Annotated in this window: 93 protein-coding genes and 1 tRNA gene (2 of these 94 cut by a window edge); 48 read left to right on the top strand and 46 right to left on the bottom strand. The window is 50.1% G+C overall.

The annotated features are described in order from the left end of the window. A protein-coding gene (atpH, locus tag GJJ30_RS29965; RefSeq protein ID WP_154178922.1) for an ATP synthase F1 subunit delta crosses the window boundary here: on the top strand, positions 1–463 show its 3' portion. The gene continues 74 nt to the left of window position 1, outside the view; only the last 463 of its 537 coding nucleotides appear in the window; its start codon lies beyond the left edge, outside the window; the stop codon is at positions 461–463. Positions 464–616: 153 nt separating this feature from the next. Next, on the top strand, positions 617–1,675 hold the full coding sequence (locus GJJ30_RS29960) for a CHC2 zinc finger domain-containing protein (RefSeq protein ID WP_154178921.1): 1,059 nt from the start codon (positions 617–619) through the stop codon (positions 1,673–1,675). Between the two features lie 15 nt (positions 1,676–1,690). On the opposite strand, the gene GJJ30_RS32640 is transcribed toward GJJ30_RS29960, so the two are convergent. Continuing rightward, a complete protein-coding gene (locus GJJ30_RS32640; RefSeq protein ID WP_154178920.1) occupies positions 1,691–2,188 on the bottom strand; it encodes a DUF6169 family protein in 498 nt (165 codons plus the stop codon). Positions 2,189–2,432: 244 nt separating this feature from the next. Continuing rightward, the gene (locus GJJ30_RS29950; protein WP_154178919.1) at positions 2,433–2,873 is read right to left on the bottom strand and encodes a GNAT family N-acetyltransferase; all 441 of its coding nucleotides are present in this window, start codon (positions 2,871–2,873) and stop codon (positions 2,433–2,435) included. A gap of 86 nt (positions 2,874–2,959) precedes the next feature. Between GJJ30_RS29950 and GJJ30_RS29945 the strand changes: the two genes are divergently transcribed. After that, on the top strand, positions 2,960–4,198 hold the full coding sequence (locus GJJ30_RS29945; protein WP_205880631.1) for a DUF6786 family protein: 1,239 nt from the start codon (positions 2,960–2,962) through the stop codon (positions 4,196–4,198). Here GJJ30_RS29945 and GJJ30_RS29940 read toward each other — a convergent pair. Together GJJ30_RS29940 and GJJ30_RS29935 are read right to left on the bottom strand one after the other, a co-directional pair. Then, the gene (locus GJJ30_RS29940; RefSeq protein WP_154178918.1) at positions 4,195–6,120 is read right to left on the bottom strand and encodes a D-apionate lactonase family protein; all 1,926 of its coding nucleotides are present in this window, start codon (positions 6,118–6,120) and stop codon (positions 4,195–4,197) included. The two genes, GJJ30_RS29945 and GJJ30_RS29940, sit on opposite strands and share 4 nt — an antisense overlap. Positions 6,121–6,124: 4 nt before the next feature. Then, a complete protein-coding gene (locus GJJ30_RS29935) occupies positions 6,125–6,775 on the bottom strand; it encodes an oxidoreductase (protein ID WP_154178917.1) in 651 nt (216 codons plus the stop codon). A gap of 82 nt (positions 6,776–6,857) precedes the next feature. Between GJJ30_RS29935 and GJJ30_RS29930 the strand changes: the two genes are divergently transcribed. After that, the gene (locus GJJ30_RS29930; protein WP_154178916.1) at positions 6,858–9,326 is read left to right on the top strand and encodes a TonB-dependent receptor plug domain-containing protein; all 2,469 of its coding nucleotides are present in this window, start codon (positions 6,858–6,860) and stop codon (positions 9,324–9,326) included. Positions 9,327–10,862: 1,536 nt separating this feature from the next. Beyond that, positions 10,863–11,021 carry a hypothetical protein gene (locus GJJ30_RS29920; protein WP_154178914.1) on the top strand — a complete coding sequence of 53 codons (159 nt, stop codon included), beginning with the start codon at positions 10,863–10,865 and terminating at the stop codon, positions 11,019–11,021. Between the two features lie 50 nt (positions 11,022–11,071). Here GJJ30_RS29920 and GJJ30_RS29915 read toward each other — a convergent pair whose 3' ends face one another. The 18 genes from GJJ30_RS29915 to GJJ30_RS29830 form a co-directional block, all read right to left on the bottom strand. After that, positions 11,072–11,731, bottom strand: coding sequence for a sugar transferase (locus GJJ30_RS29915; protein ID WP_154178913.1), 660 nt, complete (start codon positions 11,729–11,731; stop codon positions 11,072–11,074). Between the two features lie 59 nt (positions 11,732–11,790). Further along, positions 11,791–13,644, bottom strand: a complete 1,854-nt coding sequence (asnB, locus tag GJJ30_RS29910) for an asparagine synthase (glutamine-hydrolyzing) (protein WP_154178912.1) — start codon at positions 13,642–13,644, stop codon at positions 11,791–11,793. Between the two features lie 5 nt (positions 13,645–13,649). Next, positions 13,650–14,933 carry a glycosyltransferase family 4 protein gene (locus tag GJJ30_RS29905; RefSeq protein ID WP_154178911.1) on the bottom strand — a complete coding sequence of 428 codons (1,284 nt, stop codon included), beginning with the start codon at positions 14,931–14,933 and terminating at the stop codon, positions 13,650–13,652. A 12-nt stretch (positions 14,934–14,945) separates the two neighbouring features. Next, positions 14,946–16,298: a nucleotide sugar dehydrogenase gene (locus GJJ30_RS29900; protein ID WP_154178910.1), complete on the bottom strand. Its 1,353-nt coding sequence runs from the start codon at positions 16,296–16,298 to the stop codon at positions 14,946–14,948. A gap of 13 nt (positions 16,299–16,311) precedes the next feature. Continuing rightward, positions 16,312–18,270, bottom strand: coding sequence for an alginate lyase family protein (locus GJJ30_RS29895; protein WP_154178909.1), 1,959 nt, complete (start codon positions 18,268–18,270; stop codon positions 16,312–16,314). Positions 18,271–18,339: 69 nt separating this feature from the next. Beyond that, positions 18,340–19,680, bottom strand: a complete 1,341-nt coding sequence (locus tag GJJ30_RS29890) for a capsule assembly Wzi family protein (RefSeq protein ID WP_170299305.1) — start codon at positions 19,678–19,680, stop codon at positions 18,340–18,342. Positions 19,681–20,115: 435 nt separating this feature from the next. After that, positions 20,116–21,060, bottom strand: coding sequence for a hypothetical protein (locus tag GJJ30_RS29885; protein ID WP_154178907.1), 945 nt, complete (start codon positions 21,058–21,060; stop codon positions 20,116–20,118). Between the two features lie 6 nt (positions 21,061–21,066). After that, a complete protein-coding gene (locus GJJ30_RS29880) occupies positions 21,067–22,443 on the bottom strand; it encodes an MBOAT family O-acyltransferase (RefSeq protein WP_154178906.1) in 1,377 nt (458 codons plus the stop codon). A 24-nt stretch (positions 22,444–22,467) separates the two neighbouring features. Continuing rightward, positions 22,468–23,616 carry an acyltransferase family protein gene (locus GJJ30_RS29875; protein WP_154178905.1) on the bottom strand — a complete coding sequence of 383 codons (1,149 nt, stop codon included), beginning with the start codon at positions 23,614–23,616 and terminating at the stop codon, positions 22,468–22,470. Between the two features lies 1 nt (position 23,617). Then, positions 23,618–24,742: a glycosyltransferase family 4 protein gene (locus tag GJJ30_RS29870; RefSeq protein ID WP_154178904.1), complete on the bottom strand. Its 1,125-nt coding sequence runs from the start codon at positions 24,740–24,742 to the stop codon at positions 23,618–23,620. Then, on the bottom strand, positions 24,729–25,769 hold the full coding sequence (locus GJJ30_RS29865; protein ID WP_154178903.1) for a glycosyltransferase: 1,041 nt from the start codon (positions 25,767–25,769) through the stop codon (positions 24,729–24,731). Before GJJ30_RS29865 ends, GJJ30_RS29870 begins: the two co-directional genes overlap by 14 nt. 45 nt (positions 25,770–25,814) lie before the next feature. Continuing rightward, positions 25,815–26,360, bottom strand: a complete 546-nt coding sequence (locus tag GJJ30_RS29860; RefSeq protein WP_154178902.1) for a serine O-acetyltransferase — start codon at positions 26,358–26,360, stop codon at positions 25,815–25,817. A 39-nt stretch (positions 26,361–26,399) separates the two neighbouring features. Continuing rightward, the gene (locus GJJ30_RS29855) at positions 26,400–27,176 is read right to left on the bottom strand and encodes a glycosyltransferase family 2 protein (RefSeq protein WP_154178901.1); all 777 of its coding nucleotides are present in this window, start codon (positions 27,174–27,176) and stop codon (positions 26,400–26,402) included. 21 nt (positions 27,177–27,197) lie between these two features. After that, complete coding sequence (locus GJJ30_RS29850) at positions 27,198–28,556, bottom strand: hypothetical protein (protein WP_154178900.1); 1,359 nt, start codon at positions 28,554–28,556, stop codon at positions 27,198–27,200. A gap of 19 nt (positions 28,557–28,575) precedes the next feature. Continuing rightward, complete coding sequence (locus tag GJJ30_RS29845) at positions 28,576–29,187, bottom strand: acyltransferase (protein ID WP_154178899.1); 612 nt, start codon at positions 29,185–29,187, stop codon at positions 28,576–28,578. A gap of 9 nt (positions 29,188–29,196) precedes the next feature. Continuing rightward, positions 29,197–29,739: an acyltransferase gene (locus GJJ30_RS29840; protein ID WP_154178898.1), complete on the bottom strand. Its 543-nt coding sequence runs from the start codon at positions 29,737–29,739 to the stop codon at positions 29,197–29,199. 8 nt (positions 29,740–29,747) lie between these two features. Further along, positions 29,748–31,205, bottom strand: a complete 1,458-nt coding sequence (locus GJJ30_RS29835; RefSeq protein WP_154178897.1) for a lipopolysaccharide biosynthesis protein — start codon at positions 31,203–31,205, stop codon at positions 29,748–29,750. Positions 31,206–31,252: 47 nt separating this feature from the next. After that, positions 31,253–34,084, bottom strand: coding sequence for a GumC family protein (locus GJJ30_RS29830; RefSeq protein ID WP_154178896.1), 2,832 nt, complete (start codon positions 34,082–34,084; stop codon positions 31,253–31,255). Between the two features lie 871 nt (positions 34,085–34,955). On the opposite strand from GJJ30_RS29830, the gene GJJ30_RS29825 reads away from it, so the two are divergent. From GJJ30_RS29825 to GJJ30_RS29810, 4 genes are all read left to right on the top strand, one after another. Beyond that, the gene (locus GJJ30_RS29825; RefSeq protein WP_154178895.1) at positions 34,956–35,993 is read left to right on the top strand and encodes an SMP-30/gluconolactonase/LRE family protein; all 1,038 of its coding nucleotides are present in this window, start codon (positions 34,956–34,958) and stop codon (positions 35,991–35,993) included. 110 nt (positions 35,994–36,103) lie between these two features. Next, a complete protein-coding gene (mrdA, locus tag GJJ30_RS29820) occupies positions 36,104–38,074 on the top strand; it encodes a penicillin-binding protein 2 (protein WP_154178894.1) in 1,971 nt (656 codons plus the stop codon). 84 nt (positions 38,075–38,158) lie between these two features. Then, on the top strand, positions 38,159–39,388 hold the full coding sequence (rodA, locus tag GJJ30_RS29815; RefSeq protein WP_154179067.1) for a rod shape-determining protein RodA: 1,230 nt from the start codon (positions 38,159–38,161) through the stop codon (positions 39,386–39,388). A gap of 42 nt (positions 39,389–39,430) precedes the next feature. Further along, positions 39,431–41,404 carry a KUP/HAK/KT family potassium transporter gene (locus tag GJJ30_RS29810; protein ID WP_154178893.1) on the top strand — a complete coding sequence of 658 codons (1,974 nt, stop codon included), beginning with the start codon at positions 39,431–39,433 and terminating at the stop codon, positions 41,402–41,404. A 3-nt stretch (positions 41,405–41,407) separates the two neighbouring features. Here the strand turns inward: GJJ30_RS29810 and GJJ30_RS29805 are convergent, their stop codons facing one another. From GJJ30_RS29805 to GJJ30_RS29785, 5 genes are all read right to left on the bottom strand, one after another. Further along, the gene (locus tag GJJ30_RS29805) at positions 41,408–42,640 is read right to left on the bottom strand and encodes a sulfite oxidase (protein WP_154178892.1); all 1,233 of its coding nucleotides are present in this window, start codon (positions 42,638–42,640) and stop codon (positions 41,408–41,410) included. A 97-nt stretch (positions 42,641–42,737) separates the two neighbouring features. Next, positions 42,738–44,021, bottom strand: a complete 1,284-nt coding sequence (locus tag GJJ30_RS29800) for an adenylosuccinate synthase (protein WP_154178891.1) — start codon at positions 44,019–44,021, stop codon at positions 42,738–42,740. Positions 44,022–44,143: 122 nt separating this feature from the next. Then, a complete protein-coding gene (locus GJJ30_RS29795) occupies positions 44,144–44,362 on the bottom strand; it encodes a hypothetical protein (protein WP_154178890.1) in 219 nt (72 codons plus the stop codon). A gap of 13 nt (positions 44,363–44,375) precedes the next feature. Further along, positions 44,376–44,894 carry a Fur family transcriptional regulator gene (locus GJJ30_RS29790; RefSeq protein WP_154178889.1) on the bottom strand — a complete coding sequence of 173 codons (519 nt, stop codon included), beginning with the start codon at positions 44,892–44,894 and terminating at the stop codon, positions 44,376–44,378. 118 nt (positions 44,895–45,012) lie between these two features. Further along, on the bottom strand, positions 45,013–47,259 hold the full coding sequence (locus GJJ30_RS29785) for a RelA/SpoT family protein (RefSeq protein ID WP_154179066.1): 2,247 nt from the start codon (positions 47,257–47,259) through the stop codon (positions 45,013–45,015). A 271-nt stretch (positions 47,260–47,530) separates the two neighbouring features. On the opposite strand from GJJ30_RS29785, the gene GJJ30_RS29780 reads away from it, so the two are divergent. Together GJJ30_RS29780 and tig are read left to right on the top strand one after the other, a co-directional pair. Next, a tRNA-Leu gene (locus GJJ30_RS29780) sits at positions 47,531–47,615 on the top strand. 111 nt (positions 47,616–47,726) lie between these two features. Beyond that, the gene (gene tig / locus GJJ30_RS29775; protein WP_310588428.1) at positions 47,727–49,088 is read left to right on the top strand and encodes a trigger factor; all 1,362 of its coding nucleotides are present in this window, start codon (positions 47,727–47,729) and stop codon (positions 49,086–49,088) included. 107 nt (positions 49,089–49,195) lie between these two features. On the opposite strand, the gene GJJ30_RS29770 is transcribed toward tig, so the two are convergent. After that, a complete protein-coding gene (locus GJJ30_RS29770) occupies positions 49,196–49,594 on the bottom strand; it encodes a helix-turn-helix domain-containing protein (protein ID WP_154178888.1) in 399 nt (132 codons plus the stop codon). A gap of 226 nt (positions 49,595–49,820) precedes the next feature. On the opposite strand from GJJ30_RS29770, the gene GJJ30_RS29765 reads away from it, so the two are divergent. From GJJ30_RS29765 to argB, 9 genes are all read left to right on the top strand, one after another. Beyond that, positions 49,821–50,495, top strand: coding sequence for a ClpP family protease (locus GJJ30_RS29765; protein WP_154178887.1), 675 nt, complete (start codon positions 49,821–49,823; stop codon positions 50,493–50,495). 204 nt (positions 50,496–50,699) lie between these two features. Beyond that, a complete protein-coding gene (locus GJJ30_RS29760) occupies positions 50,700–51,164 on the top strand; it encodes a heme-binding domain-containing protein (protein ID WP_154178886.1) in 465 nt (154 codons plus the stop codon). A gap of 275 nt (positions 51,165–51,439) precedes the next feature. Next, positions 51,440–52,675 carry an ATP-dependent Clp protease ATP-binding subunit ClpX gene (gene clpX, locus GJJ30_RS29755; RefSeq protein WP_154178885.1) on the top strand — a complete coding sequence of 412 codons (1,236 nt, stop codon included), beginning with the start codon at positions 51,440–51,442 and terminating at the stop codon, positions 52,673–52,675. A 155-nt stretch (positions 52,676–52,830) separates the two neighbouring features. After that, positions 52,831–53,445 carry an AAA family ATPase gene (locus GJJ30_RS29750; protein ID WP_154178884.1) on the top strand — a complete coding sequence of 205 codons (615 nt, stop codon included), beginning with the start codon at positions 52,831–52,833 and terminating at the stop codon, positions 53,443–53,445. Between the two features lie 210 nt (positions 53,446–53,655). Beyond that, a complete protein-coding gene (locus GJJ30_RS29745) occupies positions 53,656–54,300 on the top strand; it encodes a hypothetical protein (protein ID WP_154178883.1) in 645 nt (214 codons plus the stop codon). Between the two features lie 142 nt (positions 54,301–54,442). Further along, positions 54,443–55,171, top strand: coding sequence for an alpha/beta fold hydrolase (locus GJJ30_RS29740; protein WP_154178882.1), 729 nt, complete (start codon positions 54,443–54,445; stop codon positions 55,169–55,171). 238 nt (positions 55,172–55,409) lie between these two features. Continuing rightward, positions 55,410–56,537 carry an aspartate aminotransferase family protein gene (locus GJJ30_RS29735; RefSeq protein ID WP_154178881.1) on the top strand — a complete coding sequence of 376 codons (1,128 nt, stop codon included), beginning with the start codon at positions 55,410–55,412 and terminating at the stop codon, positions 56,535–56,537. Positions 56,538–56,565: 28 nt separating this feature from the next. Continuing rightward, a complete protein-coding gene (locus GJJ30_RS29730; RefSeq protein WP_154178880.1) occupies positions 56,566–57,513 on the top strand; it encodes an N-acetylornithine carbamoyltransferase in 948 nt (315 codons plus the stop codon). Then, positions 57,510–58,307 (top strand): acetylglutamate kinase, encoded by a 798-nt coding sequence (gene argB / locus GJJ30_RS29725; protein WP_154178879.1) that lies wholly within the window; start codon positions 57,510–57,512, stop codon positions 58,305–58,307. Before GJJ30_RS29730 ends, argB begins: the two co-directional genes overlap by 4 nt. On the opposite strand, the gene GJJ30_RS29720 is transcribed toward argB, so the two are convergent. Then, positions 58,298–58,846 (bottom strand): C40 family peptidase, encoded by a 549-nt coding sequence (locus GJJ30_RS29720; RefSeq protein ID WP_154178878.1) that lies wholly within the window; start codon positions 58,844–58,846, stop codon positions 58,298–58,300. The genes argB and GJJ30_RS29720 overlap by 10 nt on opposite strands. A 231-nt stretch (positions 58,847–59,077) precedes the next feature. Further along, positions 59,078–60,013: an esterase-like activity of phytase family protein gene (locus tag GJJ30_RS29715; RefSeq protein WP_154178877.1), complete on the bottom strand. Its 936-nt coding sequence runs from the start codon at positions 60,011–60,013 to the stop codon at positions 59,078–59,080. Positions 60,014–60,247: 234 nt separating this feature from the next. On the opposite strand from GJJ30_RS29715, the gene GJJ30_RS29710 reads away from it, so the two are divergent. Continuing rightward, the gene (locus GJJ30_RS29710) at positions 60,248–60,868 is read left to right on the top strand and encodes a response regulator (RefSeq protein WP_154178876.1); all 621 of its coding nucleotides are present in this window, start codon (positions 60,248–60,250) and stop codon (positions 60,866–60,868) included. Here the strand turns inward: GJJ30_RS29710 and GJJ30_RS29705 are convergent. Continuing rightward, positions 60,821–62,248, bottom strand: coding sequence for a sensor histidine kinase (locus tag GJJ30_RS29705; protein WP_154178875.1), 1,428 nt, complete (start codon positions 62,246–62,248; stop codon positions 60,821–60,823). The two genes, GJJ30_RS29710 and GJJ30_RS29705, sit on opposite strands and share 48 nt — an antisense overlap. Before the next feature lie 191 nt (positions 62,249–62,439). On the opposite strand from GJJ30_RS29705, the gene GJJ30_RS29700 reads away from it, so the two are divergent. From GJJ30_RS29700 to GJJ30_RS29685, 4 genes are read left to right on the top strand one after another with little or no spacing between them, the layout of a single operon-like run. Further along, positions 62,440–63,864, top strand: coding sequence for a Kelch repeat-containing protein (locus GJJ30_RS29700; protein ID WP_154178874.1), 1,425 nt, complete (start codon positions 62,440–62,442; stop codon positions 63,862–63,864). Between the two features lie 37 nt (positions 63,865–63,901). Further along, entirely contained in the window at positions 63,902–65,323 is a 1,422-nt protein-coding gene (locus tag GJJ30_RS29695; protein WP_154178873.1) for a hypothetical protein, read from the top strand. A gap of 12 nt (positions 65,324–65,335) precedes the next feature. Then, a complete protein-coding gene (locus GJJ30_RS29690) occupies positions 65,336–65,965 on the top strand; it encodes a hypothetical protein (RefSeq protein WP_154178872.1) in 630 nt (209 codons plus the stop codon). Between the two features lie 21 nt (positions 65,966–65,986). Continuing rightward, the gene (locus GJJ30_RS29685) at positions 65,987–66,733 is read left to right on the top strand and encodes a hypothetical protein (RefSeq protein WP_154178871.1); all 747 of its coding nucleotides are present in this window, start codon (positions 65,987–65,989) and stop codon (positions 66,731–66,733) included. Between the two features lie 44 nt (positions 66,734–66,777). Here GJJ30_RS29685 and GJJ30_RS29680 read toward each other — a convergent pair whose 3' ends face one another. Together GJJ30_RS29680 and GJJ30_RS29675 are read right to left on the bottom strand one after the other, a co-directional pair. Continuing rightward, positions 66,778–67,569: a hypothetical protein gene (locus GJJ30_RS29680; protein ID WP_154178870.1), complete on the bottom strand. Its 792-nt coding sequence runs from the start codon at positions 67,567–67,569 to the stop codon at positions 66,778–66,780. A 150-nt stretch (positions 67,570–67,719) separates the two neighbouring features. Further along, positions 67,720–68,985 (bottom strand): NAD(P)/FAD-dependent oxidoreductase, encoded by a 1,266-nt coding sequence (locus GJJ30_RS29675; RefSeq protein WP_154178869.1) that lies wholly within the window; start codon positions 68,983–68,985, stop codon positions 67,720–67,722. 79 nt (positions 68,986–69,064) lie between these two features. Here GJJ30_RS29675 and GJJ30_RS29670 point away from each other — a divergent pair, with 79 nt between their 5' ends. The 10 genes from GJJ30_RS29670 (at position 69,065) to GJJ30_RS29625 (ending at position 79,889) form a co-directional block, all read left to right on the top strand. Further along, positions 69,065–69,640 carry an anthranilate synthase component II gene (locus tag GJJ30_RS29670; protein WP_154178868.1) on the top strand — a complete coding sequence of 192 codons (576 nt, stop codon included), beginning with the start codon at positions 69,065–69,067 and terminating at the stop codon, positions 69,638–69,640. 52 nt (positions 69,641–69,692) lie between these two features. Then, complete coding sequence (locus tag GJJ30_RS29665; protein ID WP_154178867.1) at positions 69,693–70,490, top strand: alpha/beta fold hydrolase; 798 nt, start codon at positions 69,693–69,695, stop codon at positions 70,488–70,490. Between the two features lie 145 nt (positions 70,491–70,635). Beyond that, complete coding sequence (locus GJJ30_RS29660) at positions 70,636–71,304, top strand: CBS domain-containing protein (protein WP_154178866.1); 669 nt, start codon at positions 70,636–70,638, stop codon at positions 71,302–71,304. Between the two features lie 92 nt (positions 71,305–71,396). After that, positions 71,397–72,281, top strand: a complete 885-nt coding sequence (locus tag GJJ30_RS29655; protein WP_154178865.1) for an NAD kinase — start codon at positions 71,397–71,399, stop codon at positions 72,279–72,281. A 200-nt stretch (positions 72,282–72,481) separates the two neighbouring features. Continuing rightward, a complete protein-coding gene (locus tag GJJ30_RS29650; RefSeq protein ID WP_154178864.1) occupies positions 72,482–73,471 on the top strand; it encodes a DUF6089 family protein in 990 nt (329 codons plus the stop codon). Positions 73,472–73,506: 35 nt separating this feature from the next. Continuing rightward, positions 73,507–74,211 carry a type IX secretion system protein PorG gene (gene porG / locus GJJ30_RS29645; RefSeq protein ID WP_229313559.1) on the top strand — a complete coding sequence of 235 codons (705 nt, stop codon included), beginning with the start codon at positions 73,507–73,509 and terminating at the stop codon, positions 74,209–74,211. An 85-nt stretch (positions 74,212–74,296) separates the two neighbouring features. Continuing rightward, positions 74,297–75,088, top strand: coding sequence for a M23 family metallopeptidase (locus GJJ30_RS29640; protein ID WP_154178862.1), 792 nt, complete (start codon positions 74,297–74,299; stop codon positions 75,086–75,088). A 247-nt stretch (positions 75,089–75,335) separates the two neighbouring features. After that, the gene (locus GJJ30_RS29635; protein ID WP_154178861.1) at positions 75,336–75,716 is read left to right on the top strand and encodes a hypothetical protein; all 381 of its coding nucleotides are present in this window, start codon (positions 75,336–75,338) and stop codon (positions 75,714–75,716) included. Between the two features lie 203 nt (positions 75,717–75,919). Next, complete coding sequence (locus GJJ30_RS29630; protein ID WP_154178860.1) at positions 75,920–79,051, top strand: sensor histidine kinase; 3,132 nt, start codon at positions 75,920–75,922, stop codon at positions 79,049–79,051. A gap of 34 nt (positions 79,052–79,085) precedes the next feature. Next, positions 79,086–79,889 (top strand): LytR/AlgR family response regulator transcription factor, encoded by an 804-nt coding sequence (locus GJJ30_RS29625; RefSeq protein WP_170299304.1) that lies wholly within the window; start codon positions 79,086–79,088, stop codon positions 79,887–79,889. A gap of 103 nt (positions 79,890–79,992) precedes the next feature. Here the strand turns inward: GJJ30_RS29625 and GJJ30_RS29620 are convergent, their stop codons facing one another. Next, complete coding sequence (locus GJJ30_RS29620) at positions 79,993–80,610, bottom strand: hypothetical protein (RefSeq protein ID WP_154178858.1); 618 nt, start codon at positions 80,608–80,610, stop codon at positions 79,993–79,995. A gap of 445 nt (positions 80,611–81,055) precedes the next feature. Between GJJ30_RS29620 and gyrB the strand changes: the two genes are divergently transcribed. Both gyrB and ppk1 read left to right on the top strand, forming a co-directional pair. Then, positions 81,056–83,056, top strand: coding sequence for a DNA topoisomerase (ATP-hydrolyzing) subunit B (gyrB, locus tag GJJ30_RS29615; RefSeq protein ID WP_154178857.1), 2,001 nt, complete (start codon positions 81,056–81,058; stop codon positions 83,054–83,056). A 167-nt stretch (positions 83,057–83,223) separates the two neighbouring features. Continuing rightward, a complete protein-coding gene (gene ppk1 / locus GJJ30_RS29610; RefSeq protein ID WP_154178856.1) occupies positions 83,224–85,542 on the top strand; it encodes a polyphosphate kinase 1 in 2,319 nt (772 codons plus the stop codon). A gap of 220 nt (positions 85,543–85,762) precedes the next feature. Here the strand turns inward: ppk1 and GJJ30_RS29605 are convergent, their stop codons facing one another. Beyond that, on the bottom strand, positions 85,763–87,361 hold the full coding sequence (locus tag GJJ30_RS29605; protein WP_154178855.1) for a hypothetical protein: 1,599 nt from the start codon (positions 87,359–87,361) through the stop codon (positions 85,763–85,765). Between the two features lie 274 nt (positions 87,362–87,635). Between GJJ30_RS29605 and GJJ30_RS29600 the strand changes: the two genes are divergently transcribed. Both GJJ30_RS29600 and GJJ30_RS29595 read left to right on the top strand, forming a co-directional pair. Then, positions 87,636–88,877: a NupC/NupG family nucleoside CNT transporter gene (locus tag GJJ30_RS29600; RefSeq protein ID WP_154178854.1), complete on the top strand. Its 1,242-nt coding sequence runs from the start codon at positions 87,636–87,638 to the stop codon at positions 88,875–88,877. 112 nt (positions 88,878–88,989) lie between these two features. After that, on the top strand, positions 88,990–90,663 hold the full coding sequence (locus GJJ30_RS29595) for a fatty acid--CoA ligase (protein ID WP_154178853.1): 1,674 nt from the start codon (positions 88,990–88,992) through the stop codon (positions 90,661–90,663). Positions 90,664–90,782: 119 nt separating this feature from the next. Here GJJ30_RS29595 and GJJ30_RS29590 read toward each other — a convergent pair whose 3' ends face one another. Continuing rightward, positions 90,783–91,346, bottom strand: a complete 564-nt coding sequence (locus tag GJJ30_RS29590) for a dihydrofolate reductase family protein (RefSeq protein WP_154178852.1) — start codon at positions 91,344–91,346, stop codon at positions 90,783–90,785. A 148-nt stretch (positions 91,347–91,494) separates the two neighbouring features. Beyond that, positions 91,495–92,061 carry a DUF1697 domain-containing protein gene (locus GJJ30_RS29585; protein ID WP_154178851.1) on the bottom strand — a complete coding sequence of 189 codons (567 nt, stop codon included), beginning with the start codon at positions 92,059–92,061 and terminating at the stop codon, positions 91,495–91,497. 390 nt (positions 92,062–92,451) lie between these two features. Between GJJ30_RS29585 and GJJ30_RS29580 the strand changes: the two genes are divergently transcribed. The 6 genes from GJJ30_RS29580 to GJJ30_RS29555 all read left to right on the top strand — a co-directional run bounded on the left by GJJ30_RS29580 (position 92,452) and on the right by GJJ30_RS29555 (position 100,748). Next, positions 92,452–92,796, top strand: coding sequence for a hypothetical protein (locus tag GJJ30_RS29580; protein WP_154178850.1), 345 nt, complete (start codon positions 92,452–92,454; stop codon positions 92,794–92,796). Between the two features lie 143 nt (positions 92,797–92,939). After that, positions 92,940–94,091 (top strand): efflux RND transporter periplasmic adaptor subunit, encoded by a 1,152-nt coding sequence (locus GJJ30_RS29575; protein WP_154178849.1) that lies wholly within the window; start codon positions 92,940–92,942, stop codon positions 94,089–94,091. 108 nt (positions 94,092–94,199) lie between these two features. Further along, positions 94,200–97,388 carry an efflux RND transporter permease subunit gene (locus GJJ30_RS29570; protein ID WP_154178848.1) on the top strand — a complete coding sequence of 1,063 codons (3,189 nt, stop codon included), beginning with the start codon at positions 94,200–94,202 and terminating at the stop codon, positions 97,386–97,388. Next, positions 97,366–98,823, top strand: a complete 1,458-nt coding sequence (locus GJJ30_RS29565) for a TolC family protein (RefSeq protein WP_154179064.1) — start codon at positions 97,366–97,368, stop codon at positions 98,821–98,823. The genes GJJ30_RS29570 and GJJ30_RS29565 overlap by 23 nt, the downstream gene beginning before the upstream one ends. Before the next feature lie 110 nt (positions 98,824–98,933). Beyond that, positions 98,934–99,431, top strand: a complete 498-nt coding sequence (locus tag GJJ30_RS29560; protein WP_154178847.1) for a metallophosphoesterase family protein — start codon at positions 98,934–98,936, stop codon at positions 99,429–99,431. A gap of 60 nt (positions 99,432–99,491) precedes the next feature. Further along, positions 99,492–100,748 (top strand): glycosyltransferase family 4 protein, encoded by a 1,257-nt coding sequence (locus GJJ30_RS29555; protein ID WP_154178846.1) that lies wholly within the window; start codon positions 99,492–99,494, stop codon positions 100,746–100,748. Between the two features lie 39 nt (positions 100,749–100,787). On the opposite strand, the gene GJJ30_RS29550 is transcribed toward GJJ30_RS29555, so the two are convergent. The 4 genes from GJJ30_RS29550 to GJJ30_RS29535 all read right to left on the bottom strand — a co-directional run bounded on the left by GJJ30_RS29550 (position 100,788) and on the right by GJJ30_RS29535 (position 104,048). Then, on the bottom strand, positions 100,788–100,988 hold the full coding sequence (locus tag GJJ30_RS29550) for a hypothetical protein (RefSeq protein ID WP_154178845.1): 201 nt from the start codon (positions 100,986–100,988) through the stop codon (positions 100,788–100,790). A 4-nt stretch (positions 100,989–100,992) separates the two neighbouring features. Further along, positions 100,993–101,517 (bottom strand): hypothetical protein, encoded by a 525-nt coding sequence (locus tag GJJ30_RS29545; RefSeq protein WP_154178844.1) that lies wholly within the window; start codon positions 101,515–101,517, stop codon positions 100,993–100,995. Positions 101,518–101,587: 70 nt separating this feature from the next. After that, complete coding sequence (gene bioB, locus GJJ30_RS29540; protein WP_154178843.1) at positions 101,588–102,589, bottom strand: biotin synthase BioB; 1,002 nt, start codon at positions 102,587–102,589, stop codon at positions 101,588–101,590. A gap of 166 nt (positions 102,590–102,755) precedes the next feature. Further along, a complete protein-coding gene (locus GJJ30_RS29535) occupies positions 102,756–104,048 on the bottom strand; it encodes a hypothetical protein (protein ID WP_154178842.1) in 1,293 nt (430 codons plus the stop codon). Positions 104,049–104,499: 451 nt separating this feature from the next. On the opposite strand from GJJ30_RS29535, the gene GJJ30_RS29530 reads away from it, so the two are divergent. Next, entirely contained in the window at positions 104,500–105,135 is a 636-nt protein-coding gene (locus GJJ30_RS29530) for a hypothetical protein (RefSeq protein ID WP_154178841.1), read from the top strand. A gap of 1 nt (position 105,136) precedes the next feature. On the opposite strand, the gene GJJ30_RS29525 is transcribed toward GJJ30_RS29530, so the two are convergent. Together GJJ30_RS29525 and GJJ30_RS29520 are read right to left on the bottom strand one after the other, a co-directional pair. Beyond that, entirely contained in the window at positions 105,137–105,586 is a 450-nt protein-coding gene (locus GJJ30_RS29525) for a hypothetical protein (RefSeq protein ID WP_154178840.1), read from the bottom strand. Positions 105,587–105,648: 62 nt separating this feature from the next. Next, the gene (locus GJJ30_RS29520) at positions 105,649–106,110 is read right to left on the bottom strand and encodes an Lrp/AsnC family transcriptional regulator (RefSeq protein ID WP_310588426.1); all 462 of its coding nucleotides are present in this window, start codon (positions 106,108–106,110) and stop codon (positions 105,649–105,651) included. 406 nt (positions 106,111–106,516) lie between these two features. On the opposite strand from GJJ30_RS29520, the gene metE reads away from it, so the two are divergent. Next, positions 106,517–108,844, top strand: a complete 2,328-nt coding sequence (gene metE, locus GJJ30_RS29515) for a 5-methyltetrahydropteroyltriglutamate--homocysteine S-methyltransferase (RefSeq protein ID WP_154178839.1) — start codon at positions 106,517–106,519, stop codon at positions 108,842–108,844. Positions 108,845–108,864: 20 nt separating this feature from the next. Then, positions 108,865–109,077, top strand: a complete 213-nt coding sequence (locus tag GJJ30_RS29510) for a cysteine-rich CWC family protein (protein WP_154178838.1) — start codon at positions 108,865–108,867, stop codon at positions 109,075–109,077. A 645-nt stretch (positions 109,078–109,722) separates the two neighbouring features. On the opposite strand, the gene GJJ30_RS29505 is transcribed toward GJJ30_RS29510, so the two are convergent. From GJJ30_RS29505 to GJJ30_RS29495, 3 genes are all read right to left on the bottom strand, one after another. Beyond that, on the bottom strand, positions 109,723–111,399 hold the full coding sequence (locus tag GJJ30_RS29505; protein ID WP_154178837.1) for an amidohydrolase family protein: 1,677 nt from the start codon (positions 111,397–111,399) through the stop codon (positions 109,723–109,725). 7 nt (positions 111,400–111,406) lie between these two features. Further along, entirely contained in the window at positions 111,407–114,181 is a 2,775-nt protein-coding gene (locus tag GJJ30_RS29500; RefSeq protein ID WP_154178836.1) for a S8 family serine peptidase, read from the bottom strand. A 212-nt stretch (positions 114,182–114,393) separates the two neighbouring features. After that, positions 114,394–115,343 carry the end of a pyrroloquinoline quinone-dependent dehydrogenase gene (locus GJJ30_RS29495; RefSeq protein ID WP_154178835.1) on the bottom strand. The gene runs 985 nt beyond the window's last position, so only the last 950 of its 1,935 coding nucleotides appear in the window; its start codon lies off the right edge, out of view; its stop codon occupies positions 114,394–114,396.

Raw genomic sequence — 115,343 nt, 5'->3', positions numbered from 1 at the left:
AGAGGTATACAAAGACATGATGTTTTTCAGGGATGTGGTTCGCAAAAACCGTGACCTGATGCTGGCCCTGAAAAGCCCGATTCTGCGGCATGAAAAGAAACTGAACGTGTTGCGGGCGGTTTTTGAAAACCGCGTTGATCCGTTGTCGTTCTCCATCTTCAATATCATTTCGAAGAAAAACCGGGAAGGTATCATGGACAGCGTGGCCAACGAATACGTTCGGCAGTACAATGACCTGAAAGGCATCCAGAAAGTACAGGTTGTGACGACGCAGCCGCTGACGGAAGAGCTTCGGAAGCAATTTACCCGTGTGGTGGCCGACTCGACAGGCAAGCAGATCGAACTGGAAGAAATCATTGACCCGAAACTGATCGGCGGTTACATCCTTCGCATTGGCGACCGTCAGGTTGATGCTTCCATCCGGAACAAACTCGCCGAACTGCGGTTGAGCTTCCTGAATTGAGTTTTATAAGACAAGAGAAGTTAGACAAGAGACAAAAGACTTCTGTTTGAAAACGGGTCTATCGTCTTTCTTCTAACCAAAAAACCGGACATCTGGGCTATAGCTCAGATGTCCGGTTTTTTTGGTATTATGCGGTACTAAATAACTGGCTCGATGGATTTATTGTCACTGGCCCGTACGATCGACATTGTCCGTGTTGTAACGGATTTGGGGTACGAACTGCACGAAAACCGCAAGATCATCTGTCCGTTCCACGCCGAGAAAACGCCCTCGCTCGTCATTTATCCGCAGAACAATACCTACCACTGCTTCGGATGTGGCAAACACGGCGATGTTATCAGCTTCTACGCGGGCGTTGCCGGGCTGGACTATACGCCCGCCATGCACGAACTGGCTTTTAATTATTTGCCCGAATACCAGCCGGATTTGTACAAGCGCGGGCAACTAAAAAAAATACAGTCGGCGGTTTTGGCCAAACCGGAGAAAATGGCGTTGCCTTCAGATACCAGCGCGTATGTTTACAAACCGTTGTACAGCGATATTTACGAGGAATTTCAGCGGATTTGTGAAGCGCAACCCGCCAGCGAGGTCAAAACGGAAGCCTGGGAATATCTCTTGACGCGTGGATTTACCGAAACGACCTTACGAAAATTTCGCATTTTTACGGTGAACGACTATTCGGACGCCCAGTCGCAATTACGGCGAAAATACAATTTGCTGGATTTGCAGGAATGCGGTTTGTTCAACGAAAAAGGAAACTTGATTTTCTACCGCCATCCGATCATCATTCCATATTACCGGAAAGGCCGCGTCGTTTTTTTGCAGGGGCGCGTGATCCGAAATGCGTCCGAAACCGTATCGCGGTATCAGTTTCTGAGTGGCGTACCCGTGGAGTTATTCAACGCCGATGTGATGGATCTTATCAAAACCGGTCAGACGCTTTATCTGACCGAAGGCGCTTTTGATTGCATGACGCTGATGCAGGAAGGCATGCCCGCCGTGAGTCTGGGCAGCGCAACGATGTTCAAACGGGAGTGGATGAAACAGTTTCGGCGGTTTGAAATCTGCTTTTACTTCGATAACGATGCCGCCGGACAAAAAGCCGCCCGCGAATACGGCGACCTGTTCAGCCAATACCGCATTTCGACCCGTACAAAAACCGTCAAGGAAGGCTATAAAGACGTGAATGATTACTTTTCGAAACGGGAATAAGGGATCGCAGAGTACTTATTTATTATTTATCTCAGTAAAGATTTCAATTATTTCGTCTCGGTATGGATGATTTTCCTGAAAGATGACGGAAGCGTACTGCCTTTTCTCCTGGCGGTTAAAGTCTATTTTAACAAACCCTTTACTATTTTGCCGAAACCACTTCGTAAACAGATATTCCCGAAGTATTTCCTGGTTATTTTCCAGGCTACAAATATAAATGACGATCAGATTGGGCTTGTCGAAAAATGCCGCATTGAACATTTCGACAATAGTCGCCATAATTCTACTGTCTCTTTTGCGACCGACTTTCTGGCCAATCGGGACAATAGAAAATTCGGCTACATCATCTGAGAATGATGCTGCGTCGAAATAGCCGTCCCGAAATTTAAGCTGTAAGTAGTAATTGATACCCTCGTCCGTCGTAAAATAGAAACCGTCTTCAGCTTCTCTTAGCGGATAAGGTTGAGGGTTTGAAGAATTTGCCCCCGACGGGCTTCTTGGATTCGTCTCCACTTTCGAGATAAGCCTTTAACTTTTTCTTGTCCTCGGCCATCTTATCAAAGAGGTCTTTGGCGCTTTTTGTAATAGTTGCCATCTCAGTCAGAATAAAATTTGAATTAGAATCGATTATGAACAGGTCCCAGATTTCCGGCTTTTACTTACCATTCATAAAATTAGATGACCGGCAACTTGCCGGCCAATAAAATCGAAACGTAAACCAACGCTATTAAGTTTAAAGAAAGGAAAATAGCCAAGCCTACTGAACCTCCTTCACAAATTTGAAATGCGACGGGCGGAACGTCAGTTGCTGGTAAAACCGGTGCGTATGCGTCCGTTTCTGATTCGCCGTTACTTCCAGATTCACAAAACCGTGTTCGGAAGCCAATTGCTCGAGAGCTGCCACGAGCTGCCGACCGATCTGCTGGTTGCGGTATTCCGGCATAACGTACAACTCCTGAATTTCACCCACTTTGCCGGTATGATGGAGCAGGTACTGAACGTGACAGCTGATGAAACCCACCACTTCATTGTCCACCTCGGCCACCAGGTAGTGCACCCGCCGATCGGTGAGGTTTCGCTGGAAAATCGCCCGGAAGGCCGACGCATTGAGATCAGCTTCTTCCAGTTCGCAAATAAAACGATAAAGCCTTCCAACATCCTGATAATCAGCCGGACGAATACGAGTAACGAGGTTCATGATTACAGAAAGATTTATTCGGTTTTCGGGAAGTGAAAAAGATGTGGTTAAATTTCGGGAAATTCTGACGAATCCTAAGCCAAATTATGAAAAAAATGAGTTTTTGGGTGATTTTACCCTTTCTGGCGGGTGCGCTGGCCTGCCAATCGACCTCATCTACTGACGATAAAACTTCCCAAACCGACACAACCCAAATGAATCCATTTGCCGCCGACGCAGCTTTTCTTCAAAAATACCACACCGATTTAGTAACATTACAGGACGGCAAAGCGCAGGTTTTGATCTGTCCCGCGTATCAGGGCCGCATTATGACCAGCACGGCCGATGGCCAGACGAGCTACGGCTGGATCAACCGTGGACTGATTGAATCCGGCAAATTAGGCCCGCACATGAACGCGTTTGGCGGGGAAGACCGCTTCTGGCTCGGCCCCGAGGGTGGTCAGTTTGCCATTTATTTCAAACCGGGCGCTGCCTTCAACGGCGATAACTGGCAAACGCCTGCGCCTATCGACTCGGAACCGTTCGCCCTGGCGTCGAAAGATAACCGCTCGGCGCGGTTCACGAAAGACTTTGAACTGGTGAATTACTCCGGAACGAAGTTTAACGTGGGTGTTGAACGGGAAATCCATCTGTTGAGTTCGAAACAGGTCCGCGAGGTGCTGGGAGCAACGGGCGAATCGTTAAGTAACGCCCTGAAAGTAATCGGTGTGGAATCGGTCAATACACTGATTAACAAAGGAAAAGATCCCTGGACGAAGGAAAAAGGCCTGCTGTCGATCTGGATTCTGGGCATGTACAACGCGTCGCCGGAAGCCACCATTGTGGTGCCGTTTCAGCCCGGAAAAGGTCAAGCCATCAACGACAGCTATTTTGGGAAAGTACCGGCGTCGCGGCTGGTGCAGAAAGACAGTGTGGCTTTTTTCAAAGCGGATGCCAACGAACGTGGCAAAATTGGTGTGCCGCCCGCCCGCGCTAAAAACTGGCTCGGCAGCTACGATCCCGGTTCGCAAACACTCACGCTGGTGACGTTTACGTTCGATCCGAAAAACCGGGAGTACGTCAATTCGGCCTGGGAAATCCAGCAGGAACCGTATGCGGGCGACGTGGCCAACTCGTACAACGACGGGCCGATGAAACCGGGTCAGCCGCAAATGGGGCGGTTTTATGAACTGGAAAGTTCTTCACCCGCAGCTGCCTTGCAACCCCGTGGTCGGCTGGTGCACACGCATACAACCCTGCACATTCAGGGCGATGAAACGCACCTGGACGCCATTGCCCGCCAGAAACTGGGCGTTTCGCTGGAGGAAATTGTGAATGCCTTCTAGGCTTCCCACTCCAGAAAAGCGGTTGCATAGGGCGTTAATTCGACCCGAAGATTTTCATTGTCAATCGGCACCCGATTCTGCACGATTTCGTCCCAGAAGGAAGCGGGAGCCGCATTGGCTTTGGGAATTGAGGTTTCGTCCAGCACCCACTGATCAGCTGGCTGGTGAATCGGTACGGAAACCGCCTGAAATTCGTTGGTCTGGTTGGCAAGAATCAGCACCTTACTCTGGTCATTTTGCAGCAACAACGCTTCCACTTTCAACGGCTGGCTGCTGGCGGTTGGAATGACGTGACCGTGCCGAAAACCGTTCAGAATCTGAAATACCCAATAGAGGGGGAAAACCGTACCGGGTTCCGCAACGAACTGGTTGGGATAAGCCGACGGTTTTTCGCCCTGCACAAGGCCCTGTTCACCAGCGGTTTCATAATACGTCAGCGAATGAGCTCTGGCCTGGATCAGGTTTTTCAGGCTGGCGACCGTCCAGGCGGCTCCCATCAGCGACATTTGCCGTGGATCGACGGAGAAAGGCATCTGAACCGTGGCCGGTTTGGGATCGTTACCTTTCGCATCGGGATTGAAACGCGGGCGTAGCGTAACGGGTGAGAGGTGAACCTTCGGCGTCCAATGGCGGGCGTCCCGAACCGTGTCGGCCTGGGCCGCCGTATTCTCCATCAACGTCAGGTGATCAATGGCGTGGGCCTGTGGGCTGATGGCATAACTGATGAAATCGACGGTTTGGAGCGGAGGGGTTTGCCGGTTTACGGCCACGAAAAAGGCGTTGGTTCCGACGCCCACCAGCGCATCCGGAAACGCCTGACGAAGTGGCGACACCACCTGCTCGACGAGGGTCGGCGGAGTCGATTTGGCGAAATTACTGAGAATCGTAACGGAGTAAACCAGCGACGGCTCGACCGGTTCTTTCAGAAACCGGTAGAGTTCGTAATTCGCCAGTTGGTTGAACAGCAGCACTAGTTCCAACTTTACACCCAGCAAAACCGCATCATCAACAGCTTTGTGAACGGTTTCGGCCCAATCCGGTTGCTGGAAATCAACCTCGACGCGGAGGTGGTGAAAACCGGCCTCTTTAAGCAAACCAACCACCGAATCGGTCAGGACTTCCGCATTGCTCCCCAGGCCGATGGCGGGTAATGGCAGGGTTGACGATCCAAACGAAACGAGCGTTTCGTCCGGTTTGGTGTGGAAATCCAGCGGATTGGAAACCGGGCCGATCAGTCGCAGTTCGACCGATTGTTCAATTTTGTCACCGGTTTTTAACGTCACCGGAAACGGTTTTGCCAACGGCGTGCAATACGTTTTATACGAAGCATCCGTCCAGTTGCGCTGGTCTTCACTTTCAAACACATCGCCTACGAACCACAAAACCGCAGCGCCCTCTTTTGAAATGGGCCACTGCATTTCCCGAATGTTCAGAAAAGGCTGGTGCGGGCTGATGGCCGTTGGAAAGGCAGCGACCGACTGGCTGCCGTCGGGGTGGGTGAGGGTGCAGGCCTGGCCGGCGCATTCCGGAATCGGGTGCAGAATGCAAAAACCGGCCCGGTTTCGCTGAAAGTCGGCCAGTGCTTCGCCGTTGATGTTAAACTGAATCGTCCCGTCCGAATCGCCGGTGATTTCGCAGCGCCAGCGCAGGTGGATCGTTGCGTTCCGGCACACGCACTGGTAGCGAATGTGGAACGAATCGTCGCGTTGCTCCACGGTTTCATCCTCGATTTCGCAGGTGGCTGTGGCCCAGTTATGATCGCGAACGGCGTGGTAAATCATGCGCAGTACTTCGTGGTCGCCGAGCCGGATATACCGGAGAAAACCGCGTTCATACAGCATCGTCAGCGGACCGGCGCGGAGAATTCGGGGTTCCGCCAGCGGCTCCTGTTGGCCATAGCGAATCAGAGAAGGTGTGTACATCGGTTTAGAAAGGCTGCAACTGATCCGATTCGAAAATATGCGTTCCCGCCAATCCCCGCTGGGCTTTCTGGAGCATGGCGTTGGCCACACTTGTGCCCTGAACGCCCTTGTATCGGGCCGGAATCAAGGGGTTGAACAGCTTCATCAGTCCTTCGCCGATGCGTTCGCCCAGCCGGTATTCTTTGCGTTCGCCGAGCAGGAGCGAAGGCCGGAAGATCAGGAGGGCCGGATAGTTTAAAGCCGTCAGATCGCGCTCCAGTTCACCCTTGACGCGGTTGTAGAAAAACGAAGAGCTGGGATTGGCGCCCATCGATGAAACCAATAAAAATTGCTTCGCCCGGTTGACCAAAGCCCGTTTTGCAACGTCTAAGGGATATTGATAGTCCACTTTCTGGAAAGCCTCTTTCGAACCGGCTTTTTTCATGGTTGTGCCGAGGCAGCAGAAAACATCGTCGGCCTGCACCAGCAAACCGTTGGGATGATCGAAGTCGTATTGAATTTCCTGTAAATGAGGGTGTTGCCAACCCAGCGAATGACGAACCAGGACTTTCACTTTTTCGTAAGCCGGCGAATCAACAAGGCGATGCGTCAGCAGGTTACCGATTAGTCCGGTTGCTCCAACGACGAGTGCAGTTTTGCGGGTCGGGTTTATCATTTTTTGGGGTACTAGCCATACAGATTGCTAATTTATAGGCGAGTATTTGTTTTTTTACCATATTATTTTGAAAAACTACTAAATGAATCTACTACTTGTTTCGTTTCGGCGTTTGGGCGGAATGGTCGTCGTACCGGTTTTACTGGCGCTCGGTTTTGTCGCCGACGATTTTCCGACCCGGTTATTTGATCGGTTCCGGGCGTATCATACTGCCTATCCGAAAGAAAAAGTATACGTTCAGACCGACAAACCGTATTATACCGTTGGCGAAACGGTCTGGATGAAAGGCTATCTGTTCGATGGTCCCGAACATCTGGCCGATTCGATCAGCAAGGTGCTGTACGTTGATTTGCTGCAACTCGAAAGCCGGAAAGTCGTGGTTCATCGCATCCTGCGAGCGGAAAACGGTTACGCCGTCGGCGATATTGCCCTGGGCGATTCGCTGGCCGCTGGCGGGTACGTCCTGCGGGCGTATACGGGCTGGATGCGTAATTTTGCGGAAGATTATTTCTTCACCAAACCGCTCACGATTTTGCACACGGATTCGGAACCGGCGCAACTGGGCAATGACAAACCGCTGACGGCTCGGCCGGATGTCCAGTTTTTTCCGGAAGGGGGCCAACTGGTGAACGGCATGGAAGGGCGGATAGCGTTCAAAACCGTGAGCCCGGCGGGAAAGGGGCTGACAGCCTCCGGTTTTGTCCTGAGTTCGGCGGGAGACACGGTTACCGGTTTTTCGACCAAACACCTGGGCATGGGTTATTTTTCCATGACGCCGGAAACGGGGCAGCACTACACGGCTTTTGTGAAACTGGACGACGGCAGCACGCACAAGTTTCCGATTCCGGACGCCCGGCCGGAAGGCTACGTGTTGCTGGTCGACAACATTACCAACCGGGATAATGTGCGGGTGTATATTCGGAATAATAAACCCTCCAGCACGCAGGGGCGGTTTACGGTAATTGCGCAGTCGCGCGGAGTAAGCATTCAGATTGCGCAGGGCGATGTGAGCAAAAAATCGGTTGTTCTTCAGATTCCCCGGCAGTTGTTTCCGGAAGGTATCGCGCAGATTACGCTGTTCGACGAAACCAACCAGCCGGTGGGCGAGCGACTGGTTTTTTCCGAACGAAATAACCGCCTGACCGTTCATCTGAAACCGTCGAAAGCGGTCTTTAGTCCGCGCGAAAAAATTCAACTGGACATTACCGTATCGGATGCGTCGGGAAAACCGGTTCGGACCAATCTTTCGCTGGCGGCAACCGACGCTCACCAGGTGCTGGAAAAAGAACCATACGCGGCCAGTCTGGCGTCTTACCTGCTGCTGAGTTCGGATCTCAAAGGGGTTATCGAGCAACCCGGTTATTATTTCGATCCGGCGAACAACGAGCGGCTTTCCGACCTGGATGTACTGATGATGACGCAGGGCTGGCGCCGGTTTGTCTGGAAAGATGTGTTGCAGGATACGTATCCGGCACCGAAACACCTGGTTGAACAGGGGTTGGTTTTGGCAGGGAAAGTCGTGCGGCCCAACCAGAAAGCCCCTGGTACGGTGGCACTGACGTTTATGCTAATGCGCCGGGACAGCACGCAGAACATACTGTCGGGCGAATCGGACGAAAACGGGCAGTTCAGCGTCAACGGTCTGGATTACAGCGATTCAACCCGGGTGATGATTCAGGCGGTGATGGGCAAGAACAACCGAAATCTGGAAATTTCACTTGAAAATCTCGCCAGTCCGACGGTTACCTGGACACAAATACCGTATAAGCCGATTGTTTTTCAGCGCGATGAATTGGCTGATTACCTGAAACGGGCGAAGGAATACCTGGATATCGAACGCCAGATCCGGCGGAACCGGGAGATAATGCTGAAGGAAGTGACGATTCGTAAAAAAAAGGAAGCGCCGACGGATTCCCGGAAAATTTACGGCCAGGCCAGCAATACCCTGAAAGTGGATCAGACCATGACGGGCGGTGCTCAATCGGTGCTGCAGATGCTGCAGGGCCGGATTGCGGGTGTCAATATATCGGGAAGTCCCATGAATCCGACCGTCCAGATTCGCGGTTCGGCCAATTTTGCGGGCGTCGTTGAACCGCTGTTCACGATCGATGGTGTACCGGTTTCCAAAGACGCGGTACTTACTCTTTCGGTGTATGATGTGGACTACATCGATGTTTTAAAAGGTGCTGCGGCCACTATTTTTGGAAGTCGGGCGAGCGGTGGTGTTATTGCCGTGTATACGAAACGCGGATCGCCGGATTACGATTACAGCAAAGACAAGTCCCCTGGCACGTTGGTAGCGACCTTGCCCGGTTTTCGGACTGTCCGCGAGTTTTATGCCCCCCGGTACGACGAGCCCAAACCGGAGCACGTCCGCCCGGATTACCGCCCGACGCTGCACTGGGCCCCGATGATTCAAACCGATGCCGACGGCAAGGCACAGGTCACGTTCTTTGCGAGCGACGCCCGCACCACGATTCACGTCCTTGCCGAGGGCGCAACGACCAATGGCCTGCCGGGTGTGGGGAAGGCGGTTTTGGAAGTGAAATAAAGTTGGCGGTTTTTATGAGTGAAATAGAATAATAAATATGCCGTCTTTCAGTTAGGATTTGCGCCGTTTACCGGCATTATTTTTGAGATACAAATGGAACGAATCAGATTATAAAATTAATCTTTATTTTCCTTGGTATTTAACGAAATGGCTCTATTTTTAAGCTATCTATTTGAATACTGGGAAATATTATCAGGCATTGAGATGTGGTTATCTTATATGTATTCTGATTCAAGCTCATTAAACGATTGAATGTGTACAATCAAATATTGAATAGGCTAATTTTCGCAATGATCATTTGTGGATTGAAATTTCGGGTATTATTTTTGTCTTATAATTACGATTGAATGACGGGCTTACTGTTTTATAAAGTCTTTTATTTCTCTTTGGTACTTGGAGTATATTTTTTCTTTAGACCAGCCTAATTTAACCCTCTGTCGAAAACAATGAAGACCATCGAAATACGGACACTACTGCGCGTCCTGCATTACAAAGGTTAAAAACAAGGTATAGCCTTGCCAAAAGAGCCAACTAATTACTGGCAATCGGTTTACGTATAGACGTTATGGAAATCATAGTTTTGGGGAAATTTATTCAGGAAAACCAAACTGAAGAAGTCCGAAAACTAACGCAATACCTGCTGATAGATTTGATTTTTTATATTATTTATTATTTTAGTGCTAAAAAATCAAACTAAATCGACAGATTTACCATACGCATAGCGTACAGATCGATGGCGGATAGATAGCCAGGATTGTGCGAAACCTTCCGAGCGGTGGATGTCTGGTTGATAAAGTAGTTTATTAAAAACTTCCCGGACATTGTAGTTTATGACGCCGATATACAATCAACAGGCGACTTAATCTCAAGCCAAACTTATTCCCGGAAAGACTTGGGAAGAGGCCAATTTAAATCTGACTTTCTACTTCATTTACATCATAATTTATGGCTTTGTATATTATACTATACGATGTCACGATCAAAGACGTTGCATTAACCACAAATCCAAACGGATGGATTCATTATTTTGAATCCTATGAGGAAGCACTCAAGTTTGCCGTGGAAAACAAACTCAGGGATTATAACATATTTAAAAAGGAAGAACCCAAAAATCCGAAGAAGGAATAAGTGCAGGTATTTCGGAATGATTCTAATTAAAGTTAAATTGCGTTATTAATATTGAAAATGCACATCAAAACCGGATAACCGGTTTTGATGTGCACTGCTTTACAGACCCGTTCATTTTTCTACACCAGCTTATTATAATAACTACCTCGAAAAGCAGGTTATTGGATTTTCATTGGTCTTTACTGACCAATGGAGTTCACATTTCTGTATTTTGAAACGTACCGGCTTCATCAACGTGCGTACCATTTTATAAATTTAATTTGGTAAAATGGTTCTTTTCATTTTATCTAGAGTATAATTTTTCAGTGATTCACTATATTTGGAGGTCCATTTATACTGGTCGATTAGTATTTTATGGTGATATTTCTTCCTTTCCCTACCCCTTAGTTACATTAATATTTTTATAGTATGTACATCATTATTAAAAACCCTTCTACCGATAGTCCCGAGATTGTGCGAGATGTGTCCGGTTTGCTCCACTGGTTTGAAACCGAAGAAAAGGCAGATCAGTATGCGCAGGAACATCATTTGGAAGCCTACGAAATTTTCAAACTGAGTGAAGACTGAGAAGTCAGGCAACTTGGAAAGCTGCCTGACAACTTGCCGTTTTCAGATTGCTACCCTGCATTTTTATCCCCTTTACACATCGCGACAAGCGTCCACCAGAATATCCGAGCGTCGAGGAGAAACGATCTCTTTTTGATATAGAAGAGGTCATAACGCAAACGGTGCTGCATTTTTAAACAACTGTCGGTCAGTCCCCGCGCACCGCGAGCCTGCGCAAGCCCCGTAATTCCCGGAACAATCGAATACCGTTTGTGGTAGTCGGGCAACAGAAGCCAATAGTCAGAGTCGTGCATGATGGCGTGTGGCCGGGGTCCAACAATGCTCATTTCGCCCCGGAGAACGTTGAAAAACTGCGGCAGTTCATCAAAATTTCGCTTCCTCATCCATTTGCCGACGGGCGTTATGCGGGGGTCATTCGGAACCGCCTGCTGGAATTCGTTCGAATCGCTGTCAACCATTGTCCGTAACTTGAAACAAAGGAACGGGCGGTTTTTATGTCCGGTCCGCACCTGCGTGTAAAACATCGGTCCGGGCGAAGATAATTTTATCAGCAAGCCAAAGAGTGGGAGCAACCAGCTAAGAAACAGTATAATAACCAGGCTGGCAACAATCAAATCAAAAACTCTCTTACCAACGGTGTTGGCGGTTTGAACGGGAACATATTCTTCCTGGTATAGTTCGCCGATTTCGCTATCGTGATAGGTCAGCATGGTGGACAAATGGTTGATTCGGAATGATAGAATGGCTTTTGGAATATTCACGGATTGCTTTATACCGTGGTGATGGCTGATGAGTACTGTTTTTCCATCCAACAATAGATTGACAATAGGGTAAAGAGCTGCTTTTCACGGCTGTAGCCACCCTGCTGGTGATACGCGAAAAGCTGATCAACGGCCTTGGTGTTGATGACCTGGCTGAAGGCGGTTTGGGGTTTTACCAGCAATTCGCGAAATGTACTTCCGGATGCGCCTTTGAGCCATTTCTGGGTAGGTGATTCAAAGCCGTTTTTCCGGCGATTGATGATCGTGTCTTTTAAAATCGAGTGGGCAAATGCTTTATGGATGATCTTGGTGCGTCCCAGGCTCAGTTTGTATTCGCGGGGAAGGAGGCTCAGAAAATCGACCAGATCGTTGTCCAGAAACGGAACCCGGGCTTCCAGGCCAAAATTCATGGAAAGCTTGTCGGTATAGTTGAGCAGGTCGTCGGACAGATTCATGATCAGGTCGTTTTGCATCATGGCTTCCACCGGCACATTCGTACTGCCCTGCATCAGATCGTACGAATACCGGATGTAGTCCTGCGACCGGGATTTGGTGATGCCCGTCAGCCGCTCGATTTCCTCGTTGGTGAAAACGGCGTAGGATTCGTCGAACCGTTTAACGATGTCGGGCTCGCGCCAGGCCATCAGCGCCCGGCGGGTTTCTTCCCGTTTTGTCAGCGCGGGTACCTTCGACAGCCATTTCGACAACAGGTTGGGCAGGGGTAATTTCTCGTAAAGCAGCTCGTTCTGGTAGCGGAAATAACCGCCCAGCGGTTCGTCGGCCCCCTGGCCCGTCAGCACCACTTTGACATGGCGGGAGGCCATCCCGCACAGGCGGAACATCGGGAGGATGGACGTCGTAGCAGAAGGTTCTTCAATAATACCGACCGTGCGCGATACATTCCGCTGAAAATCATCTTCGGACAAAAGGGTCGTAAAATGCTCGATGTTGAGTTGCCGGGCCGTATACTGCGACTGCTCAATCTCGTTTTGCGGGGTTTTTCCCGGGTAACCGACCGTGAATGCCTTCAGTTTTCGGGGATAATGTTTAGCCGCAAAATGGGCGACAATCGCCGAATCAATTCCGCCACTCAGCAAAACCCCAACTTCTACATCCGACATCAACTGGTTTTTTATCGCATTTTCCACCAATCGGCCGTATTCCTCAACGGCTTCTTCAAACGAAATCGACAAGGCGGGCCGGGGTTTTCGTTGATTGAAAGGCGAAACCGTGAAGGTGCTTTTGCGAATATCGAACTCGGCAATATGACCCGGCCGCAACTTATTGATTTCATTGTATAAGGTGTCGGGCGAAGGATTGTAGCGCAACCGCAGCAAAACCGCCAGCGCTTCCCGATTCAGTGAAAGCGACACCGAGTCGGCAATGGGCCGAATTTCGGAGGAAAAAATAAGCTGACGACCCCGTTGGTGATAATACAGCGGTTTTACGCCAAACCGGTCGCGGACGAGCCAGATTTTGCCTTCGTAAACATCCAGAAAAGCAATGCTAAAAATGCCGTTAAACGCTTTGACGCCCTCCATGCCAAACCGGATCAGGTAATACAAAACCGTCTCCGTGTCCGAATGTCCCCGAAACTCGACATCGGTTAATTCCTGCCTGAGCGCCTGATGATTGTAGATTTCGCCATTAAACAATAGATGATACCGACCACAGGACGAGCGCATCGGCTGCGCGCCCGCCGGACTCAAATCAACGATAGACAACCGCCGATGGCCTAAGTAAACCGGATTGTTGTGAACCAGCAGTTCTTCCAATCCATACCCATCCGGCCCGCGATGGCTAATCATGTCAAGCTGTTTTTCAGTGATGAAGATGTTGACACCCCCCAGAATACCGCACATAATTCTTACATTTTTGAGACTGCCTTGCCGGCCCTCGAGGGCGGAGAAAACAGTTTGAGTACAGAGACTAGCATAGATTGACGCTGATTGAAAGCCAACACGTTATGGTAAAGAGTCAGTAGTTTTTTACGTTCGTAGGTCCACGAAAGCTGATTGACAACCTGGTGGTAGCCATATTCGCCCATCTGAACCCGCAGGGGTTTGCTGTTGATCAATTCCAGGATTTTCTGCGCGAAATCATCCGGTTTTGTGTGATCGGCATACAGCGAAGCGTCCTGAGCCGAGAAGCGCCCTTCCTTTAAGTCGAATTGTACGATCGGTTTTTTGAGGGCCATGTATTCCATGATCTTGTTCATCGTGGATATGTCATTCATCTCGGTCGGCCGGTCGGGATTGACGCAGACGTCGGCGGTATTCAGGATATCCAGCATCTGATCGTCGGGCAGTCGGCCGTAGAAAGTCACGTAGTTCTGCAAATTCATCTGAACCGACAGCGCCTTCATGGCTTCCAGGCTGGTACCTGCGCCGATGATCGCGAATTGAACATCCTGCCGGACGGCGGTAATCTGTTTGGCGGCATCCAGCAGCAAATCGATCCCTTCCTGTTCTCCGATCGTTCCCAGATAGCCGACGAGATAAGCCCGGCCTTTTTTGTGAACCTTGTTGGCGGGCCGGATTTTCATTCGGTCGAGGTTGGGACCGCTCCGGACGACGGCCACTTTTTCCGGGCGCATGCCGCCCCGTTTGAGGGCAATTTCCCGGTAGGACTGGTTGGTGGCTATGCTGTAATCGGCGACGCTGAACGTGGCCCGTTCGAGCCAGACCATCAGGTGGTAGAAAAAACCTTTGCGGCCGAATTTGGCAATAAACAGCTCCGGATTGGCGTCGTGGTGATCGAAAACGTATTTGACCCCGAACAATTTGAACGGCAGCGCAACGATAAAAATCAGATCCGGCGGGTTGCAGCCGTGAATGACTTGGAACGGTTTTCGGAAATAGATCCGCAGGCTCAGGTAAAACCACCAGAACAATGCCGATCCGTATTCGAAGAGATAGCCCAGCGCGCCGTCGCCTTCCGTGGCCAGCGAATGCCGGTAAATTTCAATTCCTTCCAGGCATTCGTAGCGTTTGGTGTAGCCCTTCATGGTCGGGCAAATGATGCTCACCTCCGCGCCACTCTGCCGCAAGGCCGTGGCTTCCTGCCAAACCCGGCTGTCGAACGGAACGGCGAGGTTTTCAACGATCATCAAAATGTGTTTGCCGACGAAATTTGGTGACTTCGTTTTCATGCGAACGGTTCGTTAGCTGTAGGACAGCACCGGCGCCCGGGACGCTTCCGCGCCTGACGACCAGTTGATTCCGAAATACTGATTGCTGGAATGATTGTCGAAAGGCAGGTTGACCAGGTCGATGACGGTTTTGCCATACGCACTACTCATAAGCGTCGTAAACTCATTTTCCTTAGTACAGATGACCAGCACATCGCTCCAGTCGAGCAATTCGCGCCCTTCCTCGGCCATGCACTGGGCCAGGTGCGGAATCCGCTGGTCGATAAACTCCTTGTTGGCGCCGGTTAATTTGGAAATCTGAATATTCCGGTCGTAGACTTTTACCGCAAATCCGCGGCCCATCAGCGACTCCACCAGCTCGACCGCCGGGCTGTTGCGGAGATCGTCCGTACCGGCTTTAAAACCGATGCCCAGAAAACCGATCTTGCGGTGGCTGTATTTCATCAGCAGGGCAATGGCCCGTTGTTTCTGGATTTCGTTAGTCTGGTTGATGCTGTTGATCAGCGGCACCTGCAGGTACAGGTCGTGCGCGAGCATCTGAAGCCCCTTCAGGTCTTTGGGTAAACACGAACCGCCGTAGGCAAAACCCGGTTTCAGGTAATAATCCGAAATGTTCAGCTGCGTATCCTGGCAGAGAATATTCATAACCTGATGCGAATCAATGCTCAGCGACGAGCAAATATTGCCCACTTCGTTGGCGAACGAGATTTTCATGGCGTGAAACGTGTTGTTCACGAACTTCATGATCTCCGCCGTTTTGGTGGATGTCACCACGATCTGGCCCGGTAATTCTTCGTAAATGCTTCGGAGAATGGCTTCGGCTTTTTCCGACTCGGTGCCGATGATAGTCAATGGCGGATTGTAGTAGTCGTGGACGGCGGTACCTTCCCGCAGAAATTCGGGATTACTGACCACGGCAAAATCGACGTTCCGGACTTTACCGGTTTTAGACTCAATGCGGGCGGCAATCTGTTCGCAGGTGCCCGGCATCACCGTCGAACGGATGGCCAGTACGTGGAACGAATCTTTTTCCTGCAGCACATTGCCGATCCGGTCGGCCAGGCTGAAAAGGTAGCTTAGGTTCAGGTGACCTTTTTCGGTCGACGGCGTTCCGACGGCAATGATGGACAGATCGGTTTCCATCACGGCCATGTAATAACTCGAACTCGCCCGAATGCGTCCCTGCTCAAATTGTTCGGCAATAATGGTGTCAATGTCTTTTTCGACGATGGTCGCCCGGCCGCTGTTAATCTGATTGACCTTGGTCGTATTGATGTCTACACCCACTACCGTGTGCCCATTTTTCGCCAGACAGCCCAAACTGACGCAGCCCACATACCCCAAGCCGAAAATGCTGATATTCATAGTATTGGTAGATTTAAGATTGAATACATAGTTGATGATGCAGGTTAATGGCGGTTTTTCCCGCCAGCGTTAAGCGACCACTAATCGTCGTCGTGGGCTCTTTGTGATAAAACCGGCTGGAATACCAGCCGAGCTTGACCGGCTCTGTTTGCCCGCGCACCTCGCTGACCTGCAGGGCCGGATCGATCGTGAGCAAAACCGAGCGCTTGAGGGCAGGGTGGGTGAGGTGGAACTGGTTTAAACTCACTTTGACAATCTGAATCGCGGGCGACAGATGGAACAGCACTTCGACCAGGCGGTTTTTTCGCTGCCGGTTAGTGAGTTGGTCGGTGATGATGATCTGTTCCTGTTTTTTCAGAAACCGGATGCCTCTTTCGTGTTCGCACCCCAGCCGCTCGTAGCCGGTATGGGTGGCGACAACTTCATCGACATCCTGCGTGTTCTGAGCTTTTTTGACAACCGTCTGGTAATGTTCCAGCCAGAGCAGATCCCCGGCCTGAAACGCCTGATTCTGGCCGTCGATGCAGACGGTATTGTGCGCCCGCGTGCTGACAAAATACCGACGCCAGGCTGAATCGGTGTGGTAGGTATATGTTCCTGAATCGACAAAGAAAGGATGTCCGTCGAGGTGCATGATGAACGATAGCGCGTCGGCGTGACCGTGTGCCGCAATGGACAAATAGCCCAGGGGAGCAGCGTCGAAATGCAGGTAAATCTCGTTGCCGGACGATTCTTTTTTACGCAGGATAAAGTGGCCCTCTTTCGCAAAAAAACGACTTTCCAGATTCACCCGGATCGGGCGGATGGCATCGAATCGTTGTCGGCCTTCGGCGCCGAAAAAAATCTGATTCTTCAAATCATACCCCTGCGAATGCTGCTTGTAAAGCGGCACTTCGAACAGAACGGCCGCCGAGGTGAGCAGCGAGCGGAAATTGTTGAACGGTTTTCGATCTTCCAGAAACAGCACCCGGCCGTTATCGTCATCACCATACTGCGGGATATTTCCGTTCTGGTCCAGCAGATGAGCGATGTACGAGAAAATACTCTGCAACTGGCGGCTGAAAGCGGCCGAAAATGGCTGCTCCGTTTTCAGGGCGGTCACGTAGGCAATCAGGAAAAAATCCGTCACAAACTGAATGTATTCAGATGACTCTTCCCGGTTGACTCCCAGGGCGCTATGTTGCTGCTGAATTTCACATTCGAGTCCGGCTCTGGCGTATTGGTTCCAGCCGGCCGATTCCGGAAATTTCCAGAACGAACTGGCCACGAAAAGCCCCGCATACTCGGCAATCAGGTGATTGTTTGCCGAAGAGTGATACGACGGGTTCGCGTGGCTATAGACGCAATGCTGGTAAACAGTTGGTAACCAGGTCGAAAAGACGAACTGGCGGAAGGCGGAATCGGTTTCGGCCAGCGCCGACGCATCCAGAATGTTCCAGCAGACAAACCAGTTGAGCAACCGAATGTTGACTTCAATATTGCTGTACCAGTTGACACCCTGCAGGTACGGATTTTCAGTTACCCACGACTGAACAATCGCGACAAACCGGTGGAGGTAATCGGGGTTCCGGGTAGCGCGGTACTGCAGGGCCAGCGTGGGCAAAAAAAGCAGGCGGTTTACTTCCCAGACGTATTTGGCGCTGCCAAACTCGCCCGTCCGGATGTCGATGGTTTTGGAGTACGTCAACGGAAACCGCTTCCGGCTTTCCAGATCGAGGTGCCAGTCGATGGGCTGACTGAAGTCGAGCCGGTGTTCAAAAATGTTCTGAATCATACACCAGTTCGGTACGCTGACCGATGCGACCGGAAAAAGGGCTTTCGGTAACGACGCGACACTGGCGGAGGTTTGCCAGCCGGTGCGCTGCTTATCGACCTGTTTCTGCGCATACTGTTGCACCCGAAACAGAACCTCCGGCACCGACATTGTCCGCATTCGGTAATAGAACCAGCTGTAGTGATTATCGATTTTCATAGCGTAGTACTTCACTCCCAATCAAAGCCGGGCCGTTCCAGACGTTCGGTCTGTTTGCTTTTTCGTTGATTACTTAGTTTGTTTTTTGGGCTCCAGAGCCGCTACGGTACGAACCGGGCTTGAGAAGGATTTCCGCAGGCCGACGTATACCCCCGTTGAGTTGGTGAACAGATGCCCCCGGTCAAGAGCCAGCGAGGTGTTCAGGCTCATCGGTCCGATCCCCGGCAGTTTGATCGGGGCCGACACATTCAGGAGGGCCGATAATTGGGTGGTATGATCCGGGAAAGGCGCGTCGTACGTTCCGAAGTTGTCGCTGTACGATACCTTCGTCGTCCACTGCACGTTGGCCAACCGACCCGAAATACCGACGTGCAGCATTGAAACCCGGTTGTTGGCAATGGCGCCGGTTGGCAAACCGGGCCGGACTTCGGTGCCGGGCGTCAGGAAGGGCGTTCCAATGGCGCGGTTTTTATAGATCCAGCCATCGACGTACTGGGAGTTATTGAAATAATTATCCTTTCCGAGTAAACCGGGCACGACGCCCACCACCGCCCCGCCCTGGCTTTTGGTGTACAGGTACTCGACCAGAAATTCCCGAATCGAAAACGTATTCGTCGTCACGCGGTTATTCTGCAAACGAACCCCGTTCAATCCGTCGCGGATGTTGGTCATCCGGAACAGCGAGCCATCGTCGTACAGATTCTGGCGGTATCCGTACAGGTTGAAATCACCCAGATCGATGGTCATTCCCATGTCAATCGAGCCCAGGTGGTTCCCAATCCGGTTGTTTTCGAAACCCGAGAGCGTTGTGTCTTTTTTATTGGGATGCCGGTAACCGGTTACCATAAAGAGGTAACTCTGCCAGCTTTGCGGCAAAACGCCGTTTTTCGTCAAACCATTGTCAACATTGTTGGCAACTCCGCCCCATTGAACCTGGTGGTTAAAACCGCCGTAGAGCTTCACTTTCCAGGACGGTTTGCCGAGCCGAACGTACAGAACCTTCTGATGGAGATAGGAATGGGTGATTTTTTTATCGCTGTTTTCAAACCAGCCGTGGTTGTAAAAGCTCCGGAACGAAATCATGTTTTTAAGAAAACCGAGGGAGACGTAGCCCGGCGTACCGATCTGAACGGTCGGCAGCGGCAGCGCATTTCCCGACCAGCTGTAGGCCCCCGAAGTCAGGTTGGAATCAACCAGGCCGACCAACCCGCGTCGGCGTCCCGCGTATAATTCGATAAAGCTGAAGCGGCCTTTTACGTACGCTTCGGGAAGCAGAAACTGGCTGGTTTTGCCGTTGTTTTCGACCACATCCAGGCCATAGCCCCAGTCAAAAAGTTTCGATCGGGTACGGCCATCTTTGAAAACCGGGCGGGCGTAGTCGGCGGAAATTCCCAGCCGTATCGTACCCATTGGATTCACGTTCGGGACTATGCCATTCTGGTTGGCCCGGAGCCAGAAAGGCGTCTGTTTGCTATCGCTTACCAGGGCACCAAGCTCCGCATAATAGGTGAGTGGTTTACCAACAGTACTGGCGTTTCGTTGAGAAAAACCCGGAGTTATCAGACAAATAAGACATACTGATAGCAATGTAAAGTTTAACTTCATATCGCTTTAATTTACAATGTGTGAATGGTAAGACAGAGGATTAATAAAAGGAATTAAAAACGCTCAAGTCAAAATTACGGTGGTGTATTTGGTTATGCGTAAACAAATATTATACCATACTATGGAACTGTAATTTTTATTGATAAATATTTATTCATAGCTGAAATTGTATTTTTTATTTAAAATAATTAGAATTTTATCACCTGTCTACTTCGTTTTTTTATATAAAATAACTCACGCTTAATTAATGTGATGACTTATTTCGCTTGTAACGATTGCCGCCCCTTTTTTGTAAAGGTGCCCGCCATCAACGTAGAGGTGATCAGAAATAGAGAGGTTTGATAAGTCCAGAAAAGAATTTCTATAGCGGTTTTTCATTCGGGTACTAATCGAATGAATCTGACTGTTTTTTTCGGGTGAGAGCACATCACGTTTCCAGGGACTATGGACCAGCAATAGCCTGATCTGCCGTTTTTTACAAAAGCTGGCAATGGAGTCTATACCGGTCTGGAAAGCCAGGTAACCGGTTGTGTCCCGATATGTTAGTGGTTGAATACCAGGTGAATACTGGAAATTATTTGAATTCAGCAGAATACTGCCGTGGGAGTCGAAACGGAGGGATTGGTAGACATTATCGCGTTTTGCAAAATTCGACCGCATGGCCCAGTCGGACATGAAATCCCGGATGTTGAAATGCGCCATAAAACTCTCGATCCGGGTTAGCAATGAGTTGTTGAACAAATAATTATAGATCGTACTGTATTTTATCTCTTTGTCGTCGCGCCCAAAGTCGGCATTATTGAAGGTTACAATTAAATAACTTGGTGAAATTTTATCTTCCATGCTTTTCAAAAACTGAAATGCCTGATACGGTTTCAACCCCCAGGAAGATAAATTGTAAGTTGACAGGCGGTTTTTTTGACTTAATAATTCTGCATCTACATTGTTCAGTGAAATAGAAGAACCCAGTATAATGCAATTTGTATTTTTTAATTCAGCATTGGATTTAAGATGATCCAGTTTTGAATTAAAACAGACCGAATTCGAGATGAAATTAGTTGGTATTTCACTGAAGTCAGGGACCTTGGTGCCGGTTTCTCTGATGTAGCCACCGTATACTAAAAAAACGGTAATTATCAGACAGATTGCGCCATGGAAAACGAGCTTGCCAATAAATCGTTTCATCGTTTGTTAGAATTGAAAATAGATAAACTGATTGCCGGTTCCGAACCTTCCCAGAAAAATTACCGCCAAAATGAGGGCGTAGTACAGGCCGTACCGAAGCGGTTTGCGAAGTCCGTTCAGGGCCGGTAGATAGTCGCGCTGGCTGAGCCAATATTCACCCGCCAGAAACAGGGCCGTAACCAGCATGATCTTTTTGGAAAGGAGCGGGTTGTGCCAGTCGAAATGGGGGGAAACCATGTTGGCAAACACTTGAAAAGCCATGCTGAGATCCGTTGAGCGGAAAAAGATAAAAGCCAGGCTGATCACGATCGTGGTGCCTAAAAATGGGATGAACCCTTTGTTTTGGCGGAGATTGAGGAGGTCTTCCAGAATCTGGAAACAACCGTGAATGGCTCCCCAGATCACGTATGTCCAGTTGGCACCATGCCACAAACCGGAGGTCAGGAAGACAATCATCACGTTCCGGTACCGGTGTTTTTTATTACCGCCCAGCGAGAAGTAGAGATAATCCCGGAACCAGGTGGAAAGGGAAAGGTGCCAGCGTCGCCAGTACTCGGTGACGGAATGCGAGAAGAGGGGAAAATTGAAATTTTTCATCAATTCAATTCCCATTACCCGGGACGCGCCCAACGCAATATCGGAGTAGCCCGAAAAATCACAATAGATCTGAATCGGGAAAAGCGCAACCGCCACCAGCGAATTAATTTCCAGTCCGGCTCCGGTGTGAATGCCCGCGTAGTACGAATCGACGTAAGCCGCCAGGTTGTCGGCAATCACAATTTTTTTGAAAAAACCGTACGCCATCAATTTTAGCCCGTCGACAACCCGCTGGTAATCAAATTCATGCTTAGTCTTAAATTGATGAATCACGTTCTGCGGACGCTCGATGGGGCCGGCCACCAGTTGCGGATAATACAGAACATAGAGGGCGTAATACCCTAAATGCCGCTCGGCGGGGTAGTTGCCACGGTAAACTTCGATGGTGTAACTCATGGCCTGGAAGGTGTGAAACGACAGGCCAATCGGTAAAATGAGATTCCAGTAAGACAGTTGACTCGCGCCCGTAAGCCCCAGTACGGCATTGATGTCGCCAATAAAAAAATTGTAATATTTAAAGACCGCCAAGACGCCCACGTTGGCCACAATGCTGACGGCCAGCAGTTGCTTCCGGCGTTTTCCGACACTTTGTTCGATCAGAATACCGGCGAAATAATCGATCAGAATGGTAAAAAGCAGGATCAGGATGTAGACCGGAATAAAAGCCATGTAGAAGTAGCAACTGGCCACCAGCAACAATACCCAGCGAAACCGCTGCGGCAACGCAAAATAGAGCGTTGTTACGACGGGGAAAAAGATCAGAAATTGAATCGAATTGAACAGCATAGCGTATTGTTGATGAAGTCGATGTTATCCACTGATCGGCTGTGAGTTTAAAGTTGGTTGCGGAGTAGTGGCGGTATCCGGTTTCAGATTGGCACCGTACTGTTTCCGGAATTTCAGGATGCGTTTTTCAATACCGTAATAGCTTATCAGGCTCAGTGTCAGGCCGGAAGGAATAGCGATCATCAGGTATTGAAACGTAATCTGTTCGGAACCGGTAATGTAGCGCGCAATGCTGATACCGATCCAGTGAAATAAATAAATCGAATAACTCAACTGGGCGACGGTCAGCAACCAGGGCGTGCTGCTCAACTGCCGGAGTCGGTCCAGGTGCGGATTGTAGAGCAGAACCGGGATTAGAATGGAAAAACCAATTCCCTGGAACGAATACCGGAACGTTTCCCGAAAAGCCTGGTCGCGATACACTAAACTGATGATCATGAGCGCAATAGCAATCGTGATGCTCACCGGATGATTCACCTTCCGGATGAACGTAGAGGCTGCCGGTCCGTGGACCAGCAGCCCAACCAGGCAGCCATACATGATGGCATCGGCCCGGGTTTCCGTGAGGTGATAAATGGTGTAGATAGTGAGTTCGGTAGGACCGTAGGTCATCATCAGGTACAGACGCCAGGCCAGTATTCCGACGATTCCCCCGGTCAGGACAATGAGAAAAAGGGTACGAAACCGGAAAAGCAACACAAACAAAAGCGGGAAAACAATGTAAAAATGCTCTTCAATTGCCAGCGACCACTGGATATCGAGCAGGAGCGTACAGTCCAGATTCTGGATGGGCCGCATGTAAATCATGAAATAATTGCGGTAATAGAACAAACTCGACAGGATTTCCTGCGGGTGAATGGTGCAGCCAATGGCCCAGATGAAGACCACCGACACCAGGAGCATGAACAGAAGCGCCGGATAAAGCCGCAAAAACCGCCGGATGTAAAAGTTTTTCAGGTTGATGGTACCCGTTCGGTTATGTTCGGCAATCAAAAGCCGGGTAATCAAAAAACCGCTGATGAAAAAGAAGGAATTAAGCCCAACCCCGCCCGGAATGATGTGGCCCAGGCCAAAATGGCTTGCCACCACCATCAGGAGCGCAACCGTCCGGACTCCATCCAACGGAAGCAGGTAAGAAGATGCGGTTTTGCTTAGGTTGTTTGAAGTCGACATGTCAATTTAGAATAGATTCGTAAATGCGAAGTAGCTGAGGAAGAACGGTTTCGGGCCGGTAGCTTCGGCAAATGCGACCGGATTCGCGCCCCATTCGTTCCAGGAGCGCGGGTTCGTTCAGAAATTTTTTGAGGTAATGAAACAGGGCGGCTTTGTCGCCCGGTTGAACCAGAAAACCGTTTTCGCCTTCCCGAACCACTTCGGCCGTGCCGCCAACCGGAGTCGATAAAATCGGAAGGCCGTAACTCATGGCTTCCAGAATGGCAAATGGCACGCCTTCGCTGTAGGAGGGAAGGACAAAAAGGTGACAATCCGTGAGTAATCGCGCTTTATGCTGACCGACCACCCAGCCTTCGAAAGCCACGATTTGCTCCAGCTGATGCTCCCGTATGTAGTTTTCCAATTGCTCGGTTTCGCCGTTGCCACCGATAATCAGCTGAAGTTGCCCCTGAAAGAGGGAACGGTTTTGGGAAATCACGTCCAGCAGATCAAAAACCCCTTTCCGGGGGCCGATGGCGCCCAGAAAAAGGACCTTCAGGACTTCACCCGGTTTTTTCTGCCAGACTTTCTTCGGAACATGCCGGTGATCGACGATATTATACAGGATTTCAACGCGTTTTGCGTGAAAATTCTGCTTGAAAAACCGTTCCCAGGACTTCGACAGACACAGAACGACATCCACATTCTCTACCATAAACCGGATCAGTTTCCGGCGAACCGGGTTGCTTTCCTGGTAAAAAGTAGCAAACTCCGAACCGTTCATGTGGTAAATTACCTTCTGACCAAACAGGTATTTGCTGGTGAGAAACAGCACCAGTTTCCGGTAAAAACTACCGTAGGAAGAGCCGTGAATATGGACAATCCGGATTTTGGAGTCTTTGCTCAGCTTGCCGACAAACTCGGAATATTGCCGCAGAAAATACAGAATCAGGGCGGTTTTGCTGCGCACTAGCTTGTGGGTTGTGACAAACTTGAATGCCTCAAAATACTGCGAATAGATATGGATCAGGTAGCCAATTCCGCCCTGGTAATTCTGGTGCTGCGGCCCAACGACCAGCACCCGTTCGGCGATCGACCGCGGAATTAAATAGGTTTTCACGCTCATCACTGTATCAGTTAATTTCATAAGCAGTCAAATATTCGTGGGCCGTTCGCCGGACGTCGAAACGTTCCCGAACCCGGCTCCTGGCGTTGGTAATTTTTTCCTGGAAAGCGCTTGTCGCGTAATTTTCGATGATTTCCCGAATCCGTTTCGCGCAATCACTCACATCGCCGACCGAAAAAACGGAGCCGAATTCATCCCGATTGGTTAATTCCAGCGGCCCCTCGATGTCCGAAACCAGCACCGGAACGCCAGCCGCCATAGCTTCGGCGACGGTTAATCCAAAACCCTCGAAGAACGAAGGTTGCACCAGCAGGTGATATTCGCGCAGGTGTTCGTGGACGTAGGAACGGTCGCGCGGACCCAGAAACGCAACGTGCTTTTCCAGTTTCAAGTCGGCTACCAAACCGGTGAGTTCGGCGAGCGACTGACCAGTGCCGATCAAATCAACCTGAATGTTCGGCGCTTCCGGCGAATGAATCAACTGGCTAACGGCCTGTAAGAGAACATGCTGGCCTTTTTTCTCGTGGATCAATCGGCTGATCTGAACGACGCGGAACGGGATTGTTGGATCATTACCCTCTTTGGAACGGATCGAGCGGACGGGTATTCCGTTGTAAACCAGGGCCGAATCCAGCCCCGTTCGTTGTTTGATATCCTGCTGAACGCTTCGTGAAATGGCAAAAAGCTTGGAAAAACCGCCAAAATTGGCCGTCGGCACGCGGGTATCGTGCACGGTCAGGTAATTATTGGGCAAACGGAAAAGCAGACGCCCCAGCAATTCGTTGTGGCAATGAATACAGGACGGTTTTAGTCGCCGAATAACGTAATTCAGCTTGAGCAGGTAATAAGGATTGCGGCTACCAGCCGGACGACCAATTCGGATCAGGTGAACCCGGGAGTCGATTTTTTCGACTAACGATATATTATATACGTCATTCAAAATGATCAGGTAAATCTCCGCATGCTGACATTGTTCGTTGACAATATCAACCAGCATGGTTTCGGTGCCGCCAAATTCCAGACTAAAGTTGAGGTGTACGATTTTCACGGTTGCTATCTTTTTAAAGACGATCGGGTCAAAAATCTTCGGTCGTTATACGGTATTCACGATGTATTCCTGCGTCGCGTTATCGTTCGGAATAATCCGTCCCGGATTGCCCATAACAATGCAGTTGCTGGGAACGTCAAAATTCACGTAGGCGTTGGGGGCAATCAGGACGTTGCTGCCGATGGTGACTCCTCCAACAATGACGGCGCCCGCGCCAACCCAGACTTTATCGCCCAGTGTGGGGTAGCCCTTTAATTTACCCCGATTCGTTTGCCCAATCGTTACATTGTGCGACACATAGCAGTTATCCCCAATTTTTGATTTGCTGTTAATCACAATGCAACCGAAATGGCTGATTTGAAATCCTCGCCCGATGGTGGTTTCACGCGGAATCTGAAAACCGTATTTGTAGGTGTAGCGGTAATAAAACAAACGATAAATAAAACCCGGTATCGTGAATTTGCTGTAAATGGCCACCTTCCGTAAAAAGTAAGTATACCGAAAACCGGGTATCCGCAGACACCGAATAAATGACATCAGATCCGTATTGCCAGCGTAGCGATATAAATCGCTTTTAATTAAGTAATCCATGACATTCTATAAATTGAGAGCCATTTCAAAAAGCCGGAATCAGGCCATTGAAAGCTTTTCTTTCATGAGATGCTTAAAGAGATAATACTGAATTCGCAAGTGGTTTTGGGCAAAGGGGGTAGCACCGTAATGCTGCAAAACCCGGCGAATATCGTGCAGGAACTTACGACCTCCGGTGCTGGTTTTTGTTGCTCCCCAACGGCGGCAACCCGCAATGGATTCCTGGTTAAGTGTATAAATAGGGCCATGCTCCAAAAGACGCAACCATAAATCCAGATCCATGCAGTAATGAATCGTTTCATTAACGAACCCAACCCGACGTATTAACCGGGTCGGATAAAAAGAACCCGGCTGAATAACGTTGTAATTTTTATTGAGTAAGTGTTGTCTGTTCGGAATATTTACGCGGAAAAGGTCGATTTTTTCGCCTTGCTCATTAATAAAATCGAGGACGTTACTGTAGTAAATCGAGCCGTCCTGATGCTGGTTATACAACTCAACAATGCGGGAAATGCAACCCGGATAAAGCACATCATCCGAATTTATCCACCCAACCAGATCGCCGGAAGCGAGCCGGAAACCTTTGTTGATAGCGTCCGATTGGCCGCGATCTTTTTCGCAGATTACCCGATTGATCCGATTCTGGTATATACGAATTACCTCAGCGGTTTGATCCGTAGAACCGCCATCCACAACAATGTATTCGATGTTGGGATATGTCTGATTTAATACCGAACATATCGTAGCTTCGATAAACTGCCCCTGGTTATAAGATGGCGTAACGATGGTGACTTTTGGAAGTAAAGGTGTTCCCATAATATCTGAACTAAAACCCAGTCATTGCAAATTGGAATTACTCAAAGCGAGCTGATTTTCATACGTGTGATTCTCCAGAACCGCAATAGCCAGAAAAAACATGGCGACAACGTAATACCAATGCGAAAACATTTCCGTGTTGGTAAACGAAAGTAAAAACTGCTGGGCGATGAATAAAAACCCGACGAGTGCAAGCGGAAAAAGTCGGCTTTTAAAAAGATAATGGCCAATTCTCCAGAAAGCAAGTGCGTAAAATATCGTACCTAAAATCCCGTGCCTGAGTAATAAAAGTGGCCAGAGATTATCGCCGGTGTCGATCTGCGTTATTTCATCCCATTCATTTTTCAGACCAACCGTAAAATTGAGTTTTTTGGCCTGTGGCGCATCTTCGGTGAGTAAACCTAATCCAAAAAGCCAGCTTTCGGGGGTTCGTACGACATACTCAAAACGTTCGTAAAACAAGGCAATCCGGTAAGCAAATGTGTTTTGTTCCGTTTGTAATTTATCAATTGTCGAAGCCTTCTGAACTTCTTTAAAATCATCTATTGCGCTGGCCATCCGCTCTCCAACCATTGTATTGGAAGCAACGATAATTCCAATAATAAATACCCCGGCTAAGTAGCCAAGGTCTTTCAGTTGAATTTTTCCGAGCAGAATAAAACCGTAAAGAATAACAATTCCGTTGACCAGCATCAAAGAGCGGTGCATGGGGGCAAGAACGGTAAGGGCAATTAAAGAAAGGATCGCAAACTTGTAGGCTAACGTGTCGTAATTCTGAATAAAAATGAAATAAAAAAGAGCAATATTCAATAAGATTGGTGTATTGTAATACCGGACGTACTGATCACCATTCAAGGTAGAAGTGAAGTTTTCCCCTCCTGTTAACCCAATGGTCAGAAAAGATTGGTTTAGCGGTATTTGAATCAAGTAGACGATACATTGCAAAAGCGTGATGATCATCAACGTTTTAAATACCTGACGAAGCGCACTGGCAGGAGCAAACAGGAAAATGAAAAATGAGAAAACAAATAAATAGTTTCTGGCAGAACGGATGATAATGCTGAGGCTATAGTCAAGAACGATGTAACTGTAAAGAGCTTCGGCAAGAAGGAAAAATAAGAAAGTTAATACTGGCCTGTAAATATTTACTTCTTTTGAATACTCGACAATGGTGGTAAAATAACACAGAGAAAGAACGATTACATATAAAAGTGCAAAATCGGATAATTTTATTGCTCCTGGTAAACCAATCAATAAAATGCTGGAAGGTACTATTTGAAAACCGCTGCTGACAAAAAATAGAAATATCATCAGGGAGAAGTAGTACCTTCCCCTGAGATATAAGAAAATGCCAATAATCAATAGTATAAGAGCAATCATAACGTTGAGTAAACAAATGTTAATTCGCCACTTGTCGAATATAGCGTGCCGGATTACCGGCCCAGATTTGGTCAGCCGGTATCGATTTGGTAACGACAGAGGATGTTCCGATAATGGAACGGGATCCAATCGTTACACCCTTTAATAGCGTTGAATTACCGCCAACAAAGACATCATTCTCAATTCGGATGGGCGACTGTCCTGCTCCATCAAGCTGGGTTCTTCTCAGCTTATAATCAAGGGGGTGAAAATCCGTATCCCATACGTTGGAATTCACACCGAGAATGCAATAACTGCCAATACTAATCTCTTTCGAACAATAAATCGAAACGCCCGAAAATCCGGAAAAATCCCCGATAGTAAGCGTTGCATTTTTGCCGACAAAAATGGATGTATATTTACAAATACCGGCGAAATTTGAACGTGTACTGGACCGAAAAATGACATTATTTCCGATCGTAACCTGGGCGGTTTTATCCACTCTGAAAATTATTTTTCCATAGATTGAGACGTTGCTACCGATGTTTACATTAGGATACCGAAACTTAACCCAGGAACACAAAAAACGGCTGTACCACTGAACAAACTGTTTAGTGTAAGCGGTTTTGAGTGTCCTGAGTCTTTCCATCATCTTAATTAATTAAACAGTTACGGGGGTATTATCTTTAATCGGAAACGGCCTGTATTTTACAATTCGAGCTGGTGTTCCGATGGCAACTGCGTAAGCAGGAATATTTTTCGTGACGACTGATCCTGCGCCAATAACGGCTCCTTTTCCAATGGAGACACCGGGCATAATAACGGCATGGCTGCCAATCCAAACGTCGTCCTGAATAAAAATTTTATCGCCAAGGGGAGTCGAAAAACGCATACTAGCGGCCGTATAATCATGGGTTAACGAAGTGATAGCAACGTGTGAGGCAATCATAACGCGATCGCCAATACTAACGCCGTTGTGGCCCCATATGTGGACAAATGAATTAACGCCACAATAGCTGCCAATTTCTACTGCATCGGCTCCCAAAATAGTTACGTATTTATCAATGCTGGTCGCCCAGCCACATTTTTTCAAGTAAGCCTTATATAAAATTCCTCTTAACATCGTTTTGCTGATTGGATGAAACGAGTCAAATATTGCATTAGTGATGCCTATTCCATTCGCCAGATTTCTTATCATTCCCATCGCTTAAATCAGTTAAGTCGTCGATAGACATTCATTAATTGGGGTGCGTAAGCATAACCGACCGTGCTGTAAAAACCGACAATTATCAGAATACCGGACAGAATACGCAGGGCAGGTATATTGATAAAAGATTGGCTCATCAATGCAAATAAACAGCCCAGAACGAAAAGAAGTAAAAACGTTCCGACTTCTTTCCAGTTAATCTGAACGCTGTTCAGGTATTTTATTTGCAGGAATATACTTAAACACAAGGATGAAAGAATGGCTAGTGAATTTCCCAGGATCGCGCTGAATATTCCCATCTTCTGATAACAGATCAGTATGGTAACACAATTAACCAGGACGTTAATACCCTGTAACCAGAGCGTTTTGTCGGCGTGTTGTTTACTCATTAAATAATAGTAAACCGGTATGGCAACAGAACCGATTAAATACGTAACCGATATCCAGAGCGTTGCCGTAATGACAACCGGATTTGTCGATCCGATCCAGATTGCCAGTGTATCTTTCAACAAAAAGACGAATAATGTTATGATTGGGGCCAGACAGGCAGCAATTAAAATCTGAAAATTAATAATGAGTTTTGAAAGCTTGAATATATTGTTTTCTGCCGCAATTTTAGGGTAAAGTGGGTAGGTTGCTTTGGTGATTAAGCTCCAGAATTGAGTTCGTATTTTATACGCGATCTCCAGATAACCAACTTCGGCTACGCCAATCATTCGGGAAACCATAATTTTAGTTAATGGCTCAAATAGTAAGCTAATCAAGCTGGATGAGTAAATTTTACTCGTGTGAGAAAGTTGCTTAAACATCACTCTGCGGAAATTCTTCCGAACACCTTCGAATGCGATTGCACCCCAATTTTTGAACATGGATATCGTAATAAAGAGAAACCAGATAAACGTGGCCCCTAGTGTTACAATTCCAATTCCTGTTAAACCAAAACCGAAAATAATTGCGAGAATACTACCTCCCCAATATAGAAAGCTATAAACGCCCTGGAAGAAATTAGTTAAGTAGATGTATTGTTGAGAATCAAGAACCGCTACAAATAACTGGCCAACTAATATGAAAATGTTAGAAATAATAACGCATATATATAAGATATTTACTTTTTCAAAAAGTACATTAGAAAATCCCATCCCGTTTTTTAATATCAACGGTTCACATGCTATTGCTAGCAGGCTCAGGGGAAGAATCAGTCCCATTATCATCGTAAAAGACACAATAATGTCGTAGCCTGATTCTTTCGATTTTCCCTGCTCCGAAAGGAATTTAATCAGGGTTGCGTTCAGCCCAAGGTTGGCAAACGTATTTAGGTTTCCAATCAAGGTAATCATTGAAAACGCCCCAAAAACTTCGATACCCAGTTTGTTAATAAAAACCGGTATACTTACAAACGTCAGTAACGATGTAAATACAAACTGTAAAATACCACTAAATGAATTTTTATAAAAAGAACTCATTTTTGATTCCAGTTACCGGTTTGATTCAATATTCTGGATTTACTGATCTATTTTCTATTTCGATGAACCAGGGCTCTGGAATTGGATATACTACTGATGTGCTCAATTGATTCGATAATTTCACTGCGATCGTCGGACCCTAGTGCGATTACTTTATAAGCATCATCTTCATTCAGGATAAATGCGTTCTGATATCCTTTCTGAAGCAGAATGCATAACAGATTAAGCGCTTTATTCTCCGAAGTAAAATTTCCTGCAACGGCCAGATAAGCTAATTCTTTATATTTTTTAGCTGGTAATTCATCCGGCTGATTTACCGGAGTGGCATTAGCAATCGGTTGTGGTGGTGCCGGTTTTTTAGAATCTGTTGTGGTTTTATCTACCAATACATGTTCGATATCGACCAGGGATGTAACGGTGGACTTCACTGTATTTTCCGTAAAGCTGGTACTTTTGGTGATGATATCAAGGTCTTGCAGAACAGGTTCTTTCTTCTCTTTCTTTTTAGGGATAGCTGGTTTATTTTTAAATACTTTTTTCAGAAATCCGGAAACTATCTGACCATTTTTATGTGAATCTAAATGGTTATTGTCATCCGATTCGCTGGTGTAGTAGTTGCCGTAGTTATAATTGTAGTAATATGCCTGATCGTCGTCAGTAATAGCATTGATAATCAGATACATCTTGTTGAAACGGTTCTCAGTGTATAGATTTTCTACCACCTTGAAATTGCTTTTTGGCGTAAAGTTATGTCGTACAATAAAAAGGGTAATATCGGCAAATGGCGCAATTAGTTGTGCGTCTGTTACCAGCGTGCAGGGGGGGGAATCGACAAGAATATAATTAAAACGTTTTCTTAATTCCTGAAACAATTGCGCTAACCGTGGACTGCTTAAAATTTCCGCCGGGTTGGGCGGTATTGACCCGCAGGGTAACAGGAAATAATTATTGTAGCCATCAATCGGATGCAGAATGTCATTTATTTCGGCTTCGTTAATGAGGTAATGACTCAATCCCCGTTTCGAATGCTTATTCAATACTTTTTCCAGCTTGGGCTTCCGCATATCAAACTCCAGAATGACAGTTGGGTGCCCGATCAATGAAAGGCTGGCGCCTAGATTAAGCGATAAATAAGATTTTCCTTCCCCGCTGATGCTGGAGGTAAAAAGGATTACCTGGCTGGCGCTGGACTTTGTTCTTAAAAACTGAATATTGGTTCGGAGCGTACGGATTTGTTCACCGATGGTAGAGCGGTTTTGGGAATTAATTATCAAGCCGTCTGTTTCCATACTCTCAACAACTTCTCCAATAATGGGAATATTTGTGAGTGATTCGACGTCCAGACGACGAACGATCCGATTGTTCCGGCTATCGCGAATGGCCAAAAGCGCAACAGGCAAGCAAAGACCAATCAGACCGAACAGAATAAAGATGTTTCGCATCACCGGTTTGATGGGTTCCGAACTTCCCAGAGCCATGTCAATCGTGCGGCTATCTGAAATCGCGGCTGCGTACGAAAGCGCGGTTTCTTCGCGCTTTTTGAGAAGATACGTGTACAACTCGTTTTTAATGGCCTGCTGCCGGGTAATGTTCAGCAGGGCGCGCTCTTTGTGAGGAATGCTACGTACCAGTTTTTCGAGATCGGCATTCGTTTTATGCAGCAACCGCCGATTGGTTGTCAACATGGTTTTGGTGGTGTGGATATTGTCGCTGATATTGTTTTTGGTAATTGCAATTTGATTTTGCAGTGTTTTGGCCAGGGGGTTAGCCGGGCCAACGGTCTGCGACAACTGATCTTTTTCGGACTCAAGTGTGCCGAGTTTATGAATCAGGCCGGTCAAAACCGGGTCGTTTAAGCCAATGATAATCGGAATTTCACCGCGGTTGGACGAAGCATTGTGCACATATTTTTCAAGGCCTTCCAGTGAGGCAATCTGAAGGTTTACCTCACTCAACAACGCGTCATTCTCTTTTACTTTTTCCAGAAAGAACGATCCCTGGCTGCTTAGATCGGTAATACCCTCGTCTGATTTGTATTTTTCAACGTCTTTTTCAACGACGGCAATTTCTTTCGAGATAAGTTTTAAGCGGTTTTCAACAAAGTCGAGTGTATTGGATGCGGCTTTGTTTTTATCGATAATGGCAGATTGATTATACTCCTTAACAAGTTGATTTAGAATGACTTCTCCTTTGGTAACGACGCCATCTTCAATGGCTAGCGTTAATACGGTCGACGCTTTGGTTGTTGGTTCAACAATCAGCTTTTTCTGGTAATCTTTAACCGTTTTTATACGGGGAGAAAATTTAAAAATTAGGGGATCAATGGACGAATTAAGGGAGCGGTTGGCGATCACTCTTAGCTGCCCAAATTCGGTATTGATGTCTTTCCCGATCGGGTATTGCTCGCCATCGATCAGAATGGACTGGTTGTCGATAAACTTGATTTTTATTTTTTCCTTGTACAGCGATGCCAGCGGTTTTCGGGCAATGATCTTTACCGGAATCTTGCCGTAGATTTCCCGATCGCCCCAAATAGTTGACTTATAGTATCTTACATCCAACCCGAGCTGACCGACCACCCGGTTCATGAGTGTAAACGACTTCAGAATTTCGATTTCATTCTCGACTACCTTTTTGGGAGTAAAGATTTCCAACTCCTTCAAAATGCTTTGCTCCGAAATCCCTTTCTTCTCGTCCTTAATCAACAACCGTGCTTCTACGAGGTAAACAGGAGACTGAAAAGAATAATAGAAATAAGCCGAAATCATGGCTATTGAAAGGGAAACTACAAACCAGACCCATGCTTTTGCATAGTACATCATCGTCGCGTGGATGTCCAGTTTCTTTATCTGAATGGATTGTGAAGGTATGGTATTCATAGTCCAGTTTGTCTGTAAAACCTTGGTAATCGGTGTATAAAATAAGAGCCAATTAAAGCTGAATGATTTTAAAAAAACAGATTATGCCCTATTAAACTGTTGCTTAATGACTTGAATTGATCTGATAAGATTTGTGAATTTCAGCTGTTAAATACCGTATAATCACATTTTTAAAATCGTTGTGATTGGTTGCTTAATATTCTGAAACGGTAACATGTGTTGATTAAGCAAATTTGGTGCTAACAAGGGCAAATTTTTCCCTTTTAAATTAAATTGTTTTAAAATTGAAATATTTTAGATAGTTCTGAAAAATTGTAATATAGTAATAGGTAGTTATCTAATTTTTGTGCTGGATACGTAATTTTTCTTAGATAGAATACTTTAAATTTTGCATTTTAGGCTATTTATTTTAAATAAAGCAAATTGAGTCTGTGAATTCTGAAATTGTTTAAAACTAATATCTGATAATTTGGGTGCTATTCTGCATATTGGTAAAGTACAAAAATATTATCCTGGCCTCTTTTCGGTTTGGCATAAGCTGAGGGCTAAAAATCAGGATCAATCCGAATGGCATTGCGGCTGAAGGAATAAAGGTAATTGTCATACGGTGGTCATAGTAAATTGTATTTTTAATAGCAGAATATAGCTTGACTATTCTCTGTTCATAAGCTGAGTAAATGCTATTTAGTTAATTATACTTTTGTAAAGAATTTTGATTTTCTGCGAATTGTAAACAATTGCCACCTTCACTCAAGAGGAAAGGGCCGGTTTGGCGACCGCTTAGCGATGGAAACTCAGGTACTGACGAGCCACTAGATCTTGGTATAATTTTGTATTTTGCCCACCAAACCCTTAAGCCTTACCGAACCCCATGAAAAAAAGTGTTTTGTCGGTCCTGTTGATGGCGGGCAGTTGCCTGGCAATGGCGCAAACGCCGTACCCATCCATCGGTTTTATTGAACGACTGGACCCGAAACTGGACGCACTGCTGTCCAAAGACGCCAAACTGGAAGTGCTCGCATCCGGTTTCGACTGGTCCGAAGGGCCGGTTTGGGTAAAAGGTTCGGGCAACACCGGCAGTTATCTGTTGTTTTCGGATGTTCCCCAGAATACGGTTTTCAAGTGGACGGAAAAGGAGGGAAGCAAGGTATTCATGAAACCGTCAGGCTACACGGGCGTCGCCGATTACGGGGGTGAGCCGGGGAGCAATGGCCTGGCATTGGACGCCAAAGGGCGGTTGATTTCGGCGGAACACGGCGACCGGCGGATTTCGGCGCTGGTGCTGAACGGGGTTTCGGGGGGCAAGAAAACCCTGGCCGATAACTATGGCGGTAAACGTTTCAATAGTCCCAATGACGTGGCTCCGCATTCCAGCGGCAGCGTTTATTTCACCGATCCGCCGTACGGATTGCCGGGCCGGGAAAAAGATACCAAGACCCGCGAGCTCGACATCCACGGCGTTTATCGGGTAGCGCCCGACGGCAAAGTGACGCTGATTATCAGCGACCTGACCCGACCCAACGGCATTGCGTTTTCGCCCGACGAAAAAACACTTTATATCGCTCAGTCTGATCCGGAAAAACCGTACGTCATGGCGTATCCCGTGCAGGCCGACGGAACGGTGGGCAAAGGCCGGATTTTTTACGACGCCACCGAGGGCGTGAAACAAAACTGGCCGGGCCTGCCCGATGGCTTGAAAGTCGATAAAAACGGAACGGTCTGGACGAGCGGACCGGGCGGTATTCTGGTCATTGCGCCCGACCGGGCCGATGGGCCGGGCAAGTTACTGGGGCGTCTCCGTACCGGGGTAGCGACCGCCAACTGCGCGTTCGGCGACGACGGTTCGACGCTCTACATCACGGCCGATATGTACCTGATCCGGGTGAAAACGCTAACCAAAGGGCTTTAACTTCAGTGCATAATTCTTCATTCAGATTTCATAACTCCTAATTCTTATCTCGTTATATTTGTAATTAAGTTGTAAGAAATGTGTAGCGGGGATTTCCGGGTTATGTTTTTATGATTGAGAACAGAAAATACATTGTCATCGGCGTTTTCTGTCTGGTTGGACTGGTCTATCTGGCGCGGTTGTTTTACCTGCAAATCCTGGATGACAGTTATTCCCTGGAATCGTCGAGTAACTCCATTAAAAGAGTCATTGAAATTCCCTATCGCGGTCAGATTTATGACCGGAATGGGAAATTTATTGTCTATAATACACCGGTTTACGATCTGTACGTAACGCCTAAAAAGGTTCAGATTCCGGACACGGCGGCTTTTTGCCGGTTGATGGAACTGGAGCGTTCGGAGTTCGACAGCATCATGAACAATGCGAAGTCGTATTCCTACGTAAAACCGTCGTTATTTCTGCGGCAATTGTCCAAAGAGGATTTTGCCCGGATTCAGGATGCGTTGGTCGATTATCGCGGATTCGAGCACGTGACGAGTTCGATGCGAACCTATCCGGCCCATACCCTGGCAAATGCGCTTGGCTACGTCAGTGAAATCAGCAAGAAGCAGCTGGACGAACAGGAAACGCCCTACTACCGGCAGGGAGATTACATTGGCCGGAGCGGTTTGGAGCAGCAGTATGAAGCGGTGTTGCGCGGTCAACGGGGCGTTAAATTCGTGATGCAGAACGTGCATCAGGTTGTCAAGGGCTCCTGGAAAAATGGCGCTTTTGATTCGCTGGCGGTGGCGGGCAAAAACCTCTATACCGGTATTGACGTTGAAATTCAGCAATATGCCGATACGTTGATGCAGAATAAAGTCGGCAGCGTGGTGGCCATTGAGCCTTCGACGGGCCAGATTCTGGCGATGGTTTCGGCCCCGACCTACGATCCGAATGCGTTATCGAGCCGGTTTTTCTCCAAAAGCTACTCGAAACTGGCCAAAAATCCCTATAAACCGCTGATCAATCGCCCGGTGATGGCGAGTTACCGACCTGGTTCGACCTTCAAACTGATTCAGGCGATGGTGGCCCTGCAGGATGGCGCGGTCGCACCCAGTTCGATTTTCAGCCACGCGGGTTCGCCGATGAAGTGCCACTGCAACCGTTCGGGTCGCTTAAACCTGGCGGGAGCGGTTCAGTATTCCTGCAATCCGTATTTCTACCACGTTTTCCGGCGGTTGCTCTATAACAACAACGAGCGGAATACCTTTAAGGCGTCGGCGATGGGGTTGCACCATTGGCACGACATGGTGTCGAAATTCGGAATTGGCCAGAAACTGGGCGTCGATTTGCCGGGTGAGTTGAAGGGTAGTTTGCCGGATGCGGACTATTACAATCGCATGTACGGCGAAAACCACTGGAAATTTTCGACGGTTTATTCGCTCAGCATTGGCGAAGGTGAATTGCTGATCAATCCCCTGAAAATGGCGAATGTGGCCGCCATCGTTGCCAACCGAGGCTGGTTTTATACCCCGCACCTGGTGAGCGGTATTGGCAAACCGGGCGAAGGAATCGATCCCAAATACCTGGAAAAACACGATGTCGGCATCGATCCGCATCACTTTGAAGTACTCGCCGAGGGCATGCAGGGCGCCGTTGAGCACGGTACAACCACAATGGCCGCCAACATTCCGGGGATTACGATCTGCGGAAAAACCGGTACGTCGCAAAACAAAAAAGGAAAAGACCATTCGATCTTCGTCGCTTTTGCTCCGCGCGAAAACCCAAAAATTGCCATTGCGGTTTTTGTCGAAAACGCGGGCTGGGGCGGTATTGCTGCCGCTTCCGTGGCCTCACTGGTGATCGAAAAATACATTAAAAGGCGGGTCGACAACCATGCGCTCGACAAGAAAGTGAAAGAGTCCAATTACCTGCCCGCCGTTACCTTACCCAAGAAACCCGCTCCTAAAAAGTATGAAATGCCGAAGGATAGTGCGGCAAAACCGCTGATCGTCAAAACGATACCACAGCTGCCAACGCCTGTCCCGGTGGAAACAAAATCGCTGGCATCGCGCCCCGCAACCACCAACGGAAATTAATTCATCGTTCAATATTCATAATTTCTTATTCCATTGGTTTCCCGAGAACCGCAGATTACGCAAAACATTGATTGGGTAACACTCATGCTGTACATCGCCTGTGTGCTGATGGGCTGGCTGAATGTATACGCAGCGGTGTATAGTCCTGAAAGCCAAACGAATCTATTCGATATGTCGACCAACGCTGGTAAACAGTTAATGTGGATCGGCACCACGGTTTTGCTTATTATTGCCATTCTGGTGATCAATTACCGGTTTTGGGACACCTTCGCTTTTGTCATTTATGGGGCCACGATTCTGGCTTTATTGCTGGTATTGGTGGCGGGGTCGAACATCAACGGTTCGCGGTCCTGGTTTAAAATTGGCGCTTTTTCCATTCAGCCCGCCGAGTTTGCCAAGCTGGCGACCGCCCTGGCGCTGGCCCGTTACATCGATTATCCGAACGTCAACCTGACCAAACTGAAAGACCAGCTCTGGTGTGCCGGAATCATTGCACTACCGGCCGTACTCATCATCGCGTCGAACGAAACCGGTTCGATGCTGGTTTTCGCGTCCTTTATTATTATGCTGTATCGCGAAGGCTTGCCGGGCGTTTATCCCCTGATTGCCATCGTGATCGTTACGCTGTTTATCCTGACGCTGATTGTGCCCAAGCTCTTTCTTTTTGCAGGAATTGTCGCATTGGGATTGCTCGTTTTTTTCCTGACTCCGCGCTACCAGCGTTCGTTTCAGAACGTAATGGTAATTGGTATTACGGCGGTTTCGATGATTGCCATTGTGGCAGGTGTCGATTTTTTCGTGAACAGCGTTCTCCAGAAACACCAGCAAAACCGCATCAAAGTCCTGATCAATCCGGCCGCCGATCCGCTGGGCGCGGGCTGGAACGTGACGCAGGCCAAAATTGCCATTGGCTCCGGACGGTTGCAGGGCAAGGGTTTTCTGGAAGGGACGCAGACCAAACTCGATTTCGTGCCCGAGCAAAGCACCGACTTTATTTTCTGTACAATCGGCGAGGAGCACGGTTTTATCGGAAGCCTGATCGTGGTGAGTCTGTTCGTTGTCCTATTGTGCCGTATTGTGCTGCTGGCCGAAAAACAGCGAACGCGGTTTGCCCGGGTCTATGGGTATTCAGTGGCCGGAATCATCTTTTTTCACCTCATGATCAACGTCGGCATGACCATCGGTTTAATGCCCGTGATCGGAATTCCGTTGCCGTTTTTCAGTTACGGCGGTTCGTCGCTGTGGTCGTTTTCCATTTTGCTTTTCATTTTTTTAAAACTGGATTCCCGCCGGGTAGGAATGTTTACCCGGTAGTCCTTTTTTCGGGTTTGAACGAATATGACGCATTTTTAACGCATGAGCAAACATTCAAATCTGGATAAACTGACCGCAGCCGGTTTGCTGGTGGCCGTCGGGATTGTCTTTGGCGACATCGGAACTTCGCCCTTGTACACCTACCGCGCTATTATTGAAGATCGGGTCATCACCGAGGACCTGGCGCTGGGCGGGGCTTCGGCCATTTTCTGGACGCTGACGTTCCAGACCACGCTCAAATACGTACTGATTACGCTACGGGCCGATAACAATGGGGAGGGCGGCATTTTTTCACTCTACACCCTGATTCGCAGGTATGCCAAATGGCTGTTGTTTCCGGCCATTGCTGGCGGTAGTTTCCTGATCGCCGACAGCGTCATTACCCCACCCATTTCCGTTTCGTCAGCCATCGAGGGCCTGCTGCCGTTGTACCCCAAGCTCCCCGTCGTACCAATTGTCCTGGCCATATTGCTTGTGCTGTTTGTGGCTCAGCAGGCGGGTACGAAAGTCCTGGGTGTAGCTTTTGGCCCGGTCATGATGGTTTGGTTCACCATGATTGGCGTGTTGGGCTTTGCCCAGATTATCCAGAACCCCGCTGTTTTTCGGGCCCTGAATCCTTATTATGCGTATGAAATGATTGCCCGGACTCCAGAAGGTTTCTGGCTGCTGGGGGGCGTTTTCCTTTGCTCGACCGGAGCCGAAGCGCTTTATTCTGATATGGGACACGTTGGTCGGAAAAACGTCCAGGTTTCCTGGATTCTGGTCAAAATCTGCCTGATGCTTTGCTATCTGGGGCAGGCTGCGTGGTTGCTGGGTCATGAAGGAGCGCCGTTGGGAAACCGGAGCCCGTTTTTTGGGCTGGTGCCGGACTGGTTTTTGCTGCCGAGCATCGGAATTGCCACGCTGGCAACGATCATCGCCAGTCAGGCACTGATCAGCGGGACGTTTACGCTGGTGTCGGAAGCTTTTCGGTTAACGTTGCTGCCCAAACTGCGGATCGTTTTCCCTTCGGACATTCGTGGGCAGGTATACATTCCGGCCCTGAACTGGATGCTGATGGTCAGCTGTTTTGCGGTGGTTTTGTATTTTAAGGAATCGAAAAACATGGAAGCTGCTTTCGGGCTGTCGGTCAATCTGACCATGCTGATGACGACCTTACTGCTCGGAATGTACCTGTATGTGCGTCACGTCAACCTGTTCATTGTTGGCGTGTTGCTAACCATTTACCTGGCGATCGAAGGCGGTTTTCTAGCGGCCAATCTCCGCAAATTCTCACACGGCGGCTGGGTGTCACTGCTGCTGGGCTCCGTGATCGTCGGCATTATGCTGATCTGGTATTACGGCAGCCGAATCAAACGGCGGCTCACGAGCTACGTGAGTCTGCGCGACCACCTGCCGATTCTGAAGCAGCTGAGTAACGACGAAAGTGTTCCCAAATATGCCACCAACCTGGTTTATCTGACGTCCTCCGCCAACCCGCAACTGGTCGAAGAACACATCATCGATTCCATTCTGGAAGGGCAGCCCAAACGCGCCGAGGTTTTCTGGCTCATCCACGTTGAACTGGTCGACGATCCCTATACGGTTGAATACGTCGTGGACATTCTGGAACCGGAAGACGTCGTGCGGATCACCTTCCGGCTGGGCTTCCGCGTACAGCCGCGAATTAGTCTGCTGTTTCGGAAGGTAGTTGAAGAACTGGTTCGTAATCAGGAAGTTCAGCTAAATCCGAAATACCGCCCGCTGGACACGCATCCGAACTTCATTGGCGACTTCCGGTTTATTATCGTCAACCGGTTTTTGTCTTACGAAAATGAACTGAGTCTTATTGATAAGCTAATCATGAACGGATATTTCGGCCTGAAACGCCTTAGTCTGGCCGACGAAAGGGCCTACGGGATTGATACGCAAAACGTTACAACGGAGCAGGTTCCACTGATCGTGCGCCGGGCCGAAATGGTACGGCTTCGGCGGGTACACCCAAAGGGCAACCACCGAAACCATCCTACTGAATAAAGCTTAAACGACCTTGACCGCAATCCGGTGGCAGGCGTTGTTGCAGTAACCTTCCGGATTCCATTGGGGCATCACCATCGGTTGGGAAACACCGGCATCGTCGACGGCCCGCGCCCAGATTTCGTAATACCCTTTTTGGGGAAGCTTCAGATCAGCTGACCACTGTTGCCAGGCCAGGCGGTTTTTCGGATTTTGTACTTTGCAGGTCTGCCAGGTGCTGCCGAAATCATACGAAACCTGGACGGTTTTTACTGTCCGATCGCCCGCCCAGGCATGTCCCCGCAGCGCGATAGTCTGGCCCAAATCGACCGTTGCACCGGTTTTTGGAAATGTGATGAGCGATTTCACTGGCATGGATTCAATGATCTTGAACTGATCTTCCGGCGGATCGACCCCCGGCTGAACGGGATTGATTGGTACTTTATAACTTTTTCCGGTCATTTTTGCGCCGTCGTGGACCTTGTTGCGCACCGAAATGGTATGCAGCCACTTGCCCGAAACCGACGCGGGCCAGCCACCCACCACCAGCCGCAACGGGTGCCCGTGCGTGAGGGGAATATCCTTGCCGTTCATGGCCCAGGCCACCAGCGTTTCGTCTTCCAGTGCTTTTTTGATGGGAACGCCCCGCGAAATAACCGGTTTGGTCGGGTCCTGGCTGACGTGCAGATCTTTGCCTAAATACCCGATGTAAACCGCATCGTTTTTTAGGCCGACATCGGCCAGAATATCTTTCAGCCGCACGCCCGTCCATTCGGCGCAGCTTACCGCTCCGTCAGTCCATTGATTGCCAGCGGTTTGGGGCGTATAGCCCGCCCGGCCGTTTCCGGCACATTCGAGTACCAACTGATACGTATAGGTCTTGAAACGCTTCTTTAAATCGCTGAGTGTATAGGTTTTGGGCGCTTTCACCGATTCACCGTTGATCGTGAGTTCCCACTTGGCAAGGTCGATGCTGTCGGGAATCAGACCGTTGTTGCGAATGAACATTTTATCAGCGGGTGTAACTGCATCGTCGAGCAGGGAAGCCGGTGCTTCGACGTTCCAGGGTTTGTCATTCAGCACAACCATGTCTTTGTGCTTGATTACCATGGGATTGGGTTCCGCAAAAACCAGCGGAATATAGCCGGTCGGCATCCGGTCAGCAAAAGCAATTCGGGTTCCTACCAGCCCGGCCATCGTGGTCAGCACTCCTTTTTTGAGAAAACCCCGACGATCGAAAAGTGAAGAATGGTCCATTGAAGTTGGGTTTAAGATTCCAAAAGTAACAAAAAAAGACCCGCCAAAGGTTACATCCCGGCAGGTCTATGAAATTTGTATGGTGAACCGGTGCCTGTTAAACGACGGCTTCGCGGTGAATGATCGCTTCCCGATCCGGGCCGGTTGAGATAAAGCTGATGGGCAAACCCAACTCAGCTTCCAGGAAGTCGATGTAAGCCGTCAGCTCGGCCGGAACTTCTTCGTACGTGTGGAAATCCGTCAGGGCGGTTTTCCAGCCTTTGAATTCTTTGTAAACCGGTTTTACCGCCGTATCGCAGAGGTCGTAGGGGAGTTGCTCCGAAACCGTACCGTCCGGCAATTCGTAATGCGTGCAGACGTTGATCGTATCGAAAATATTCAACACATCGACTTTCATCATGATCAGTTGCGTCACGCCGTTGATCATGATGGTGTATTTCAATGCGGGCAGATCGAGCCAGCCACACCGGCGCGGACGACCCGTAGTAGCGCCAAACTCACGTCCTTCGGCGCGCATCCGCTCACCGGTTTCGTCCGATAGTTCGGTTGGGAAGGGACCGCTGCCGACGCGCGTGCAGTAGGCCTTGAAAATGCCGAACACCTCACCAATTTGCCGGGGCGCAATCCCCAGACCGGTGCAGGCGCCCGCCGTCATCGTGTTCGAACTGGTAACGAAAGGATACGAACCAAAATCAATATCAAGCAGTGAACCCTGTGCACCTTCCGCCAGAATTTTGTGACCGGCACTCAGGTCGCGGTTTACTTCGTATTCGCTTTCGACGAGCTGGAATTGCTTCATGAACTCCACGGCTTCGAAAAATTCCACCTCAGCCTGTGGCAAAATCGACTGATAATCAAATTGATGGTGGTCCAGCGTGATCTTGTGCAGATCGACCAGGCGGTTGTATTTAGCGCGGAAGTTCGCCGAAAGCACATCGCCGACGCGCAGACCCTGCCGGGCTACTTTGTCCTGATAAGTCGGGCCGATTCCGCGTAAGGTCGAACCAATTTTTGATTCGCCTTTGGCTTGCTCATAAGCCGCATCCAGCAGCCGGTGAGTCGGCAGAATGATCGACGCTTTTTTGGAGATAAACAGGTTTTTGGTCAGATCGAGGTTGTATTTGGCCAAACCGTCGATTTCTTTCCGGAACACGATCGGGTCGAGGACGACGCCGTTTCCGATAATATTTTTAATGTCAGCCCGGAAGATTCCGGACGGAATCTGGTGTAAAACGTGCTTGAAACCGTCAAATTCCAGTGTATGTCCGGCATTCGGTCCTCCCTGAAACCGGGCAACCACTTCGTACTGCGGGGCCAGTACATCCACAATTTTCCCCTTACCTTCGTCGCCCCATTGCAGGCCGAGTAATACATCTACCATAAAAAAAAATTAAAAAATGACTGCGTTCATCGGGTTGATTTTTAGTCGTTAAAGCGAAGTGTTAGGGCAGTTGATGCCATTTATTAATTCGATAAAGTGCCAAGCCCCAAAATAGAAATGGGTTACACAACTTTTTTAGCTTTCGCCATTCGAACAATGTGCTCCAATTCCATGAAGTGATTCAGCTCCTCCTTGTCCTCTTCTGTAGCGAATCCAGCTTTTTCCTTGGAGAGTAAATCATAAAATCGACTACGCATTTCATCTGACGCTTTGAAAGCCATGGTTTGGTCCGATGACACCGAGGCAGAGATCAGGTCCGCAAACGCTTTGTAGGCATTCATTTTTTCGTTCACATTACGAAACCAGCGGCTGTCCGCCGTGCTCCTGCAAATCTTTTTCTTCCTCGCTTTTCAGGCGGTTTTCGCACGGATCACGCTGACAGCTTCCGTAGAAAATCAGCGAATGGTGCATGACGTTGAACTTCAGCATATCGCCCACCAGCGATTGAATGTTCTGGACCCGGGGGTCGCAGAACTCCATCACATGGTGGCAATCCGTGCAGATAATGTGGTCGTGCTGTTTGTAGCCGTACGATTTTTCGTACTGCGCCAAGTTCTTCCCGAACTGGTGTTTGGTCACCAGATCGCAATCCACGAGCACGTCGAGCGTGTTGTAAACCGTCGCCCGACTCACCTGATACTTTTTATTTTTCATCGAAATGTAGAGTTCGTCTACATCAAAATGATCTTCGCGGTTGTAAATTTCTTCCAGAATGGCAAAGCGTTCCGGCGTCTTCCGAAGCGCTTTACTTTCCAGATAGGCCGTAAAAATTTTCTTTGCGGCATCAAGGTTGGCTTGTTTCGCTAGTGGCATAACTTCACGATGATGGGTTCAAGGCCTGGGGCAGCGGGGATTGAAATGATAAATGAAAGGACATTCCGGTACCCAGTTCACTGCGTGTAAACCCTAAACTTGCTAGTTGAAAACAAAATTAATCAAATCGGGCTACTTTCACGACTCCATCCACTTTTTCGAGTTTTTTCATTAATTCCTCGAGGTGTCGCGTGTTGTGAACGTATAACTTCAGGGTACCTTCAAAAATTCCGTCTTTCGAATCGATTGTAATCGAGCGGATGTTGATGTGCAGTTCGTTGCTGATGATCTTGGTTACATCGTTGACCAGCCCGACGCGGTCGGTACCCGTGATCCGTAAACCGGCCAGAAAAGCCAGATCGCGCTGCGAGGTCCACTTGGCTTTGATGATCCGGTTGCCGTGGTTCGACATCAGCTCGACGGCGTTGGGGCAGGTCGTCCGGTGAATTTTGATTCCCTCGTTCACCGTCACAAACCCGAAAACGTCGTCGCCCGAAATCGGATTGCAACACTTCGCCAGCGTGTAATCGATCCGGTCCATGTCTTCCCCGATGAGCAGCATGTCGGCATCGGCGCGTTCGCCGTGGAGCTTTTTCAGTTCTTTTTCAAACTGTTTGCCGTCCTGCAGCGTGTCGGTATTGAGCTTGTTCTGGCGGTTTTCTTTCGATTCCTTATCCGACTTGAACTTCTTAAGTTCCTGAACATCAATGTGACCCTTGCCAACCCGGTAGAAGAAATCATTGGAAGTCTTGGAGCCGAAATAAGCCCGGAGCTGATTCAGGATTTCGTTCGTCAGCTCCAGCCGCAGCGTTTTCAGTTTCCGGGCAACCATCTCGCGCCCGTCCGAAATGTGCTGTTTATTTTCCTCCTTGATGAGGTCCTTGATTTTGGTTTTGGCTTTCGACGTCACCACAAACCGCAGCCAGTCCTCATTCGGTTTTTGCTTGTTGGAGGTAATAATTTCCACCTGATCGCCATTGTTCAGCACGTGACTGAGCGGCACGAGCGTCGTATTGACCTTGGCCGCCATACAGCGCGCGCCGATCTGGGTGTGAATGTCGAAGGCAAAGTCCAAAGCCGTAGCTCCACGCTGAAGTACCTTCAAATCGCCTTTGGGCGTAAAAACGAATACTTCTTCACTGTAGAGATTGCTACGGAAGTCGTCCAGAAATTCAATGGCACCGGTTTTTTCGTTGTTGGACGATTCGAGCATTTCGCGGACCTGACTGATCCAGGACTCGATGCCGCGCCCGGTCTGGGTGTCGTTGCCTTTGTATTTCCAGTGAGCTGCGTACCCTTTTTCGGCAATTTCATTCATCCGGGCCGTCCGGATCTGGACTTCCACCCACTGTCCGGCTTTGCTCATCACCGTCGTGTGCAGCGATTCGTAACCGTTGGCGCGGGGCGTACTGATCCAGTCTTTCAACCGGTCGGGGTTCGGTTTGTAATGATCGGTCACCACCGAATACGCCTGCCAGCATCCGGCTTTTTCACTCTCGGGCGGCACGTTCAGGATGATTCGGATGGCGAACAGATCGAAGATTTCCTCGAACGGTTTTTTCTGTTTACTCAGTTTATTATAAATGGAGTAAATGGACTTCGGTCGTCCTTTTACCACAAAATCAAAACCCATTTCCTTTAAATCTTCCTCGATGGGTTCGATAAACCGGGCAATGAAGCGATCGCGGGAGGTTTTGGTTTCCCGCAGTTTCCGGGCGATATCTTTATACGCTTCCGGTTCGGCATACTTCAGATACAAATCCTCCAGTTCCGATTTAATGGCGTTCAGGCCCAGACGGTGGGCCAGCGGAGCGTAGATATAAATCGTTTCGGAAGCAATCTTGAGCTGTTTGTCGCGGGGCATCGAGTCGAGCGTCCGCATGTTGTGCAGCCGGTCGGCCAGTTTGATCAGAATAACCCGCACATCGTCCGACAGGGTCAGCAGCATTTTGCGGAAATTCTCGGCCTGCTGCGATGTGCCGTATTCAAATTTGCCCGAAATCTTGGTCAGTCCGTCGATGATCCGCGCTACTTTCGGTCCAAAAAGCCGATCGATATCGGCAATGGTCATGTCGGTATCTTCAACCACGTCGTGCAGCAACGCGGCCACAATCGACGTCGTTCCCAATCCGATTTCTTCAACGGCAATCTGTGCAACGGCCAGCGGGTGATAAATATACGGTTCGCCTGACCGCCTGCGCATGCTCTGGTGGGCCTCCAGCGAAGTATTGAACGCCTTTTTGATCAATTTGGCGTCATTATCCTTCAGCATCGGTTTGGCCTCCCGCAACAACCGGCGGTAGCACTTCAAAATTTCTTTCCGTTCCTGGTCGAGGTCAATGACCGGTTCCGCGGTTACGCTCATAAGGGTGTGTCCTTCTTCTTTCGTTATACTCTGCATCGCTTTCAGGTACAGGATACACAATAATATTAAAAAACTGGCTCAGCAAATCAAAGGAATAGTTAGAAAAAATAATCCTCGTTAAGGAAGTGGTTGTTCAATACAGAAATCATTTGTACTTTTGCAGGCCAAAAAATAGTTTCGGGACGGGACGTTAAGAGGTTTGGGGTTTGAATCCCTACGAGTTTACACTCCCTGACACCATAACGACAGCGTTCTCAAACTAATTTTATTCGCGGGCGTGGCGAAATTGGTAGACGTGCCAGACTTAGGATCTGGTGCCGCAAGGCATGGGGGTTCGAGTCCCTCCGCCCGTACCAGTTTTAATTGTGAATGAGTGAATTAGCGATTGAGCGAATAGATTTTACTTCTATGAACGCTTCCGTTAATTCACTCATTCTTTCATTCACTCAATCACTCAATATTTTCCTGTGGAAATTGCATTAGAGAAATCGACGGAAACCAATGCTTCGCTGAGAATCAAGCTGTCGAAAAGTGACTATCAGCCGGAAGTAGATAAGAAATTGAAAGATTACGGTCGTCGGGCCAGCATTAAAGGCTTTCGTCCGGGCAAAGTACCGTCTTCGTTGATTCAGAAAATGTACGGCAAAAGTGTGCTGGTGGAAGAAATCAACGAGTTGCTGAAAAATACCGTCAATAATTACATCCGCGATAACAAACTTCAGGTAGTTGGCGATCCGCTGCCGGACCGCGAACAAGCCGATGCCATCGATTGGGATAGCCAGAACGAATTTGAATTCAACTACAACCTGGGCCTGGCTTCGGATTTCGAAGTGGATTTCGATGCCATTCCGGCCGTTTCGGCGTATGAGATTGAAGCTGGTGAAACCGAACTGAACTCGACCATCGACGAACTGAAAACCCGGTTTAGCGGTCAGACCAACGTGGACGAGTCGGCAGAAGGCGACATGATTTACGGCGAGCTGAAACAACCGGCGAAGGAAGAAGGGGGCGAACCGTTTTCAACAAAAACCGCCTTCCCGACCAAGCAGATTGCGGCCGAAGAACTGCCGAAATTTGTGGGTCTGAAAAAAGGAGATACCGTCACTTTCGATATTGAGCAAACATTCCCAGACGAAAAATCACGCGGTCTGGCAACGGGTTTGAAAAAGGAAGAAGCTGCCGAATTGGCCGGTGAATTTACGTTTACCGTCGATGATATTACCCGCCCGCAACAGGCCGAAATCGGTCAGGAGTTTTTTGATAAAGTACTGGGCCCCAATGTGGTTGACAACGAAGAGCAGTTTCGCGAAAAAGTGCTGGAAGTAATCAAAGGCAACTACGCTCGGGAATCCGATACGCTGCAACGGCTCGATATCGAACAGGCGTTGCTGGACAACATTTCGATTTCATTGCCGGACGACTTCCTGAAGCAGTGGCTGCTGGCCACCAACGAAGGCAAAGTGTCGGAGCAGGAAGTGGAGGAGCAATACGATGCGTTCGCCCGGTCGGTAAAACTGCAGTTGATCAAAAATAAAATTGCCAGCGAAAACGAAATCAACGTCGCCTACGAGGATGTGTTGAACGCAACGCGGGGTATGGTGCGGGAGCAGTTCGGTTTTTACGGTGACGACGAGCAGATGAGCCAGACCATCGACAAAATTGCCCAGCAATACCTGATGGACGATAAAGGCGAGAATTACATGAAAATGTACAACCGCATGTCCGACGATAAAGTGATCGACGTCATCAAGAGCAAGCTGACCCTGACACCCCGGACGGTAACCGTCGACGAGTTTAAAGAGTTGGTCACTGCCCGGCAGCCGGTATAACCCTGTCAGCGGTCGGAGACCCTGACAGCGGTTTAATAAATTATAATAGATTTCGGGTTTTAATTGCCACCGCCGTCAGGGTCTGAAGACCGCTGACGGGGTGATGATTAAAACCCGATTCGGTTTCGGGTGGTGGGCGGAACGAAATGGCGGGCGACTTCAACCAGCGCCAGGTCTTCGGCTTTCCGTTTCCAGTAGGCAACTTCCATCCGGAGTTTTTCGATTTCGAGGTCCTTCCGTTCCTGCTCGGATTTCAGCGTTTCCACCTGATGCACCACTTCGGCCGGATACAATTCCGGTTGCGGAGGCAGGTCGCCCGAAAGCAGCTGGGGCGCGGTGGTGCCGAGCGCCGTCGCAATTTGCTGCAAACGGGAGATCGTTAAATCAGTTTTTCCCCGCTCGATATCACCGTAAGCGGTGGTAGAAAGGCCCAGCATATCGGCCATATTTTCCTGCGAATACCCTTTCTGCTGGCGCAACAAACGGATTTGGGAACTAATAGTCATACGATCTCAAGAAATTCTGACAATATAATAAGTCAAACCGACTATCAAAACCGGGTTTGATTGCTCATTTTTGTACCGTAACAACGGCGAAGGGGAAGTTGGTTTCAAACGGTTGCCGGTCTTCCGAACTCCTCCGTCCGTAAAAAAAGGCCGCTGCCCGCAACCGGGAACCGGAGAGTAGGTTAAGTTTGTATTTTCGTTGCGCTAAACAGAAAGAATAACCAGTATGAATCAAGGAAATGAATTCCGCAAATTTGCCGTTCACCACATGGGGCTGAACGGTCTGACGGTCGATGGGTATATGAACCACACGGTCGAAAACATGACCCGCTCCGTGATTGAAGAACGTCCGATGAACTTCCGGGAAGTCGACGTATTCTCCCGCCTGATGGCCGATCGGATCATTTTTATGGGCATGGGCGTCGATGACAACATTGCGAATATTATTGTGGCCCAGTTGCTGTTCCTGGAATCGGCCGATCCGAAGAAAGACATCCTGATGTACATCAACAGCCCGGGCGGTTCGGTGTATGCCGGTTTGGGAATTTACGATACGATGCAGTATGTCCGGCCCGATGTAGCGACGGTTTGTACGAGCCTGGCTGCTTCGATGGGGGCGGTTTTATTGTGTGGTGGAGCTGCGGGCAAACGCTCGGCCTTACCCCACGCCCGCGTGATGATTCACCAGCCATCGGGGGGAGCGCAGGGGCAGTCGGTCGATATCGAAATCACCGCCCGCGAAATCGTCAAACTGCGGGATGAGCTGTACGAAATCATCGCCAGCCATTCCGGAAAAACGAAAGAGCAAATCGAGAAGGATTCCGACCGTGACAAGTGGTTCCGGGCCGAAGAAGCCCGCGACTACGGACTTATCGACGAAGTATTGCGCCGGGAGAAATAAGAAACCTCTTATTGATCCGATCAGACGGGAACTGTCCAGGACGGTTCCCGTTTTTTTGTAATCGGAAAGTTTCTATTTTTAAGCGGGCTTAATTAAGAAGACCATTGACGATAGACCATTGACCATTGACAAATTTGCTCTCAATCAACGTTGGTCAATCGTCGATGGTCAATGGACTATCGTCACCGTAAAACCCTTCCTCACATGAAGAAAAAAGTACTCATCGGCATCGCTGTTATCTTCATTGGTATTCAGTTCATTCGCCCCACCAGAAATGAGGGCAGCGCCGAGTCGCCCCAGGATATTACCCACGCCGTTCAGGTGCCGGAACCGGTCATGAAAACCCTGAAGGTGGCCTGCTACGACTGCCACTCCAATCATACCAACTATCCGTGGTATGCCAACATCAGCCCGGTGAGTTTGTGGCTGGGCAACCACGTCGACGAAGGAAAATCCGAGCTTAACTTTTCTGATTTTGCGCAATACGAAAAAAAACGGATGGATCATAAGCTGGAAGAAATCGGGGAGGAGGTGGAAGAAGGACACATGCCGCTGCCAGCCTACACGCTGATTCACCACGACGCCAAACTGGATGAACCGCAGAAACAGCTCATCGTCGAGTGGGCCAAAACCGAACGGGCGCGGTTGGGTTACGTACCCGAAAAATAAAAAGTTGGTGATCTGACGAGCAAATAATTACCGGTTAGTTTGCTCTTTTTGAAGGATATTATCCAAGTAATGTGAATTAGTAAGGTTCAAAATGATCAGATTACTTTAAGCCGCATTCAAAACACGAAAACACACAACCAAAATTTCTAGTATATTTGTTCAGGTTCGCCCCTATCCCTCTGGTCGGTCTTTCTATTTTACCAGTTTAATCGGAAACCGGCTGCTGAAATCCAACGTTAAAGCGAGAAGCTACCTATTAGTTAAGATACATTTTTATGCCACAAGTGAGCTGTTCGTTCTGCGGACGACGGAAAAACGAGGTGACACTCCTGTTATCGGGCATCGATGCCCACATTTGTAATTTTTGCATTGAGCAAGGGCATCAGGTGGTACTGGAAGAGACCAAGCCCAAACGGTCGAACCCCGAAGACCGCCCTACCTTCAACCTCATCAAACCGATGGAGATGAAGAGCTACCTTGATCAGTACATTATCGGACAGGATGAAGCGAAAAAAGTGATGACCGTGGCCGTTTATAATCACTATAAACGATTGATGCAGCCGCCTTCCGACGACGAAATCCAGATTGAGAAATCCAATATTGTCATGGTGGGCGACACGGGAACCGGTAAAACTTACCTGGCCCGGAGTATCGCGAAAATTCTGCAGGTACCCTTTTGCATTGCCGACGCTACGGTTATTACCGAAGCCGGTTACGTGGGCGAAGATGTGGAAACCATCCTGACCCGATTGCTGCAAGCCGCCGACTACAACGTCGAAAACGCCGAACGCGGTATTGTTTACATCGACGAGATCGACAAGATTGCCCGGAAATCCGACAATCCGTCCATCACGCGGGATGTCAGTGGCGAGGGCGTTCAGCAGGCCATGCTGAAACTGCTCGAAGGCTCTATCGTAAACGTTCCACCGCAGGGCGGCCGCAAACACCCCGACCAGCGAATGATTGCGCTCAATACCGAAAACATCCTGTTTATTTGCGGAGGAGCGTTTGATGGCATCGACCGGCACATCGGGAAGCGCGTTAATGCCCGGCCCATCGGTTTTTCGGGCGACCGGCGGCTCAACGATTCCCTGGAGCGGGCAAACCTGATGCGCCATGTTTCGGCGCAAGATTTGAAATCATTCGGTTTGATTCCCGAACTGATTGGCCGACTACCGGTTTTGACGTATCTCGAACCCCTCAGCTCCGAAGCGCTGCGCCGGATTCTGACGGAGCCGAAAAACGCCATCACGAAGCAGTACGCCAAGCTGTTCCAGATGGAAGATATCAAGTTGTACTGGGATGACCTGGCCCTCGATTACGTAGTCGATCAGGCGATGGTCTACAACCTGGGCGCCCGTGGCCTGCGTTCGATCTGCGAATCGATCATTACGGACGCCATGTACGAACTCCCTTCGACGAAAGAAGTAAAAGAATTGACGATCACGGTCGACTACGCCCGGGAGAAATTCGGCAAGTCGTCGCTGCACATATTGCGGACGGCAGCCTGAGCTGACTGCAGTCTGATCTGACGGAATTGACCCCTTTGACGTATAGGGTGGGGTCGGTTCCGTCAGTTTTTTTTGAGAAACAGAACAAATACGGTTTTGGAAAGTTTTGGATACGAAGCAACCTTCATGCTTCATTAAAACCTCAAATAATCCGTATGAAAACATCTTCCCGAAACGTACTGTATGCGTTGATCGCCACGGTTCTCTTCAGTGCCTGTAGCCGCCCTTATGCTACCTATCAGAAAATGCCCGTCGAGCATTTTGCCAGCCAGAAGCCCAAAACCGCCCCGGTTTTGACCACTGAAACGGCGCTCCCGGAAACGGCGCAAACGGTAGCCGTTACTCCTTCCGAATCCCAGCCGGTTGCTGCTCTTTCACCTGCCAGTGAACTGAATCAGGTACAGAAAGCCGTCGACCAGGTAGTTGCCAGCAGCGAGAACAAAGTAGTGAACAACAAGCTGCAAAAACGGATGGCCCGCATTCAATCGATGCTGGGATCACAATCCAGCCAGTCTACGGAGAAAGTGGCTGCCGCCAAAAAGCCAAATCTGGTGGAGAAGCTGATGTTGAAAAACGTCGATAAAAAAATCAAACGGGCTCTGGCACCGAACCATCCCAACGCCCCCAAAGCCGTTAACATCCTTGTAACGATCGGAGCCATCGTTGCGCTGCTCGGCTTGATTTTGTGGCTGGCGACAACGTCTACCGGTATCGGGATAACGTTGCTGATCGCCGGGGTTATCCTGCTCCTGGTCGGCTTGATTGTCTGACGGGCTATTCGATAACGGGCCCGATTTTTCAGATCGGGCCTTTTTGCTTCCAGTGGCGTATAATGACTCTTTTTAGGTGCGCTAAATAAAAAAAGCCTATTGTCTATCGACTTTTTTGCAAAAAAAGAGGTCAAGTTTTGCAGGGATGATAATCATTATGCTTTTTTGCTCCGAATACACATTTTTAATCAAATCTCCTTTTCAAATTTCATGAGAACACTTTCCAAACTGGCAGTGTATTCACTGCTGACTTCAGCTTTACTTAGTGCTTGTAGCCGTCCGTATGCCACCTACCAGAAAATGCCGGTCGAACGTTTTGGCAGCCGTCAGGAAGTTCCGGCGGTTCAGGCCCAACCGACTGCCTCAGACGAAGTGGCGGTTGTATCGGTAGAAGCTCCGGCAGTTTCATCCACCGAGCAGGCAACTCCCATGACTACAGCTGCAGCCCTGAAAAATGTTGAACAGAAATTACAGGAAGCAGTGGCTCGCAATGATAACAAGGTCGCCGGAAGCAAAAAGATCGAAAAGCGGATGGCCCGCGTACAGGCTTTATTGGCCGAAGCCAGCGCCAAAGCCGCTACGACCACCACAACCGATAAAACAACATCAGCATTGACCACAACGCACAAAATGAGCCTGGCGGAGCGGATGATGATGAAGAAAATCGACAAGAAAATCAAAAACTCGCTGGCACCGGATGACGCCAAGGCCATGAGCCGGACGCTGCGCGCCGGGATCATCGTCGGTGTGGTCGGTTTGCTTTTCGCCGTACTGTTCGGTGGCGTATTGGGGCTGCTCGGCGTATTGATGCTGATTGCGGGTCTGGTCCTAATCCTGGTCGATGTGCTCGCTTAACACATTTTAAAAGATTCCCGAAGCCAATTCATTGGTTTGGGTATTGAATAGCTTGGCGTAGTTACCGCTTTCGGGTTGGTAGCTACGCCAAACTGTTTTCGGACTTTCTGGTTACTTAAGAACACCTTCAAACAGCTAACTGATGAGCAATAAACCAGCCATTGTATTGATACACGGACACGGCGTCGATGCCTCCATTTGGGATGCGGTTTACGAGGGTCTGGCTTCGGACCATAGCGTGGTGAAACCCGACCTGTCGGCCCAAACCAGCCACGAAACCATGGAAGCGTACGCCGAGGATCTGTACAGTCTGCTACAAGCTGCTCAGATTCAGTCCTGTGTGCTGATTGGCCATTCGATGGGAGGATACATTGCGTTGGCCCTTGCCGACCAGCATCCCAAACTCGTGAGCGGTTTGGTGTTGCTCAACTCCACGGCTTTTGCAGACGATGAGGCCAAAAAACAGTCGCGGCAAAAAGCGGTCGAGTCCCTGCAGGAGCAGGGTTCCGGGCCGTTTATTGAACAAACCGTACCGAAAATGTTTGGTGAAGATTTTCATCAAAACCATCCCGCAGAAGTAGCGCAGTATGTCGACCGGTTTTCAAACCTGCCCGCCAACGCGCTGAGCGCCGGGATGAAAGCGATGGCTTCACGTCCGGATCGCGTTCAGGTTCTGAAGAATGCTTCTTTTCCGGTTCTGATTATCGCGGGAAAACAGGATCAGCTGGTGCCATATGCCAAAAGTCAGGAACTGATTGCCGCCGTTCCCAACGCTCAAACTGTCGTGCTTGAAAAATCGGGCCATCTGGGTGTGATCGAACAGCCGGACGACGTACGGAAAGCGGTTCAGAATTTCATCTCGAAGCTGTAAAACCGCTGACCGCTTAGTAAATCGTTTCGCCGGTTTTGGGTAATCCGGTTGGATTCCCGGCAACGGACAACCAACTGGCCGTCCGACTTTGAACTTCTACCGTTTTTCCATTGTATAAAAAGCAGGAAGTAAGCCTGCTTTTTACATTTTTAGCAAAGATTTACCACCAGATTGCGTAAAATTGCAGGCCAATAGCCATTCATCTGAAATTCATTAATTCGTTTAATCCCGGTTCAAAATGCTTTTCAACGTCTACCCGCTCTACGACATCGAACCCGTTCGGGCGCAGGGCAGCTACTTATGGGACACCAAGGGTGACCGTTATCTTGATTTGTACGGTGGTCACGCCGTTATTTCGGTTGGTCACACACATCCCAGGTATGTCAGGGCATTGACGGAGCAGTTGAATCGGATATCGTTTTATTCTAATTCCGTACGGATTCGGCAGCAGGAAGAATTGTCGGAAAAACTGGGCGCAATGTCGGGTTATCCGGACTATGCCCTGTTTTTGTGCAATTCCGGCGCCGAAGCCAACGAGAACGCCCTGAAACTGGCTTCGTTTCATACGGGCCGTAAAAAAGTCATTGCGTTTAAAAAGTCGTTTCACGGTCGCACGGCGGGCGCTGTAGCCGCAACGGACAATCCTGCGATTGTCGCTCCGATCAATGCGAATGATCATGTTACTTTTCTGCCTTTCAACGACATAGCCGCAGCTCAGGCTGCGATTACGGACGAAATCTGCGCCGTGATCATCGAAGGTATTCAGGGCGTGGGCGGTATTCAGGTCGCTACCAATGAGTTTTTGCAGGCCCTGCGTCAGAAATGCGACGAGACCGGTGCGATTTTGATTCTCGACGGTGTTCAGTGCGGCTACGGTCGTTCGGGCAAATTCTTTTCGCACCAGTTCAGCGGCATCACGCCCGATCTGATTACGATGGCGAAAGGCATGGGCAACGGTTTTCCGATCGGTGGGGTGCTGATTTCACCCAAATTCAAGGCGACCTACGGTTTGCTCGGCACGACGTTCGGCGGCAATCACCTGGCCTGTACGGCGGGTATTGCGGTTCTGGACATTATGCAGGAGGAAAACCTGATCGAAAATGCGGCTGAAATCGGCGATTACATCATGGACGGCGTTCGCCAGATCGGCGGTTACAAAGACCTGCGGGGCCGGGGTCTGATGATCGGAATTGAGTACGATTTTCCGGTCGAAACCCTGCGCAATACCCTGCTGTTTGAGCATCATATCTTCACGGGCGTGGCGGGGAAAAATACCATTCGGTTGCTGCCCTCACTGGCGCTGGGTCGTGCCGAAGTAGATGTATTTCTGGAGGCTCTGAGCAAAGAAGTGCGCGTAGTTTCTTAACCGCTTTAACCCGACTTTGCTACCCGAAATGACCAATTTTTTAGCGTACGACGACGTAACTGATTTGAATGCCCTCATTCAGGAGGGATTAAATGCCAAACAGAATCCATTTGCCGATCAGTCGCTGGGCCATAACAAAACCATTGGCCTGATTTTCTTCAATTCCAGTTTGCGCACCCGAATGAGCACCCAGAAAGCCGCTCAGAACCTCGGGATGAACGTCATCATGATGAACGTTGGGCAGGATAGCTGGGGGCTGGAGATGGAAGAAGGCACGGTGATGAACGGCGACAAGGCCGAGCACGTCAAGGAAGCGGCCGCCGTGGTCGGAAAATACTGTGATATTGTGGCGGTTCGGGCGTTTGCCGGTTTGCAGGATCGCGAACAGGATTACCGGGAAGTGGTTTTGAATCAGTTCAAAAAGTACGCCGGTGTGCCTATCGTCAACCTGGAATCCGCTACGCGGCATCCGCTGCAATCGCTGGCCGACTGCATCACCATCGAAGAATTCAAGGTCCGGAAACGTCCGAAAATCGTGCTGACCTGGCTGCCACATTTCAAACCGCTGCCGCAGGCCGTTGCCAACTCCTTCAGCGAGTGGATGAATCACCTGGATGCGGAATTTGTAATTGCCAACCCGGAAGGTTACGACCTGGCCCCGGAATTTGTCGGCAGCGCCCGCGTGACGCACAACCAGGACGAAGCGTTTGAAGGCGCCGATTTTATTTACGGTAAAAACTGGTCGTCCTACGAACAATACGGTCAGGTGCTGACCCAGGACCCATCGTGGATGGTGACGATGGATAAAATGCGCCTGACCGACAACGGAAAATTTATGCACTGCCTGCCGGTTCGGCGGAATATGAAAGTGACCGATGAGGTGCTGGACAGCCCGCAGTCGATCGTGATCGAACAGGCGGCCAACCGCGAGTGGTCGGCGCAGGCGGTTTTGAAAGGAGTTTTGCAAGGTTTATGAACAGTCTGATTATCATTAAAATAGGCGGCAACGTCATCGACAATCCCGACGCACTGAAGCAATTTCTGGCTTCCTTTCGCGGGATTGTCGGTCATAAAATTCTCATCCACGGGGGCGGTAAAATTGCCACGCAGGTAGCCGAAAAGTTAGGTATTCAAACCACGATGGTCGAAGGCCGCCGGATCACGGATCAGCCCATGCTCGACGTAGTTACGATGGTGTATGGCGGTTTGGTCAACAAGCAGATTGTGGCTCAATTACAGGCCATTGGCGTCGATGCCATCGGTTTGACGGGCGCAGACGCCAACACCGTTCTGTCGAAAAGGCGAGCCGTTGGCACGATCGACTACGGTTTTGTGGGCGATATCGAAGAAGTCAATTCGGGTCAGATCCAGTATTTTATTCGCCAGAATCTGGTACCGGTTTTTGCACCCCTGACCTACGATCGCACGGGGAGTTTGCTGAATACCAACGCCGATACGATGGCGTCGGCCATTGCGGTCGATACGGCGGTTCGCAACGAGGTGACACTGGTGTACTGCTTTGAGAAGAAAGGGGTGCTGTCGGATCCGGAAAATGACGATAGCGTCATTGCGGAACTCACGCCCAAAAGCTACGCCGATTACAAAAACCGGGGCATCATCAACAAGGGCATGATTCCCAAGCTCGACAACGCGTTCAATGCACTCGAAAAAGGCGTTAAAAAAGTGATCATCTGCCACGCCAATCAGGTGGCCGAAGCGGTGAGCACGAGCGGAGTCGGAACGGTGCTGAGCCTGGGTGTTCAGGAATGAACCACCCGGCGGATGCCGACGTAACGCTGTTGGTAGTAGCTGGCGTGCAGCCAGTCGTAGCGAACCCCGCCGTTCCAGGCCGAATGAATGAACTTGATGCGGTCGCCCACAATTTCGACAATCATGCCGACGTGGCCGATGCTGCTGCTGCGTGAACTATGACCCTTGAAGAAAATCAGGTCGCCGGGTTTAGCTACTTCCTGCTCAATTTCAACCCCCACATTGCTCTGGGCCGCACTCGAATGGGGCAACGTAATTCCGAATTTACTGAAGCAAAACCGGGTAAAACCGGAGCAATCGAAGCCACGGGGTGAAGAGCCGCCGGAGCGATACCGCGAAGAAAGGTATTTTTTAGCGTAGCCAAGAATGTCGTTGACCAACGGAATCCGATCGTAGAAAGCGGTTTCGTTGTGGGTCGTATCGGCCACGGCTGGACGTTTAACCAAGTGGTTTTTAACGATTCTTTTAAAAGGGCGGTGGGCTTGAGCAATGCCAAACGAGACAACGCAGAGCGCCGTCAGGAGCACTTTTCTAATCATAAATTAGTAGGTCAAGTCAAGTTTCGATTTCTAAAAATAGAACCGTTTACTAAAAAATCCAAACAATTTACCGCTTTTGGTATAGTGGTAACAAATAAAAAATGGAAGACTTTTTAGATTGTTCGGATATAAGTGAAGCCGTAATTTATTGAACGTTAGCAAGTTTCGGGACTCGTTAGCTTCTGAAGGCGAAAGAAAAGCTTTATCCGTACTTGTAACCGCTTGATCAATTTAGTTTGACTGTAATTCGAGGAGAATAATCTGCGTCCACTGGTTTTTGCCAGTATTGTCGTCGCTCATCACGACCAGGATTTTTTTGCCGTCGAGGTCTTCTGCCCAGGTCATGGCTTCGACGTTGTCAGGCTGAAAACTGTTGCGGTTGTTAAAATTGAAAGCCGGTTTTTCTTTCTGCTTGACCAGTCGTTTGTTGGTTTCGTCGATCTGGGCTTCGTACAGTTTTGCCGTGACGGTTTTGGTGGCATTCTCGTAGCAGCGTTCCAGAACCAGTAACCGGGTTTCATCGCCGGGAATGGCAATGATTTCTGAAATACCGCCGAGCGCTTCACTCGGGCAAACCTTCCGGTCGATCTCGTAGCTAAACTCCGAGTCGAAAACCACCGAACCGTTGGTTTTTTTGTAGCGGTAGAAATGAATCAGGGAATTATCAACGCGGGCTTCTTCGGTTGATCCGGCTTCGGGAGCGACCCACAGGTAATTGGTCGTTAAAGCCAGAGCCTCAACGCCTTTGTTTTTCTTGACCGGCAGGGAATGGGGCAGCGGAAGTCGCTCAAACGACTCGCCGGTTTGTGGCATGGCGTGTTTCCGATAACCAACAAACGATTCGTTGTTGTTTTCAACGGCAAAAAAGTAAGTGTCCGATGCGGCATCGTAGCGAACCGCTTCGAGGTCGAGACCGGTCTGGAAACTGGAATCCGGCTGGCACGCCCAATCCATCAGTTGATGGATGTTTCGAAACAGGAAATACTGACCGCGATCGCCCGCCAGCTGCCATTCCTGGCGCTGCGGAATATATTCCAGACCGGAAATATTGTGAATGTTGCGGCTGCGGGGAAGCGTCAGGTAATCTTTAAAAGCGAAGGCGACGGTTTGACTTTGGACGGAGCAGAAAAAGAAAAAGCAAAAAAGAATACTCAGCAGGTACTTCATGAATGAACTGATGTTACGGCGGTTGCGAAGAAGGTAAATAAAAAGTCGTTTTTGACCATCGTTTTTCTGTTTCAAGTTACAACTCTTTGGTCTAAAAAGTAGAAATTACTCAATAACGCCTGTTATGAGCTTGCTGAAATGGAGAGAGGAAATCCCGAACTCCCATGATTATGGGATGTTCCGGCATTGAATCGTTGGTTACTTTGCATCCAAATCCTGATACTGCCAATTGCCATGTCGATTCGCGTCCTGATTTACGAAGACAATGTTACGTTACGGGAAGCTCTCTCATTTCTGATCGAAGCTACCCCCAGTTTTGTGTTGGCCGGGGCTTTCGGTGATACGATGCTGGTGGAAAAGCAGGTCGGGGAACTGACACCCGATGTGGTTCTGATGGACATTGAGATGCCGGGTCAGGATGGTATTCAGGCCGTCTTGAAAATTCGTAGGCAGTTCGCGCCGGTGGATGTATTGATGCTCACGGTTTTTGATGATGACGAGCGCGTCTTTCAGGCTTTAAGCGCCGGAGCTACGGGGTATTTGCTCAAGAAAACCGCCCCCGCCCGAATTATGGAAGCCATCAGCGAGGTATACAACGGCGGAGCTCCCATGTCGCCCGCTATCGCCCGAAGAGTATTGCTATCCCTCCGCCAGCCTGCGATTTCCGAAGAAATGGCCCAACTCACCAATCGGGAAACGGAGGTTCTTTCGCTGCTGGCGGGTGGACTGAGTTACAAGCTGGTAGCGGTTGAAGCCGGAATCAGCATTGAAACGGTCCGAACGCACGTGAAGCGGATTTACGAGAAATTACATGTTCACTCCGTCACGGAGGCCATCGCCCGCTACCGGCGCTGAAATTTCGTCCGTAAAAACCTGGCATCGAACGGTTACGGTAGTTCCCCGGCCTGGTTGCGATTGAACACTAATCTGGCCACCCAGTCGCGAAATACGTTGTTGCATGTTGGTCAGACCGTTGCCGGAGCGCCGGAGAAGCGGATCAAAGCCGATTCCATCATCCCGAATAACCAGCCAAAGATCTTCACCCACTATTTGCAGGCTGATCGATACATGACGGGCCTGCGCGTGCCGGATGATGTTGTGCAGAATCTCCTTGTAGGCAAGCAGAAAATCGCGCCGGTGCCGGGTCGGCAGTAAATTGATCGGTAAGTTCTTCTGAAATGACAGCTTCACGTCAACCGGAGTGTATTCAAACATATTGTAGGCGGTTTCTTTCAGGCGCAGATTCAGATGCTCTGTCGAATCCTGCGCCGAATTCAGACTCCAGATGATCTCACGCATGGCCGACATGACGTTCTGAGCGGTTTCGCCAATAGTATTCAGAGCCGTTCGAACCTTATCAGGCTGATCGTCGATTTGCCGGGCGGCTACGCTACTGAGAATGCTGATACCGCTCAGGTCGGAGCCGATTTCGTCGTGCAGGTCGCGGGCAATGTCGTCGCGGATGTGCTGGAGCTGGCGTTGCCTGCGCTCGTTTTCCTGAAGTTGTTCAATTAACTGTTCCTGAAATTGAATTTTATCCCGCTCGGTTTTCCGGTTCAGCAGCGAAATCCCAATCGTAATGCAGATTGTTTCGAGAACCACACCGGTCTGCATCGGGATCATGGGAAAGGTAAACGGCGCATTGGGTTGGCGACTGGCCCAGCCAAATTGGAACATCACCAACCCAAGCAGAGCGCCCGATACGTAAAACAGCGTGCCGGTGATAAAATAAGACACAACCTGCTTCCGCAACCGGAGAATGCGGGGAACGGTTGCCAATGCACAAAAACACACCACATACCGACTCGCCGTGTAGAACGTCTGCTGAAGCGGGCTCGCTGTGTTACCGGTTAGAAAACTGATCGCATCGGTTGCAATCAGGACCAGAGCCAGCGTAGCAATCAGGTTGATCAGCCAAACGCTAACCCGATCGTTCGTCTTCAGATCCATCAACACAATGGCAAACCGCCCGTAGATGATGAATGAAATACACTGGACAACGCTTTCGATCAGCAGCGCCCGGTTGGTCTGCTCCGGCGGAGCATTCGTGTCCAGATAATAATGGCACAGATCATTCAACTGGAAGTAGGCCAGCAGATTGATAATGTAAATGCTGTACCATACATAAAGCGGTTTGCGGTGCCAAACGTACGAAATCAGGATGTACAGCAGCATCATGCAAAGCATACCATCCAGAAAAACGCGCAGGCTTGGGTAGTCGGTCGGCCAATTCATGGGGAAGGGGCTGATGGAAGAACAAGCTACACAAAATTGAGTCCTGAATGTATACCATTTGTTAAAATGCGTAATTCTACGTAGTCAGAATGGGGTTGTTCGGTACCATCATCATGGGATTGATAGGCGCGTCGGCCGCCACTACTTTTGAGGTAGTTCAAACAAACGACCGCTTTTCGGCTATATACACCATGAAACCTTTTCTGCTCTTTGCGCTTGTCGTCGTAGTCATTTCTACCCTGTTTCAGTGTAAAAAAACGTCCGACCCGGTTACGCCCGGCGGTTCGACCAATCCCGGCAGCAATACCGCTGTTTCAGGAACCACTACCGCCCCGTCTGTCACTACCGCAACATCCCCGACCGTATCCGGAGTTGCGGCCACTTCTGCCACCGTATCGGCGGTAATCGACGGGAACGGGGGCGCAGCCATCAGCCAGCATGGTTTTGTCTACAGCAAAACCAGCCAGACGCCCACCACCGCTGACAGCAAAACCGAGCTGGGAAGTGCTGCCGGGCCTTTTCCGCAAACGATTACCGGTAAACTGACCGGTCTGGAAGCCAACACAACGTACTACGTCAGGGCTTATGCGACCAACGACAAAGGAACCGGTTATGGCGCGGTGGCGCAGGTAAAAACCGGTACCGCAGCAGCAACCACCGGAGAATTGAGTGGAACGTGGGTCGAACGGGCCAAATTTCCCGCTGATCCACGCAATGATTTCTGGTTGGTAGCCGTGAACGATAAAGTTTATCTGTTAGGGGGGTACAGTGCTAAACAAAGGTTTTACGACGCCTGGGAATACGACCCGGCGGGCAATCGCTGGACCGAAAAAGCCAAAACCGCTTTTACGCAATCAGCTATTTTCTTTCCGCCCATTCGGCCGCTGGTTGCCAACGGAAAGATCTTTTTCCCGGCGGGGGTTGGTCCGACGCCAAATGATGTAAAAGCCAACGTCCATGAGTTTGACCCCGTAGCGAACAAATGGTCGGTAAAAGGAGCTTTACCTACCGGTTTTGACCCCGGCGGTACGGCGGCTTTCGTGATTGGCGACAAAGCCTATTTTGCCGGACACAGCAGTTCGACCGGTTTTGTAAAGAAAGTGTGGGAATACACGATTTCATCCGACAAATGGACCCAGAAAGGCGATTTTTCCGGCCCCTTATCAGGCGGGGCTATCGGTGCCAGTGTAAACGGTAAAGGATTGGTCATTGGGGCTTCGGAGTCGGGGCAACCGGTTTCTACGCTGTCGTATGACCCCGCGACGGACAAATGGACGTCAGTGTCCACCCGGGATTATCTCAGCGCGGGCAGCAGTTCGAAATCCCTCGGATTTAGCAGTGATAAAATCGTGGAATACAATACCTGGACGGGCCAGAAATACCGGGACGGTATTATGCCGATCGTGTTGACGCTGGACCCGCTCAAGGTGACGCCCCAACTGACCAATCTGTTGCCGTATCCCAAAGCCTGTGACGCCTATCCCGAAAGCGGTTTGAACATGGTCCACGTCGGGGATCGGATTTTCGCGGTGATTAGCAACACCAAAGAGGCTGCCAAACTGACGGCCTGCGACAAAGAGGAAATGGGTAAACTCTACGAGTTTGTGAAGAAGTAAGCGGCTAATTCTAACTATTCAACCTAACTGATTTCCAATGAGAACGCGTCTTGTTTCGCTTGTGATTTTCACAAGCCTGGCGATAGCCATGCTTCATTGCAAAAAATCGGAACCCGATCCGGTTACACCCGGCGGCACAACCCCGCCGGGCAGCAGCACCTCGGTGACGGGCGGGGCCACCATTCCGGTTGTCAAAACCAACCCGGCCATCACCGGCATTGCCAGCACCTCGGCGCAGGTGACGGCCGTTCTGGAAAGTAACGGCGGGGAAGCCATCACGCAGCACGGCTATACGTATGCCGAAACCGGAAAGACGGATTCCAAACAGGTGAGCCTGGGGGCTACGAGCGGCCCGTTTCCGCTGACGGTTACCGCCAAACTGACCAATCTGCTGCCCAATACGGCGTATACGGTTTACTTTTTTGCGGTCAATAAAGTCGGGCAGATCAGTATGAAAGTGGACTTCAAAACCGAAGCCTCCACCTCAACGACGGTGTCCACGGGCACGGTGATAAGCAAGGCTAGTTTTCCGGGGCAAAGCCGGAGAATGTCGCGCGTGTTTACGCTCAACGGGAAGCTGTATGTGCTGGGAGGAACGGATGAAACCAAATCGCCTAAGGTTGAACTCAATGATTTGTGGGAATATGATCCGACGCAGGATAAATGGAGTCAAAAGGCGGCTTTGCCGGTGACGAACGGTTTTCAGGTGGATTACACACTACCCATATTTTCCATTGGAGGGAAAGCGTATACGATGATCACGCTTCTGGCGGGAGCTAAAATCACGACGTCCACGATGTATGTCTACGACCCCGCAGCGGACAAATGGACACCAAAAGGTCAGGTTCCCTTCATCGGCAACTACCGGGCTGCGATGGTGTTGAATGGTAAAGGGTATGTCGTTGGCGGTGGATACAGCATAACCGGGTCTAACACGTCAACGTTCCTAGAACTCAGTAAAGCGGTTTGGGAATATGAACCAACCTCCGACAAGTGGACTAAAAAGAAGGATTTTCCCGGAGAAGCCCGCTACAGGGCGTTTGGTACGGCGTATAATGGCAAAGGGTATCTGATGGGGGGGAATGCCGACAATCGTGGTAACTTATCCGATTTGTGGGAATACGATGCGGCTGCCGATGCCTGGACGCAGAAAGCCTCTGCACCTTCGGAAATACAAGGTGGCAGCTATAGCGGCCAATCCTATCTGGTGAATGGACAACTGACTTTTGTAAACTTGGGATGGAATTACTTCACCTACAATTTTGCTACGCAAGCGTGGACGACGGCTCTAGCTCCTGCTGAGGTTTACCGAGCGCCAGCCACTGGTAAAGGATGCACTCTAAGTGTATTCAATATGGAATCCATTGGTAATACCACTTATATATTTCATGAATACCGGAATACTTCGGGGACTCCCTGCACCAACCTGATGGGCCAATTCTGGCAATATACTCCTTAAACGATACACATGATGAAAAACAGTTTAAATCAATTTCGGCCGGGGTTTCTGGTCATGCTGGGTGTTTTCGCGCTGGCAGGCGGTTGCAAAAAAGACAATGAACCCACCAGCGGTCTTTCGGCCAAAATTCAAACGATCGTTCCGCAGGCCACGCTGGACGACCTAAAAGCCAAAGGGATTAGAATTAACGAAGGGTCGGCGCCACCCAATATCGAAGGCATCTTTGTGGTCAATCCGATGCGCTTGTTAAGCCCCTATAATTCAGACGATACCTATTCAAAAGGACGGGTCATTGATGATCAGACCTATAAATTCTACGAGCAGTCGGGCAGCACGATAAAGATGGAGTTTAAAGAAGGGACTACGAAAAGGCCGGTATCTACGGGCGAATTGTCGGGGAGTGGCAACAAGTTCACCCTGTTTATTAATACCAACCAAACGCTGATGCCGGAGAATATTGACTACAGTACACTGCGGGTTATTTCGGGGGAAATCGGTACGGGAGGCATCATCAATTTCCAGACGGCCACAACGCTCACCAAAAAGAACGGTGATTCGAAAAATCTGATTTTAATTCCGATCAATCAAGCCCGGGTCTGGGAAGACGGCGATCAGTTGGCGAAAAAAGTCAGTACGTATTAATTTTTATCTACACGGTTTTATATGAACACCATGAAATACCATACCAATTTCATCCTGCTTTTTTTGATAGGGATTTTGTTTAGTTCCTGTAGCCGAACTCAGTTGTTGGTATCGACTTTTGAAAATGATATAACCGGGATACAACCTAATACAGAATTACCCGGCGACCCGGTCGGTGATGTAATTCGATACGATAACGTTATTGCTCCCCGGATACGGGTTCAAAATTCGACTATTTCCGGTGAAAAGGCCCTGCATTTTACACAAGTACCCCTTATACCTTATCCCCCCGAGACCAGAGTGTGGCTCAATTTTCGGGGAGCAAGTACCAGTTCCGACAAAAAACTTAGATTTTCCTGGACAGCTCAACATCAGAATGCTGTCGATCCAGACGAGTATGTACTTATTGAACTTTCCGACGGAGCAGCAAAAACAATAGCCAGATTCTATTTTTACGCCGACGGCACAATAAAACGAGTAGAAGATATTGATTCCGATCGGAAAAGGGACTTAGGAAAGGTTGATCCTACCCTGAGGCATGTCGTTTTTGTCGAAGTGGATGTACGGGCCAAAACGTATAAACTGGATGTCATCACGGCAGCAACCAATAGCAACATCAGCCGGGATGCTCTGCCATTTAATTACAGTGATTTTACTGTAAATTCCACCAATCCCATCAATCCTACCCTTTCTTTCCGTCTGGATAATGGCGGAAACGACCGACGGAAGTACATCATTGAAGGCGTAGAAATCTCGCAGGAAAATTAATGGTTGTCGTTCAAGCGCATCGAAACCGTTCGGTGCGCTTTCCTTTATCCACCGGTTTTGGCTTCATTTTCCAATCGCTGATACACGGTTTCAAAATCGTCGCCTTTCTGAACCGCTTCCACCAGCTTCACCAACCCCTGCCGCCCGACCAGCGTCAGCCAGCGCGAAACCTCCCGACCGGCAGTCATGTAAGCCAGCATGACGCGGTTTTCGTCGCCCGAGAAAAAATCAGGCATGGATTTCAGCTCGTCCAGTTTCAGCACGATCTGCTGGCCGTGCGATTGTTCCAGCCAGTGATCGTGAAATTCGTCGTAGCGTCCCAGGCTATCGGTGGCCGACGTAAACCGCTGGTCGATCATCAGCGCCAATCCTTCGTTAAACCACTGTGGAATCTGTCGCTGGGTTTTTAACCAGCCCAGGCGGGTAAACAATTCGTCGTGGCACAACTCGTGCGCCAGCACGTCGGGATTTCGGCCGTACGGATTGATAATCACCCAGGAATCACCCCAGGGAGTGCCCAGGCTGCATCCGGCGCCTTCACCGTCCTCGCAGTAATGTTCGTATTGTTCCGGCGTCTGGCAAAAAATAACCGTCGCCCGGCTTTTTGGCGAACTCTGCCACAGGGTGGCAAGCCGTTCCCGGGCCTGATTGATTTCAAAAACCAGGTAAACGCGCTGGTGCGCCGGGGTCGTTTCGGCTACCCAGATCGATCCGGCAATTTGTTGAAAATCAGAGCTGTATTTGAGTAGTTGACAGTGAACAATCTGCGGAAATGCGGCAAAGTAAGCCAGCGGCAAAATCAGCAGAAAGACCAGAAAACGGACTAACCAACGCATTGAAATTGGGTTTACGGTCTTCGGTTTACGGTTTTCCGCTTAAGCCGGGGGCGGTTTTCGCCCGTACTGTCGCCTTCAATGAATAAAGCGTAAGCGACCGTCAACCGATGACCGTCAACGGAAAACCGTAATCCGAACGCCACAAAATTGTTAAGCAACCGGCGCATTCGCAATAATCTGTTCGGCTACTTTCCGGCCGGTTTGCATGGCGGCATTGAGAGATGGATAAGCCGTCTGGTCACCACATCGATAAAGATTCTCGGCGCGTTTCAGCGGGGCGTGGGGCGTTCCCGGATAATAAGTCGGCAGCGCTTCGGGAATGTGATAGGTTTTCAGCCAGCGCCACTGCTCAACCTCAGCTCCGAACCAGACCGTCAATTCTTTCCGAATCCGTTCGGCCAGCGCTTTTTCGTTGACAATCTCGAGTCCCTGCGTACTGACCGAAATGAGCGACTGACCGTTGGGCGCGTAAGAGGGAGCTACCTCGCTCATGATCGCAACATTATGAACGGCCGATTGCCGGTTGGCATTCAGCAGCAGCAGTTTTTCGGAGCGGTTTTGATTCAGTTTGGGCGATTGGCTGGCGGTAAAATACGTATTGGTGGTTGAGTTGAATAACCGCTTCGGCGTTTCGATCCCCAACAGCCGATCAGCGGCAGCGGCATCAACGGCCAGCACAATGTGATCGGCAGAAATGGTTTCACCGGTTTTGAGATTAAGCGTTGAACCCTGGATGGTTTCCACCGGCGAATTCAGGCGGATTTGGGTCGGCGCGAGTTGTCCGGCCAGCTGTTGAGGTATAGCTTCCATGCCAGCCGCCGGAACCGCAGCATTACCGGCGTAGAAATTCCGGAAACAGAACTGGAAAAAGTTGCTCGAGGTAGCCAGCGCATCTTCCAGAAAAATACCGCCAAAAAAGGGTCGGAAAAACCGGTTGATGATTTGCTCCGAAAACCCAAAGGCTTCGAGAAACGTTTCTGTATCAGTTGCTTCCTGATTAAAAAAGTCGTCGGTTTGCAAACCGGAAACCAGTCGTATCAATTCGATGATCCGCAGTTTATCACTGAATGTTCCCGCATCGGACGCCAGCGTCTGGAACAAACCCGCGGGTTCGCGCAACGGATTGATGAACGGAATCCATTGGCTGGACTGGTGAATCAGGGCACCGGGGCGGAATGGCTGCAGGTTCAGGGCGTCATAATTCAGCAAACGACGAGCTTCGGGATAGGCGGTCAGCAGGATTTGAAAACCCCGGTCGAGTCGAAAACCGTCGACAAGGTCGGTACGGATGCGCCCGCCGACCCCATCGGAAGCTTCCAGAAGGGTGGCTTCAATCCCGGCTTGACGAAGGTAAACGGCGCAGGTCAGGCCGGCCATGCCTGCACCCACAATGACAACGGATGGTTTGGACTGCATCGGAATCTGGGTTCTAATTTTTACAAAAATACAGGTTACCGGATAGGATGATTACTTTTGCGCTTTTAGTTTGTATGCTATGCATTTACTCGTTCTGGACAACATCGATTCGTTCACTTACATGCTCGTCGACTACCTGAAGCAGGCCGGCGCCACGTGTCGGGTGGTACGGAATACGGTTTCGATGGACGAAATTACGGCAGAGTCGTACGACGGCATCGTTCTGTCGCCCGGTCCGGGAACACCCCGACAGGCCGGTTGTCTGTTAAAGGTGATTGATCGGTACCATCAGCAACTGCCGATCCTGGGTGTTTGTTTGGGGCATCAGGCGTTGGGTGAATACTTCGGCGCTCGCCTGATCAATGCGGTCAAACCGATGCACGGCAAACTTTCGGTGATTAGGAAAACCGCCGACAGTGCTTTATTTAGAAACCTTCCAGACGAATTTTCCGTTACACGGTATCATTCGTTGGTGTTGGTCGACCTGCCCGCTGACCTAACTGCTCTGGCGGCTACGGCCGAGGGTGAAAATATGGTCTTTCGGCACCGCCAGTGGCCACTTTGGGGCATTCAGTTTCATCCCGAAGCGGCATTGACCCAATACGGATTAGAAATATTGAGAAATTGGATTACCTTTGTGAAATCTACTAAATAGTGTCCATTTCGTTGTACTTTTCTAATTTTTTTACGACAAAACTAAGACCGCTATGAACTATCGTGTTCGGAAAGAAGGGAACTTCCGCTACATTGATGAAGGACAAGGCGAAGTGCTGCTTTTACTTCATGGATTATTCGGCGCTTTGAGCAACTGGGATGGGGTGATCAACACCTTTGGCGATAAGTACCGGGTCGTCATTCCGGTAATGCCCATTTATGAAATGCCGATCAGGGAAGCCGGATTGGAAGGATTAGTTAAATTTATTGAAGATTTTTTAGCCTTTAAAAACCTGGACAACCTGACGCTGCTGGGCAACTCGCTGGGCGGTCACGTGGGGCTCCTCTATACGCTGAAACATCCCGATATGGTGAAGCGACTGGTGCTGACGGGCAGCTCCGGTTTGTTTGAAAACTCGATGGGCGGTTCATACCCGAAACGCGGTAGCTACGATTACATTGCCGAGCGGGTTGCTTACACTTTCTACGATCCGAAAGTGGCGACGAAAGAGCTCATCGACGAGGTTTTCGACATCACGAACAGCATTCCGAAATGCCTGCGGATTGTCGCCATCGCCAAATCCGCCCAGCGGAACAATGTGGCCAAGGAAATTCAGAACATTACCATCCCGACTTTACTGATCTGGGGTCTCAACGATACGATCACCCCGCCGGAAGTCGCCCATGAATTCAATCGCCTGATCCCAAATTCAGAATTGCATTTTATTGATAAATGTTGTCATGCTCCAATGATGGAACACCCGGATCGATTCAACGCGCTGTTGACCGAGTGGCTGGAGAAACAACCCTTAACGGCCATCAGCAGACAGAGCAACCTGAGCATTGCCTGAAGCGATTAAGAAATTTCCGAAAAGATTTTGAAACTCTAACGGAAATTTCTTAGTTTTCAGCTATACTGTTCTACCCAACCAAGGCTGTACTTCCGCTGATGTGATTGGACAAAAACAGCAAACTGATTGTAAACAACCGACACTCATGCTGGCCGCCGAACTAATAGACCCGATGATACCGGCCCTGAAGCCGACGGATACCGTTGGGCAGGCCCTCGACTGGATGCAGGAACACCGCGTTGGGCAATTGGCGATCGTCGATCAGGGACAGTACAAAGGGCTGGTCAATGAAGATTTGCTGATGGATGTTCCCGACGACACGCACCAGTTGAGTGAAGTCATGCGGCTCTTCGAACACCTGTCGGTTCACGAATCCCAACATCTCTACGAACTTTTGAGCCTGATTACCGAACACCGGCTTCAGGTAATTGCGGTGGTGAATGAGGAGCAGGAGTTTATCGGGACGGTTTCGGCCACCGAACTGCTCAAACAATTTGCGCAATTACTGGGTGTTCAGGAGGCCGGTGCGATTCTGATTCTTTCCATCAACGAACGGGATTACTCGATGGCCGAAATCAGCCGCCTGGTTGAGTCAAATAACGTTCGGATCATCAGCAGTTACTTCGCCGGAGCCGCTTACGGCATGCCCGATAAATCGCGTTTGACGCTCAAACTCAACCGCAAGGAAATCACCTCGGTGGTGGCCACGCTCGAGCGCTTTGGTTACACCATCGAAGCGGCTTTTGCCAATACGCCCATTGAAACCATTGATCAGGGGCGACTCGATATGCTGCTCCGGTACCTGGATTCTTGATTCAGGAGGCAATCCGTCGGCCGTTCATAGCAGAATGTTGGACTTTTCTTTCATCTTTGCAATTCTGATTGACGAACCGACTGACGATTTTTATGAAGATTGCTATTCACGGACGCAATTTTGTTGATCTGGCGACCCCATTCATTCAATCGATGTTCGATGAATTGGCCCGGCGGCAAATCGAGGTGCAACTATCTGAAGTCTACCGTTCGTTTCTGGATTCTGCCGGTATTTCTCACCACGCTACCTCGACGTATACGTCGTACCTTGATATTTTTGACGCCAACTTCGCGTTCAGTATTGGGGGCGACGGAACCCTGCTCGAAGTATTGACCCACGCTGGCCCCCGCGGTATTCCCATCGTCGGAATTAACATCGGTCGGCTGGGCTTTTTGACGACCATTTCGCCCGAAAATCCGGAATCGTTGCCCAGGCTGCTCCAGGCGCTAACAGTCGGCGATTTTCGACTGGATGAACGGACGCTGGTCAATCTCCAATCCGACGAAGACCTGTTCGACGGCGTGCCGTTTGGTTTGAACGACGTAACGATCACCAAAACCGAAACGTCGTCGATGATCACCGTGCATACCTACCTCAATGGCGAATTCCTGAATTCTTACTGGGCCGATGGCTTGATTATTTCAACCGCCACCGGATCAACCGGTTATTCACTGAGTTGCGGAGGGCCGTTGCTGTTGCCGCACGACCGTAATTTCATCGTTACGCCGATCAGCCCGCATAACCTGAACGTCCGGCCGATGGTAGTTCCGGATTCGGCGCAGTTGTCGTTTGAAGTGGAAAGCCGCAGTAACACGTTTCTGGTGTCGGTCGACTCCCGGTTTCGCACCGTCAATATTGGCACCCGGCTGAGCGTCCGAAGGGAAAATTTTGTCGCCAAACTGGTTAAAATGAGCGATGACAGCTTCCTGAATACGCTGCGAAACAAGCTTAGCTGGGGTTGGGATATCCGGAATTAGGAGTCCATTTGGGCACGTCGAAAGTTGTAATCAGCCCGTCAGAAGCGGATTATATTGCAGAATACGCAACAGTTTTATCGAATAGGCCAATAAAATGCCAAATATGGGCGTTTCAGAGGAGGAGATTGATAATACCTTTCAATTCCCAGGTCGTTGAATCAGAGGCTCCGGACTTCCGGCGCGGTAGTAAGCAAAGAAACATGAAGAATAACCTACTGATTACCACTGTGATTGCAGCCGCTTCCCTGGCGCTGCAACCGATTGATGGACAGGCACAGAACCGAAGGAACCCCTTCGTACCCTACTCGGAAGTGGGGCTGGGATTGGGAACTTCCAGTTATTATGGTGAGATCGCCGGTTATCGAAAACCCATTAAGTCAACTTTTTTAATGATGCGCTGGAGCGCGGCTGCCATGTATACCCGGCATTTTACGCCCCGGCTGGCCGCCCGTGCTTCATTTACCTGGGCACGGATTGCGGGCGACGATTATAAATACAACCGCAATGATCTCAATTCGGGCATTGTTCAGTATGCCCGAAACCTGCACTTTCGCAATGACCTGAAAGAATTCGCCCTGTCCGGGATTTATCAGTTTGTTCCGGATGGCCGGAATCCGAATTACCGCGCTAAACTGACGCCGTATGTCTTTATCGGGATTGCCGCCGTGGCCCACAGCCCGGAAGCCCGGACGCCGGTGGGCTTCGGAACCACGCCCGACGATACGGAACAACGCTGGGTGAAACTTCAGCCGCTGGGAACCGAAGGGCAGGGCCAGAACGGTGTAAAACCGTATTCCCTGATGACACTGGCTATTCCGTTTGGGTTTGGCGTTCGCTATCGACTCAATGACCGGTTTGGTTTGGCGGGCGAAATTGGCTACCGGTATACAAATACCGACTACCTGGACGACGTAGGTGGGCCGTATCCTGATCCAACTATTCTGAAAGATGATCTGGCGCGGGCGATGTCCGACCGGCGCCTGGAACCCATTGCCGCCCGGAAAGGAGGGGATCGGGTAGCCGAATTGCAAAAATACCTCAACACGAACGATCCTCTTCAGGTGCTTGTCACAGACCAGAACTACACCGCGCGGGGAGCCAACGGCGTGTTCAATGACGGCTACATGACCATTAATTTTCAGGTACATTACGTTCTGACGCCACGAATTAAATGCCCACCAATTCGATAAATTGCTCAGTGTCAGCTTATCCGTATTCGTATCTTTTGCCGAACACTAAATCGATTCGTCGTTTTTTAACGGGCTGCTGGCTGCTGACGGCTTTGGTTTCTCTGATCAGTTCAGGGGCTCAGGCGCAGTCGACCTGGGAAGTCGGTGGCGGTTTGGGGGGCATGATCTACAAAGGCGATCTGGCCCCCAGCCTCATCCCCGCGAATATACGGCCCGCCGGTAATTTACTGGTTCGCTACAACGTCAGTCAGCCGTTTACGGTACGGATCAATGCCGGTTTTGGTCAGATTACCGGCAAGGACAGCCGGTTCAACGACCCGTTTCAGCAGGCCCGCGATCTGGCGTTCAAGACCAACATCCGGGAGCTTAATGCATTGATGGAGTATAACTTTCTGAATTATTCCAGCCTGCGCAAAGTGAAGAACTGGACGCCCTACGTGTTTGGCGGACTGGGTTTATTTACGTTTAAGACCAATCCCCGGAATCCGGGCTACCAACGGAAATCGCTGTTCAATTTTCCGCTCGGCGTCGGGATCAAATACGAATTTAAACGGCCGTGGAGTTTGGGCGTGGAATACGGAACGCGGTTTTCGAGCAGCGACTACCTGGATAATTTCGGTCCGAACACCTTCGGCGGAACCAACAAACTGCAAAACGGGAACCCCGATTCCAGAGATACGTACACGTACATCGGCGTCATGCTGACTTACCGGTTCTACCGGATTGTGTGCCCTGAGTAACCACTTTTCGGGACTTTTGCTTATTTTCGTCCGTTCTCAGGATTGAATACAACACGTCAACGTGAAATCAGGATTTTGGAAAGTTATGCGGTGGATTGGCATCCTAAGTGCTTTATGGATTGCATTGTCTAATTCGGCTTCATCGCAAACCGCCATCTGGACCGGATCAGGAATTCCCCGCATTGATTCGATGTGTCAGCAGTTCCAGCAACTTTACACCCAGATTCGGGAAGAAAGTATCCTGCCCGATTCGGCCCGGAAGCAGTTCAGCAACATTATGTTTGGGCTGCGGGGCAAATTCAGTACCGTCGAACCATTCCGGCTCGATAGCGTCCGTCGGGACAGTCTGCTGCGCACGGCTTATTTTTCGTTTCCACTCCGGAACTACACCCCCGACGCCATCGGCGGCTCCCACGGCGAAGGCTACCGCGCCAAGGGGTTTGATTTATTCGACTACAACGTTCGGGGCAGTCACCCCGCCCAGGATATTTTTATCACCGACCGGAACCAGGATTGCATCGACGACAACACCGACCGTCCCGCCGATGTGCTGTCGATGACCAGCGGTATTGTGCTGGCCATTGAAACCGCCTGGACGCCGGGGCAGGAATACCGGGGCGGTAACTGGATTTGGGTCTACGATCCCATTCTCGACGGATTGTGGTATTACGCCCACAACAACGCCATTTTGGTTCGTCCGGGCGACTGGGTGCAGTCCGGCCAGAAGATCAGCGAAGTAGGACGAACCGGTTTTAACGCCTATCCCGCCCGTTCACCAACGCATTTGCACATCATGTACCTGCAATTACAACCGGACGGACTGCCGCTGCCCCAGAATCCCTACGAGTGGCTCCTGACCGCCCGAAACTTGAACTAGAGTAATGAGGGATTAATTATGAGTTATGAATGATGGACGATGTATGGGCTAACGCAGTAATTCATCATCCATCATTCATATTTCATCATCCCCACCGGTTCTTACCGTTCAATAATACATCGCTTCTCTCCCCGTTTTCATCGGCTGTAAGGTGTAATTGGTCCGGCCGGAAAGCCGGGATCCGTTGTTGCGCAGTGCTGTGGTTAATTTTGAATCAATAATCACAAACAACAACATACTTACTCCAATGAAAAAGTTAGTTTTAGCCCTCGTGACAGTTCTCGCCGTTGTCAGCTGTAAAGACAACAACGAAGTGAAGCCCGAAGAACTAGGTAATTATTTGATCTACACTAGTTTAACGGCGTCAAAGTTTGATAAGATTGAGGTGAAGTTAGACGGTAAAACCGTCGGATTGCTGGCAAAACCGTTCGTACCTTCAACGATAATCAGTGTTCCGCCCTGTGGTTCGGAAACCGAAGGAATCGTTCTCAATATCAGTCGGCCCATTGGAAGTTATTCGCTCGATGCGGTTGCAACACTGAACGGAAAGCAGGTCACCAAATGGTCCAGTTCGCTCCGGTTTGAAACGGGGAGCTGCAAAAGAACCCGGTTGACATCCGATCTGTAAGCAGAATCACATTGGCGTATTCACACATCATGATCCTCAAAAAGCCGTACCTCACCGTACGGCTTTTTTTTGCCCGTATGAAAAGATAGGAACTGACGGGGATATTAGATCGTCCGAAAAGCCCTTTTCGTCGGGTCCGATTCGTGGCCGTTGTGATACCGCGCCATCCTTCGTACATTGACTGTCATCATTTTTACACCGTAATGGTTAGCCAATTCTTCCCGTCGCGAAACTACTGCCTGACCCGGGTCCTGCTCGGACTGGTCAGTTGCTGCTGGGCAATTGCGGGCCTGGCGCAGCAATTTTCCGACCGGACTTATGGCGTCTACGACGGCTTATCCTACGTCTACGTTTCGGGTTTGTATCAGGATCGAGTCGGCCGAATCTGGATCGGGACGTATTTTGGACTAAATTATTTCAACGGTGTTGCGCCGATTATCAACCAGCGACAACTACCGGCATTGCCGGACGGGGGCGATAACCTGGCCGATTCGCCCGACGGAACGGTTTGGGCCTGCGCGGGCCATCGGTTATTCCGGATGAATAACATCACCGCTACAGGCCTGACTATTAAAGAGTTTGCAGTTGAATACGGACGCCGGGAACCGCAACAACAGGTGGTTTTTATGACCGCCGACCACGAAAACAACCTTTGGTTCGCGGCCCGGGCCGAAGACGAAACCGTAGGCCAACGGCTTTACTGCTGGAAGAAAGACCGAATGCAGGATGTAACCCGGCGGTTTTTCACCAATCCGGAACAGCGGTTCCGTGGCATCCTGACCGACTGGCCGAATCGCCGGATTTTGCTGCTGACCGCCGAAGGTCGGTTGTGGGAGCTGAAGAATCAAAAGCTCACCTTATTGACGGACAAACTCCCGCTGAATCAACTGCTGAAGGATCCGGCGGGGCATTTTTACGCCCGGGCAGGCTCAGCGGTATATCGGATTGAAGGACAAACCGTTAGCAAGTTCTACGATGTGCCGGTACCGTCGTCGCAGCTGACGATTTGCGCCATGGGCTTGAACGGCGAACTGGCTTTTCAGAAAACCGGTGCCGACCTGGACATTTGCTGGTACGATGGAAAAACCGTAACCAATTCAAACATCAGTACCTCGCCGGTAAACCGCCTGTTGTTCGACCGGCGCGGTGACCTCTGGGTTGGGACCTCCCACCACGGCCTGGTGAATATCAAAATGAGCGGCTGGCAGTATTTCAATCAATCGGAAGGCTGGCTCGAGGAAACCAACAGCGTTGTGGAAGATCGGAAGGGCGTCATCTGGTTTGGTTCGTGGGGAAAAGGACTCAGTCGCCTGACCAAAAAAGGGATTGTTCCCGATCTGAACTACCGGAAGGCCATGCCCGCCGTTCATTTTCAGCCCTCGAGCCGGATAGATGCCAACGGGAACCTGATTCTGTTTGCCGAACCGCAGAAAGGGATTTACCGGTACGACGGAACTACTTTTCAGCGTTTTCCCGGCTCCGATACGATCACGCTGGCGCTGGGATTTTACGACGATGTTCGACGAAACCGCTACCTCTTCGTGTCGACCCGGCATTTATTCATTTACAACCGTCGGACGATGGCGCTGCAGGAGGTGGTGCCGATTCCGCCTGATCAGTACGAGTCCATCGAAACCGATAAATTCGGACGATTCTGGATTTGCGGGTTAACAAAGTCGCTGCTGTGGAATGGTTCGGGCCGTTCGTTTCGCCAACTGACCAAAGCCAATAAAGGTTTACCGACCGCCACGATCGCCGAAATCCGGCGGGATAAACGCGGAAATCTGTGGCTGACGACTGGTGAAGGGCTCTGGTTTTACGACTACAGGAAATACCGGCACATTGCCCCCGGTTTTATCCAGCGAACCATCACCTACGCCCGCCCGCTGGGGCGTTACCTGCTGGTCGGTACGCTGGAAGGACTGTTTGTGTTCGATATGGAACGGTTTTACGAAACCGGTGAAGAATGGGTAGCTTATTTTGATCAGGAAAATGGTTTTCGGGGAAGTCAGTGCATTTTCAACGGTATCCTGCTCGACTCGCGCAACCGCTTGTGGGTGGCTACCCGCGACCGCATGATGATGATTTCGGAAAAACGGCTTTTTCAGTTGTTAAAACCGGTTCCGGCCCGAATTCAGGCGTTTCGGGACATGCGCTCCGGCCGGGTCGTGACGCCTTCCAACGATGAACTCTGGTTCAAATCCAGCGAAAATGACCTGGAAGTGCGGTTGCAGGAAAACGGCGTTCGCAACTTGCTGACCAATACGACTTATCAATACCGGCTGGAACGTCTTGACGGGAACCCAACAATGCCCGAGTGGTCGAAACCGATCCGGGAAAATTCGATTATTTTGCAAAACCTGAGCGACGGTACCTACCGCCTGACGGTTCAGGTGTTGCGGGCGGAAGGACTCTGGAACACCCAGCCCGTTGTGCAGGAATTTCGGATTGCTCCGCCCTGGTACGCAACCTGGTGGTTCCGGACGCTGGGCATCATCCTGATGGTGGGTGGGCTGTTTTACGGGCGGCTGCGGCAGGTGCGGTTGTTGGCGCAACGCCGGTTGAAACGGCTTCAGCTTCAGCGCCGGATGGCCCAACTGGAGATTGAAGCCGTCAAACGGGAGAAGCAGGAGGCCGAAATCCGGCGCGAACTGGCCGAAGCCAGCCGAAAACGGGCGTTGCTGGAGGTCAAAGCCATCACCAATCAGATCGATCCGCACTTTGTTGCCAACTTCCTGACGGCCATTCAGTCAATCACCTACGAAGCTGATCCGGATCGGGTGGTGAGTTATCTGGCTAAATTTGGTTCGATTTTTCGCAATCAGCTTATGACCCGCAGCCGGGTTTTCTGGTCGTTGCGTGAAGAACTGGCCTTTGTTCAGAATTACCTGGACCTGGAACGCCTGCGGTTTGGCGACCGGATTACGTTTACGATCACCGTGGAAGAAAACATTCCGATGGACACCAGCCTGCCGAAGATGATCATTCAGGGTTACGTTTCCAATTCGATCAAGCACGGTTTGGAGAATAAACCGGATGGCGGTTTTGTGAATGTATCTGTCTGTGAATCAGCCGGAAGTCTGGTCGTTAAAGTGGAAGATAATGGCGTTGGCCTGGAAAAAGCCAAACTCTACCGACGCCGGAGTACGGGGCGCGGGCTGAACATCATTCAGGCGGTTTTTGACCAGCTTAACCAATACAACGATCTGAAAAGCTCGCAGCACGTAACCGATCTGACCGATCCGGAAATCGGGGTGACGGGCGTGCGACTGGTGGCCATTTTGCCGCTGCACCCGGTTTTACCGCCGGAAGAGAACACGGTCGATTCCGAATAACGGTATGCTGATTTTTCGACAACATTCCATTTCCATGAACCCATTAATTGTACGGTCTGTCATTATTGACGATGAACTTCCGGTTCGTCGAACGCTCCGGAACATGCTTTCCTCGGTCGCCGAAGTAAGCGTGGTGGGCGAAGCCGGTAACGTTACGGAGGGCCTTGATCTGATTGAGGAGCAAAAACCGGATCTGATTTTTCTGGATATAAAAATGCCGATCCGCAGCGGTTTTGAACTGCTGGACGAACTCACGAAGCAGCAGCGTTTCTACGGCGTCATTTTCGTCTCCGGTTATCCCGACGACGCCCTGACGGCGGTCCAGAAGGCGGCCCCGCATCTGCATTCCGATTTCGTGGTCAAACCCATCGATCCGCTCTTGCTGAAGGATAAATTCCGGCTGTTTTACAACAAATGGAAAGCGGACAAAGAACATGAGCTGGAGCTAACGGCGCAGTTGGAAAAGGCGTTCAGTCACAATCCGGAGCTGGGTGTTCCGTCGGGTCCCCGGTTTTTGACGTTTCAGAATTCAGTGGCGCTGCACCGCATCGAGGTGGCCGATATCATGTACTGCGAGTCGGCCAACAAGCAGATCAATGTTTATTGCTCCAGGCAGGAACACCTGAACGTGCCGAATCTGACGCTGGATACGCTCGAAAAACTGCTGCCGCCGGATCATTTCATTCGCATCGGCAAAAGCCACATCCTGAACCGGGAAGCCATCAGCTACCTCGAAAAAGGCGCCCGCCCCAAATGCCGCCTGGTGCTCGGAAACCGCGTCCGCGAACTCCTCATTTACGCCAGTAATGTCTGGAAAGTGGAGGAAAGTTATTCATGATTGACCATTGACGATTGTCTATCGTTTTTACTTTTGACAATAGACCATTGACGATGGACAAAGACGATGGTCGATGGTCAGTCGTCAATGGTCATTTCCCCCTTCACTGTCCCAAAAACATCTTGCTGGTAACCTCCTGATCGATCGTGATATAACCGGGGTAATCGACTTTTTTGTTGCCTAAAGCCAGGGTCGGTTTGATTTTGATCGTCAGCCTCGACGACTTGGAGTTGTTGGAACCGCTCATGTTCCGAACCAGATCCGTGAACGCATCCCGCGTTTTATCGTCGGTCATCAGCTTGTAGGCATTGGCATTCAGCTTAACCGGAACGCGTGAGGCACCGCCCGGTGCCACTTCGATGCGCTGGTTCACGAAACCGTTGAATAGCTCCTGTTCGGCCAGTAAAATCTTATATTCCAACTGGTCGATGGCGGCCGTTTTGTTAGTGGGGTTCGTGATGTCGATGTTGAGCCGGGCGCTGATGGGAATGCTTTTCGTCATGAACCCCGTCGCGAGTTGCGGGTACTTCATGGGGTTCAGATCTTCCAGATTTTTCAGTTTCCGGACATCGATACCGGACAGGTAAACGCTGTCGGCCGACGTGATGTGAAATTTGCAATCGCCGAGGGCCTTTGCCTGCGAAATCTGTCGGTTGACGCTGCATTGGGTGAAGATCAGTGCGAGAGCGGAAATAGCTAGGAAAAACAATAATTTTCTCATGGAATTGGTATTCTTTAAAGATGTTGACTTTAGATAGACGAAAACCGGGTTGGTTTAGTTTAGAAATCGTTTAGTCCGGAAAAAACGAAGATTTAATTCCCCGGTTTTGTCAGACTCCAGACCTTACCGGCATGTACAGGAAGATCCTCTTGATTCTACTAACAAAAAGAGTATGAGTGGGTTATGAATAAGTGAATGGGTTGACTAATTCAAGCACCGTTCCCGGGCTCTGAATGTGCGTAAAAATGCAGATTACCGGCCATTTTCGCTGCTTTTAGTAGCCACAAAATTTTGCTGTCCATTGTTTTGTAGGTATATTTATACGTGAAGCAGAATGGGGTTAGGAAATGACCCGAAAATTTTGTATTTTTACTATCCGTAAACGCCTATTTAACCGCATTTCTTATAACAATTCCGTAAATCGGGATTATACTGATTGCATTCTATGACAAACGAATTGATTGAAGCCGACATCGCACCAGAAGAACGATCGAAAGGTAATTACGATGCAGACAATATCCAGGTACTGGAAGGTCTTGAAGCCGTCCGCAAAAGACCGGCCATGTACATCGGAGATGTTGGTATCAAGGGATTGCACCACCTGATTTGGGAAGTCGTTGACAACTCAATTGACGAAGCGTTGGCCGGTTACTGTGATACGATTCAGGTAATAATAAATGAAGATAATTCCATAACGGTTAAGGATAATGGCCGGGGCATTCCGACCGGGATGCACGCAAAATTAGGGAAGTCGGCCCTCGAAGTGGTCATGACCGTGCTGCACGCCGGTGGTAAATTTGACAAGGATACCTACAAAGTATCCGGCGGTTTGCACGGTGTGGGGGTTTCCTGCGTGAATGCACTCTCGACCACCCTGCACGTTGAAGTACATCGCGAAGGCAAAGTATTCGAACAGGAATACCACATTGGTGCGCCTGTGTACCCCGTTCGCGAAATCGGAACCGCTGAAGATACCGGAACGACGATCCGCTTCAAGCCCGATGAATCCATTTTTACCGAAACCGTATACAAATACGATACCGTAGCCGGTCGTTTACGCGAACTGGCCTTCCTGAACAAGGGAATTCGCATTACCCTGACGGATCTCCGTGACCTGAATGAGCAGGGCGAACCGCTGAAAACCGAATTTTATTCGGAAGGCGGCTTGACCGAGTTCGTCAAATACGTCGACGAAAACCGCCCTTCGCTCGAAGGAATGGATCCCATCTACATGGAGCGGGAAACCGGTTCGACGCCGGTTCAGGTGGCGATGGTGTATAACCTCGAAGCAGGAGAGAATATTTCATCGTACGTCAACAACATCAATACCATCGAAGGCGGAACGCACGTTCAGGGTTTCCGGACGGCACTGACCCGGATTCTGAAAGCGTACGCTGAACGCAATGCGCATCTGCTGGGTAAAAATTCCGGTAAGGTCGCGTTCGACGGCAGTGACTTCCGTAAGGGGCTTACCGCCGTTATTTCGGTGAAAGTGGCTGAACCTCAGTTTGAAGGCCAAACCAAGACGAAACTGGGAAACAGCGACGTGGTGGGAGCGGTAAGTTCGACGGTGGCCGAAATGCTCGAAATGTGGCTGGAAGAACACCCGAAAGAAGCCGCGTCGATTGTACGGAAAGTGTTGATTTCGGCTCAGGCCCGGATTGCCGCCGATCTGGCCTACAAACGCATCATGACCGACCGTAAGGACTTCATGAGCGGCATGGGATTGCCGGGTAAACTGGCTGACTGTTCGGATACGAACCCGGAAAACTGCGAAATCTACCTGGTCGAGGGTGACTCGGCGGGCGGTTCGGCCAAACAGGGCCGGAATCGGGCTTTCCAGGCCATTCTGCCGCTGCGGGGTAAAATCCTGAACGTGGAGAAAGCGCTGGAGCACAAGATTTATGAAAACGAAGAAATCAAGAATATCATCACCGCCCTCGGGATTCGCTACGAACGCGTGAACGGGGAAACCGTGATGAACCTGGAAAAACTGCGCTACCACCGCGTCATCATCATGACTGATGCCGACGTCGACGGCAGCCACATCCGGACGCTGATTCTGACCCTGTTTTTCCGCCACATGCGGTCGCTGATCGAGAACGGTTTTCTGTACATCGCCCAGCCGCCGTTCTACCTCGTGAAGAAGGGAAAAGAAGAACGGTATTGCTGGACGGAACAGCAGCGCGAAGCCGCTGTCCGTGAACTGGCCGGATCGGGTCGGGAGGAAAACGTGAACGTACAACGCTACAAAGGTCTGGGTGAAATGAACCCCGAACAGTTGTGGAGTACGACGATGGACCCCACCAAACGGAGCCTGAAACGGGTCACGATTGAGTCGGCCGCCGAATCGGACCACGTCTTTTCGACCCTCATGGGCGATGAAGTGGCTCCCCGTCGAGAGTTCATCGAACGAAACGCCAAGTACGCAAAAGTTGACGTATAAGAAAAAGCGGGCTGTTCGCCCGCTTTTTTTTTAGCGGGTTTTTGTATATACTACTAATCTGGTACAAAATCTGATTGTATAAACCGGTAGATGGGGCCGATAACTAAAAATCCCGTACGAAGTTATTACTTAGTGCGTTACTTATTAACAAGTAGTCCACCCTAACTATGAACGGCAAAAATTCTTCACAAAATGATAACATTGACCGAAAGAGTTCTTTCGGAAATATTTTCTCGTTTTTCTCGGGTCGAAAAGTAACTTTACCGTCGGAATCGGAAGACGGTAAGGCCATGAAAATTAACGAAAAACTGGCGAACGTAATCGACCAGAGTAATTACATCAGCCGTGACCTGAGCTGGCTGAAATTCAATGCGCGGGTATTGGATCAGGCCCGTAATCCCGAGCGTCATCTCCTCGATCGACTCAAGTTTCTGGCCATTACAGCTTCGAACCTCGACGAGTTTTTCACCATTCGAATCGGCAGCTTATACAATTACCTTGACTACGGCAAGGAGCGTGTCGACTATTCCGGCTTGCGGGAGATCCCGTTCCGGAAAGCCCTGATGACGGCGGCCCAGCAGTTTAGCAAAGATCAGCTGGCGGTTTTTGGTGAGCTGAAAAATTCCTTCAAGGACATTGATTTTCGCTTTATCGGACTTGAAGATCTGAACGAAGAGGAGCGGGCGAAGGCGGTGGACTATTTCGACCGGACCATCTACCCGATGCTGACGCCGATGGTATACGATTATACGCACACTTTTCCGATACTGTTGGCGAAAGTTCTGATTTTCAGCGTTGTTACTCAAGATCCCAATCGTCCGGTCAAAGCCGGTGATGATGATGAAAATCAACGCCTGTCGTTTGTTCAGATTCCGGCCAACCTTCCGCGCTTCATGCCGTTTGAGCGGCACGACGAGACCTGTTTTCTGCCGATTGAGGAAATCATCCGCCAGGAAATCAAGAAGTTATACCGGAATGTGGAAATCGACTCGGTCAATCTGATGCGGATTACGCGAAACGGTGATTTTACGCTGGAAGAAAGCGACGATATCGAAACCGACTTCATCGACGAAATCAAGCAGAAAATCAAAAACCGCCGGTTGGGCCGGGTCGTTCGGGTCGAAATCGAGCCGAATGCGTCGGACTGGATGATCAATCTGCTCAAAAAGCGGTGGGAAATCGACGAATTCAATTTTTTCGAGAACGGCGAGCTGATTGATTACACGAGCCTCTGGCAAGTTATCAGACACCCGGAGTTCCACGACGAGCTGCCCGCACCTCCCGCGCCGGTTCCGGCCCTGGGTATGCGCCGGGAGAAAAATACGGATATTTTCGAGTTGATGAAGGAGCGCGATATTCTGCTGCACCATCCTTACAACAACTTTGAGCCGGTCATTTCATTATTGGAGCAAGCCGCCGAAGATCCGAATGTCCTGGCTATCAAGTTGACAATCTATCGATTAGCCAAACGCTCGCGGGTAACCGAAGCTTTGCTGAAAGCCGCCGAAAACGGGAAACACGTTTCGGTTTTATTTGAAGTAAAGGCCCGGTTTGATGAAGAAAATAACATCCGTGAGGCTCAGCGATTGCAGAAAGCAGGCTGTTTCGTGATTTACGGAATCAGTAGTTATAAGACGCATACAAAGCTATTGCTGATCGTTCGCAATGAAGGTCAGCGGGTGGTTCGTTACGCGCATTTATCGAGTGGAAACTATAACGAAGAAACGTCGAAACTGTATACCGACATTGGCCTGCTGACAACCGATGAGGTCTATACACACGATATTTCGGAGTTCTTCAACGTTATTACCGGACATTCACTGCCCAACGATTACCAGTATTTGATTACGGCTCCGCGCGATATGCGGAAGCAACTCGTCAAGCTGATCCGGGCCGAGTCTGAAAATGCAAAACAGGGTTTGTCGAGCGGTATTTGCATCAAAATCAACTCGCTGGAAGATCAGGAAGTGATCGACGAGCTTTACAAGGCCTCGCAGGCGGGGGTGCCCATCCGGCTGATCGTGCGCGGTATCTGCTGCCTGCGCCCACACCGGCAGGGATTGAGCGAAAACATTACCGTGCGCTCGATTGTCGGTGATTTTCTGGAACATACCCGCTTATTTTATTTCCACAACAACGACGATCCGAAGATTTACGGAGGTAGCGCCGACGTGATGGTTCGCAGTTTCGACCGACGCATTGAGTCCTTATTCCTGCTGGTCGACAAACGGGTAAAACAACAGGCCATTCACTTGCTGGACTACAACCTGCGCGATAACGTTAACGCTTACGAACTTCACGAAGACGGTGAATACGTAAAATGCTGCGTCGAAGACGAGCTCGAACAGCCGTTCAATATTCAGAAAAAATTCTTCGAGGTTACGCAAAAAGAAGTCATGCAGGCCAAGTTATTCGTCAACGAAAAACCGCTCGAACCGGAACCGCCGGTGGAGCAGCCGGAAGCTGCCGAAGAGGTGCATGAGTAACAGTTTTGAGTTTAGAGATTGTCCAAAATAGTAGATCATGTTTTCTATGTTGCCCCCAACCCCCTAAAGGGGGCTTTAATCGGTGTGCTAAAGCCCCCTTTAGGGGGTTGGGGGCAACACGAAAGGTGGGAAATTATAAAGTTTAGACAGTCATTTATAGTTGGCTGACGCCTTCTGATCTTGCGTCAACCAGCTATAAACCTTAAACTTTAAACTATTTTTACTTACAAAACTCCGGTGAGGCAATTTCGAAAGCCAGGCGGTTATTGTCGGGCACAAAATGCGGTTGATTCAGCGGCCAGGTTGTCCCGCCATCGGTACTGACCCGAATATCATACGGTTTTTTTATCTGTAATTTATACGACATCGAACGGGTATTTTTTCGATCCAGCGTTACCAGATCCCGCCAGTCGCGTTGCCCTTCAGGGCTATACTGTAACCGGATTTTAGACGGTAACAGCGATTCGTTGAGCTTGGTAGGAGGTGGACAAGCGAATTCAAAACTTACCGTTATGGCCGGTGGAATCGGTAATTTTTGCAAATCAAGGGTCTCCGGAGTTTGATTACAGGTTGCCAAGGGAACGGTTTCAACCAGCGGCTGGCCCGGGTCGCCGGTGCTGTAGGCATCGTTGTAATTGTAAACCCGAAGCTGCACTTTCCGATTCTGCCGCAAATGGGTCAAGGTGATGCGGTCGCCGTTGTTTAAAAAAGCATAAAAAGAACTCAGTTCCTGCTTTGTATCCGCATCCACAACTTTGCATAAATACCGGATATCGACCTGATTCAGCTTGCTGCTGACTGTAAAAACCGGTCCTTCTTCACAAACCGCCTGCGTCCAGCCCGCCACCCATAGTTCAGGGTGGGAGAGTGTCGTTTTACACTCCAGTTGCCCGGTTGATCCGTTTCGGGATACGAGACCCGGTTTTTCCTGCTGCCAACGCTTCGTAACCCGATTATAGCGGTAAAACGGAATCGCATCACCCGCCTGAATAGCTCGCCCCAGCGCCGGATTTAGCAAGGCCGGATTCAGCGTCATCACGCACGAGACCGGTTTGGAAATCTGCTGAGCCATTCTGAATTGATCGTCATATAACTCCAGCGAGAAAGCGCCCGCAATCTGGCTGAGTTGCTGCGAGCCCAGATTGGTTCCGTCTGATCCCGTCACCGGCGACAGAATCGAACCCGTAGGAAGGTAGTCGGCGGCATTGTTTCCCCGGTTTTCGATGTGTACCAAAGCCGCCGTGAATGGTCCGGCCAATACCGTCCCACCCGCATTCTTCAACTCAGAGCCCGGAGCGATGATCGCCGTCACGTTGTCCTTTTTCTGGTTGATTGCTGGGGTCGTGGCAGTAATTCCGGCAGATGGGTTAACGCCGGTTAGCTGCGTTGCCGATAAGTGGAAGGGCGGATCAGTCAGCTTAATCCAGGCAGGTGATAAAGTGTGGCGACCCGTATCAGCTAATTCAACGGGTTGAATAATGTCCAGATAATCAGTAGCTTGTGCGACTACCAGAAATTTGAGCGGATCGGTGTGCGAATAATCGGATTCGGGAGAAGCCGCCAGAATCAGCACACCATCTTCATTCACTTTAAAATTATCCGTGTTAAGAGTCGTAACGATCTTGTCGGCGTCGGCCCCCGCAATGGTCAAATCGACGGTTTTTGGAATGGCTCCTTTTAAACTCCGGAATCGCATTTCGACAATTCCATTCTCAATCGGATCTTTAAAACCAATCACCACATTTTCCAGGGGATTCTGGCAGGATTGGGTGAGCAAAAGGAAAATCGTTACGAGGAAAGACGTTACAATGATTTTCATATTTGTCTATTAAATAGTATATTATTAATACTTAATAGATTGAATATCAATCTTAATAAAGTAACCGATTCGGAAGATCTTTGTCTATTAATTATTTCAGAAAAGTGAATTTTAACAACTGGATTTAAATAGCACTGGTCGCGTATATAAAAATTGGAAACGAAAGCAATAGGCAATAAAAAACCACAGCGTTTGCATTAGACACCTCTCATTCCTTCTTATCTTCACACGTTTTTTGTAAAATACCGTACACTTACACTAATCAACTTACTGAATGAGCCGTTTTACCGGACTGATCGGCATCGCACTGATATTGGGCATCGCTTATGCCATGTCAAACAACCGCAAAGCAATCAATTACCGAACCGTTGGAGTGGGGCTGTTGCTCCAGTTCGGACTGGCGGTTTTCATCCTGAAAACGGACATTGGGCAAACGATTTTCCAGACGTTGGGCCAGTTCGTTGACCGACTGCTCCAGAAATCCGTTCGCGGAGCGGAATTCGTTTTTTCTCCTCTTGTCAATCGGGAACTGCTCAGTAAAGCATTTGGCCCCGAAAACGGCTTTATTTTCTTCTTTCAGGTTATTCCGACCATCATTTTCGTAGCGGTTCTGGTCAATATTTTCTACCACCTCGGCATCATGCAGCGGGTGGTAGCGGTTCTGGCGCGGGTCATGAAATGGCTGATGGGCGTGAGCGGTGCGGAAGCTCTATCGAACGTATCAAGCACATTTGTCGGACAGGTCGAAGCCCAGATTATGATCAAGCCGTACCTGAAAACCATGACGAAATCGGAGCTGCTGGCGTCCATGACCGGAAGTTTTGCCTGTATTGCGGGCGGGGTTCTGGCGGTTTACATTTCGCTGGGCGTTCCGGCACCTTACCTGCTGGCGGCTAGCCTGATGGCGGCACCGGGGGCGCTGGTCATCAGCAAAATTGTTTTTCCCGAAACCGAAGTTTCGGAAACCGAAGGAACTGTAAAACTGGAAATCAAGAAAACCCACGCCAATCTGCTCGATGCGATTGCCTCCGGTGCAAGCGAAGGCCTGAAAGTAGGTTTCAATGTCATCGCCATGCTGATCGGTTTTATCGCCCTGATGGCGCTGATCGACAGCATTCTGTTCCGGATTGGCTACTACATTTTCGGCTTTTCGAACCTGAGTCTCAATTATTTACTCGGCAACATCTTTTCCATTTTTGCCTGGGCAATGGGCGTTCCTTCGCAGGACGTTCAGGCCGCCGGTTCATTGATGGGGACTAAAATGGTGGTGAATGAGTTCGTGGCCTACCTCGATCTGGTCAAAATAAAAAACACCCTCGATCCTAAAACCATTGCGATCACGAGTTTTGCGCTCTGCGGTTTTGCCAATTTCTCGTCTATTGCTATTCAGGTCGGCGGGATTGGCGAACTGGCTCCCTCGCGCCGGAGCGATCTGGCTAAACTGGGTTTCAAAGCGTTGATTTGCGGAACCCTGGCGTCGTATATGTCAGCTACGTTAGCGGGGCTGCTGCTCTAAAATAAAAACCGGTGAGGAACGCGGAATTGTCTAAAATTCTATAATTTCAGCAAGATAATATTGTCTGATTCGGTTCCGGTTTGCTTTCCGGGCTATTCCTAAAACCTGCTTAATGATTGCTACGAAACTGATTCCGCGGACCGCTTCGGCTCAGGAACAACCGCTGTTGGTAAAAACGCTGCTGGCTCAATCGCTTAAGTATGAGCCACATCGGGAGATTTTATACCGCGATCTGTTCCGCATGAATTACGTAACGTTCAACCAGCGGGTTCGGCAGCTGGCCAATTTGCTGCTGGCGGAGGGCGTTAAACCGGGCGACACGGTAGCGGTTTTTGACTGGGATAGCCACCGGTATCTGGAATGTTTTTTCGCCATTCCGTGCATGGGCGCCATTCTGCACACCATCAACGTGCGGCTGTCTCCGGCGCAGATTCTGTATTGCATGAACCACGCGGAAGACAAAGTGGTCATTATTCACGAGGATTTTCTGCCGTTGCTGGAAGCGGTCAAAAGCCAGTTGACGACCGTCGAGAAGATTATTCTGGTTAGCGATAAAGTCTATCAAAATCAGGAAGTTAACGTGCCAGACGGTTTTGTTGGTGAATACGAAAGTTTGCTGAAAACCGCTTCGGATCAATACAATTTTCCGGATTTTGATGAAAACACCTGGGCGACCACATTCTATACGACCGGCACCACGGGCAACCCAAAAGGCGTGTATTTTTCGCACCGGCAGTTGTTCATGCACACGATGGGCCTGGTGACGTATATCAGTGGTTACGAGGCCGTTCCGTTTCATCCCACCAACGATGTCTACATGCCGATTACGCCCCTGTTTCACGTCCACGCCTGGGGCTTTCCGCTCCTGGCAACAATGCTTTCGGCCAAACAGGTCTACCCGGGGCGCTACGAGCCCGATTTGATATTGAAATTATTAACGGAAGAAAAAGTAACGCTTTCGCATTGTGTGCCGACCATTCTGACGATGGTCATCAACTGTCCTGGGGCAAAACAGGCGGATTTGAGCCCCTGGAAAGTAATCATTGGCGGCTCGGCGCTCACGAAAGGGCTGGCCAAAGCGGCCCTGGAACTGGGCATTCAGGTGTATGCGGGCTACGGTTTGTCCGAAACTGCTCCTGTGCTTTCCCTGACTTATCTGAGTGATAACGAACGGGATTTGTCGATCGATGAGCAGGTTGAGTTTCGCACGCGGGCCGGGCGGATTGCGCCTTTTGTGGATCTTCAGTTGCAGGACGACGACGGTCAGCCGGTTCCGCACGACGGCCATTCGCTGGGCGAGTTAACGGTTCGCGGTTCCTGGATGACGCAGGGTTACTATAAGGAACCGGAGCGAAGTGAAGAACTCTGGCGAAACGGCTGGATGCACACGGGCGACGTAGCCGCCATCACGCCCGACAATTGGATCATCATCGCCGACCGCACCAAGGACGTCATCAAATCCGGGGGCGAGTGGGTTTCGTCGCTGGCCATTGAAAACTGGCTGTCGCAGGTCGAAGGAATTGCGGAGTCGGCGGTGGTGGGTTTTCCGGATGAGAAATGGGGAGAACGGCCGCACGCGCTGGTGGTGCTGAAACCGGATTATGCCGGGAAAGTAACCGCCGAAACCATCAAAACCGCTTTGCAGGTTCACGTGACAACCGGCGAAATCAATAAATGGTACGTACCGGATCGGATTGTTATTGTGACGGAAATCCCCAAAACCAGCGTCGGGAAGCTTGATAAAAAGAAGATTCGTTCCGAAATGAAATCGTTGATTTTATCCTGAATTTTCAGGATAAAATCAACGTAAAAAACAATTTAATCAGACGTTTTTTTAAGGTTAAATTTCTCATAACCGACCGGTTTATTTCTTCTAAAAACCGCATCTTTTCAATTCAAAGATTCTCAGGCTGGCTGATACTGCAGAACAACAATTCCGCAGCTAAAAGGCGAAGCTTTGACCAGTTTCAGATTGAGTTTCTGATCCACTTCTTTAAAAATCGGCATACCGGAACCAATTGCCGTTGGATTTATAAACAGGTGATAGTCGTCGATTAATCCGTGTTTGATCAGGTCGGAAACAAACCGGCCGCCCCCGTAGGCAATCAGGTCCTGGCCCGGCTGGTTTTTCAGCTTGGTCACTTCTTCCACCAGATCGCCGGTTGCCAGCGTTACGTTTTCCCATTGACTGGTTTCCAGTGTTTTCGAAAAAACAACTTTGGGCGTTTCGTTCATTTTCGTCGCACCAGGTTCGGCCGTTTCGGGATTGGAGGCCCGTTCGGCCCAGGCCGGAATAAAGCCTTCCGCCAGCACGCGGCCCAGCAAAATGCAGTCTACCGGTTCTGTCAGCGCTTTTACGTAGTTCATTAGCTCCTCATCCCAGTTCCACACCAGCCAGTCCATTTCGCCGTTGGGCCCGCAGATAAAGCTGTCGAGCGATAATTGTGTTTGCAGTTTTAGCTTTCTCATGGTTTCTGTTTTTATATACTCACGGACTAAACGGGGTTGCCCGCCGGTCCGTGGTACAATGCAAAAGTACGGGTGGAAAATGGATTGGAAGGGGGGTGAAAACGACAATTTTCGGGGGAAATCCGACACGGTTTTTTGCCGGGAAATTTCAGGAATTTGGGCGCTCGTTCGCCGTCGACTCCGCCATTTTGAGAAGCTCATTGACCGATCGCCAGTTGCGCGTAGTAGCGGTTACCTTAAGCTTGTTTTCAAAAAAAGTATTGCTCAGTTTCGTGTTTCCATAACCGCCGGGGCAATACACATAAACGTCTTTTCCGACGATACTAAACCGGTCGGAACCGAACGTTACGTCTTTTATTTTCTCGCGGTTTGATTCGCTGGGAATATCCGCTAAAAAAGTCACGTGAAGTTTGTCAATTTCAATGTCTTTTTCTGTTAAAAACGGATTGTTTTGCGCCACATTCCTTAGTTCGGCCAGCGACCGGATGAGCACCGGCACCTGAAAACCGTAGGTATCAGCGATTTTTTTTTCAATCTGCCGGATTTGCTCCTCCGGGCTGCTCACTTCCTGATTGAACACGACGTTTCCGCTCTGAATGTACGTCCTGACCTGCGTGCAGTTCAATTCTTCAAACAGACTTTTTAAGTCAGTCATTGTTATTTTTTTATGACCACTTACATTAATGCCGCGCAGGATCGCCAAGTACGTTTTCATGGGTTTTTGGATGATTACCAGTTCAAATGATCGGCTAAGATCAGCACTTTTTCTGACTTTGGTCCCGACAGTCCGCGAACTCTTTTGCCTGATCGGTGTTTATTTTTAAACGGCTGGTATTAAATGCGTTACTAAGTCGAAAGGCTGATAATCGGTAAAACCGGTTTCGGAAGTTGCGGGTGTGACCCACGGTTGCCGCGATGGATTCGACATGACTTAAATTGTAATGATCGGAGAAAAAGCAGTAACAATTTGCAATAATTGGCCTTTTTTAGAAGTAATAGTTGCATATTTCCGATATAAGTGTTTAAATTGATACTGTATTTCTGACAATTAGAAATGAGTAAACGGCGAAAAAGCTTCTTACTGCACCGGTTATTCTGTTGGTTAATGGCGCTGCACATCATCAACATCAGTGTTGATGTGCCCGAACATTATTCCCACCGATTGGCTCATGGTGCCCAAAAAGAAGATTTGTCCGTCAATCGAATCGAAAGCATCGGAGAACTGGTTCTGGAAAACTGGCTGGGCATCATTGACGCCGTTCCGGAACAGGACGATGCCAAAGAAGAATCCGACGTCGCCAACATCGAGCATGACTACTTCTTTGCGCCACTTTTTGCATTTGAACTGAAACCGGTCGTCTGGCATCTCACTTCCCGACCTGTTCGACTTCTGTTCATCCGCGTGTTTTCCCACGTTCAGGAGATCACTTCCCCGCCACCTCAGCACTGATTTCAGGCCGTGTTGACGGCCATTCGTGCATTAGCGTACCACAAAATCCAGGTTACTTCCGATTGACAGGCAGGACGGGCATCCCTCGTGGATGAACTACGTCGTGGCTGATCGTTACGCCTAACTTGAAAAATATACCTATTATGAAAGCATACATTCTTGTGAGCTCGCTGCTGGTCAGTGCTTTACTGAGCGGCTGTGGCAACCAGACGGAAGAAAAAGCCGAGGTCGAAAAACCGGCTTTGCCCATATTTGAAATTACCCGGCAATCCACGACCCTGCAGCGGGAGTATGCCGGCAACGTTGAAGCCGTTCGGAACGTTGAGGTTCGCGCCCGGGTCAGCGGTTTTCTGGATAAAATCCTGGTGGACGAAGGTCGGCAGGTGAAAAAAGGCCAATTGCTGTTTCAGATCAATCAGGCGGAATATCAGGCGGAACTGGCCAAGGCCCGCGCCAATCTGAAAAGCGCCACGGCTGAAGCCAAAACCGCCGAAGTCGAGCTGAGCCGGGTTCGGTTGCTGGTCGATAAAAAGGTCATTTCAGCTTCCGAACTCGAACTCTCGAAATCCAAACTGGATGCGGCTAAAGCGGCCATTGAAGAAGCCCAGTCGGCCCAGGACAATGCATCGCTGCGATTGGCGCACGCCAGCATCCGGGCACCGTTCGATGGCGTGATCAATCGGATTCCGTTCAAAATGGGCAGTCTGATCGAAGAGGGTGCCCTGCTGACCACGGTTTCGGACATTCAGGAAGTCTACGCGTACTTCCACGTTTCGGAAAAAGAATACCTGGAATACATCAAAAAAGGCAAAAACAGTCGGAATGGGCAGGAAGTCACCTTGTTGCTGGCCGACGATTCGCCGTATAAACAGCCGGGAAAAATCGAAACGATGGAAAGTGTGTTCGACGACGGTTCCGGCACGATTGCGTTCCGCGCCCGGTTTCCGAACCCCGACAAGGTGCTTAAACACGGCGCGACGGGCAAAATCCGGCTGAAAAACGAAGTCGATAACGCGGTTTTGGTGCCGCAAAAGGCGGTTTTTGAAATTCAGGATAAGAACTACGTCTATGTGGTCGATGCGTCCAACAAAGTGAAAATGCGGAGCTTCGTACCCCAAAGCCGCGTGGCCCAGTTCTACCTCGTGAAGTCCGGCCTGGAACCGGGCGAGAAAGTGGTTTACGAAGGCATTCAGAACATCCGCGACGGCATGCAAATTGTCCCGCAGGCGCTGTCTGCCGAAAGCCTGCTCACCTTGAACCCCGCTAAATCCGAAACGCAGGTGGTTGCCAATTAACCGGCTGAGCTTTCCGATTGCTACATCCATCTCTACACGTTAAAGCAGCCTTGTGTCGCAACTGCGGTCACAGGGCGGCCGTATTGTAGATTTCACTATCGCTTTATCATGTTTAACACCTTCATAAAAAGGCCTTTACTCTCCGCCGTGATCTCGGTTTTGATTACGCTGCTGGGCGTATTGTCGCTGATGAATTTACCCGTTACCCAATTCCCGGACATTGTGCCGCCCTCGGTGGTCGTAACCGCAAATTATACCGGTGCCAATGCCGAAGTGAGTACCAAAGCCGTTGCCATGCCGCTGGAGCGGGCGATCAACGGTGTACCGAACATGACGTATATGACCGCCATTTCGGGAAATGATGGCTCAACCCTGATCCAGGTTTTCTTCAAGGTCGGGACCGATCCGGACCTGGCTGCGGTCAACGTCCAAAACCGGGTGACGACCGTTCTGGATGAACTTCCGGAAGAGGTCATTAAAGCTGGGGTTACGACCGAAAAAGAGGTGAACAGTATGTTGCTGTACCTCAACCTGATTAGCAGTGACTCTACTGCGGACGAAAAATTTATTTACAACTTCGCCGATATCAACATCTTAGCCGAGCTCAAGCGCATCGACGGGGTCGGGTTCGTCGATATTCTGGGTGCGCGGGAATACTCGATGCGGGTTTGGCTCAAACCGGATCGCATGACGGCGTACGAGGTATCGGCCGATGATGTCGTGGCCGCTATTCGCGAACAGAACGTGGAAGCCGCACCGGGAAAAGCCGGCGAAAGTGCCGACCGCGACGCGCAGGTTTTGCAGTACGTTTTGCGCTACACGGGAAAATTTATCGAACCGACGCAATACGAAAATATCGTGATCCGAACCGAGGACGACGGTTCGATTTTGCGGTTGAAAGACGTGGCCGAAGTGGAATTCGGCTCGCTGGATTACGGAATTCTGTCCAAGAACGACGGGCGGCCCTCGGCGGCCATTATGCTCAAACAGCGGCCCGGTTCCAACGCGCAGGAAGTGATTAAGAACGTGAAAAACCGCCTAGCAGAGTTGAAGGAAACGACGTTTCCGCCGGGCATGACCTATAATTTTGCCTACGACGTTTCGCGCTTTCTCGACGCGTCCATCCACGAAGTGGTCCGCACGCTGTTCGAAGCCTTCATTCTGGTGTTCATCGTTGTCTTTCTGTTTCTGCAGGATTGGCGCTCAACACTGATCTGCGCGCTGGCGGTTCCGGTGGCGCTGGTAGGGACGTTTGCGTTTATGGACGTGATCGGTTTTTCGGTTAACCTCCTCACCCTCTTTGCGTTGGTGCTGGCTATCGGGATTGTGGTCGATAATGCGATCGTGGTCGTGGAGGCCGTTCACGCCAAAATGACTGAAGACCACCTGACTCCGCGTGCGGCCACGTTTGCGGCCATGAAGGAAATCAGCGGAGCTATTGTCGCCATTACGCTGGTGATGTCGGCGGTTTTTATTCCGGTCGCTTTTCTGTCGGGACCGGTAGGGATTTTTTACCGGCAATTCTCGCTGACGCTGGCCATTTCGATTGTGATTTCCGGGATCAATGCCGTGACGCTGACCCCGGCTTTGTGCGCCTTGTTACTGCGACCGGTCCACGGCGAACAGAAAGGATTATTGGGGCGGTTTTTTGCCGGATTCAACCGTGGATATGAGTCGCTGGCCGGAAAATACCGGCGCGGTTTGCGTCCGTTTGTCACGCGGGGCGTGGTGACCTGGGGCGTTCTGCTGCTGTTTATTGCGGCCACCTGGGGCATCAATACGATTCTTCCCGCCGGTTTTATTCCTACGGAAGATCAGGGCATGATTTACGTGAACGTGACGACGCCCGTTGGGGCCACCGTCGAGCGGACGGAAGAAGTGATGGATCAGGTTCAGCAGGCGGCTTCCAAACTGGAATCGGTCGAAAACGTTTCCACGCTGGCGGGGCTGAGTCTGATGACCGACGGCGCGGGGGCGTCTTACGGCATGGGCATGATCAACCTCAAAAGCTGGGACGAACGGAAAGAGTCGGTTGACGACGTGATTGCGATTCTGGCCGAAAAAACCAAAACCATCAATGACGCCAGCATCCAGTTTTTCTCTCCGCCCACCGTACCCGGTTTTGGGAATTCGAGCGGTTTTGAAATCCGGCTTCAGGATCGGACCCGGAGCGATAACCTGCAAAAAACGAAACAGGTAACCGATCAGTTTATCGCGGAGCTGGAAAAACGCCCGGAAATCAGCCGGGTTTTCACCAGTTTCGACCCCAGTTTTCCGCAATATGTGCTGCACGTCGATCAGGATAAAGCCGCTCAGAAAGGCGTTTCCATCGACAATGCCATGAGCACGCTTCAGACGCTGATGGGCAGTTTTTACGCGTCTAATTTCATCCGGTTCAATCAGATGTACAAGGTGATGGTGCAGGCCGCGCCCAAATACCGCGCCAAACCGGAGGACGTGCTGAACATGCGGGTGAAAAACAAACAGGGTGAGATGGTGCCGTATTCCAATTTTATTACGATGGAACGCGTCTACGGGCCGGAGCAACTGACCCGCTACAACATGTTTACCTCGGCCATGATCAACGGCGAATCGGCGCCCGGTTACAGCAGTGGAGACGCCATCAAGGCCATTCAGGAAGTGGCGAAGGAAAAACTGCCGCGCGGTTTTACCTTCGACTGGTCGGGCATGACGCGCGAGGAAGTGCTGTCGGGCGATCAGGCGATCTGGATTTTTGTCATCTGTCTGGTGTTCGTGTACCTCCTGCTGGTGGCGCAGTACGAAAGCCTGTTTTTGCCGCTGGCGGTTTTGCTGTCGCTGCCTGCTGGCGTTTTTGGTTCGTTCCTGTGTTTGCAACTGGCCGGTTTGCAAAACAACATTTACGCACAGGTTTCGCTGGTCATGCTGATCGGTTTGCTGGGTAAAAACGCGATCCTGATCGTGGAGTTCGCCCACCAGAAGCAGCAGGAGGGCCTGTCGATTCTGAAGGCTGCGATGGAAGGCGCGCTGTCGCGTTTGCGTCCGATTCTGATGACTTCCTTTGCGTTCATTGCCGGACTGGTGCCGCTCTGTATTGCTTCGGGCGCGGGTGCGCTCGGCAACCGCTCCATCGGTACGGCGGCTGCGGGCGGGATGCTCATCGGTACGGTTTTCGGCCTTTTCCTCATCCCCGGACTGTACGTGGCTTTTGCCAAACTCGCCAAACTACTCCAGTCAAAACCGCCCCATGACGACGACGCTGATCGGGTTCCGGTATTCACTCAACCTCACGAAAATGGCACGACCGTTCATTCATAAATTTAGTATTCAACGACTTATCTTTTTTCTTGCCCCGGTTTTAGTACTGAACAGTTGCCGGGTGGCCGAACCGCTGCGATTACCCAACGCGAGACCATTGCCGACTTCTTTTTCCGGAAATACGGATTCGACAACCATCGGCAGTCTGGACTGGAAAGCGTTCTTTTCGGATGCAGATCTGGAAAGCCTGATCGATACGGCGCTGGCCCGGAATCCGGATTTGCAGATGGCAAGCCAGCGCATTGAAATGGCCCGGGCCAATTTTGAATATACCCGGGGTGCGTTGGTTCCGTCCGTCAATGCCGTTGCGGCCGTTGGGGTCGACCGGTTTGGGCAATATACGCTGAATGGTGTTGGAAATTTCGATACCAATCTGTCGCCCAATATCAAAGGAGATAAGCGGATTCCCACCGTAACGCCCGATTACTTTCTGGGTTTTCGGAGCAATTGGGAGATCGACCTGTGGGGCAAACTGCGAAACCGCAAACGGGCCGCTTACGTCCGGTTCCTGGCGACGGAGAAAGGGCGGCATCTGATCACCACTTCATTGATTGCTGAAGTGGCCCGGTTGTATTACAGTCTTTTGGCACTGGACAGCGAGCTGGAAATTATCCGCGAAAATGAAGCTTTGCAAAGACGGGCTTCCGAATTGGTGGTGGTGCAGAAAGCCGCCGGTCGGGTTACCGAGCTGGCCGTTCAGCAATTCAACGCCCAATTGCTCAACACCCGAAGCCTTGAAGCGCAGGTGCAGCAGCAGATTGTGGAGGCTGAAAACCAGTTGAATCAGTTGCTGGGGCGGTTTCCCCAGCGAATTCCGCGTAGCAAAACCATCAGCAATCAGGAGCTTCCGGCCCGGGTTTCGGCAGGCATTCCGAGCCAGATGCTGCGTCGCCGACCGGATATTCAACAGGCCGAGCTCGCGATGGAGGCCGCAAACATCGATGTGGAGGTGGCCCGCGCCGAATTTCTGCCCTCGGTGAATCTGACGCCGTATGTGGGCCTGAATGCGTTCCGGGCGTCGGTTTTGCTGGACCCCGCTTCGCTGGCCTTCGGACTGGTGGGCGGACTGGCGGCTCCGGTTTTCAATCGGCGTTATCTGAAATCGAATTATGCGTTGACGGTCGCGCAGAGTCGGGAAGCTTTTTATGGCTACCAGAAAACCGTATTGACCGGTTTCAGCGAAGTGATGACCAGTCTGCGGGGCATCGAGAACTTCCGGAAAGTCGCCGATTTGCAGGATCAGGAAGTGAAGGTTCTGGGTCAGGCAGCGACGATTTCCGACGAATTATTTGCCACTGGTTATGCTTCGTATCTGGAAGTGATCACGGCGCAGCGGAGTGTGCTGGCGGCCGAACTGTCGTTGATCAACACGAAACGAGCGCAGTTTTTATCCGTCATTGATTTGTATCGGGCGCTGGGTGGGGGTTGGGAGTGATTTCCAGCTATAGCACAGAGTTTATCAGGGGGAATCAGCGTTTATCGGGGAGTCATTGATTACCTTTGATTTTCCGCATGGGCGGCCCCGCCTGATAAACCCTGTGTAACTTGATCCGCATCGGCCTGCTTTCCGACACCCACGGTTTTTTAGACCCGCAAATCTTTACTCACTTCGCCCAATGTGACGAAATCTGGCACGCGGGCGACGTGGGTTCCGTTAAAATCATCGATGATTTAAAGGCTTTTAAACCGTTTCGGGGCGTTTTCGGAAATATCGACGACAAGGCCGTGGCTTATGAATGCCCCGAAAACCAGCGGTTTGAGTTGGAAGGGTTATCCGTCTGGATGACCCATATTGGCGGCACTCCGCCCCGGTATAATCCTATTGTCCGGCCTGATTTGCTGATGAATCCGCCGGATGTGTTCGTCTGCGGGCATTCGCATATTTTGAAGGTTGTTCGCGATCCGAAAATCAATAACCTGCTGTTTATCAATCCCGGAGCAGCCGGCAAGCACGGTTTTCATTCGGTGCGGACCTGTCTTCGTTTTGGGCTTGATGCGGGCCGGATCACGAACATGGAAGTGATAGAATTGGGGACGCGGTAAAAAAGTTGCCAAAAAAAGATACTATATTGGCAGCTGTTTTACCTGAATTGGCGGTCATTGATGAAAATTGCAGTTTGGCATAACCTGCGGAGTGGGGGAGGAAGTCGGGCTTTACACCAGCACATTAAAGGACTGGCACAGCGCGGGCACACGATTGAAGTCTGGACGTCGTCGGAAGCCGACAGTCAGTTTTTGGATGTGGATCAGTACGTGACCAAGACGCACGTCCTGCCCTTGTCGATGGATATCCGCATTCGTGATCAATACCGGGATAAACTGTGGGCCATGAAATTTGAGCCGGAAACCCGCATTCGGCGGATGCTCGATTTTTGCAGCCGGTGCGCCGATGAAATCAACGCGGGCGGTTTTGACGTCCTCTTCGCCAATGCCTGCATTACCTTTTCAATGCCCTATATCGGCCGGTTTATCAACATTCCCAAGGCATTGTACCTGGGCGAACCTAACCGGTTTTTGTTTGAATCGTCACCATCGCTCATTTGGGAAGGGCTGCCAGCCGCCAACGGCAATTGGACGAAGTCCGATTACCGGGAGAAATATTGGGATGATATTTTTAAAATCCGTCAGGCGCGGGTGCGGGTGCGGGAAGAAATTTATAACTACCGCAGCTACGATAAGGTCCTGGTCAACTCGTATTTTAGTAATGAAAACCTGCTGCGGGCCTACGGCGGAGCGGGTGAAGTCTGTTACCTGGGCATTGACTCCAGCCTGTTTCCCTTCCAAAATTTACCCCGTGAACCGTTTGTGATGGGCCTGGGCGCTTTTTTTCAGCACAAACGCCCGGACCTGGCGATCGAGTCGCTGGCACTGATTCCCGAAAAGACGCGCCCTAAACTGGTTTGGGTAGGCGACATGGGTGATACGGTTTACGTCAATCAATTGCGGGACTTAAGTCAGAAGCGAAATGTACAGTTTGAACCCCGCGAAAAAATTCCTCATGAAGAGCTGATTCAGTTGCTCAATACGGCTTCGTGTTTGCTTTATACCTCCACGCTCGAACCCTTCGGGCTGGCTCCGCTGGAGGCCAATGCCTGCGGTTTGCCGGTAGTTGCCGTAGCCGAAGGCGGGGTTCGGGAGACCATTATCGATAATTACAACGGCTTGTTAGTCAATCGGAAAGCGTCGGAAATGGCCCACGCTGTTGAGCGGGTTTTGACCGACAGCGGGGAGTTTGAGCGCCTTTCGCGCAACGCCCGGCGGTTGGTTCAGGAGCAATGGACGTTCGAACGGGCCATCGACCGCATCGAAGATGCGCTGATCAATACGATCGGGAAGGAACGGGGCGTGGTGGTGAAGTAAGGGTCAAACTAGATTTTTTTCAACAGAATTTAGGGTTGTTTACTTCTTTGCAATAGGCGAAGAAGTGTCAGCTATTACTTTTGCTTTTCTTTTAGATACGCTCACCTTCTGTTGAATTTTAGCCTTTCTTTCCTCTTTGTTCTTCTTGATCAAAGCCCGAAACTCAACTAATTCATCTTCTGTCCAGGGCTTGGATTCAATTACGAAATCTATGCTTTTAGGTTCTCTGATTAATCCCATGATTTCATTTTTTAAAATAACGTGTAACCAGTACCGAAGCGGCTTGTGTTTCAATGTACATTCTTTGACCGCGAAATAAGGTTGCTCCAAGCATTTTTTGATAATGCTCGATCAGAACGGATTTAGAGTCAAATGCAACATATCCGTCGTAACTTTTCTCAAAAGCTAGTTTGCAGGCATAGGCTACAAGATTTCCGGGTACGCCAACATACACTTTTGTTTTCCCCTGATTAAATTTTGCGCTTTCAAGTAAATGCATAAAAATGTGATCACCTTTATCTTCGAGACTCAGTAGACCTTGAATGATCATTCTATTGCCTGCCGTCGTCAGCTTATAAACCTCTCTGGAAGGGTCTTTCAATTCCTGTTTCCAGTTAAACCCCCAATCTTTCTTTTTGATTTGTTTTTCGTTCAAAATCGTCAATCGGGTAATTTCCGTATCGAATACTTCCCCACTGACGGCGTTTTCAATGGAGTTTGTTAATTTATCAATCTCAATATCAAAAGCGGTGGACAGGTAATCAGGCATACTTAAAGATACAAAAAAGCCCGGTTTTTGACAAACCGGGCTACTTCTATAGCCGAAGAATTGCCTTTTCTCACATCGGAATCTGCTCAAAAACCACTGCCGGTTTTTCCGAATCCTTGAATGCCTTCCGTGGGCGAATATTCAGCGTCTGAAACAACTGGCGATCCTGATCTTCTTCGGGATTGGGCGTCGTCAGCAGCTTGTCACCGGCAAAAATGGAGTTGGCACCGGCCAGGAAACACAGCGCCTGTTCTTCAACGCTCATCCGCACGCGGCCGGCCGATAACCGTACCATCGCTTTCGGCATGATGATCCGTGCCGTGGCAATCATCCGCACCATTTCCCAAACCGACACCCGGGGCTGGTCTTCCAGGGGCGTTCCTTCCACGGGAACCAGGGCGTTAACGGGTACGGATTCCGGATGTTCGGGTAAATTCGCCAATGTCAGCAGCATACCGATGCGGTCCTGATGGCTTTCACCCATGCCGATGATTCCGCCCGAGCAAACCGAAATACCGGCCTGCCGGACGTGGCCGAGCGTATCCAGCCGGTCGTCGTACGTGCGGGTCGAAATGATATCGCCGTAGTATTCTTCGCTGGTGTCGAGGTTGTGGTTATAAGCGTATAAACCGGCATTTTTCAGCTTTTCGGCCTGGCTTTCGGTCAGCATCCCGAGCGTGCAGCACACTTCCATGCCCATCCGGTTGACACCCTGAACCATTTCCAGCACTTTGTCGAAATCCCGGTTATCACGCACTTCCCGCCAGGCAGCGCCCATGCAAAACCGCGTACTGCCCGATTCTTTCGCCCGGTGAGCGGCCGTCAGCACTTCGTCGACTTCCATCAGCTTGTGAACCTTCACGTTCGTATGATACCGGGCCGCCTGCGGGCAATACGCACAGTCTTCGGGGCAACCACCGGTTTTTACCGACAATAACGTACAAACCTGTACTTCCTGCGGATCGTGATGCTGGCGGTGAACGGTAGCGGCACGGTAAATCAGATCGAGAACGGGGGAGTTATAAATATCGGCGATTTCCTCGCGCGACCAGTTAGTGCGAACTTCAGTCATATCGATTGATTGCGTAAGTCATAGTAAGTAAATTCAAATATAGGTGGTGAAGGGGTTTAGCGCAAACGAAAACCGCATTCAATCGGCCAAATGACGCTGGTTTATGACCATAAAAGCCGGAAAAATCGGATTAACCGACCTTTTTTTATTCGCTGGAAAACGCTCATCACTTGGACCGGACCGCGAACGAAGGCGTCGTTGCCCGATCCAGCGATTTTATACGCGAATACGTCTTCCTGACCAATGCGATCAACAAAACGACTTCCACAATCTGAACCAGATAATCGGTAGTACTGGCGGCCGTTGAGAAGACGGTTTTCCAGTCATCGTAATTCAGCATGCCGACATAGATTACCCAGATAATCGGTTGGAGAATCAGCAAAACATTGAGCAGAATGAGCTGAAAACCAAACGACCGATCCTCCAGTTTCAAGAGTTCAAAGGGCACAATCACCAGATAAATATACAGGTAAAAACCGGGTGCGCTGGGTTGAACGAGCATGAAAACGCCGAACGTCAGAATGAAAAGCGACGGAAAAAGCGTTTGATAGCCCAGGTGTTTATACCGAACGGCCACCCAGGAAGCGACTCCCATCGTAATGAACAGACTGATGGTGTTCAGGCGGGTCAGACTAATCTGGTTGTATAATCCGCTGAAAATCGGGCGGGTAACACTGACGATATTGGGGGTCATGTGGTAGCCGGAATGTTGCAGCGGCATCAGAAATGCATCGCCCATCATCAGGTACAGAATGACGATGGACGGAATGCCGACGAGCGCCAGCCCGAGGACGTATTTGAATTTATTATCGACCAGAAAAAACAACGGGATCAGCAGCACGATCACCATACTTTTGATGACAATCATCGACAGGCCCCAGATGACGCCGATCCAGAGACTGCTTTGTTTGCGGCTGGCATACGCGAGCGTAATCAGGCCGACGCCCCAGAACCAGATGTCTTCTTCGCTCTCCAGAACGATGGCGACGAACGAAACCGGCAGCAGGAAATACAAAACCGCCATCAGCAGAGCATCCGGCCGGGTTGAGCGGTAATAGCGCCAGGTGGCCCAGACGATGGCCAGCTCGACGATCGCCATGAATGGAATCAGAACTTTGGCGTTATTCCACAAATACAGCGGCAAACTGATCAGGTAGCCAAACAGCGGGGCGTGGTACGACAGAAAGTCCCGGTAGACCATTTTGCCCTGAAAAGCCGAATACGCTTTTTTGTAGAAAAACTCGGTATCGTTGCGGGGCCCAAAATTCAGAATCAGGTAAACAATGACGAAAGGAACAACCCGCAGAAGGATAAAACTGCCCCAGAGCGTTAAGGCGGGTCGTTGGTTAAGCTGGTGCCGAAAAGGGGCAGGAAACCGGATTAACAGCCAGCTTGCCAGTGCAAGCAATATCGATACGGCCACTTTGACGATCGAAACCGTATCCTGAAGAAAATTCATGCAAACAATGGTGTTTATATTTTGGGGTAAAGTTCGTTAATGACACCGTAGCTGCCAAATAAAAAAAATGATAGGATTCAAACTGGAGAAAGTGTTGGGTAAATGGGCAGATTTGGCGAACTTTGTACCGGAACTACGATCCTGACTCGTGAACACCGCCAGACCGACTTTGCCGCTGATGCTCAGAAGATAACGTCAGCGTCCTGCCCGATACCGGTTTTTTGGCGAAGTTTTGTTCACTAATCTACTGATTACCAGCTGGTCCCTTCCGGTGAAACGTGGCATTTGTTAGTTGGCCAGTAGTGGCCCGGGTTTTCGCTATAACCTTTTTTTGCGATTCAATTGTTAAAGTAAAGATGCAACGTCAGGCGTTTCGGTGGGCTGGCGAAGATCATGCAGTCGTTTTTTTGTTTTAAAAATACAATTTTTCAAAGTGCCAAAACCTATCCGTATGTTTTATCTTGCTCGGTTGACGAATAACAATAGGGGATACAAAGAGCCATCCGGCCCGAATTATAAGTCTGAAAATGCTACTTCCAGCCGGACGGCTTTTGAAGCGACTTACGGTTTTGGGTTTGAAGAGTGGTTCCGTAACGAACGGCATTCGTACGAGGGATATCAATACGCCTACATCGAAGGACTGACGCCGGGCCTGAACCCGGAAATTCCCATTTTGCTGTACACCCTGCGGTTTGCCGAAAACGGAAAAGGCGGGGCGAAAAAGCTGGTGGTCGGCGTTTTGAAAGAATGGCAGCCCATTTCCCAGTGGGATGGCGAATTGCCCGCTGAGGTGATCAACGAGTGGTATGAGCAGATGAAAACGGAGCTGGGTAATCTGCTGGAGGTGGTAGCGCCCGAAAAACGATCGGCGGCCTTAAAACAGTTGCAGGCCCACAGCCAGTATCCCGAAAAACCAAAACCGCTGTTCAATGTGCGGTTTAAACTGGACCAGCTCGATTACCGGGTTGCCAAGCAGATCGACGCAACGCCGTTTGGAAAAAACAACTCGTTCGCCTTCGAACTGAAATCGGTGGACGGCTACGACGCGGCTACCCAAAAAACGTTAACCAGTCTGGGACTGGAATAAGTTACCGGCATTCCGTTTTCAGCAGTTTGTATTCAAAACCGCTATCCGGCTGTTTAAGCACCCAACGGCCCTCTTTTTCAACACGTTCGCCTTCGCGCCAGGTGATGGCGTCACCGGCCAGCAGAAAGTTGATTTCGTGGTTTTGCGTTTCGCCTTCGCCCAATCGCAGCCAGTCGGCCCGGATTTGATTGTTCGCTAAAGTTCCCTCGATCCGGCCCCTCGCCTGGTCCTTTTCGTATGGCAAAGTAGCCAGTTCGCCGGTAACGGTCGCTCCCTTGATGACGAGCCGGAGCGTTGTGGTGTCGCGACCCACCACCTGCCGAAAGCAGACCGTATCCGCAGCGATTGCCGTCGAATCCGACGGTTTTTCCGCTGTTTCCGAACGTCGGGAGTTGTTACCGCAACCGTTCAGAATCAAAATCAGGATGCCCGAAATCAGAAAATAGCGCATTGGCCTTTGTTTAACGGATGAAAACTAATAACCAGGTTGAAGCAGTTTAAGTTATCAATTAACTACAAGTTAACGTTATAGGTGTTTTTGTTCTCGCACATCACAAATGTGCTGTGTGTGCTTCCGATACTTGTTACTGAGCCAAGTTTATTGAACACAAAGTCCTGGTAGTGTTTCATGTCTTTCGCATACACTTTCAGGAGAAAATCGAAATCCCCGGAAATATTGTAGCATTCAACGACTTCGTCCAGCCGGAGAATGTCGGTTACAAAGTCGTGACCAATGCTTTTATCGTGCTGCTTGAGCTTGATGTTACAAAAAACAATCAATCCGTAACTAAGCTTCTCCGCGTCGATCAGGGCAATGTATTTTTTAATGTAACCGCCCGATTCCAGCCTTTTCACCCGTTCAAAAACCGGTGTGTGCGACAGGTTTACCCGATCCGCTAACTCTTTAATGGTCACATTCGAATTTTCTCCCAGCAATTTGAGCAACTGCAAGTCGATCTGATCCAGTTTTTCCACAGAAATAATTTCTTTTTATATAAAAAATGTGTGTATCTGAAAGAGAAATAATCGTGTAATGGCATAAATATAGATTTTTATACCAAATTATTTTATTGATAAAGATAATAAATCTAAGTATTTAGCTTTGCAGAGGATTTTAGTTTCACTCGAGATTCAATTGCTACGAACTGTCCCATGCTTAATTATCTGGAAGCGATGCAACCGTAAATCCTGCTACAATCCGGGAGAATTGCCATAGGCAGGTAAGTAAGCTCCGCGCTTTCGAATTTCATCAAAACTTGATTTTTCTTCATTTTCGACCTTTTTCAAGGCCGGGTGGGAGTGTCATGTGCGGTGGTTTTCGCTGCGTGCGGATGTAGAAAGTTCAGCAAAAAATTCTGTACCATTATTAACCAACACCAGCATGCTCGCACACAACCTCGGCTATCCGCGAATCGGCAGCCACCGCGAACTCAAAAAGGCCAATGAACAGTATTGGGCCGGAAAAATTACCCACGCTCAGTTGCGCGAAGCCGGTCAGCGCATCCGTCATGACAACTGGCTGACCCAGCAACGGGCCGGAATGGCTCTCATTCCGTGTAACGATTTCTCGTTTTACGATCAGACGCTGGATTGGTCGCTGACGGTCGACGCCATTCCGGAGCGGTTTCGGCCCCTCGCCGAAAAACCGGCTGCGAATGAACTCGATTTGTATTTTGCAATGGCGCGTGGCTTCCAGAAAGACGGCCTGGACCTGATTGCGATGGAAATGACCAAGTGGTTCGACACCAATTACCATTACATCGTTCCGGAATTCACTAAAAGTCAGACGTTTTCGCTGCGCTCCGAAAAAGTTTTCACGGAGTTTGACGAAGCCAAAACCGTATTGGGTGCTGTTCCGAAACCGGTGTTACCGGGACCAGTGACGTATCTGTTGCTGGGAAAAGAGAAGGAAAGCGGTTTTCACCGACTGGACTTGCTCGACCGCTTGTTACCGGTTTATGGACAGATTCTGAGTCGCTTAGAGGAACAGGGCGCCGAATGGATTCAGTTTGACGAACCCTGTCTGGTACTGGATTCGGATGAGCAGCAACGAACCGCCTACGCAACGGCTTACCGGTTTTTGCGCGACCGGTTTCCAAAGCTGAAATTTCTGCTGACTGCCTACTTCGAATGTTTCGGCGAAAACCTCACGCTGGCGACCCAATTGCCAGTCGACGCACTGCACCTCGATCTGGTGCGCTGCCCGAGTCAACTGGATGACATTCTGAAAACCGCCTTTGTCGAAAGCAAAATCGCTCTCTCGCTCGGCCTGGTGGATGGCCGGAACATCTGGATCAACAACCTGAATCAGTCGCTGGAACTGATTCAGAAGGCCACCGACGCGCTGGGCCGCGACCGCGTGCTAATTGCGCCTTCGTGCTCCCTGCTGCACACGCCCGTTGATCTGGATTCAGAAACGGAAACCAGCGGTTTAACGCCCGAAATCAAACAATGGCTCGCTTTTGCCAAACAGAAACTGGCCGAAGTTGTCAAACTGGCGACGATCAGTGCGCAGCCCGACAGCGAACCGGCAAAGGTCTGGCTGGCCGAAAACGAAGCGGTTTTGACCGCCCGCCGACAATCGACGCTGATCAACCGGCCGGACGTTCAGGCCCGCGTTAATCGGTTGACGGACAGGGATACACACCGGCAGGCGGCTTTTGAAAACCGCCAAGCGCTTCAACACGAACGGTTGCAGTTGCCGCTTTTCCCGACGACGACGATTGGCTCATTTCCGCAAACAGAGGAAGTCCGAATGAATCGGGCGAAGTTTAAAAAAGGCGAAAAATCGCTGGAGCAATACGAAGATTTTATTCGGGTTGAAACCGAGAAAGCCATTCGCTGGCAGGAGGAAATTGGGTTGGATGTCTTGGTGCACGGCGAGTTTGAGCGCAACGACATGGTCGAATATTTCGGCGAATTGCTCGACGGTTTTGCGTTTAGCCAGAACGGCTGGGTGCAGAGCTATGGTTCGCGCTGCGTCAAACCACCCATCATTTACGGCGATGTACACCGCCCCACAGCCATGACAGTGCGCTGGACCGAATACGCACAGGCGCTGACGAAAAAACCGGTAAAAGGCATGCTGACCGGCCCGGTGACGATTCTGCAATGGTCGTTTGTGCGGGATGATCAGCCGCGCCGGGATACCTGTATGCAGATCGCATTTGCCATTCGCGATGAGGTGGTCGATCTGGAACGGGCTGGAATTCAAGTGATTCAGATTGATGAACCCGCCATTCGGGAAGGCTTGCCACTGCGCCGTGAAAACTGGGAAACTTACTTAGATTGGGCGGTCAGGGCATTTCGGGTCTCGGCTTCGGGCGTGCGTAACGAAACCCAGATTCACACCCACATGTGCTATTCGGAATTTAACGACATCATTCAGCAAATTGCCGACATGGACGCCGACGTGATCACAATCGAGACCTCGCGTTCGCAGATGGAATTGCTGGACGCGTTTGTTCAATTCAATTATCCGAACGAAATTGGTCCCGGCGTTTACGACATTCACAGCCCACGCGTACCAACGAAAGCGGAGATTGTTGCGTTGTTGAACAAAGCGGCCAATGTGCTGCCGGTTCGGAATCTCTGGGTTAATCCCGACTGCGGTTTGAAAACCCGTCGCTGGCCCGAAACCGAACAGGCGCTCAAAAACATGGTGCAAGCCGCGCAAACCGCTCGGAATCTGGTGGTTGAGAAAGCGTAAAAGGGAATGAAAAATAATGCATGGAAACAAAAGCACATAAGCACGAAATCGTCGGTTGCCCGCGTTGCGGAGCGGTTTTCGAATGCAAGGTGGGAAGCATCAATCTCTGTCAGTGCGTGGCGGTTCAACTGACCGATGCACAGCGGGAGTATGTTCGCGGACTTTTTTCCAATTGCTTGTGTGCCAATTGTTTGCAGGAAGTCCGGACAGAATATCAACAAAAAGTAAAATAAACTGATAAGTTGTTTTGCGGAGTTAAGCGAAGTTAAAATGAGTTTAGCAGAGTTTTTCTCTGCGTATCTCTTTTGACTCCGCTTAACTCCGAGAAATAATTCTTAGAGATTGTCAAAAAATAGTAAATCATGTTTTCTATGTTGCCCCCAACCCCCTAAAGGGGGCTTTAATCGGTGTGCTAAAGCCCCCTTTAGGGGGTTGGGGGCAACGCGAAAGAAGGGAAATTATAAAGTTTAGACAGGCACTTAATAACTTCTAATTTATTTTCCCGAAACCGCAACCTCTTTCTCCCTTTCGTTCCAGTTTTTCACGACAGATCGACGGAAGAAGTAGTTTCCTGAAGGAAAGGGTTTGCAATCGGATGCTCCCGAAAATACAAAAAAGAGCACCCGGCCATTCCAAAAAATGGAACGACCGGGTGGATTTATAGAGAACCTCATGACGCGAACCGGTAACATCAGCGGTTCCCCTGGCGCTTCGTTATCATAGGTAGGTCGAGTCAAAGGCTTCTGTGACAGATATACGAACCACGTTGCCAAATGGTTGCGTCGGTGCGAAAAAAAGATTTTTGGAATGCCGGATTGAAAAATTTCCTTTCACCTGTTGGCCAATAATTACCCTTTTTCAAGGCAAAAACCGCTTTTCTAACCCGTCTTCCAGTTCTGCAAAAACCGCACGGTGAACCGCAGGCCGTTGTTGAACAGAAACTGATCGATCACCTGATTCAGAAAAGCGGCATCGACGGTGCCGTCGTCTTTGTAGCGGAGCGCTTTCTGGTCGGTGTTAAAGGGCAGAAATTTATCCGCCTGGGGCAGGTACTTCAGCAACTGACCCTGGAGTTTGTTAAGATCGATCACATTGTCAAACCCGTTGATGGGATTGATCAGCCCATCGAAGTCCGAGCCGATGCAGAGGTGATCCCAGGGCGACGTATTTTCGATCCAGTTCAGACCGGCGTAACCAACGCGGGCGGCATGAACCAGATGCAGGCACAGCAGCATGATATGGCGCTCCTGTTTCGATGGCGCAATGCCGCCAAAAAGTGACTCGGTTGCGCCCGGCAGTTTTCCATCCCGGAACATCTTTTCCCATTCCGGACGGGCAATGTATTCCTCTTCAAAAAACGGATCGCGGTTACTGTCAATTGCCAGATTCGATGCGCCCAGAATCCGCTGGTCGAGGCTAATGCCGATTAAGCCCTTTGACAACATGATCTCGACAATTTCTTCGTCGAACAGATTAATTGTCCAGGGATTACCAAACAGACCCTTGTTGATGATGTCGTTGGTCCGGCCGATCCGCCGGTTTTCGGGCGCAACTTTACTAATCGGTACGCCATTTTCGGTGTCGGGCGTCGACCGGAACCGCTTATTCTGGAGATAATCGTCGAGCGTATAAAACGTAAAACCGGTATGAGAAGTCATGATCGGTAACTGCTCCACGGCGGGGTTGGTGATCGCGAGCTGTTCCCGAAACCGGTAATAATGCAATCGGGTGTAAACGCTCATGTGCTTTACGTCGATCAGGATTGGCTTCGTTTCGTGCGTCAATGCCTGTCTGATGACCTTCTTGCCCAACTCCGTTAATCCCAGGCCGGTTTTGGGCATAAAGTCTTCACTGGAAAAAGCCAATTGGGAGGTCTTATTCAATCCCTGCGCAAAACCGCCCAAAGTCTGCTCCGGAATGTGGCTCAGGTGACACAGATTGATGCTGATAAAATCGACATCTGCCCGATCCTGCAATTCTTTCAGTTTTAACTCGGGAAACCGGGAGGGCGTTTTCTGGTGAATCGCGACGTCCGACAGGTTGTGGCCGCCTTCGATGGAAAACGAAAAATACCGCTTATCGCCCAGCGTCAGCTTGTCGGTAATCTGTTGTTCGGTCAGACCTGCCCAACTACTGCGGTTCAGGTATTCGATGGTAAAGGGCGGTTTGCTTAGTTCCGCAGCGGTTTTCAGGTGAAAATCGATCTGCTTGTTAAACTCGGCGTAATAGGTCGTCAGCCCGTTTTTGGTCCGGTCAAAAACGTCTTTGTCGAGCGGTAAAACTCCGGAAAGATCCGCGCCGAAAACGTGCAGAACCCGGTTGGCAAACGCGTGTTCGACGCTCAGCAGCGCAATCACCCCGAGCCGGAGCGAGCTTTCGGAAACCTGCTTCGGTGACGCCTGGCTGTCGAAGGGGCCGCCAAAAATATCGTTCAGGAACTGCGCAAGCCCGGTTGTCCGGACATTTTCGTTCAGCGCGAATTTTTTACCCGCCTGGTTGACCGTGATCAGGTGTTTGAACAACAGGTGAAAATGAAAATCGAATAGCTTTTCCATGGCAGACTTAGCGGGCTGAGTTTTCAACGATTGAATTGACGACCTGGAACCGTTTTAAGGCGGTCTCCGCGCCCGTCGGCTCTACCGACTCAAACCGGCTGGGCTGGTTGGCAAACAGGCTGTTTTCCAGTTGCTTTCCAAAAGGCGACAGGGTGTCGCCAGTCGCCGACAGTGACTCCTGACCACCCCGCTTGGTGCCGAACAGCCAGCCGTGGAACTTATTCCAGTAGGTTTTTGCCAGCTCGCCGTAGCCCTGAAGCGTGGCGAAAAAAGCGCTTTCGTTCCAGCCATTGTAAGCATCTACCAGATTTTTCGCCGGTTCCGGGGGCGTTTTGAGGAGCTTCTCCACATCCAGCATGCCATGACCGAATCCTTTGCGGGGCAGGTCGTTTTCCCGCCGGGCCGATTTCCCGAGCGCAACCCGAAAGGCTTCCACGCGTTTCCAGCCACTGTATTCGGGTTTACTGAGCACGTCCTGGTACGTGGCCAGCCAGCAGGCTGCGGCCGCGGCAATGTGCGGAGTGGCGTAACTCGTGCCGTTGCCATACGCAAAATCTTCTTTCTGATCGGCGGTCCAGATCGGCACATAAACTGCTTCCCCCGGCGCCGTAATGTCCACCGCCGAACCCCGGCTCGATCCCGACCATTCCCGATCCAGCGGATTGGAAGCCGCTACGGCAATGGTGCCGGGATAAACCGCCGGTGCCACCACCGCCTGCACTTCATTGCCTGCGGCACAACACCAGATAATGCCCTTTTCGTACGCCTTTTTCGCCATTTTGGCCGTGGCAATAGTAGGCGGCAGGCCCATGCTCATCGTGATGATGTCGAATCCCTGGGAAATGGCCATGTCCAGCGCACTCGCCAGCTGCTGCTGCCGGTTGATAATCACCACGGTTTCGGCAATCCGGTAGGGGATGAGCTTGAATTGATAATCCGCCAGTAAACCACAGTTCCCTTCGTGGGGAATGAGCGTGTTTCGGTTTCCAATCAACAAACTGCCGGTTCGGGTGCCGTGGCCCGGTTGTTTACCCAGACCGATGGTGCGCGGGTCGGCGGCAACAGTCGGATCGTCGGTATCCAGAAAATTGAAATCGTGGTCCAGGTCAAAACCGCCTTTCACTTTCGAGTGATCCGTAAAACCGGTATCGAACTGCACAATCTGAATGCCGCACTCGGAAGGCGTTTTCACCAGCCTGATTTTATCGAAATTCGTAGCCGCCCAGTTCCACTTGCGGTACGTCAGTTCGGGCATTCCCTTGTAATATTTGCTTTCGGCGTAGTCGTTAATAAAATCGTCTTCGTTCCATTTTCCCGTCCCATCGTCGAACAGAAAACCGGATTCGGTGCCAGCCCCTTTGGCCGGTTGCTGGACCACAAAACCGGTGTCGGCATTCAACAAAATCGGCGTATCGGCTTCGGCGTTGATGATACCAGGGATTTTCAGCAGGTTCTGCGCTTCGGCGTTCAGGTCGCCACCAAACGGAAATTGCAGCGTAAACAGCTCAATTTCACCTTCTACTGCCGAACCGGGCATGGTTAACGAGAGGGTTACGTTGGGGCCGTAAACCGCTTTCAGGACGGTTTCGATCTGGTTGATCGTGGCGGTTTTGTTGTGGGCCGTAATCAGAAACTGAGCCTGCCCGGTCGGTGAGGTAGAAAAAGCAGTATCCATAGCTAATTCGTTGGAGGAAGAAGGAATGAGTTTCGGAGCCGCAAGCGGTTTAGCCGGGGATGATACCGAAAGTGGCCCGGCCGGAACGGGTTGATTCAGTTGCTGAGCCACCACCCGGGTTTTTCGCAGCAAGGTTTCCCGGATTTTTCCCATATCGGGCGGTAGCGTGCTTTCCTGAATGGCCTGAATGATTTTGCTGATTTTAATGCCCTCGTTTCCAAACCAGTCGATTTCGTCGTCGGGCGTATCCGGCGTGGCAACGGTTCCTTTTTTCGTCAGGATGCGGTTTTGCTCGTCGACCCGGGGCAGGCCCGAATGGTGCAACGCGATGATTTCGCAGGTTCCCAGCCCGACAACCATCGACCCGGAAGAACCCGGTAGCGTGTCCGATTCGTAGATCAGCCGGGTGTCGGTTTCGGAGAAAAAAGCCGTGTCTTTCAGGACAACTTTTTTAGGTAAACCGTTGGGGTGCTGGATGATGACGCAGGATTCGCCCTTGATAATTTTTCCCTGATTTCCGTCCAGATTAACCGGCGAAAAACCGGAGAGCGGTTCGCCGGACGTGCCGAACGGTTCAAGCGCGATTAATGTAAAGTCAAGGCCGGAATTCAGAATGTCCGCGTTGTATTCAAGGGTGGAGGTGAGGAAAAATTTGCTGGCATTGAGTTTAAAACAACTCGCTTTTTTCGGTATCTGGTTGATATCCAACTCAAATTCAAATTGCGCCAGCATGTTGGCGGCATCCTGTGGGCTCTCAATGACGTGGTGATTGGTGATGATGATATCGTCCGAAACCAGAAAACCGGTGCCGATCGGCTGCCCGTTTTTCAACAAGCGGCAAACCGCCCGGGCAATGTCCGAAAGCCGGTCCAGCACATTTTTATCCTGAAAATTGGCAATGCCGTTGATGCGTTCCACCGCAGCCAGGGTCGAAACGCCCTCGCGCCGGAGCCGCAACTGCACCCGGTTCAGATCGTCTTCCAGGCTGACGAGCGGGAGTTCACCGTCCCGAAACTTCTCCAGTTTTTTTTCACCTTCTTTAAACAGCGGCTCCCGATAGCCAAACCGGTCGGCAACCTGCTGCACCACTCTCCAGCGCGGTATCATATCTCAGTAAAGGTTTAGGTACATCCGGCAATCGACCAACCGTTGCGCGCAACCGGTTGATTTTGAAAGATATATTGCTGACAGCGGATCGTATCTACACTATTTACTGAACGGTAAATGGCGGTTGGAAATAGCGGTTTTTGCCTTTAACGCAGTACCAATGAAGCCCTGACGAATGATTAGAGCTTCATCGATACTACTTGCGAATCGAATCAGGGCAACTGGTACGCTACGACGTAATCGCCCAGCTTGGTTCCGAGTTTGGCGTGACCTCCGGCGGCAATGACGACGTATTGTTTGCCGTTGAGTTGATACGTCATTGGTGTGGCCTGCCCGCCAGCCGGGAGCGGAACCTCCCATTGCAGACTGCCGTCGCTGGTTTTGAAGGCCCGGAAATGACCGTCCAGCGAGGCTGCGACAAAGACCAGACCGCCCGCCGTAGCAATGGCCCCGCCGAAGTTGATGGAGCCCCACTGCCGGGATTCGGGGTATTTTCGGGGATCGTACATGAAGCCCAGCGGCACTTCCCATTCCAGCGAGCCTTTTTTCAGGTTGATGGCGGCTAGGGTTCCCCAGGGCGGGGCGGTTTGCATCGACAGGCCCTGTTCGTCTCTTGCGAACAGATAGCTGCGTTTCACCACATAGGGCGTTCCCGATTGCATCCCGGTTTCGGCCCGCATCAAAGCTTGGTCGTTCTTGACCGATTCGCTTAGTTTAGCACGCGGAATCAGCGTAATGGCAGCCGCCAGCCGGTTGACGTTAGTGATCAGCAAACCGGATTCGGGATCGTAACACATGCCGCTCCAGTTGATTCCGCCAACGTTGCCGGGCGCAATGAGCGAGCCTTGCAGCGAGGGTGGCGTAAAAGGCCCTTCGTAGTATAACGAAGAAATGCGTTGCTGCGCCTGCACTTTGGCTTCCGGCGTCGGGCCCCAGGCTTCCGGTTTTTGCAAACCCAGTAGTGGGAGGGTCGCCGGAAAAGGCTGGGTCGGATGCGCTTCTTCGCCCGGAATTTTAGAGGCCGGTACGGGGCGTTCCTGAACCGGCAGCAGGGGAGCACCGGTTTCGCGGTGGAGAATGAACACATGCCCCATCTTGGTGCCCACGGCAACGGCCGGAACGATTTTTCCGTTTTGAGTGAACGAAAACAGCAGAGGCTGCG

The sequence above is a fragment of the Larkinella terrae genome, from assembly GCF_009668025.1.
GTDB classification, from domain to species: Bacteria; Bacteroidota; Bacteroidia; order Cytophagales; family Spirosomataceae; genus Larkinella; species Larkinella terrae.
Note: the sequence above shows the minus strand (reverse complement) of the source record. Positions and strands in the feature narration are given on the sequence as shown.

What these genes read in the sequence shown, in the direction of transcription:
- GJJ30_RS29835 (WP_154178897.1), bottom strand. Translation starts at nt 31,205, where the DNA reads ATGAGTTCTTTTTATAAAAATTCATTTAGTGGTATTTTACAGTTTGTA.
- GJJ30_RS29785 (WP_154179066.1), bottom strand. Translation starts at nt 47,259, where the DNA reads ATGAGCGTAACCGCGGAACCGGTCATTGACCTCGACCAGGAACGGAAA.
- GJJ30_RS29870 (WP_154178904.1), bottom strand. Translation starts at nt 24,742, where the DNA reads ATGAAATTAACTGATACAGTGATGAGCGTGAAAACCTATTTAATTCCG.
- GJJ30_RS29650 (WP_154178864.1), top strand. Translation starts at nt 72,482, where the DNA reads ATGAAGAATAACCTACTGATTACCACTGTGATTGCAGCCGCTTCCCTG.
- GJJ30_RS29655 (WP_154178865.1), top strand. Translation starts at nt 71,397, where the DNA reads ATGAAGATTGCTATTCACGGACGCAATTTTGTTGATCTGGCGACCCCA.
- GJJ30_RS29810 (WP_154178893.1), top strand. Translation starts at nt 39,431, where the DNA reads ATGAGCAAACATTCAAATCTGGATAAACTGACCGCAGCCGGTTTGCTG.
- asnB (WP_154178912.1), bottom strand. Translation starts at nt 13,644, where the DNA reads ATGTGCGGTATTCTGGGGGGTGTCAACATCTTCATCACTGAAAAACAG.
- GJJ30_RS29705 (WP_154178875.1), bottom strand. Translation starts at nt 62,248, where the DNA reads ATGAATTGGCCGACCGACTACCCAAGCCTGCGCGTTTTTCTGGATGGT.
- GJJ30_RS29805 (WP_154178892.1), bottom strand. Translation starts at nt 42,640, where the DNA reads ATGGACCATTCTTCACTTTTCGATCGTCGGGGTTTTCTCAAAAAAGGA.
- GJJ30_RS29545 (WP_154178844.1), bottom strand. Translation starts at nt 101,517, where the DNA reads ATGCCTGATTACCTGTCCACCGCTTTTGATATTGAGATTGATAAATTA.
- GJJ30_RS29585 (WP_154178851.1), bottom strand. Translation starts at nt 92,061, where the DNA reads ATGAAAACGTACTTGGCGATCCTGCGCGGCATTAATGTAAGTGGTCAT.
- GJJ30_RS29920 (WP_154178914.1), top strand. Translation starts at nt 10,863, where the DNA reads ATGTACATCATTATTAAAAACCCTTCTACCGATAGTCCCGAGATTGTG.
- GJJ30_RS29825 (WP_154178895.1), top strand. Translation starts at nt 34,956, where the DNA reads ATGAAAAAAAGTGTTTTGTCGGTCCTGTTGATGGCGGGCAGTTGCCTG.
- GJJ30_RS29620 (WP_154178858.1), bottom strand. Translation starts at nt 80,610, where the DNA reads ATGAGAAAATTATTGTTTTTCCTAGCTATTTCCGCTCTCGCACTGATC.
- GJJ30_RS29790 (WP_154178889.1), bottom strand. Translation starts at nt 44,894, where the DNA reads ATGCCACTAGCGAAACAAGCCAACCTTGATGCCGCAAAGAAAATTTTT.
- clpX (WP_154178885.1), top strand. Translation starts at nt 51,440, where the DNA reads ATGCCACAAGTGAGCTGTTCGTTCTGCGGACGACGGAAAAACGAGGTG.
- GJJ30_RS29880 (WP_154178906.1), bottom strand. Translation starts at nt 22,443, where the DNA reads ATGCTGTTCAATTCGATTCAATTTCTGATCTTTTTCCCCGTCGTAACA.
- GJJ30_RS29935 (WP_154178917.1), bottom strand. Translation starts at nt 6,775, where the DNA reads ATGATAAACCCGACCCGCAAAACTGCACTCGTCGTTGGAGCAACCGGA.
- GJJ30_RS29960 (WP_154178921.1), top strand. Translation starts at nt 617, where the DNA reads ATGGATTTATTGTCACTGGCCCGTACGATCGACATTGTCCGTGTTGTA.
- GJJ30_RS29625 (WP_170299304.1), top strand. Translation starts at nt 79,086, where the DNA reads ATGAACCCATTAATTGTACGGTCTGTCATTATTGACGATGAACTTCCG.
- GJJ30_RS29770 (WP_154178888.1), bottom strand. Translation starts at nt 49,594, where the DNA reads ATGACTATTAGTTCCCAAATCCGTTTGTTGCGCCAGCAGAAAGGGTAT.
- GJJ30_RS29915 (WP_154178913.1), bottom strand. Translation starts at nt 11,731, where the DNA reads ATGCTGACCTATCACGATAGCGAAATCGGCGAACTATACCAGGAAGAA.
- GJJ30_RS29500 (WP_154178836.1), bottom strand. Translation starts at nt 114,181, where the DNA reads ATGATACCGCGCTGGAGAGTGGTGCAGCAGGTTGCCGACCGGTTTGGC.
- GJJ30_RS29890 (WP_170299305.1), bottom strand. Translation starts at nt 19,680, where the DNA reads ATGGGTACGATACGGCTGGGAATTTCCGCCGACTACGCCCGCCCGGTT.
- GJJ30_RS29905 (WP_154178911.1), bottom strand. Translation starts at nt 14,933, where the DNA reads ATGAAAACGAAGTCACCAAATTTCGTCGGCAAACACATTTTGATGATC.
- GJJ30_RS29745 (WP_154178883.1), top strand. Translation starts at nt 53,656, where the DNA reads ATGAGAACACTTTCCAAACTGGCAGTGTATTCACTGCTGACTTCAGCT.
- GJJ30_RS29670 (WP_154178868.1), top strand. Translation starts at nt 69,065, where the DNA reads ATGCATTTACTCGTTCTGGACAACATCGATTCGTTCACTTACATGCTC.
- GJJ30_RS29760 (WP_154178886.1), top strand. Translation starts at nt 50,700, where the DNA reads ATGAAGAAAAAAGTACTCATCGGCATCGCTGTTATCTTCATTGGTATT.
- GJJ30_RS29555 (WP_154178846.1), top strand. Translation starts at nt 99,492, where the DNA reads ATGAAAATTGCAGTTTGGCATAACCTGCGGAGTGGGGGAGGAAGTCGG.
- rodA (WP_154179067.1), top strand. Translation starts at nt 38,159, where the DNA reads ATGCTGTACATCGCCTGTGTGCTGATGGGCTGGCTGAATGTATACGCA.
- GJJ30_RS29750 (WP_154178884.1), top strand. Translation starts at nt 52,831, where the DNA reads ATGAAAACATCTTCCCGAAACGTACTGTATGCGTTGATCGCCACGGTT.
- GJJ30_RS29850 (WP_154178900.1), bottom strand. Translation starts at nt 28,556, where the DNA reads ATGATTGCTCTTATACTATTGATTATTGGCATTTTCTTATATCTCAGG.
- GJJ30_RS29665 (WP_154178867.1), top strand. Translation starts at nt 69,693, where the DNA reads ATGAACTATCGTGTTCGGAAAGAAGGGAACTTCCGCTACATTGATGAA.
- GJJ30_RS29580 (WP_154178850.1), top strand. Translation starts at nt 92,452, where the DNA reads ATGGCGCTGCACATCATCAACATCAGTGTTGATGTGCCCGAACATTAT.
- GJJ30_RS29595 (WP_154178853.1), top strand. Translation starts at nt 88,990, where the DNA reads ATGATTGCTACGAAACTGATTCCGCGGACCGCTTCGGCTCAGGAACAA.
- GJJ30_RS29635 (WP_154178861.1), top strand. Translation starts at nt 75,336, where the DNA reads ATGAAAAAGTTAGTTTTAGCCCTCGTGACAGTTCTCGCCGTTGTCAGC.
- GJJ30_RS29735 (WP_154178881.1), top strand. Translation starts at nt 55,410, where the DNA reads ATGCTTTTCAACGTCTACCCGCTCTACGACATCGAACCCGTTCGGGCG.
- GJJ30_RS29590 (WP_154178852.1), bottom strand. Translation starts at nt 91,346, where the DNA reads ATGAGAAAGCTAAAACTGCAAACACAATTATCGCTCGACAGCTTTATC.
- GJJ30_RS29660 (WP_154178866.1), top strand. Translation starts at nt 70,636, where the DNA reads ATGCTGGCCGCCGAACTAATAGACCCGATGATACCGGCCCTGAAGCCG.
- GJJ30_RS29730 (WP_154178880.1), top strand. Translation starts at nt 56,566, where the DNA reads ATGACCAATTTTTTAGCGTACGACGACGTAACTGATTTGAATGCCCTC.
- GJJ30_RS29630 (WP_154178860.1), top strand. Translation starts at nt 75,920, where the DNA reads ATGGTTAGCCAATTCTTCCCGTCGCGAAACTACTGCCTGACCCGGGTC.
- GJJ30_RS29715 (WP_154178877.1), bottom strand. Translation starts at nt 60,013, where the DNA reads ATGAAGTACCTGCTGAGTATTCTTTTTTGCTTTTTCTTTTTCTGCTCC.
- GJJ30_RS29675 (WP_154178869.1), bottom strand. Translation starts at nt 68,985, where the DNA reads ATGCAGTCCAAACCATCCGTTGTCATTGTGGGTGCAGGCATGGCCGGC.
- GJJ30_RS29765 (WP_154178887.1), top strand. Translation starts at nt 49,821, where the DNA reads ATGAATCAAGGAAATGAATTCCGCAAATTTGCCGTTCACCACATGGGG.
- GJJ30_RS29795 (WP_154178890.1), bottom strand. Translation starts at nt 44,362, where the DNA reads ATGAATGCCTACAAAGCGTTTGCGGACCTGATCTCTGCCTCGGTGTCA.
- GJJ30_RS29565 (WP_154179064.1), top strand. Translation starts at nt 97,366, where the DNA reads ATGGCACGACCGTTCATTCATAAATTTAGTATTCAACGACTTATCTTT.
- GJJ30_RS29550 (WP_154178845.1), bottom strand. Translation starts at nt 100,988, where the DNA reads ATGGGATTAATCAGAGAACCTAAAAGCATAGATTTCGTAATTGAATCC.
- GJJ30_RS29885 (WP_154178907.1), bottom strand. Translation starts at nt 21,060, where the DNA reads ATGAAACGATTTATTGGCAAGCTCGTTTTCCATGGCGCAATCTGTCTG.
- GJJ30_RS29860 (WP_154178902.1), bottom strand. Translation starts at nt 26,360, where the DNA reads ATGGATTACTTAATTAAAAGCGATTTATATCGCTACGCTGGCAATACG.
- GJJ30_RS29530 (WP_154178841.1), top strand. Translation starts at nt 104,500, where the DNA reads ATGTTTTATCTTGCTCGGTTGACGAATAACAATAGGGGATACAAAGAG.
- gyrB (WP_154178857.1), top strand. Translation starts at nt 81,056, where the DNA reads ATGACAAACGAATTGATTGAAGCCGACATCGCACCAGAAGAACGATCG.
- bioB (WP_154178843.1), bottom strand. Translation starts at nt 102,589, where the DNA reads ATGACTGAAGTTCGCACTAACTGGTCGCGCGAGGAAATCGCCGATATT.
- mrdA (WP_154178894.1), top strand. Translation starts at nt 36,104, where the DNA reads ATGATTGAGAACAGAAAATACATTGTCATCGGCGTTTTCTGTCTGGTT.
- GJJ30_RS29840 (WP_154178898.1), bottom strand. Translation starts at nt 29,739, where the DNA reads ATGGGAATGATAAGAAATCTGGCGAATGGAATAGGCATCACTAATGCA.
- ppk1 (WP_154178856.1), top strand. Translation starts at nt 83,224, where the DNA reads ATGAACGGCAAAAATTCTTCACAAAATGATAACATTGACCGAAAGAGT.
- GJJ30_RS29875 (WP_154178905.1), bottom strand. Translation starts at nt 23,616, where the DNA reads ATGTCGACTTCAAACAACCTAAGCAAAACCGCATCTTCTTACCTGCTT.
- GJJ30_RS29800 (WP_154178891.1), bottom strand. Translation starts at nt 44,021, where the DNA reads ATGGTAGATGTATTACTCGGCCTGCAATGGGGCGACGAAGGTAAGGGG.
- GJJ30_RS29710 (WP_154178876.1), top strand. Translation starts at nt 60,248, where the DNA reads ATGTCGATTCGCGTCCTGATTTACGAAGACAATGTTACGTTACGGGAA.
- GJJ30_RS29945 (WP_205880631.1), top strand. Translation starts at nt 2,960, where the DNA reads ATGAAAAAAATGAGTTTTTGGGTGATTTTACCCTTTCTGGCGGGTGCG.
- metE (WP_154178839.1), top strand. Translation starts at nt 106,517, where the DNA reads ATGCTCGCACACAACCTCGGCTATCCGCGAATCGGCAGCCACCGCGAA.
- GJJ30_RS29525 (WP_154178840.1), bottom strand. Translation starts at nt 105,586, where the DNA reads ATGCGCTATTTTCTGATTTCGGGCATCCTGATTTTGATTCTGAACGGT.
- GJJ30_RS29740 (WP_154178882.1), top strand. Translation starts at nt 54,443, where the DNA reads ATGAGCAATAAACCAGCCATTGTATTGATACACGGACACGGCGTCGAT.
- GJJ30_RS29605 (WP_154178855.1), bottom strand. Translation starts at nt 87,361, where the DNA reads ATGAAAATCATTGTAACGTCTTTCCTCGTAACGATTTTCCTTTTGCTC.
- GJJ30_RS29930 (WP_154178916.1), top strand. Translation starts at nt 6,858, where the DNA reads ATGAATCTACTACTTGTTTCGTTTCGGCGTTTGGGCGGAATGGTCGTC.
- GJJ30_RS29680 (WP_154178870.1), bottom strand. Translation starts at nt 67,569, where the DNA reads ATGCGTTGGTTAGTCCGTTTTCTGGTCTTTCTGCTGATTTTGCCGCTG.
- GJJ30_RS29830 (WP_154178896.1), bottom strand. Translation starts at nt 34,084, where the DNA reads ATGAATACCATACCTTCACAATCCATTCAGATAAAGAAACTGGACATC.
- GJJ30_RS29940 (WP_154178918.1), bottom strand. Translation starts at nt 6,120, where the DNA reads ATGTACACACCTTCTCTGATTCGCTATGGCCAACAGGAGCCGCTGGCG.
- GJJ30_RS29900 (WP_154178910.1), bottom strand. Translation starts at nt 16,298, where the DNA reads ATGAATATCAGCATTTTCGGCTTGGGGTATGTGGGCTGCGTCAGTTTG.
- GJJ30_RS29720 (WP_154178878.1), bottom strand. Translation starts at nt 58,846, where the DNA reads ATGATTAGAAAAGTGCTCCTGACGGCGCTCTGCGTTGTCTCGTTTGGC.
- argB (WP_154178879.1), top strand. Translation starts at nt 57,510, where the DNA reads ATGAACAGTCTGATTATCATTAAAATAGGCGGCAACGTCATCGACAAT.
- GJJ30_RS29640 (WP_154178862.1), top strand. Translation starts at nt 74,297, where the DNA reads ATGCGGTGGATTGGCATCCTAAGTGCTTTATGGATTGCATTGTCTAAT.
- GJJ30_RS29535 (WP_154178842.1), bottom strand. Translation starts at nt 104,048, where the DNA reads ATGAATTTTCTTCAGGATACGGTTTCGATCGTCAAAGTGGCCGTATCG.
- GJJ30_RS29695 (WP_154178873.1), top strand. Translation starts at nt 63,902, where the DNA reads ATGAGAACGCGTCTTGTTTCGCTTGTGATTTTCACAAGCCTGGCGATA.
- GJJ30_RS29700 (WP_154178874.1), top strand. Translation starts at nt 62,440, where the DNA reads ATGAAACCTTTTCTGCTCTTTGCGCTTGTCGTCGTAGTCATTTCTACC.
- GJJ30_RS29895 (WP_154178909.1), bottom strand. Translation starts at nt 18,270, where the DNA reads ATGAAAATCGATAATCACTACAGCTGGTTCTATTACCGAATGCGGACA.
- GJJ30_RS29505 (WP_154178837.1), bottom strand. Translation starts at nt 111,399, where the DNA reads ATGGAAAAGCTATTCGATTTTCATTTTCACCTGTTGTTCAAACACCTG.
- GJJ30_RS29855 (WP_154178901.1), bottom strand. Translation starts at nt 27,176, where the DNA reads ATGGGAACACCTTTACTTCCAAAAGTCACCATCGTTACGCCATCTTAT.
- GJJ30_RS29575 (WP_154178849.1), top strand. Translation starts at nt 92,940, where the DNA reads ATGAAAGCATACATTCTTGTGAGCTCGCTGCTGGTCAGTGCTTTACTG.
- GJJ30_RS29950 (WP_154178919.1), bottom strand. Translation starts at nt 2,873, where the DNA reads ATGAACCTCGTTACTCGTATTCGTCCGGCTGATTATCAGGATGTTGGA.
- GJJ30_RS29570 (WP_154178848.1), top strand. Translation starts at nt 94,200, where the DNA reads ATGTTTAACACCTTCATAAAAAGGCCTTTACTCTCCGCCGTGATCTCG.
- GJJ30_RS29510 (WP_154178838.1), top strand. Translation starts at nt 108,865, where the DNA reads ATGGAAACAAAAGCACATAAGCACGAAATCGTCGGTTGCCCGCGTTGC.
- GJJ30_RS29690 (WP_154178872.1), top strand. Translation starts at nt 65,336, where the DNA reads ATGAAAAACAGTTTAAATCAATTTCGGCCGGGGTTTCTGGTCATGCTG.
- GJJ30_RS29845 (WP_154178899.1), bottom strand. Translation starts at nt 29,187, where the DNA reads ATGATGGAAAGACTCAGGACACTCAAAACCGCTTACACTAAACAGTTT.
- GJJ30_RS29685 (WP_154178871.1), top strand. Translation starts at nt 65,987, where the DNA reads ATGAACACCATGAAATACCATACCAATTTCATCCTGCTTTTTTTGATA.
- GJJ30_RS29600 (WP_154178854.1), top strand. Translation starts at nt 87,636, where the DNA reads ATGAGCCGTTTTACCGGACTGATCGGCATCGCACTGATATTGGGCATC.